The sequence below is a fragment of the Rossellomorea orangium genome, assembly GCF_019334305.1.
Taxonomy (GTDB): Bacteria; Bacillota; Bacilli; order Bacillales; family Bacillaceae_B; genus Rossellomorea.
Genome location: NZ_JAHWGH010000012.1, coordinates 342,102 through 457,444 on the forward strand (window position 1 = coordinate 342,102; position 115,343 = coordinate 457,444).

The 115,343-nt window shown below is 43.9% G+C and carries 112 protein-coding genes, 1 other RNA gene and 4 other annotated features (2 of these 117 cut by a window edge); of the genes, 101 read left to right on the forward strand and 12 right to left on the reverse strand.

The window, feature by feature from the left end:
* From KYJ26_RS08290 to KYJ26_RS08300, 3 genes are all read left to right on the forward strand, one after another.
* Positions 1-230: the end of a transporter substrate-binding domain-containing protein gene (locus KYJ26_RS08290; RefSeq protein ID WP_219166795.1), read on the forward strand. Its footprint begins 553 nt before the window's first position; the window shows 230 of its 783 coding nt (coding positions 554-783); its start codon lies beyond the left edge, outside the window; the stop codon is at positions 228-230.
* An 85-nt stretch (positions 231-315) separates the two neighbouring features.
* Positions 316-963 carry an amino acid ABC transporter permease gene (locus KYJ26_RS08295; protein ID WP_219166796.1) on the forward strand — a complete coding sequence of 216 codons (648 nt, stop codon included), beginning with the start codon at positions 316-318 and terminating at the stop codon, positions 961-963.
* Positions 964-997: 34 nt separating this feature from the next.
* Entirely contained in the window at positions 998-1,720 is a 723-nt protein-coding gene (locus KYJ26_RS08300; RefSeq protein ID WP_219166921.1) for an amino acid ABC transporter ATP-binding protein, read from the forward strand.
* 45 nt (positions 1,721-1,765) lie between these two features.
* On the opposite strand, the gene KYJ26_RS08305 is transcribed toward KYJ26_RS08300, so the two are convergent.
* Positions 1,766-2,251: a LiaI-LiaF-like domain-containing protein gene (locus KYJ26_RS08305; protein WP_219166797.1), complete on the reverse strand. Its 486-nt coding sequence runs from the start codon at positions 2,249-2,251 to the stop codon at positions 1,766-1,768.
* A 398-nt stretch (positions 2,252-2,649) separates the two neighbouring features.
* Here KYJ26_RS08305 and hemA point away from each other — a divergent pair, with 398 nt between their 5' ends.
* The 8 genes from hemA to ysxE all read left to right on the forward strand — a co-directional run bounded on the left by hemA (position 2,650) and on the right by ysxE (position 11,440).
* The gene (hemA, locus tag KYJ26_RS08310; RefSeq protein ID WP_219166798.1) at positions 2,650-4,002 is read left to right on the forward strand and encodes a glutamyl-tRNA reductase; all 1,353 of its coding nucleotides are present in this window, start codon (positions 2,650-2,652) and stop codon (positions 4,000-4,002) included.
* A gap of 15 nt (positions 4,003-4,017) precedes the next feature.
* Complete coding sequence (gene ccsA / locus KYJ26_RS08315; protein WP_219166799.1) at positions 4,018-4,851, forward strand: cytochrome c biogenesis protein; 834 nt, start codon at positions 4,018-4,020, stop codon at positions 4,849-4,851.
* Between the two features lie 17 nt (positions 4,852-4,868).
* Positions 4,869-5,801, forward strand: a complete 933-nt coding sequence (gene hemC, locus KYJ26_RS08320) for a hydroxymethylbilane synthase (protein ID WP_219166800.1) — start codon at positions 4,869-4,871, stop codon at positions 5,799-5,801.
* Complete coding sequence (locus KYJ26_RS08325) at positions 5,801-6,583, forward strand: uroporphyrinogen-III synthase (RefSeq protein WP_257474928.1); 783 nt, start codon at positions 5,801-5,803, stop codon at positions 6,581-6,583. The genes hemC and KYJ26_RS08325 overlap by 1 nt, the downstream gene beginning before the upstream one ends.
* A gap of 27 nt (positions 6,584-6,610) precedes the next feature.
* Positions 6,611-7,585 carry a porphobilinogen synthase gene (gene hemB / locus KYJ26_RS08330; protein WP_219166802.1) on the forward strand — a complete coding sequence of 325 codons (975 nt, stop codon included), beginning with the start codon at positions 6,611-6,613 and terminating at the stop codon, positions 7,583-7,585.
* 56 nt (positions 7,586-7,641) lie between these two features.
* Positions 7,642-8,934 carry a glutamate-1-semialdehyde 2,1-aminomutase gene (gene hemL / locus KYJ26_RS08335; protein ID WP_219166803.1) on the forward strand — a complete coding sequence of 431 codons (1,293 nt, stop codon included), beginning with the start codon at positions 7,642-7,644 and terminating at the stop codon, positions 8,932-8,934.
* Positions 8,935-9,067: 133 nt separating this feature from the next.
* A complete protein-coding gene (gene spoVID / locus KYJ26_RS08340) occupies positions 9,068-10,279 on the forward strand; it encodes a stage VI sporulation protein D (protein ID WP_219166804.1) in 1,212 nt (403 codons plus the stop codon).
* A gap of 132 nt (positions 10,280-10,411) precedes the next feature.
* A complete protein-coding gene (gene ysxE / locus KYJ26_RS08345; protein ID WP_219166805.1) occupies positions 10,412-11,440 on the forward strand; it encodes a spore coat protein YsxE in 1,029 nt (342 codons plus the stop codon).
* A gap of 35 nt (positions 11,441-11,475) precedes the next feature.
* On the opposite strand, the gene KYJ26_RS08350 is transcribed toward ysxE, so the two are convergent.
* Positions 11,476-11,664 carry a hypothetical protein gene (locus KYJ26_RS08350; RefSeq protein WP_034760497.1) on the reverse strand — a complete coding sequence of 63 codons (189 nt, stop codon included), beginning with the start codon at positions 11,662-11,664 and terminating at the stop codon, positions 11,476-11,478.
* Between the two features lie 163 nt (positions 11,665-11,827).
* Positions 11,828-12,055: a binding site (T-box leader), on the forward strand.
* Between the two features lie 66 nt (positions 12,056-12,121).
* Between KYJ26_RS08350 and KYJ26_RS08355 the strand changes: the two genes are divergently transcribed.
* From KYJ26_RS08355 to KYJ26_RS08370, 4 genes are all read left to right on the forward strand, one after another.
* Positions 12,122-14,773, forward strand: a complete 2,652-nt coding sequence (locus tag KYJ26_RS08355) for a valine--tRNA ligase (RefSeq protein WP_219166806.1) — start codon at positions 12,122-12,124, stop codon at positions 14,771-14,773.
* 130 nt (positions 14,774-14,903) lie between these two features.
* Positions 14,904-16,217: a bifunctional folylpolyglutamate synthase/dihydrofolate synthase gene (locus KYJ26_RS08360; protein ID WP_257474929.1), complete on the forward strand. Its 1,314-nt coding sequence runs from the start codon at positions 14,904-14,906 to the stop codon at positions 16,215-16,217.
* 107 nt (positions 16,218-16,324) lie between these two features.
* The gene (locus KYJ26_RS08365) at positions 16,325-18,037 is read left to right on the forward strand and encodes a sensor domain-containing diguanylate cyclase (protein WP_219166807.1); all 1,713 of its coding nucleotides are present in this window, start codon (positions 16,325-16,327) and stop codon (positions 18,035-18,037) included.
* Between the two features lie 136 nt (positions 18,038-18,173).
* Positions 18,174-21,056, forward strand: coding sequence for a vWA domain-containing protein (locus KYJ26_RS08370; protein WP_219166808.1), 2,883 nt, complete (start codon positions 18,174-18,176; stop codon positions 21,054-21,056).
* Between the two features lie 39 nt (positions 21,057-21,095).
* Here the strand turns inward: KYJ26_RS08370 and KYJ26_RS08375 are convergent, their stop codons facing one another.
* From KYJ26_RS08375 to KYJ26_RS08385, 3 genes are read right to left on the reverse strand one after another with little or no spacing between them, the layout of a single operon-like run.
* Positions 21,096-22,976, reverse strand: coding sequence for a FapA family protein (locus KYJ26_RS08375; RefSeq protein ID WP_219166809.1), 1,881 nt, complete (start codon positions 22,974-22,976; stop codon positions 21,096-21,098).
* A 15-nt stretch (positions 22,977-22,991) separates the two neighbouring features.
* Positions 22,992-23,579 carry a PilW family protein gene (locus KYJ26_RS08380; RefSeq protein ID WP_219166810.1) on the reverse strand — a complete coding sequence of 196 codons (588 nt, stop codon included), beginning with the start codon at positions 23,577-23,579 and terminating at the stop codon, positions 22,992-22,994.
* Positions 23,521-24,051 carry a type IV pilus modification PilV family protein gene (locus KYJ26_RS08385; protein WP_308807552.1) on the reverse strand — a complete coding sequence of 177 codons (531 nt, stop codon included), beginning with the start codon at positions 24,049-24,051 and terminating at the stop codon, positions 23,521-23,523. Before KYJ26_RS08385 ends, KYJ26_RS08380 begins: the two co-directional genes overlap by 59 nt.
* Before the next feature lie 114 nt (positions 24,052-24,165).
* On the opposite strand from KYJ26_RS08385, the gene KYJ26_RS08390 reads away from it, so the two are divergent.
* From KYJ26_RS08390 to pheA, 31 genes are all read left to right on the forward strand, one after another.
* Entirely contained in the window at positions 24,166-25,347 is a 1,182-nt protein-coding gene (locus KYJ26_RS08390) for a hypothetical protein (RefSeq protein WP_219166813.1), read from the forward strand.
* A gap of 23 nt (positions 25,348-25,370) precedes the next feature.
* On the forward strand, positions 25,371-26,108 hold the full coding sequence (locus KYJ26_RS08395; RefSeq protein ID WP_219166814.1) for a PRC-barrel domain-containing protein: 738 nt from the start codon (positions 25,371-25,373) through the stop codon (positions 26,106-26,108).
* 25 nt (positions 26,109-26,133) lie between these two features.
* Positions 26,134-27,510: a VanW family protein gene (locus tag KYJ26_RS08400; RefSeq protein ID WP_219166815.1), complete on the forward strand. Its 1,377-nt coding sequence runs from the start codon at positions 26,134-26,136 to the stop codon at positions 27,508-27,510.
* 22 nt (positions 27,511-27,532) lie between these two features.
* Positions 27,533-29,194: a GspE/PulE family protein gene (locus KYJ26_RS08405; RefSeq protein WP_219166816.1), complete on the forward strand. Its 1,662-nt coding sequence runs from the start codon at positions 27,533-27,535 to the stop codon at positions 29,192-29,194.
* 9 nt (positions 29,195-29,203) lie between these two features.
* Entirely contained in the window at positions 29,204-30,247 is a 1,044-nt protein-coding gene (locus tag KYJ26_RS08410; protein ID WP_219166817.1) for a type IV pilus twitching motility protein PilT, read from the forward strand.
* Complete coding sequence (locus KYJ26_RS08415) at positions 30,248-31,459, forward strand: type II secretion system F family protein (protein ID WP_219166818.1); 1,212 nt, start codon at positions 30,248-30,250, stop codon at positions 31,457-31,459.
* Between the two features lie 110 nt (positions 31,460-31,569).
* A complete protein-coding gene (locus KYJ26_RS08420) occupies positions 31,570-32,034 on the forward strand; it encodes a prepilin-type N-terminal cleavage/methylation domain-containing protein (RefSeq protein ID WP_219166819.1) in 465 nt (154 codons plus the stop codon).
* Positions 32,035-32,781 (forward strand): prepilin peptidase, encoded by a 747-nt coding sequence (locus tag KYJ26_RS08425; RefSeq protein ID WP_219166820.1) that lies wholly within the window; start codon positions 32,035-32,037, stop codon positions 32,779-32,781. It begins immediately after the preceding gene.
* A gap of 15 nt (positions 32,782-32,796) precedes the next feature.
* Entirely contained in the window at positions 32,797-33,759 is a 963-nt protein-coding gene (pilM, locus tag KYJ26_RS08430) for a type IV pilus biogenesis protein PilM (RefSeq protein ID WP_219166821.1), read from the forward strand.
* Positions 33,759-34,382, forward strand: a complete 624-nt coding sequence (locus KYJ26_RS08435; protein WP_219166822.1) for a PilN domain-containing protein — start codon at positions 33,759-33,761, stop codon at positions 34,380-34,382. The genes pilM and KYJ26_RS08435 overlap by 1 nt, the downstream gene beginning before the upstream one ends.
* Positions 34,379-35,155, forward strand: a complete 777-nt coding sequence (locus tag KYJ26_RS08440; RefSeq protein ID WP_219166823.1) for a hypothetical protein — start codon at positions 34,379-34,381, stop codon at positions 35,153-35,155. The genes KYJ26_RS08435 and KYJ26_RS08440 overlap by 4 nt, the downstream gene beginning before the upstream one ends.
* 11 nt (positions 35,156-35,166) lie before the next feature.
* Positions 35,167-35,289, forward strand: coding sequence for a prepilin-type N-terminal cleavage/methylation domain-containing protein (locus KYJ26_RS08445; protein ID WP_219166824.1), 123 nt, complete (start codon positions 35,167-35,169; stop codon positions 35,287-35,289).
* A gap of 9 nt (positions 35,290-35,298) precedes the next feature.
* Positions 35,299-35,607 (forward strand): hypothetical protein, encoded by a 309-nt coding sequence (locus KYJ26_RS08450; protein WP_219166825.1) that lies wholly within the window; start codon positions 35,299-35,301, stop codon positions 35,605-35,607.
* Between the two features lie 100 nt (positions 35,608-35,707).
* A complete protein-coding gene (locus KYJ26_RS08455; protein ID WP_219166826.1) occupies positions 35,708-36,688 on the forward strand; it encodes an SPOR domain-containing protein in 981 nt (326 codons plus the stop codon).
* A gap of 167 nt (positions 36,689-36,855) precedes the next feature.
* Positions 36,856-37,428: a Maf family protein gene (locus KYJ26_RS08460; protein WP_219166827.1), complete on the forward strand. Its 573-nt coding sequence runs from the start codon at positions 36,856-36,858 to the stop codon at positions 37,426-37,428.
* 28 nt (positions 37,429-37,456) lie between these two features.
* Positions 37,457-38,167 (forward strand): RadC family protein, encoded by a 711-nt coding sequence (radC, locus tag KYJ26_RS08465; protein WP_307513736.1) that lies wholly within the window; start codon positions 37,457-37,459, stop codon positions 38,165-38,167.
* A gap of 243 nt (positions 38,168-38,410) precedes the next feature.
* On the forward strand, positions 38,411-39,418 hold the full coding sequence (locus KYJ26_RS08470; RefSeq protein WP_061810195.1) for a rod shape-determining protein: 1,008 nt from the start codon (positions 38,411-38,413) through the stop codon (positions 39,416-39,418).
* A 160-nt stretch (positions 39,419-39,578) separates the two neighbouring features.
* Entirely contained in the window at positions 39,579-40,457 is an 879-nt protein-coding gene (gene mreC, locus KYJ26_RS08475) for a rod shape-determining protein MreC (RefSeq protein ID WP_219166828.1), read from the forward strand.
* On the forward strand, positions 40,454-40,975 hold the full coding sequence (gene mreD, locus KYJ26_RS08480; RefSeq protein ID WP_219166829.1) for a rod shape-determining protein MreD: 522 nt from the start codon (positions 40,454-40,456) through the stop codon (positions 40,973-40,975). Before mreC ends, mreD begins: the two co-directional genes overlap by 4 nt.
* A gap of 83 nt (positions 40,976-41,058) precedes the next feature.
* Entirely contained in the window at positions 41,059-41,739 is a 681-nt protein-coding gene (gene minC / locus KYJ26_RS08485) for a septum site-determining protein MinC (protein WP_219166830.1), read from the forward strand.
* A gap of 1 nt (position 41,740) precedes the next feature.
* Positions 41,741-42,544, forward strand: coding sequence for a septum site-determining protein MinD (gene minD / locus KYJ26_RS08490; protein WP_201713633.1), 804 nt, complete (start codon positions 41,741-41,743; stop codon positions 42,542-42,544).
* 232 nt (positions 42,545-42,776) lie between these two features.
* Entirely contained in the window at positions 42,777-43,553 is a 777-nt protein-coding gene (locus KYJ26_RS08495; RefSeq protein ID WP_219166831.1) for a peptidoglycan DD-metalloendopeptidase family protein, read from the forward strand.
* Positions 43,546-44,412 (forward strand): M50 family metallopeptidase, encoded by an 867-nt coding sequence (locus KYJ26_RS08500; protein ID WP_219166832.1) that lies wholly within the window; start codon positions 43,546-43,548, stop codon positions 44,410-44,412. The genes KYJ26_RS08495 and KYJ26_RS08500 overlap by 8 nt, the downstream gene beginning before the upstream one ends.
* Positions 44,413-44,517: 105 nt before the next feature.
* Positions 44,518-45,951, forward strand: coding sequence for an Rne/Rng family ribonuclease (locus KYJ26_RS08505; protein WP_257474951.1), 1,434 nt, complete (start codon positions 44,518-44,520; stop codon positions 45,949-45,951).
* A 67-nt stretch (positions 45,952-46,018) separates the two neighbouring features.
* Positions 46,019-46,098, forward strand: a sequence feature (ribosomal protein L21 leader region).
* A 12-nt stretch (positions 46,099-46,110) separates the two neighbouring features.
* Positions 46,111-46,419, forward strand: a complete 309-nt coding sequence (rplU, locus tag KYJ26_RS08510; protein ID WP_034757222.1) for a 50S ribosomal protein L21 — start codon at positions 46,111-46,113, stop codon at positions 46,417-46,419.
* 11 nt (positions 46,420-46,430) lie between these two features.
* Complete coding sequence (locus tag KYJ26_RS08515) at positions 46,431-46,766, forward strand: ribosomal-processing cysteine protease Prp (protein WP_219166834.1); 336 nt, start codon at positions 46,431-46,433, stop codon at positions 46,764-46,766.
* 12 nt (positions 46,767-46,778) lie between these two features.
* A complete protein-coding gene (gene rpmA, locus KYJ26_RS08520) occupies positions 46,779-47,069 on the forward strand; it encodes a 50S ribosomal protein L27 (RefSeq protein WP_044339518.1) in 291 nt (96 codons plus the stop codon).
* Positions 47,070-47,372: 303 nt separating this feature from the next.
* Positions 47,373-47,906 carry a Spo0B C-terminal domain-containing protein gene (locus KYJ26_RS08525; RefSeq protein WP_219166835.1) on the forward strand — a complete coding sequence of 178 codons (534 nt, stop codon included), beginning with the start codon at positions 47,373-47,375 and terminating at the stop codon, positions 47,904-47,906.
* Between the two features lie 32 nt (positions 47,907-47,938).
* Complete coding sequence (obgE, locus tag KYJ26_RS08530) at positions 47,939-49,225, forward strand: GTPase ObgE (RefSeq protein ID WP_098353282.1); 1,287 nt, start codon at positions 47,939-47,941, stop codon at positions 49,223-49,225.
* Positions 49,226-49,359: 134 nt separating this feature from the next.
* Entirely contained in the window at positions 49,360-49,815 is a 456-nt protein-coding gene (locus tag KYJ26_RS08535; RefSeq protein ID WP_044339521.1) for an ACT domain-containing protein, read from the forward strand.
* 90 nt (positions 49,816-49,905) lie between these two features.
* A complete protein-coding gene (gene pheA / locus KYJ26_RS08540; RefSeq protein WP_219166836.1) occupies positions 49,906-50,757 on the forward strand; it encodes a prephenate dehydratase in 852 nt (283 codons plus the stop codon).
* 46 nt (positions 50,758-50,803) lie between these two features.
* Here pheA and KYJ26_RS08545 read toward each other — a convergent pair whose 3' ends face one another.
* Both KYJ26_RS08545 and KYJ26_RS08550 read right to left on the reverse strand, forming a co-directional pair.
* Positions 50,804-51,382: a transcription repressor NadR gene (locus tag KYJ26_RS08545; protein WP_219166837.1), complete on the reverse strand. Its 579-nt coding sequence runs from the start codon at positions 51,380-51,382 to the stop codon at positions 50,804-50,806.
* 15 nt (positions 51,383-51,397) lie between these two features.
* A complete protein-coding gene (locus KYJ26_RS08550; protein WP_219166838.1) occupies positions 51,398-52,543 on the reverse strand; it encodes an IscS subfamily cysteine desulfurase in 1,146 nt (381 codons plus the stop codon).
* A 120-nt stretch (positions 52,544-52,663) separates the two neighbouring features.
* On the opposite strand from KYJ26_RS08550, the gene nadB reads away from it, so the two are divergent.
* The 13 genes from nadB to yajC all read left to right on the forward strand — a co-directional run bounded on the left by nadB (position 52,664) and on the right by yajC (position 64,990).
* Complete coding sequence (gene nadB / locus KYJ26_RS08555) at positions 52,664-54,253, forward strand: L-aspartate oxidase (protein WP_219166839.1); 1,590 nt, start codon at positions 52,664-52,666, stop codon at positions 54,251-54,253.
* Positions 54,222-55,085, forward strand: a complete 864-nt coding sequence (gene nadC, locus KYJ26_RS08560) for a carboxylating nicotinate-nucleotide diphosphorylase (protein ID WP_219166840.1) — start codon at positions 54,222-54,224, stop codon at positions 55,083-55,085. Before nadB ends, nadC begins: the two co-directional genes overlap by 32 nt.
* Positions 55,069-56,175 (forward strand): quinolinate synthase NadA, encoded by a 1,107-nt coding sequence (gene nadA / locus KYJ26_RS08565; RefSeq protein WP_219166841.1) that lies wholly within the window; start codon positions 55,069-55,071, stop codon positions 56,173-56,175. The genes nadC and nadA overlap by 17 nt, the downstream gene beginning before the upstream one ends.
* A gap of 159 nt (positions 56,176-56,334) precedes the next feature.
* Complete coding sequence (safA, locus tag KYJ26_RS08570) at positions 56,335-57,840, forward strand: SafA/ExsA family spore coat assembly protein (RefSeq protein ID WP_308807553.1); 1,506 nt, start codon at positions 56,335-56,337, stop codon at positions 57,838-57,840.
* 106 nt (positions 57,841-57,946) lie between these two features.
* Positions 57,947-58,816, forward strand: a complete 870-nt coding sequence (locus tag KYJ26_RS08575) for a phosphotransferase (protein WP_219166843.1) — start codon at positions 57,947-57,949, stop codon at positions 58,814-58,816.
* 102 nt (positions 58,817-58,918) lie between these two features.
* Positions 58,919-59,656 carry a YhcN/YlaJ family sporulation lipoprotein gene (locus tag KYJ26_RS08580; RefSeq protein ID WP_219166844.1) on the forward strand — a complete coding sequence of 246 codons (738 nt, stop codon included), beginning with the start codon at positions 58,919-58,921 and terminating at the stop codon, positions 59,654-59,656.
* Between the two features lie 162 nt (positions 59,657-59,818).
* Positions 59,819-60,367: an intercompartmental signaling factor BofC gene (locus KYJ26_RS08585; RefSeq protein WP_219166845.1), complete on the forward strand. Its 549-nt coding sequence runs from the start codon at positions 59,819-59,821 to the stop codon at positions 60,365-60,367.
* A gap of 211 nt (positions 60,368-60,578) precedes the next feature.
* Positions 60,579-61,190: a Holliday junction branch migration protein RuvA gene (gene ruvA, locus KYJ26_RS08590; RefSeq protein ID WP_219166846.1), complete on the forward strand. Its 612-nt coding sequence runs from the start codon at positions 60,579-60,581 to the stop codon at positions 61,188-61,190.
* A 24-nt stretch (positions 61,191-61,214) separates the two neighbouring features.
* Positions 61,215-62,216 (forward strand): Holliday junction branch migration DNA helicase RuvB, encoded by a 1,002-nt coding sequence (gene ruvB / locus KYJ26_RS08595; RefSeq protein ID WP_219166847.1) that lies wholly within the window; start codon positions 61,215-61,217, stop codon positions 62,214-62,216.
* A complete protein-coding gene (locus KYJ26_RS08600) occupies positions 62,213-62,419 on the forward strand; it encodes a DUF2905 domain-containing protein (RefSeq protein WP_219166848.1) in 207 nt (68 codons plus the stop codon). The genes ruvB and KYJ26_RS08600 overlap by 4 nt, the downstream gene beginning before the upstream one ends.
* Before the next feature lie 40 nt (positions 62,420-62,459).
* On the forward strand, positions 62,460-63,485 hold the full coding sequence (gene queA, locus KYJ26_RS08605; RefSeq protein ID WP_219166923.1) for a tRNA preQ1(34) S-adenosylmethionine ribosyltransferase-isomerase QueA: 1,026 nt from the start codon (positions 62,460-62,462) through the stop codon (positions 63,483-63,485).
* A gap of 23 nt (positions 63,486-63,508) precedes the next feature.
* A complete protein-coding gene (tgt, locus tag KYJ26_RS08610; protein WP_219166849.1) occupies positions 63,509-64,675 on the forward strand; it encodes a tRNA guanosine(34) transglycosylase Tgt in 1,167 nt (388 codons plus the stop codon).
* Positions 64,676-64,717: 42 nt separating this feature from the next.
* Positions 64,718-64,990: a preprotein translocase subunit YajC gene (gene yajC / locus KYJ26_RS08615; protein ID WP_219166850.1), complete on the forward strand. Its 273-nt coding sequence runs from the start codon at positions 64,718-64,720 to the stop codon at positions 64,988-64,990.
* Positions 64,991-65,052: 62 nt separating this feature from the next.
* Here the strand turns inward: yajC and KYJ26_RS08620 are convergent, their stop codons facing one another.
* Complete coding sequence (locus tag KYJ26_RS08620; RefSeq protein WP_219166851.1) at positions 65,053-65,424, reverse strand: TIGR04086 family membrane protein; 372 nt, start codon at positions 65,422-65,424, stop codon at positions 65,053-65,055.
* A gap of 162 nt (positions 65,425-65,586) precedes the next feature.
* On the opposite strand from KYJ26_RS08620, the gene KYJ26_RS08625 reads away from it, so the two are divergent.
* Together KYJ26_RS08625 and KYJ26_RS08630 are read left to right on the forward strand one after the other, a co-directional pair.
* The gene (locus tag KYJ26_RS08625; protein WP_219166852.1) at positions 65,587-66,882 is read left to right on the forward strand and encodes an ArsB/NhaD family transporter; all 1,296 of its coding nucleotides are present in this window, start codon (positions 65,587-65,589) and stop codon (positions 66,880-66,882) included.
* Positions 66,883-66,951: 69 nt separating this feature from the next.
* On the forward strand, positions 66,952-67,596 hold the full coding sequence (locus tag KYJ26_RS08630) for a DUF421 domain-containing protein (RefSeq protein ID WP_219166853.1): 645 nt from the start codon (positions 66,952-66,954) through the stop codon (positions 67,594-67,596).
* 338 nt (positions 67,597-67,934) lie between these two features.
* On the opposite strand, the gene spoVB is transcribed toward KYJ26_RS08630, so the two are convergent.
* Entirely contained in the window at positions 67,935-69,485 is a 1,551-nt protein-coding gene (gene spoVB, locus KYJ26_RS08635; protein WP_219166854.1) for a stage V sporulation protein B, read from the reverse strand.
* 125 nt (positions 69,486-69,610) lie between these two features.
* On the opposite strand from spoVB, the gene KYJ26_RS08640 reads away from it, so the two are divergent.
* From KYJ26_RS08640 to dtd, 8 genes are all read left to right on the forward strand, one after another.
* Entirely contained in the window at positions 69,611-69,931 is a 321-nt protein-coding gene (locus tag KYJ26_RS08640; RefSeq protein ID WP_219166855.1) for a post-transcriptional regulator, read from the forward strand.
* Between the two features lie 129 nt (positions 69,932-70,060).
* On the forward strand, positions 70,061-72,325 hold the full coding sequence (gene secDF / locus KYJ26_RS08645; protein ID WP_219166856.1) for a protein translocase subunit SecDF: 2,265 nt from the start codon (positions 70,061-70,063) through the stop codon (positions 72,323-72,325).
* Positions 72,326-72,429: 104 nt separating this feature from the next.
* On the forward strand, positions 72,430-73,356 hold the full coding sequence (locus KYJ26_RS08650; protein ID WP_219166857.1) for a cation diffusion facilitator family transporter: 927 nt from the start codon (positions 72,430-72,432) through the stop codon (positions 73,354-73,356).
* A 15-nt stretch (positions 73,357-73,371) separates the two neighbouring features.
* Entirely contained in the window at positions 73,372-73,707 is a 336-nt protein-coding gene (locus KYJ26_RS08655) for a LapA family protein (protein ID WP_219166858.1), read from the forward strand.
* Positions 73,708-74,025: 318 nt separating this feature from the next.
* Entirely contained in the window at positions 74,026-76,389 is a 2,364-nt protein-coding gene (recJ, locus tag KYJ26_RS08660) for a single-stranded-DNA-specific exonuclease RecJ (protein ID WP_219166859.1), read from the forward strand.
* Positions 76,380-76,892, forward strand: coding sequence for an adenine phosphoribosyltransferase (locus KYJ26_RS08665; protein ID WP_219166860.1), 513 nt, complete (start codon positions 76,380-76,382; stop codon positions 76,890-76,892). The genes recJ and KYJ26_RS08665 overlap by 10 nt, the downstream gene beginning before the upstream one ends.
* A 250-nt stretch (positions 76,893-77,142) precedes the next feature.
* Entirely contained in the window at positions 77,143-79,332 is a 2,190-nt protein-coding gene (locus tag KYJ26_RS08670; RefSeq protein WP_219166861.1) for a RelA/SpoT family protein, read from the forward strand.
* Between the two features lie 13 nt (positions 79,333-79,345).
* Positions 79,346-79,792 (forward strand): D-aminoacyl-tRNA deacylase, encoded by a 447-nt coding sequence (gene dtd, locus KYJ26_RS08675; RefSeq protein WP_219166862.1) that lies wholly within the window; start codon positions 79,346-79,348, stop codon positions 79,790-79,792.
* Positions 79,793-79,846: 54 nt separating this feature from the next.
* On the opposite strand, the gene KYJ26_RS08680 is transcribed toward dtd, so the two are convergent.
* Positions 79,847-81,571: an SH3 domain-containing protein gene (locus tag KYJ26_RS08680; RefSeq protein ID WP_257474952.1), complete on the reverse strand. Its 1,725-nt coding sequence runs from the start codon at positions 81,569-81,571 to the stop codon at positions 79,847-79,849.
* Positions 81,572-81,817: 246 nt separating this feature from the next.
* Here KYJ26_RS08680 and KYJ26_RS08685 point away from each other — a divergent pair, with 246 nt between their 5' ends.
* The 10 genes from KYJ26_RS08685 (at position 81,818) to KYJ26_RS08730 (ending at position 90,540) form a co-directional block, all read left to right on the forward strand.
* Positions 81,818-81,994 carry an RNA polymerase subunit sigma-70 gene (locus tag KYJ26_RS08685; RefSeq protein ID WP_098353229.1) on the forward strand — a complete coding sequence of 59 codons (177 nt, stop codon included), beginning with the start codon at positions 81,818-81,820 and terminating at the stop codon, positions 81,992-81,994.
* Between the two features lie 70 nt (positions 81,995-82,064).
* Positions 82,065-82,295 (forward strand) — a binding site (T-box leader).
* A 68-nt stretch (positions 82,296-82,363) separates the two neighbouring features.
* The gene (hisS, locus tag KYJ26_RS08690; RefSeq protein ID WP_219166864.1) at positions 82,364-83,638 is read left to right on the forward strand and encodes a histidine--tRNA ligase; all 1,275 of its coding nucleotides are present in this window, start codon (positions 82,364-82,366) and stop codon (positions 83,636-83,638) included.
* Between the two features lie 31 nt (positions 83,639-83,669).
* Positions 83,670-85,436 carry an aspartate--tRNA ligase gene (gene aspS / locus KYJ26_RS08695; protein WP_219166924.1) on the forward strand — a complete coding sequence of 589 codons (1,767 nt, stop codon included), beginning with the start codon at positions 83,670-83,672 and terminating at the stop codon, positions 85,434-85,436.
* A gap of 70 nt (positions 85,437-85,506) precedes the next feature.
* A non-coding RNA gene (ssrS, locus tag KYJ26_RS08700) (6S RNA) lies at positions 85,507-85,696 on the forward strand.
* A 199-nt stretch (positions 85,697-85,895) separates the two neighbouring features.
* Complete coding sequence (locus KYJ26_RS08705; RefSeq protein ID WP_219166865.1) at positions 85,896-86,660, forward strand: tRNA threonylcarbamoyladenosine dehydratase; 765 nt, start codon at positions 85,896-85,898, stop codon at positions 86,658-86,660.
* A 141-nt stretch (positions 86,661-86,801) separates the two neighbouring features.
* Positions 86,802-87,581 (forward strand): hypothetical protein, encoded by a 780-nt coding sequence (locus KYJ26_RS08710; protein WP_219166866.1) that lies wholly within the window; start codon positions 86,802-86,804, stop codon positions 87,579-87,581.
* Between the two features lie 2 nt (positions 87,582-87,583).
* Positions 87,584-87,958 carry a GntR family transcriptional regulator gene (locus KYJ26_RS08715; protein ID WP_219166867.1) on the forward strand — a complete coding sequence of 125 codons (375 nt, stop codon included), beginning with the start codon at positions 87,584-87,586 and terminating at the stop codon, positions 87,956-87,958.
* 2 nt (positions 87,959-87,960) lie between these two features.
* On the forward strand, positions 87,961-88,671 hold the full coding sequence (locus KYJ26_RS08720) for an ABC transporter ATP-binding protein (RefSeq protein ID WP_219166868.1): 711 nt from the start codon (positions 87,961-87,963) through the stop codon (positions 88,669-88,671).
* Positions 88,671-89,597 (forward strand): ABC transporter ATP-binding protein, encoded by a 927-nt coding sequence (locus KYJ26_RS08725; RefSeq protein ID WP_219166925.1) that lies wholly within the window; start codon positions 88,671-88,673, stop codon positions 89,595-89,597. The genes KYJ26_RS08720 and KYJ26_RS08725 overlap by 1 nt, the downstream gene beginning before the upstream one ends.
* Positions 89,590-90,540 (forward strand): ABC transporter permease, encoded by a 951-nt coding sequence (locus KYJ26_RS08730; RefSeq protein WP_219166869.1) that lies wholly within the window; start codon positions 89,590-89,592, stop codon positions 90,538-90,540. The genes KYJ26_RS08725 and KYJ26_RS08730 overlap by 8 nt, the downstream gene beginning before the upstream one ends.
* Positions 90,541-90,623: 83 nt before the next feature.
* On the opposite strand, the gene KYJ26_RS08735 is transcribed toward KYJ26_RS08730, so the two are convergent.
* The gene (locus KYJ26_RS08735) at positions 90,624-91,343 is read right to left on the reverse strand and encodes a protein-glutamine gamma-glutamyltransferase (protein ID WP_219166870.1); all 720 of its coding nucleotides are present in this window, start codon (positions 91,341-91,343) and stop codon (positions 90,624-90,626) included.
* 550 nt (positions 91,344-91,893) lie between these two features.
* Positions 91,894-93,165: a replication-associated recombination protein A gene (locus KYJ26_RS08740; protein WP_219166926.1), complete on the reverse strand. Its 1,272-nt coding sequence runs from the start codon at positions 93,163-93,165 to the stop codon at positions 91,894-91,896.
* 200 nt (positions 93,166-93,365) lie between these two features.
* Here KYJ26_RS08740 and cymR point away from each other — a divergent pair, with 200 nt between their 5' ends.
* The 22 genes from cymR to KYJ26_RS08850 form a co-directional block, all read left to right on the forward strand.
* Positions 93,366-93,785 carry a cysteine metabolism transcriptional regulator CymR gene (cymR, locus tag KYJ26_RS08745; protein WP_044339554.1) on the forward strand — a complete coding sequence of 140 codons (420 nt, stop codon included), beginning with the start codon at positions 93,366-93,368 and terminating at the stop codon, positions 93,783-93,785.
* Between the two features lie 13 nt (positions 93,786-93,798).
* Positions 93,799-94,941: a cysteine desulfurase family protein gene (locus KYJ26_RS08750; RefSeq protein WP_219166871.1), complete on the forward strand. Its 1,143-nt coding sequence runs from the start codon at positions 93,799-93,801 to the stop codon at positions 94,939-94,941.
* Between the two features lie 42 nt (positions 94,942-94,983).
* Positions 94,984-96,099, forward strand: coding sequence for a tRNA 2-thiouridine(34) synthase MnmA (gene mnmA / locus KYJ26_RS08755; protein ID WP_219166872.1), 1,116 nt, complete (start codon positions 94,984-94,986; stop codon positions 96,097-96,099).
* 159 nt (positions 96,100-96,258) lie between these two features.
* Entirely contained in the window at positions 96,259-96,930 is a 672-nt protein-coding gene (locus tag KYJ26_RS08760; protein WP_219166873.1) for a tetratricopeptide repeat protein, read from the forward strand.
* Between the two features lie 17 nt (positions 96,931-96,947).
* Positions 96,948-99,344, forward strand: coding sequence for an SF1B family DNA helicase RecD2 (gene recD2, locus KYJ26_RS08765; protein WP_219166874.1), 2,397 nt, complete (start codon positions 96,948-96,950; stop codon positions 99,342-99,344).
* A gap of 162 nt (positions 99,345-99,506) precedes the next feature.
* Positions 99,507-100,103: a biotin transporter BioY gene (locus KYJ26_RS08770; RefSeq protein ID WP_219166875.1), complete on the forward strand. Its 597-nt coding sequence runs from the start codon at positions 99,507-99,509 to the stop codon at positions 100,101-100,103.
* Positions 100,104-100,118: 15 nt separating this feature from the next.
* Positions 100,119-101,126, forward strand: a complete 1,008-nt coding sequence (gene bioB / locus KYJ26_RS08775; protein ID WP_219166876.1) for a biotin synthase BioB — start codon at positions 100,119-100,121, stop codon at positions 101,124-101,126.
* 191 nt (positions 101,127-101,317) lie between these two features.
* A complete protein-coding gene (locus KYJ26_RS08780) occupies positions 101,318-101,503 on the forward strand; it encodes a hypothetical protein (RefSeq protein WP_034757353.1) in 186 nt (61 codons plus the stop codon).
* Positions 101,504-101,509: 6 nt separating this feature from the next.
* Entirely contained in the window at positions 101,510-101,650 is a 141-nt protein-coding gene (locus tag KYJ26_RS08785; protein ID WP_226673210.1) for a YrzQ family protein, read from the forward strand.
* Between the two features lie 326 nt (positions 101,651-101,976).
* A complete protein-coding gene (locus KYJ26_RS08790) occupies positions 101,977-103,053 on the forward strand; it encodes an AI-2E family transporter (protein ID WP_219166878.1) in 1,077 nt (358 codons plus the stop codon).
* A gap of 74 nt (positions 103,054-103,127) precedes the next feature.
* Positions 103,128-103,344: a binding site (T-box leader), on the forward strand.
* A 60-nt stretch (positions 103,345-103,404) separates the two neighbouring features.
* Positions 103,405-106,038 (forward strand): alanine--tRNA ligase, encoded by a 2,634-nt coding sequence (gene alaS, locus KYJ26_RS08795; RefSeq protein WP_219166879.1) that lies wholly within the window; start codon positions 103,405-103,407, stop codon positions 106,036-106,038.
* Between the two features lie 83 nt (positions 106,039-106,121).
* Positions 106,122-106,388, forward strand: a complete 267-nt coding sequence (locus KYJ26_RS08800; RefSeq protein ID WP_034757362.1) for an IreB family regulatory phosphoprotein — start codon at positions 106,122-106,124, stop codon at positions 106,386-106,388.
* Positions 106,389-106,391: 3 nt separating this feature from the next.
* Positions 106,392-106,808 (forward strand): Holliday junction resolvase RuvX, encoded by a 417-nt coding sequence (gene ruvX / locus KYJ26_RS08805; protein ID WP_219166880.1) that lies wholly within the window; start codon positions 106,392-106,394, stop codon positions 106,806-106,808.
* A 14-nt stretch (positions 106,809-106,822) separates the two neighbouring features.
* Positions 106,823-107,113 (forward strand): DUF1292 domain-containing protein, encoded by a 291-nt coding sequence (locus KYJ26_RS08810; RefSeq protein WP_098439785.1) that lies wholly within the window; start codon positions 106,823-106,825, stop codon positions 107,111-107,113.
* A gap of 164 nt (positions 107,114-107,277) precedes the next feature.
* A complete protein-coding gene (gene mltG / locus KYJ26_RS08815; RefSeq protein ID WP_219166881.1) occupies positions 107,278-108,420 on the forward strand; it encodes an endolytic transglycosylase MltG in 1,143 nt (380 codons plus the stop codon).
* Positions 108,421-108,615: 195 nt separating this feature from the next.
* Complete coding sequence (locus KYJ26_RS08820; protein WP_219166882.1) at positions 108,616-109,260, forward strand: O-methyltransferase; 645 nt, start codon at positions 108,616-108,618, stop codon at positions 109,258-109,260.
* Positions 109,260-110,189: a peptidase U32 family protein gene (locus KYJ26_RS08825; protein ID WP_219166927.1), complete on the forward strand. Its 930-nt coding sequence runs from the start codon at positions 109,260-109,262 to the stop codon at positions 110,187-110,189. The genes KYJ26_RS08820 and KYJ26_RS08825 overlap by 1 nt, the downstream gene beginning before the upstream one ends.
* 34 nt (positions 110,190-110,223) lie before the next feature.
* On the forward strand, positions 110,224-111,501 hold the full coding sequence (locus KYJ26_RS08830) for a peptidase U32 family protein (protein WP_219166883.1): 1,278 nt from the start codon (positions 110,224-110,226) through the stop codon (positions 111,499-111,501).
* A gap of 5 nt (positions 111,502-111,506) precedes the next feature.
* Positions 111,507-112,142: a uridine kinase gene (udk, locus tag KYJ26_RS08835; protein ID WP_219166884.1), complete on the forward strand. Its 636-nt coding sequence runs from the start codon at positions 111,507-111,509 to the stop codon at positions 112,140-112,142.
* Positions 112,143-112,313: 171 nt separating this feature from the next.
* Positions 112,314-112,790, forward strand: coding sequence for a transcription elongation factor GreA (greA, locus tag KYJ26_RS08840; protein WP_034760526.1), 477 nt, complete (start codon positions 112,314-112,316; stop codon positions 112,788-112,790).
* Positions 112,791-112,889: 99 nt separating this feature from the next.
* Positions 112,890-114,647 carry a peptidoglycan D,D-transpeptidase FtsI family protein gene (locus KYJ26_RS08845; protein ID WP_219166885.1) on the forward strand — a complete coding sequence of 586 codons (1,758 nt, stop codon included), beginning with the start codon at positions 112,890-112,892 and terminating at the stop codon, positions 114,645-114,647.
* Between the two features lie 110 nt (positions 114,648-114,757).
* Positions 114,758-115,343: the 5' portion of a YrrS family protein gene (locus KYJ26_RS08850; RefSeq protein ID WP_219166886.1), read on the forward strand. Its footprint extends 125 nt past the window's final position; the window shows 586 of its 711 coding nt (coding positions 1-586); it begins with the start codon at positions 114,758-114,760; its stop codon lies beyond the right edge, outside the window.

A 115,343-nucleotide genomic window follows, 5' to 3' on the forward strand; every position in this document is an offset into this window, starting at 1 on the left:
TCATCACTGATTTCATCACAGGTAAAGAAGCCATTGCTTCGGGTCTTGATATCGAAGCACGCGAGCTGATCGGACGCAGCGAGCAGGCGATCGCTGTCAGTAAAGACAATGAAGACCTTCTGAAAGAAGTCAATAAAGCACTTGATACACTAAGAGAAGACGGTACATTAAAGAAAATCAGCGAAAAATATTTTAATACAGACATTACATCAGATCCCGAGAAAGAGTAAAAGCAGCATGACACAGAGCGAATGTGCTTCTATGCGCATTCGCTTTTTGTCTTAAAGTGAGAATATATTGAACGGAGGGAAGTCTATGCACTTTTTAGAAACTTTTGCAGGTACATATGATGTTTTTCTTAAAGGGATGTTATTAACCTTTCAATTAACCTTTGTTTCGATCCTGATTGCGATTGTGATCGGTCTATTTTTCGCTTTCCTTAAGATTTCAGGCATCAAGCCTTTATCTCTCTTGGCGGATTTATATATCTTCGTCGTAAGGGGTACGCCATTAATCGTTCAAATCTTCATCTTCTATTTCGGTTTGACCTCCTTGAATATTTCAGGCTTCTGGTCTGTCGTCATGGGTCTCGCTTTCCATAATGGGGCCTATATTGCGGAAATCTTCAGGGGAGCCATCCAATCCATCGATAAGGGCCAAATGGAGGCGGGCCGATCCCTTGGAATGTCTTTAGGCTTGTCTATGAGAAGGATCATCCTGCCACAGGCTTTCAGACGTGCCCTGCCGCCCTTGGGGAACCAGTTCATCATTGCCTTGAAGGACTCATCTCTTGCTTCCTTCATCGGGATGTTCGAATTGTTCAGCGTGGCGACGACACTCGGATCGAATAACTTTGATTATATGACATATCTGCTTGTAGTAGCAATTTATTACCTGGTTCTTGTATTACTATTCTCTACGATCGTCAATATAATTGAAAAACGTATGTCTATCAGTGATTAAGAATGATGCGGGAGGGATGAGAATGAGTCAGGAAATGATTAAAGTAGAGAAATTAAATAAATCTTTCGGTGATTTGCACGTCCTGAAGGATATTGATATCAGCGTACGGGAAAGTGATGTTGTTTGCCTTATAGGAGCCAGTGGATCAGGGAAAAGTACGTTGCTCCGCTGTCTTAACTTCCTTGAGCTGAAAGATAATGGGAAGGTTGTCATCGAGGGGGATGAGATCAATCAGGATACCCATGATTTGAATAAAATCCGTCAAAAGGTGGGAATGGTATTCCAGCATTTCTACCTCTTTCCCCACAAAACCGTTTTGGAAAATGTGATGGAGGCCCCGGTTTACGTGAAGGGGATATCTAAGGCGGATGCAAAGAAAGATGCAAAAGCGCTGTTAAAGAAAGTCGGTCTCGGTGATAAGGAGGATGTTTATCCTTCCAAGCTCTCCGGAGGTCAGAAGCAGCGTGTGGCCATCGCGAGGGCACTTGCCATGAAGCCGGATATCATGCTGTTTGATGAACCGACATCAGCTCTGGATCCTGAATTAGTCGGAGAAGTTCTCTCTACCATGAAGGAACTTGCCCTTGAAGGGATGACAATGGTTGTCGTGACACATGAGATGGGGTTTGCCCGCGAAGTAGCCGATTGGGTCGTCTATATGCATGATGGCCGGATCGTTGAAGTGGGGCCGCCTCAGGAGCTGTTCAATTCTCCGAAAGAGCAGAGGACGAAAGAGTTTTTGGACTCGGTTCTCTAATAAAACACGAAAAAGCCCGGACATTGATCCGGGCTTTATTATGGGTTACTTTTTCCTTACAAATAAGAGATAGACACCAATGCCGATGATGAGAATCGGCCAGAATTCCCACGCCGTTCCTACACTCCCCTCAATGAACCCCAACCAGCGTACCACTTTATCATAGAAAAGGAGAATGATAGAGAGTGTCAAGAATAGTATCCCTTGAAACAATCCTGCCCTAGTTTTCTGGTATCTGAGGAGAAAACCGAGGGCGATGATGAGAATGAAGGTCCCCATATGATCTGGCCAAATTTCGAGTTTATTGACAACGTGAAAATGTAAACCGAATCCAACAAGGATCGTACCGGGGAGGATGGCTTCATAATCTCTCGCTCCATATCCCTGACCGAGAAATGCAAGTCCCACAATGATAAGCAGCGTGGGCCATGTGAAGAATTCCTGAAACAATACAATATTTGCTTGCTGTAAATAAAAATAAGCTCCAAAACCAATTAAGATGATTCCGGGGAATATTCGTTGCTGTTTCATACTTTTCCTCCTGTTAATAATGAAATCTATGATTCAATCCTATTTTTTAAGGGAAAAAGACACATAATATAAAAGATGAATCCCTAAATGACGACAAATAGTGAGAAACCTTTCCATCACTTGATTCTTTAGGCATGTTTTGGTACCCTACATTAGTAGGTAATGTCAAAATATATATGATTTCTTAAGAAATGAAAATGCTTACAAGCGTTTTTCTTTCTCTTTCTTAAATGTAATGATGAAATGAATGTTTAGCAAGTCCCGTAAGAAGCAGTCGTTTCTACCCTTTTAATGTATCATATTTAGGTTTCAATTTCTGTTCACATTTCAAGGTCAGGCTCTTATGAGGACATGTTATAATAAAAGTAATGATTTTACTTGGGGGTGTAGTGCATAGCATGTATACAATAGTCGTTGGTTTAAATTACAAAACGGCCCCTGTAGAGATTCGCGAACGTTTATCTTTCAATGAAACTGATCTTCCTTTAGCTATGAAAACATTAAAGGGAAAGAAGAGCATCCTTGAAAATGTGATTGTTTCTACGTGTAATCGAACGGAAGTATATGCGGTAGTAGATCAGCTTCATACAGGTCGTTATTATATTAAAGATTTCTTATCTCAATGGTTTGATATAGATAAAGAGGAGTTCACGCCGTATCTGTTCATTTATGAACAAGAAGGAGCCGTTGAACACCTTTTTAAAGTTGCATGTGGATTGAATTCCATGGTTCTTGGGGAAACCCAGATCCTTGGTCAGATCCGTTCAAGCTTCCTGAATGCCCAGGAGTCCGGAGCGACAGGAACAGTATTCAATCACCTGTTCAAGCAGGCGGTGACCGTTGCGAAAAAGGGTCATTCAGAAACAGAGATTGGCTCGAACGCTGTATCAGTCAGCTACGCAGCCGTTGAACTCGCTAAAAAAGTCTTCGGCAGCCTGGAGAAAAAGCATGTCCTCATTCTTGGAGCGGGTAAAATGGGGGAACTTGCCATCCAGAACCTCCATGGCAGCGGAGCCACTAAGGTGACTGTGATCAATCGTACTTATGAGAAAGCTCAAACACTTGCTGAACGATTCAGCGGGAATGCTAAAACGATGCAGGAGCTTCAATGTGCCCTGGTAGAGGCAGATATTATGATCAGTTCTACAGGTGCAAAAGATTTTGTGATTACGAAAGAAATGATGTCCCATGTGGAAAGCATGAGGAAGGGTCGTCCGTTATTCATGGTGGACATTGCCGTTCCAAGGGACTTAGATCCAGCGATCGGGCAACTTGAAAGTGTTTTCCTTTATGATATCGATGATTTGGAAGGCATCGTAGAGGCGAACCTGGCAGAACGCAAGAAAGCGGCTGAGCAAATCGAAATCCTGATTGAAGCTGAAATCGTTGCTTTCAAAGATTGGTTGAATATGCTCGGAGTGGTACCTGTCATTTCTGCCTTAAGACAAAAGGCTCTTTCCATCCAGGCCGAGACGATGGAAAGCATTGAACGTAAAATGCCTGATTTAACCGATCGTGAACGCAAGGTTTTGAATAAGCATACGAAGAGTATCATCAATCAGCTATTAAAAGATCCGATCCTGCAGGCAAAGGAATTGGCAGGAATGCAGGATGCTGAAGATAAATTGGATTTGTTCATCAACATCTTTAACATTGAACAACAAGTGCTGGAGCAGAAACAAGGGAAAGCAGCCAACGAAAAGACTGAGAGCGGACAGAGCTTTACACCACAACCTTCTTTTCAAGCATAAGTGAGGTTATTGTCGATGTTTGAACAAACGATGACTAGGCTGCACGAACTTATGATTGTTCTGTATGCTATTAGTATTCTGTTTTATTTTATAGATTTCTTAAACAAAAACCGGAAGGCGAACCTGTTTGCCTTCTGGTTACTTGCGATTGTTTGGGTCCTTCAAACAATCTTTTTATTTCTTTACATGATGAACACAGGCAGATTCCCGGTCCTCACCATCTTTGAGGGACTTTATTTTTATGCCTGGGTCCTCATCACCCTGTCCCTTGTCATCAACCGGTTGTTGAGAGTGGATTTTACCGTGTTCTTCACAAATGTACTCGGTTTCATCATCATGGCGATCCATACATTTGCCCCCGTTCAGGTAGAATCCCAGGCGATGGCGGAACAGATGGTATCCGAATTACTATTGATTCACATTACGATGGCCATATTATCGTACGGGGCATTTAGTTTATCCTTTGTGTTTTCCCTCCTGTATCTCTTGCAGTTTAAGCTGTTAAAGGAGAAGAAGTGGGGGCAGAGGTTATGGAGAATCAGTGATTTGTCCAAGCTTGAGAAGATATCATATATTTCAAACTCCATCGGTGTCGCCATGCTGCTCCTCAGCCTGATACTCGGACTTCAATGGGCATACATCAAGCTTCCGGAGTTTCTATGGTATGATCCCAAGATCATAGGATCATTCATTCTATTAATTTTATATAGCAGTTATTTATACCTTCGTATTAAAAAGAATGTATTTGGTAAATCATTAGCTTTTCTTAATGTTGCAGCCTTCTTGATCATCTTGATCAATTTCTTTCTAGCTAGTCGGTTGTCTTCATTCCATTTCTGGTATTCATAAGTTTTCAGGAGGTCATTATGAGAAAAATTATTGTAGGTTCAAGACGAAGTAAATTAGCCCTTACCCAAACCAATTGGGTGATTGATCAGTTGAAGGCATTGGACCCTTCTTACGATTTCGAAGTGAAGGAGATAGTCACTAAGGGAGATCAGATCCTGGATGTCACTTTATCAAAAGTTGGCGGTAAAGGCTTATTCGTTAAAGAAATCGAGCAGGCGATGCTGGATAAAGAAATTGACATGGCTGTCCACAGTATGAAGGACATGCCGGCGGTGCTACCTGAAGGGCTCACCATCGGTAGCATACCGGTTCGCGAAGATCATCGCGATGCGTTCATCAGTAAGAATCATGTCGCACTTAAAGATCTGCCAGGTGGTGCGATCGTCGGGACAAGCAGTCTTCGTAGAGGGGCCCAGATCCTGTCTGTACGTCCTGATCTTGAAATCAAGTGGATCCGCGGTAATATCGATACGCGTCTTTCCAAACTTCAGAACGAAGATTACGACGCGATCATCCTTGCAGCAGCAGGACTATCACGAATGGGTTGGACATCCGATGTCGTAACGGAATTCCTGGATCCTGATCTTTGCCTGCCGGCAGTAGGTCAAGGCGCATTATCCATCGAATGCAGAGAGGACGATTCTGAAGTCCGTGACCTCCTTAAGAAATTCGCATGTGAAGAAACAACGACTACTGTAACGGCCGAAAGAGCGTTCCTTCATAAAATGGAAGGTGGCTGTCAGGTTCCGATTGCCGGATTTGCCGAACTTAAAGACAATGGTGACGTTGCCTTGACCGGGCTTGTCGCTTCACCGGATGGGAAAACGATCTACAAAGAATACATGACCGGCCAGGATCCAAAAGAAGTAGGAGAAAAAGTGGCTGAAAGTTTAACAAAGCAAGGTGCAAAAGCCTTGATCGATCAGGTGAAAGAGGAGCTCGATCAATAATGAAGGGTGAGGGGCCTTTAGAACATGTAAAGGTTTTGATTACTCGTGGTAATGAGGGATCCAGTGAGACAGGATCCCTCATTAAGAGCGAGGGAGGGGTACCCATTTTGGTTCCACTTCTTCATTTTCAATCCCATAAAGACCCACGGGAGAAAGAGTTCCTTAGCCACCTGCATACATATGATTGGATTATTTTCACCAGTAAAAATGGTGTGAAGTTTTTCCTGGAGGCATTGAAGAGACAGGGAATCTCTTTAGACACATACAAAGGGAGATTCGCTGCTGTCGGGAGCAAGACGGGGCATTATTGTCATAAATGTGGAATTACGGTTTCCTTTGTTCCGGAGAATTTCACTGGGGATGACTTCGCGGAAGAGTTCATGTTGAAGGTGAATCCCGAGGCACACGTCTTGATCCCGAAAGGTAATCTCGCAAGGAATGTGATTGCATCTCAATTATCCTCAGCGGGGGTTGCCTGTCAGGAATGGATCGTGTATGAAACAGTCCTTCCTCAGAAAAGTATCGTGCAATTAAAGGAAATCATCGAGAACGAACGAGTGGATATTATCACCTTCACGAGTTCATCGACGGTGCATCACTTTATGAAGGTCATCCGTGAATATTCACTGTATGACCGCATCCGTGATATCCCCATTGCATGTATTGGTCCCATCACTCAAAATATCGCCGAACAATACGGATTGCATGTAAAAATCTGTCCAAGCGTTTATACTGTAAATGAAATGGTGAATGAGATGAAGGAATATATCTCTTCCCGCTAGTTACAAAACATTAGGAGGCTTTTTAATATGAAAGACCTGCAATTTAACCGCCATCGCCGCCTGCGTCAATCGGAAACGATGCGTGCGCTTGTTAGAGAAACACATCTTAGAAAAGAAGATTTAATTTACCCTCTGTTTGTTGTGGAAGGGGAAAACATCAAGAATGTCGTCCCGTCCATGCCGGGTGTTTATCATATCTCACTCGATAATTTAAAGGCAGAAATGGATGAAGTGGTTTCTTTAGGCATTAAATCGATCATCCTATTCGGTGTCCCTGCTGAAAAGGACGAATTGGGGAAACAGGCCTACCACGATCATGGGATTGTTCAGGAGGCCACCCGCTTCGTGAAGGAACAGTACCCAGACCTTGTTGTCATCGCCGATACATGTCTTTGCCAATATACGAGCCATGGTCATTGTGGAATCGTCAAAGATGGCAAAGTCCTTAATGATGAGACTCTTGATTTACTGGCGAAAACCGCCGTCAGCCAGGCTGAAGCTGGTGCCGACATCATTGCCCCATCCAACATGATGGATGGATTTGTTGCAGCCATCCGCCACGGTCTCGATGAAGCAGGATATCATGATGTGCCGATCATGTCCTACGCTGTGAAGTATTCATCCAGCTTCTATGGCCCTTTCCGCGATGCAGCCCATTCGACCCCGCAATTCGGGGATCGCAGAACGTATCAAATGGACCCTGCGAACCGCATGGAAGCCTTGAGAGAGGCTCAATCCGATATGGAAGAGGGAGCGGATTTCCTTATTGTAAAACCGGCCCTTTCTTATCTGGATATCATGCGTGAAGTAAAGAATCGATTCAATGCTCCCGTTGTCGCTTATAACGTAAGCGGCGAATACAGCATGGTCAAAGCAGCTGCACAAAACGGCTGGGTGAACGAACAGGAAATCGTAATGGAGAAACTGACGAGCATGAAGCGTGCAGGAGCAGACCTTATCATTACGTACTTCGCAAAAGACGTAGCGAATTGGTTATCCTAATTGGTGGAAAGTTTCTGTAAGGATGACTGAAAAGATCACTAAAGGAGGAAACCATATTGCGTTCATATGAAAAATCAAAACAAGCATTCAAAGAAGCAGTGAAATTGATGCCGGGCGGGGTGAACAGTCCGGTTCGGGCATTCAAATCCGTCAAAATGGATCCAATCTTCATGGAAAGAGGAAAAGGGTCGAAAATCTACGATATTGACGGCAATGAGTACATTGACTATGTCCTTTCCTGGGGACCGCTCATTCTCGGTCACAGCAATGATCGTGTCGTGGAGAGCATTAAGAAAGTAGCCGAAAACGGGACAAGTTTCGGTGCTCCGACAGAAATTGAGAATAAGCTTGCTCAACTCGTCATCGACCGTGTACCAAGTATCGAAGTCGTACGTATGGTTTCTTCCGGTACAGAGGCGACAATGAGTGCCCTCCGTTTGGCCCGTGGATACACAGGCAGAAATAAAATCATAAAATTCGAAGGTTGTTACCACGGACATGGGGATTCGTTATTGATCAAAGCCGGTTCAGGTGTCGCGACCCTTGGTTTACCTGACAGCCCTGGTGTGCCAGAAGGAGTAGCCAAAAACACGATTACAGTACCTTACAATGATTTAGAAAGCATCCGCTATGCATTCGAACAGTTCGGTGATGACATCGCAGGTGTAATCGTCGAGCCTGTTGCCGGAAACATGGGTGTCGTACCTCCGCAACCCGGCTTCCTGGAAGGTCTGCGTGAAGTAACGGAAAACCATGGTGCTCTTCTTATTTTTGATGAAGTCATGACAGGCTTCCGTGTCGGCTATGGCTGTGCCCAAGGCTTTTACGATGTAACTCCTGACTTAACCTGTCTTGGTAAAGTCATCGGTGGGGGACTTCCTGTCGGTGCGTATGGCGGGAAAGCGGAAATCATGGAAAGAATCGCTCCAAGCGGTCCGATTTATCAAGCGGGCACCCTGTCCGGAAATCCGTTAGCCATGACGGCTGGATATGAGACACTCAGTCAGCTGACTCCGGAAACCTATACTGAGTTCTCACGTAAAGCAGACTTACTGGAGGAAGGCTTAAAGAAAGCGGCAGAAAAGCACAATATTCCTCACAGGATCAATCGTGCAGGCTCCATGATCGGCATTTTCTTCACGAATGAAGAAGTATCAAATTACGAAGGTGCCAAGTCTTCTGATCTTGAGATGTTTGCCGAATACTACCGTGAAATGGCCCATGAAGGAGTATTCCTGCCACCATCTCAATTCGAAGGACTCTTCTTATCGACAGCACATACGGATGAAGATATTGAAAAGACCCTTCAGGCAGCGGAAAAAGCGTTTGAAAAAATGAGCAAGAAGTAATGAGGCAGCCGATCCTTTTAGGGGATCGGCTGTTTTTATTTGTTTTCCTATCATATTCATCCTTTCTGTTTCATAAAGTGATAATGGCATTGTTTACTATTTCTTTGTTTGGAACTTGAAAGGAGGAATTTCTTTGTCACAAGAACAACAATCGTGCTTACGATTTTCTTTGGAAGAATCAATTTGGTTCAAAAAAGGACAGGAAGTTGAAGAATTGCTATCCATCTCCTTAGATCCTCATATAACGATACAAGAGCAAGAACAGTATGTACTTATCAGGGGTAGTCTGGATTTGACCGGTGAGTATCTGCCAACGTCACCGAGAGAAGAAGAGGATGATGAGTTTGAAGCAAGCGGTAAGTTTGTGCAGACAGTGGAAAAACGAGAAAAAGGTGAATATGAATTTGTTCACAGGTTTCCCGTGGATGTAACAATCCCGAAAAACAGGATTGCCAATTTAGGCGATATCGATGTGTATGTCGAGTCTTTCGACTATGTCGTGCCTGAAAATGCCTGCTTAAAGCTGAATGCCGATTTAACCATCACGGGAATCTACGGGGAGCAGCAGGCGCACACACCATTTGAATCGGAGTATGAAAGGGAAGAGGAATTCGAGCCCCTTTACCGGTCGAGTGCAGTCGCTGAAGCAGAAGTAGAAGAAGAAGTGGAAACGGAAGAAGAGGAAGATCGAGAAGAAGTGTACGAATACGAAAATTACGATGAAGAAGAAATCACCACTTATGTAGAAGAGGAAGCAGAAGAGGAAGAAGATGATGCTGACGACGAATACCAATCGTTTAATCTGGAAGGAAGGACCCCGCCGGCTGAACATGAGGATGAAATTCCTGTTCAGATTCAGTACGATTCAAATCCTGCCCTTTCCTATGAAGAAGTGGATTACCGGAAAGAGAATGTATTTGAACTTCCACAGCATGAGCTGAGTGAATCGTCAGAAGAACAGCACGCGGAACCCAAAGCCGCCTATACGCCTCCGCCTGCTCCTAAGTATAAGGAAGAGGAATTGGAAGAAGAAGAGTCTTCGTCATCGTCCTCTGCGGTGGAAGCAGAAATGGATGAAGAAGAGGGAGAAAAGAAAAAGACAAAAGGGAAAAAGAAGTACGAATCCATCTCATTAACGGATTTCTTTGCCCGTAAAGAGGAGGAAAAAGGAGCGACTCTAAGGGTATGCATCGTACAGGAAGGTGAGAACCTCGATTATATTGCCGAGAAGTATGATCTGACCATCCCGCAGTTATTACGGGTGAATCAGCTCGAAGCCAATCAGGATGTATATGCAGGGCAGGTTCTTTATATCCCGAACAGTGAATTCGTATTCAAGGGGTAGAAGCAAAGGTCGTTCCCATCTGAGGATCGAATAAAAGAGAAGGTAGATATAGCAAAAACGATGGGGCTGACACCAAAATCATTGGAGTTGGTCCGTTTTTTTTAAGAAAAGTAATCTTAGAAGGTGAGAGGAATGGTACAAACGCTGGAGGGATTAAAGCCTGTCTTGCAGCCTTATGGGGTCGAACCCCATTTTGTTGAGAGCTTCGGGAAAATTTCAAAAGTATTTTCAAATAAAGGCACTTTAGCAGTTAAACAGCTTTCTGCCCAAAACGGTGTGGACTTTGTCAGGAATGTACAAATGCTCTTTCAAAGGGGCTATAATCGGATTGTTCCGATTTATCCCACCCTGGATGGACGATATGCAGTATGGAATGAAGGGGATTTATATTATGTCATGCCCTGGCTTTCAAACTATGAACGAGAAGATCAATTTGAAAAGCACCAAAAGATGTTCAGGGAATTGGCGAGACTTCATACCCTTTCTTCCCAGGAAGTGAAAATTGATAAAGAAGAGAGAGAATCCCACTACGAACAGCTGACGTCCAGATGGGAAAAAGAGCAGCAATTCCTGGATGAGTACGTAGAAGCATGTGAGAAGACCACATACATGTCCCCCTTTCAATTTCATTTTTGTATGTATTATAAGGACGCATCCCAAGCATTGAAATTTTCACGTAAAATGCTGGATGAATGGTATGAAGAAACCAAAGAACTTGAAAAAGTCCGGACTGTTATTACGCATGGGAAGGTGTCGACGGAGCATTTTCTTTTTGACGAAAGAGGTATGGGGTATTTTGTCAACTTCGAGTATTCCAAGATGGCATCGCCTTTTCATGATCTCCTGCCGTTTTTGTCGAGGACGCTGAAAACCTACCCAAAGTATTATGAGGAATGCATTGAGTGGCTAACCACTTACTTTCAACATTTTACCGTACGGAATGAAGAGAGGCTCCTTTTCATGAGCTACCTGGCGTATCCCAGCTCCGTCATTGCCGTAGTGGAAAAATATTTCCATACACCGAAAGATAAGCGAAATGAACGTAAATCCCTGAAGAAGTTACAGCGTCACTATTGGCTTCTTAAAAATACCGAATATGTTGTCATGCGCCTGGATGAAATGGAAAAGCAGAAACAGGAGCAGGCAGCGGAATCAGAATAAAAAAAGAACTGACGAATTCATATGTCGTCAGTTCTTTAAATCCAATCAAAGTAGATGGCAAGGCCGATACCAATGAACAGGGTCAACAGAAGAACATCAAAAGTGGTTGGGAGCAAGATGGTGCGGATCCCTTGGAAGATGGTAAAAGGAATGATGAACTGCTTACATATGAGACGGGCATTCCCCATCCATTTCTGCAACGTATACTGGTTGATTTTCTTCATAAACATCCACTCACTTTCTGGGTAGATTCACTACTTTATCTTATGAATGAAGGATGGAATGGTGCCTATGTATAGGCGAAATGAATATTTTTCAACAAAATCGCCAATAATGATTGACGAAAGTTTATCTTTTCCTATACTATAATGAATAAATGAATAATCACGAAAAGCAATGAACAGGAAGAGTACATTGGTCCTTACTTTCAGAGAGGAAAATCGTTTGCTGAGAGATTTTCTACGTTAAGACAATGGAAGGTCGCCTGAAGAGCTGTTTCTATGAAATGAGAGTAGTAGAAGCCGGTTAAAAGCCGTTATTTCCGTCGAGAGTTCAGGAGTCTTCTTTCTCCTGAGAAAAAAGGTGGTACCGCGAATGGAATCCTTCGTCCTTTTCACAGGACGGGGGATTTTTTTATTTTTTTTTGAAAATGACTCACAGTATGATATAGGAGGAAATCACATGGAAACTCAAGATCAACAATTAGCAATGCCGACGAAATATGATCCCAATGCCATTGAACAGGGACGCTACAAATGGTGGCTAGAAGGCAAGTACTTCGAAGCGACGAACGATAAGGAGAAGGAGCCTTACACCATCGTTATCCCTCCGCCGAACGTAACGGGGAAACTTCATCTTGGTCACGCATGGGACACAGCACTGCAGGACATCCTGACAAGAATGAAACGGATGCAGGGGTACGACGTACTTTGGCTGCCAGGTATGGACCATGCAGGAATTGCCACTCAGGCAAAAGTAGATGAAAAACTTCGTAACCAGGGAATTTCACGGTATGACCTCGGCCGTGAGAAATTCGTGGAAGAAACATGGAAATGGAAAGAAGAGTATGCCGAGCATATCCGCCAGCAGTGGGCTAAGGTAGGACTTGGTCTTGATTACAGCCGTGAACGCTTCACACTTGATGAAGGATTATCGGATGCGGTTCAGAAAGTATTCATCGATCTTTACAATAAAGGATTGATCTATCGCGGTGAATATATCATCAACTGGGATCCTGCAACAAAGACTGCGCTATCAGATATCGAGGTTATTCATAAAGATGTTCAAGGGGCATTCTATCACATGAGATACCCTCTTGCTGATGGAAGTGGCCACATTGAAATCGCGACAACGCGTCCGGAAACGATGCTTGGTGATACAGCGGTAGCGGTACATCCAGAAGACGATCGCTACAAGCATCTCATCGGGAAAAAGGTTACCCTGCCAATCGTTGGACGTGAAATCCCGATCGTCGGTGATGATTATGTGGATATGGAATTCGGTTCTGGAGCGGTGAAAATCACACCGGCCCATGACCCGAATGACTTTGAAATCGGGAACCGCCATAATCTTGAACGCATCTTAGTGATGAATGAAGATGGAACGATGAACGAGAGAGCTGACAAGTATAACGGCATGGACCGTTTTGACTGCCGTAAGCAAATCGTAAAGGATCTTCAGGAATCAGAAGTGTTGTTCAAGATTGAAGAGCATATGCATTCGGTTGGGCACTCCGAGCGTAGTGGGGCAATCGTAGAGCCGTACCTTTCAAAACAATGGTTCGTGAAAATGGATTCCCTGGCTGAAAAATCCATTCAACTTCAAAAAGATGAAAATAAAGTAAACTTTGTTCCAGATCGTTTTGAGAACACGTATCTTCGTTGGATGGAGAACACACGTGACTGGTGTATCTCTCGACAATTATGGTGGGGACATAGAATTCCAGCCTGGTACCATAATGAAACGGGAGAAATTTATGTAGGTGAAAAAGCTCCTGAGGATATTGAACAATGGACACAGGAAGATGATGTACTTGATACGTGGTTCAGTTCAGCACTATGGCCATTCTCTACCCTTGGCTGGCCGGATACAAACGCAGAAGACTTTAAGAGATATTACCCGACAAGTACTCTAGTTACAGGTTACGATATCATTCCTTTCTGGGTTTCACGTATGATTTTCCAAGGTCTTGAATTTACTGGAGAACGTCCATTCAAAGATGTATTGATTCACGGTTTGGTTCGTGATGCTGAAGGGCGTAAGATGAGTAAGTCACTAGGAAACGGTATTGACCCTATGGAAGTCATCGAAAAATACGGTTCCGACTCCCTTCGCTACTTCCTTACAACCGGAAGCTCACCAGGACAGGATCTGCGCTTCTCATTTGAGAAAGTGGAAAGTGTTTGGAACTTTGCGAACAAGATCTGGAATGCCTCCCGATTCGCATTGATGAATATGGATGGAATGACATACGATGAAATCGATTTATCAGGTGAAAAGTCCGTTGCGGATAAATGGATCCTGACACGCTTGAATGAAACGATCGAGACAGTTACACGACTTGCAGATCGTTACGAATTCGGTGAAGTGGGACGCATACTATACAACTTCATCTGGGATGACTTCTGTGACTGGTACATTGAAATGGCGAAGCTGCCTCTTTACGGTGAGGATGAAGCGGCGAAAAGGACGACCCGCTCGATCCTGGCCTATGTACTCGACAACACAATGAGACTTTTACACCCATTCATGCCGTTTATTACCGAGGAAATATGGCAGAACTTGCCGCATCAAGGCGAATCCATCACGGTTGCAGCATGGCCAACGGTTGATGAAAAGCTGACGGATAAAGCGGCAGCAGAAGAAATGAAGCTTCTGGTTGACATCATCCGCGCTGTACGGAATGTTCGTGCAGAAGTGAATACACCAATGAGCAAGCAAATCAACTTGATGCTAAAAGCAAAGGATGCCCATACCCTGACAATCATCGAAAAGAATCAATCGTATATCGAGAAGTTCTGTAATCCTGAGAAGCTTGAGATGGGCACAGATTTAGAAGCGCCGGAAAAAGCAATGACGGCAGTGGTTACAGGAGTGGACCTCTACCTTCCATTAGAAGGGCTGATCAATATTGAAGAAGAAATCGCCCGACTTCAAAAAGAACTCGACAAATGGACGAAAGAAGTTTCCCGGGTTCAAGGTAAGTTGAACAATGAAAAGTTTGTAAGTAAAGCCCCTCAGAAAGTAGTCGATGAGGAAAAAGAGAAAGAAAAAGATTATTTAGAGAAACAAGCGACTGTTAAAGCACGAATCGAAGAGCTTAAATCAGTTTAATGTTTATATTGAATAAAGGGTAAGAAGAGGGCAATCGATTCAGGTCAGATGGATAGGTGGGTGCATCGCCGACCATCAGACCTGATGAAGGCCCTTTTTCTAATGACATCCAAGTGGGAGTGAAAGAAAATTGTTGAATTATGAATCGGCAGTCGAATGGATACACTCAAGGCTGAGACTTGGAATCAAGCCGGGATTGATGCGGATGAATCACCTCTTGGAGGAACTTGGGAATCCCCATCAAAAACAGAGAACGATCCACATCGGTGGAACGAACGGAAAAGGATCTACCGTCACCTACTTGAGAAATGTGTTACAAGATGCAGGATACACTGTTGGGACATTTACTTCTCCTTATTTCGAACGTTTCAACGAACGTATCAGCATCAATGGAAATCCTGTCAGTGACGATGATCTGACCTTACTTGTAGAAAAAATCAAGCCGGTCGCAGAAAGGATGGAGAATTCGGAATGGGGTCCTCCATCCGAATTCGAAGTCATTACAGCCATGAGCTTTTACTATTTTGCCGAAATGAAGCCCGTCGATCTGGTACTCTATGAGGTTGGCCTCGGGGGAAGGCTTGATTCAACGAATGTCATCACCCCTATGCTTTCAGTGATTACGAGTATCGGAATGGATCATATGCAGTTTCTTGGCAACCGGATAGAAGATATCGCTTATGAAAAAGCGGGTATCATTAAGAACAATGTGCCGGTTGTTTCGGGTGTGCATCAACCAGAAGCAAGAAAGGTATTAGAAGATAAGGCTGTAGAGGTGGGGAGTGAGCTCTTTCAGCTGAGTGAGGATTTCTCGGCAAAGCGTACGGCCCTTTTAGAGAAAGGGGAGAGGTTCGAGTACCAGTCGCCCCTTCTACATGATGTGTTCGAGATTTCAATGATCGGGAACCATCAAATCAATAATGCTGCTCTAGCCATCAAGGTAGTCGAGCTTCTCGAGAAAACGTGTGAGATGAAAATAGGTATCGAGAACATCAGGCATGGATTGAAAAAGGCCACTTGGCCGGGAAGAATGGAAGCTTTATCGGATACCCGTGACATTTATATTGATGGAGCCCACAATCCAGAAGGAGTGGCGGCCCTTGTAAAGACGATGAAAGAACGCTTCCTCCATAAGAAAGTAACCGTTCTCTTCTCGGCACTCCATGATAAAGAATTAAAACCGATGATCAATCATTTGGAAGATGCAGCGGATTCTATTGCATTTACGACCTTTGACTTTCCGAGAGTGGCATCCGTTGAAGAGCTTTATTCCGTATCTTTACACCCGAATAAGGTAAAAGTGCATGATTGGAAAGCATACCTCAAAGATAAACTATCCATCATGCAGGATGATGAAGTACTGCTCATAACGGGGTCTCTCTACTTTTTATCTGAAGTAAAACCGTATTTACTTCCTTTATTGGAAAATTACAGAAAAAATTAAGTGACTTTGTTTGGGTGCTTTGATAAAATATTCTTAAACTTGTGACTATTTAACTAGTATAGTATGATCAGACTATACTTATTCAATGAAACCTATGGGGGATAGATATGACGTTACCTTTAAAGAAAAAGCTGTACTTGTTGCTGGCATGGCTTGCCGTTGTGCCGGCCGGCTTGTATTTTACATATCAATACTATCCCCCTGAAAATATTGCAGGAAATGAGTTGGAGTTCATTACATTAGTGGCCTTTGCCACTTTCATTCCCCTCATGCCCATCGTTATTAACGGTGCCACCATATTTTTCATCCAGTGGGTGACTCTTGTTGGTTTCATTAAATATGGACTATTTATTGAAATCGTCCTCATGCAATTTTCTATCATCCCATTGCTCATAAGACTAAGGGTGACGAAGAACGACTGGCATAGAATCCCTTTGAATTCATTGATGTTTTTTCTCGTTTCATGCATCAGTGGATTAATTTACTTTATGCTTGGCGGGGAAATTGCTGAGAGGGATCTGGGGCAGCTGATTATTCCGATCCTTTGCTATCAGGTTGTATCCATTATGATCAATCAGATTCTGCTCCTTTTGTACCATCATTATGTGGCTAATAATGATGTGCGCTTTTACAGTAAGGACTTCATATGGGATTTTACTGCGAATATGATCATGTTCCCTTTGTCTCTATCACTCTATTATTTAACATTTGAGCTCGGAGCCATTGCATCATTGCTGATCGGCGTCCCCTTCGTCAGTCTATCCATCATCTTGAAGCTTTATAATTCTTCAGAAAAGATCAATGAATACCTCCAGAAAGCCGGGGAAATCGGTCACCAGTTAACCGAGAGCCTGAAAGTCACAGAAGTACTTGATATTTTCATCGAGAAGATCATCGAGACCCTTCCTGTAGAGTATGCGTACATCCTTGATTGCCATGAAGAAGAATTAGTGCTTCTCCGCCGTGTTGAAAATGGAGAAATGAAATCCAATAATCTGCGCCCCCTTAAGAAAAACCAGGGAATCAGCGGTGTGGTATGGGAGACGGGGAAGTCCGTCCTTTACACGTCCCGGTCTGAGTGGACCGATATTGCAGAAGGCTACATGCCTGAAGATGTAGAAAGTGTACTATGTGTGCCCATCGTCAGAAGCCAGAAAGTGAGGGGCATCCTTCTCCTCGCTTCTTCCAAAAAGAAGGCATATGAGAAATTCCAACTGATGATCGTCGATATCCTTTGCTCCTATTTCGGAGTGGCGATCGCCAATGCAAGGCACCACGAACGTACAAAGAAAAACAGTGAACGATGCGCCCTTACAGGCCTTTACAATTACCGTTACTTCGAAGACCTCCTATCCATGGAATATAACAATCTTGAGGCAGGAAAAAGAAAAAATCTCTCACTTATCATGCTTGACCTGGACCACTTCAAAGTGATCAATGATAACTACGGACACCAGAGTGGAAACGAAATCCTGATTGAACTTGCCGACCGCTTGCGCACGCTGATCGATTCCAAAGGGACGGTGGCGAGATACGGAGGGGAAGAATTTGTGATCCTCCTTCCGAACACGGAAAGGGAAGAGGCACTCCAAATCGCAGAGTATGTCAGGAGCACGATTGCCAATCAGCCATTCACACTGCATGATAGTTTGGACGAGTCCAATAAGCAGATGATGGTAAGGATTACGGCGAGTATTGGAGTATCGACTGCTCCGGAAGATGCAGACGATACATTGGCGTTGATTCGTCATGCGGACCGTGCGCTTTATACGGGTGCGAAGCAGGCAGGGCGGAATCGGGTGGCGCAGTATGTGAAGTGATGGAGAGGATGTCTAATGAACAAAGAGGCATCCTTTCTTTATGAAAAAAGAATAGATCTTGAGTATTAAGTCCTATTAAAATAGTTTTGAGATTGATATAATGAAAGTATTACAGGATGCCAAAAAGAGGGATATAATGAGAATTCAACCAAAACTTCCGTTACTAGTGTTCTTGATATTTGCATTCATTTTCCATTCAAGCAGTGCCTTTGCAAAGGGAAATGAAGACCTGAGAGTAGACTTTAATGCAACACCTTCACAAGAAGTAATTGTAAAACCTGTAGAAGGTAATGCAAAAGCGTCATTGGATTTCAATATTATCCCTTCAGGTGAAGTGAAAGAGACCAGCCGTCCACCGATTGACGTCGTCTTTGTGTTTGATAAATCAGGTTCAATGAACAGTACGAATAATAAGCTGCAAAACGCAAAGAATGGTCTGACCAGCGCTGTCCAATTCTTTGAAAAGAATAAACAAAGAAATGACCGTTTTTCCCTCATTACCTTTTCTTCTGATGTTGAAACGATTGTTCCATTAAGCAATGACCTCGATGCCATCAAAACTTCTATGTTACATACCACCGCTAATGGAGGCACAAATTATACAGATCCTTTGCGTGCCGCGAAAAATATGCTGAAAAACTCTCCTAATGAAAAATATATTGTGTTTTTAACGGACGGACAGCCCATGATAGCTACAGCAATTGAGAAAGTTAAAAAAGAAGTATGTACAAGATACTGGTTGGTATTTTGCAGTGAAACAGGAGTGGTTGAAAGTGATGAACAAGTAGTCTATGATTATCAAAATCGTTACAGTTACAACAAGTGGCTTCATAAAATATATTCAACGGATAATAGTAAGCTGAAATCATTATTTATTCCTTCTGCTTTTTCAATGGACGGTACCTCTTTTAATCCCGGGTGGTACAATCCAGGAGATCTAGAAACGAACAGTCAACAAATGCAGGCCTTAATTAAACAAAAAGGTCTTGAAGTCTCCAAAGAATTATATAACGCTAAAATCACCATGCACACCCTTGGATACGGGGAAGGGGACCTGGATGACCGATACCTACAAATGCTTGCACAGCAAACTTCGGGTAGCTTCATAAAGGCAAGCGAGGGAAGTGTTTCGGATGCGTTTGAAAAATTGGCGAATAAATTAAACTCAGTCAAATTAGATGGGGAAGTCGTCGTGCCATTGCCGGCAAACGTAACGGTTGACCGAAATCAGTATAAAGTGGTCAATAACTTTGTGTATTTGCCGTTTTCCACCGTTTATGAAGTGGGGCAAGGAGCACCGTCACCTATTACAGTGTCATTACCGGTAGAATTTACGACAAAGGGTACCTACACATTTAATAACTTGAAAATACAATACAAATCAGCAGAAGAGACAGCCTGGAGATATACAAACACCCAATCCGTGACGATCCAGGTGAAGGACGATGCACCTGCATCCGTTACAGGAAAACTTGAACTGAATAAGAATAAGCAGGAATTATTCAATTTAATTATTGAGCAAGGAGAAGATACAAACTCTTTTACAGGAAAATATCAGTTGGAATTTGGAGGTCTGGAAAATCCAAATGCTAAGGGAAATGTAACAGACATCATTATTTACCAGCCGCTACCTGAAGGGGTGGATATTGCGGATAACACCAATGTTTCAATAGAGAGCGTTGATGGTCAACGAACGGCAGTCATGAAATTAACTCAAAAGGTTGGCTTTGATAAAGGGAAATTCTCGCAACCTACCCTTTCGGCGAATATGAAGATGAAGGCAGTGTGGGCCATCAACAATGTGAAAATGCCTCAGCCAAGGGTTTCTTATATCGATTCCAGATTTGGTACAAAAGTGATCAGTAATTTGACTCCTGACCAAAGTGAACTAAGTGCAAAAGTAAGGACCAGGAAGTATTACAGTCAAAAAGAGTATGCGTATGACGGATATTCTAATGGAGTGATCAAAAAAGTAAGGGTTTCGGGGCAGGGGGAAACGACTCTCGCAGTTCTAGAAGCTGGAGGAAGTAGCCGTTATCCGAATAAAGCCGTAAAGGAATTAGTTGCAGGTACTACCTGGCTATCGATCACCTATAAAGATGGATCCACTTCTGAGTTATCATTTATTCCGGATTTGACTGTAAAAGATACTGTCACTAAGAATACGTTGGAGGATGGAGCTTCCATTTCGAACGAGGCAGAATTCAGCTTATCAAACGGTGTGCCAGGTCAAGATGTGACATATCAATACCGTATTCTGAATGAGGATGAACCAATTGATGGATGGAAGAGCATTAACGTGGAAGAGTGGAAGACGCTCGATATGTTCGGCAAGAATGAAGTCCAGGTGAAAGCAAGCGGCGGGTTTGCACTCGATGACTACATCATCGGGAAATCCGTCTGGATCGAAGGGGACGACTTAATACGTGTGCCTTCTATTATTGAATTATATGTAGGCGAAACGAAGACATTTGATATCGACGTGTTTCCATTTGGAAAGCCAAATAATAACTATCGTGTCAGTGTAACCCCTGGTGACGATTTACTCTTAAACTCGGTGTATACACAAACCATTTCTTCCAAGGAGAATAAAATCACCGGAATATCTCCCGGAATCGATGTGGTTAAAGTAGAGACCAAAAATGGAAAGTACAAAAAATATATCCAGGTCATCGTAAAATCCAGGGTAGTAAAGCTCGAAAGTATGGATTTTGATCAATCCAAGTATACGTTGCTTCTTGAGGGAGACGACTTTGACATTGTTTCAAATTTAATCTTCAATCCTACCAATGCGACAAACCAAAACATCAAGAGTGTAACAGATACAGGAAATGGTGTCGTCGATATCGTAAAAGAAGACGGACAATGGAAAGTGATCCCCGAGAAAAGTGGAGTGACAACCATCACTGTGACATCAGACGAAAACCCGGATATTAAAGCCAGGGCGATTTTCGAAGTTGTTTCAGAAGAAGACGAAGATCCTGATACGGAAGACGGCAGCATTGATGGCAGATGGTAAAGGAAAAGCGAGTCCATGAGAAATCATGGGCTCGCTTTTTTACTGGACGATGATTTCGTCACTTATGAGTGAGAGGGATTCTACCCTTGGCAAAGCCTCCAACTTTGAGAGAAGAACATCCCGATTATAATGGACGATAAATCGGGATAGCTTTTCTTCCTGATTTGAAAAAAGGTCAGTTTCAATTCGATCCATATCATCGACTTTTCCGCGAACGGCATTTATAGTCAGATTCCCTTTAGAAAAAACGCCGCCGTTCACATAGAAAAGAGAACCGACTCCATATAATGTTGCGTCACTATCCGTATATAAGAAGGCTTGTAATGGTTTAATGTTTTCAGATGGATCTGGTAATAGGTCGGTCTCTTTCTTTTCATTTTCATCAGTATAATATTGAAATTCATTCATCCTCGTGACCAACAGTTCTCCTTTAGAAAGTAAAATCAGCTGTCCGGAAGTATCTGAGCCTAAAGGATTTTTTATACCTGTGATGTTCAAGTTCGAGATGCTGGTCTTTCCCTTGGCATAGATGACAGAATCAAATGCCATTTCATCATCTTCTTCACCTTGATCATTTGCGTCTCCTTGAATGGTTAAGTTCTTCCCTGAAAAAACGTTGCCTTCAATCCTTGAGGTAGAGTTCTGGGATTGAATCGTCATATTATCGAAACTGACAATATTCTCTTTCAGGCTGATGGGAGCATTCGCTTCAATGGACACTTTACCGGCTGCGACAATGTTTCCGATCGACATGTCCCCTGAGACATTTGAAATGGTTACATTTCCTGTAGAGATGATATTTCCGATATTCATCGCTGAATCTGCCAGAATGTTAACATCACCGTTGACGATGAGGTCAACTCCGCTATGAACGAGATTCTTTACGGTGATACTCCTATCGGCTTTTACTATACCTTGTACATTGGGATCCAATATGCCTTTCAACAGCGGCAGGAAGAGAGAACCGTCTGTTAGAAAGTTACGGGTGATCGTATTTCGTAAATTTACCTGAGTCAAGTTGTTATTGAGTGAAAGATCCAGGGAATTTAATACTTTTCCAACTTCATCATTGTACGTCTGGTCAAATGAAATGTCGGTAAATTGACTGTCCTGCTTTATGTTAGGTGCTGAGACGTGCGGGTAAAACTGATTTGTATCCACTAGGGATTTCATTTGCGCATAATTGTCTTTGTCATAGCTGGTATAAATATCCCCGATGATGGATGGGAAAGGTGCAGCCACTTTTTTATCCTTATGATTGGACAACTGATAATTGGCATCCTCTCTGATGTCTAGTGATTGAGCATATACATTGCCTACAAGATGAGGTGATCCGTTTAATTCCAGTAGTTCCCTGGCTCCCAGTGTGTATTTCAGGAAACTTGGGATAGGAGATAGGATAATACGCTTACGGACAATCTTTTCAACTTTTCCTTCCTCTGCATCAGGGTTTTTTGTGTTGACGATAATCTCATAAACCCTTGTAAGGTTTGTATTGAGAAATTCCAAACCGAACGTGTGATACTGAAGATTATTTGCCCTCTCGCATTGGTCTCCCAGTAAATTAGACGCTCTATCACCGCTTACATCTACGATTGTAATACATTTGATAGAATCAGAAGATTGATAGGATGGGATGATGTCTGTTCTTATGAAGTCAGTCACTTTCGTATTGATATTACCTGTCGTCAATCCATCAATATCCAAAGGTTTCGTTGGTTGCAGCTGAGAGATAAGTTTCGCAGAAATTTCCTCAACTGCTTTTATTCCCTCGTATGTAATATCAATATCCGTTTCCCTTACTTCCGTTCGGTTGGCACCTCCTATTGTAGAGCTCATGATGGCCATTCCGATCGTTACCATGACCAGGGAGGTGATTAAAACGGTCAACAGGGCATTTCCTCTTTGATTCATAAACATGTGATTTCCTCCCTTCTAAAAGCCGAAGCTGCTTTCTAATTGTAGTGTTTTATGAAAACGGGTATCGCTTACGTTGTAGGTTAATTGAATGATGGCATTTTCACAGGGATCGGATGAGCAGCTGGTAAAAACCTTTGAACCGGTAAAATCGGATGGAGTAGCAAGGATTTCCCCGTTGAAGCTCCATTGCTCTTTTCCGTCAACTTGAACAAGCTCGAGTGTCTGTTGATCATTTATGACTTCTGCATTTTCTACTTCATAGAAAGATTTGTCAGAGTAGGGAGTCACGTTTTTTTCACTGTCATTCACAAATGTAATGCAGCTTTCATTGGAGGATGAACATTCTTCTATTCTGTCGAAAGGATAGGAATAGAGATTCTTCATCACCATGGCTGAGACATAATCTGCATCCTCCCGTAATTGGGCATCGATTGAAACTTTTTCGTAGACTTTATAACCCGTTATGAAAGCTCCATATGTAACAGGGAGAAGAATGGCCGATATAGTAAGTGTAACCAACAATTCAATCAGGGTGACACCCCTGTTATCGGATATCTTCGCTTTTGACTTTGCCATCCAATGTCGTACTGTATTCATGATCATCTATGGTCCACCTCACTTTGACTGTTATTGGAATGTAGGAATTTAATTCTTCAGATGATGACACTTCTTCTGAAGAAATGGAGGCTTCATATTCCAGTCCGTTGACGGTAATGTTTTTTTTCTGGGGGCATGCCTGACTGATTTCTGATTCAGCGGCAGAGTTAGAGAAAGTAAGATAGCTATCATTACAGATAAATAATGCAAGAAAATCATCTTCGGGGGGATGCTGGCCGGTGTTCACTTCGTTAAAAAAATTTCTGATCTCCAGAAAATCCTGTTTCTCCATGAACATGAGAACATTTCTCGCAACGTTGACTCCCACAGTCTTCTTTTGATTACTATTTGTATATGTACTCGATTGAAGAAAGAAGTTCATGAAGCTTAAAAGGACAATTCCGAGAATCGTTATGGATACCAAAAGTTCTATCAAAGTTAAGCCTCTATTATTTTTTAATATTTTTATCAGTTTCACCCCAACACCTGCTTTCAAAATACCTGACTTTATTATACAATATCTAGTAGTCGAAACTTGTTAAAAAAAGTCTGATTTATAAGAAATATATCACAGGAAGGAGTTGAATATAAGATGATTTACCTATTTTCGTTGTTGGCACTCATTCTTTTGTTACCTATTTTATATTTTGTTCCGATAGGCATCAGCAAGCAGGGGAAATTAATACTGGCCGGTATATCATTTGGTTTGACACTCCTTGGGATTGTTGCATCGAGTCAATACCCGATGTGGGCAATTGCAATTATGTTAATGGCTTTATTGGGGGTTGCTTCTTATATGATTGACCAACGATTCAGCGGGATGATGGTGGCTGCTGCAGGAAGTGAAGTGGAAGTGTATGAGGAACAGAAGTACGAAGTCTACCAACCTCAGACAGCTCATCCTGATATACATAGTGAGGAAGTCTTGGAAAACACGCCTGATAATGACATTCTTCCAGTTGAAGAAGTGCCAGAACAAATAGAGTCAATAATCGACCAAGAGGAAATACTCGAGATTGAGGAAGATGAACCACCTATTGACGAGATTGAACTTATACATTCTCCCGTTGAAGAAATGAGCGAATCAGAAAGAGACACAGACATAATACCTGTTCCCGAAGATGAGAGTGAATGGTTTATTGAAAATACCAACGAAATGACGGGAAAAGTAGAAGTGATAGAAAACCAAAATGAAATCTTTAATGATGGGGATTTAAGTGAAATCGAAAGTATGATCGATGATACTAATTTGCAGGATGAACCAGAGGTGGAAGAAGAAGAGGCAGGCCTATTCGAGGAGGATATTCCAGAAGTAGGTGATGAATCTGTTACAGAAGAAGAATTGAGCGATGAAAAAGGTGACTCTGAACGTGAGGAAGTAAACGAGCAAACAGAGTCAACGTTAGAGATCGTAGAGACTGATATTAATACCGCGCTTAAAGAAGAGGATACTTATATTGATGAACTTCCAAATCGCCATAGGATCATGAGAGAAGTAATGAAGACAATGATCGAACAAATCTCACTTTCTAGAAGTCTGTTAACGACAGATCAAATGGAAAACATGATTAAGCATTATTTACATCCCAGTCTACATGATCAGGATTACTATACATTTGCAAGGATATTAATGGATCATTACATTTCAACAGAGCAATATGTGGATTTGTGCATGTTCATTAAAGGAATTGAAGATAGGTTCATGGAATATCCTTACATCTTATTGGACATAGAACAAACCAAAGAATTTGCCTTGGAAAAACAGACGAAATAAATTGATAGAATAGGTGAGATGACATGAAGAAAAGTGCAGAGATGAAAACATTACCGATTATTAGTATTAACGATGGAAGTGAAATAGGGAGAGTGAAATCCCTTGTTATAAATCCGGAAAAAGGATCCGTCGACTTTTTGACCATCGAACATGAAGATTGGCAAGTGAGTGTCAAAGCAATTCCTTTCAAGAAAGTAGTAGGAATCGGGGAGTATGCCGTCACGGTAGAAAATGAGAATGCGGTCATCGACCTGAATGAAATTCCGATTGCCAACCAGCTGGTAAACAAAAAAATCAAAATCAATGATACTCGCGTAATGACCCGTAAAGGGCAAATGATCGGGAATATTCATGAATTCTATGTGGATGATGAAACAGGCGCAATCGTTTCATTAGAGTTAGTTGCACAGGATAGTACATATTTCCTTGGAACTGAGCATGTACTGACCTTTGGAAAGGATATCATCATTGTAAACGAAGATGCAGTAGAATATTTTAAAGGTACGTTTGAACAACTGGAAAATCCTCATCCTGTATATGAAGAAGAGGTTGAAACAATCCAGACTCAACAGCATGGTTTGCAAACGATCAAATCGAAACAGACTGAATTATTGACTGGTAAAAGAGTGACAGAAGATATTTATAACCTGGAAGGGGATTTGTTGATTGCCAAAGGTTCTTCCTTAACAGAATCGGATATTAAAGCTGCTCAAGATGCCGGACCTTCTGTGTTTGTTGATTTAACGATGAATATAAAGTAGGAAGTAGCAGGAAGGAGCGCCTGATGTGAAAAAAGGTCTGCTTGTAAAGTTGATGGCCGTATTATTCTGTTCCACGTTTTTTTTATATGGTTTTTCTCATCTAGGTGTTTTTGCTTATGAGACCTTCTTTGTTAAGTCCCTGCATTTATCGAAACATGCGGCACTTGCATCTATTAATCTGGGTGGAACAAACAAAGAGGAAGCCTTAACAATACTGGACGAAAAAATTGATGAGTGGAAGAGAAATCAAAATATCATGATCGAGTTTGAAGGAGAGAGTGTAAGGCTTGACCCCTCACTCCTTCAATTCCATCTCGAAGAAAGCATAGAAAAACTAGAAGGTAATGAAAATACGAGTTTAATGGTTTCATTGGAAGAAGAAGCATTGAATTATTTCTTATCCAATCATTTCCCCGACTATAATGGCGATGACGTAAACCTGGCTTCTTTAAAGGAGTACATCCTTTCTTTAGCAGGAAGTCTCAACAATGGAGAAACCGTAAGCGTATTCGATTATTTATCCAGTAATGAATCTACACAAGTCATATTTGAGGCAGTTTCGAATGAATTAGAGGTAACACCAACCATCAAGAGCTTTATTGACAATCATCCCTCCATTCTCATAGAACCGAACTCCCAGTTTTCTTTCGCAGGCTTTCTGGAAACAGAAGGTTTTGTAGTTGAATCACAGGCTGATTTAAGTCCGATTGCATCATTACTCTATCAAATCACCTTACATTCCAATTTTTCCATCATTGAACGAAATATAAGTAAAGAGCTTCCAGATTATGTGACCCTTGGCTTTGAAGCGAAATTTAATCCGATGAATAACCAGGATTTTGTTATCACTAATCCGAACTCAACAGATTATGAGCTGAAGCTTGCTATTCAAGGTAATCGAATAAAGGCACTATTGCAGGGAATCCCTTTTCCTAATACATATAACGTTAGATTGTCAGATAAAGAAACCTTTCCTCCACGGGTGATTAAACAGTTCAGTCCGTTTGTTGATAAGGGAAGCGTCGATATCCAACAGGAAGGAAAAGACGGGATCCTGATCAAGGTGTATAAGCAAAAACTGAGCACCTCAGGGGAAATACTCTCAGAAGAGCTGATCAATGAAGATTTTTATGCACCACGGCATAAGGTCATGGTTTATCCGCTGCAGGAAATGCAGGAAAACCCAAGTGGAACATATGATAACGTGCCAAACTCTGAGAATGGGGTTGAAACCCAGGACAGTGAAGGAAGCGAGAATACTTCCTCCATGGGTACTGAAGAGCAGGGTTCTACCTCAGTGGATGGGGAAGACGAGGGGAACAGTCCGGAAGATAAAGAATCTGATACTGATTCAAGTTCTAAAGAATCAAATAAGACTCAAAAGAAAAAAGATTATAAATAAGCCATAAAGAGCGGGTGATTAGGTGGCCACGATAAGAAAGAGGTTAGGAGACCTTCTGGTTGACGCAGGAATCTTATCCGAATCACAATTACAGGATACGTTGAAGGACAAGGCAAAAGGTCAGAAGCTTGGCGATGCACTGTTGCAAAGAGGATATATTACGGAACAGCAGTTGATAGAAGTACTGGAATTTCAATTGGGAATCCCACACGTCAGCCTCTATCGATATCCCTTTGAAACGAACCTATTCCACTTGATTCCGAAAGAATCGGCGAAGAGAAACCTGATGATCCCCCTCAAAAAAGAAGGAGATAAACTCTTTGTCGCCATGAGTGATCCTTTGGACTTTTACGCCATAGAAGATCTTCGCTTAGCGACAGGCTTTCAAATTGAGACAGCCATTGCGACAAAGGATGATATTCTGAAAGTCATCAATAAGTTTTATGACTTAGAAGATGGATTTGAAGACCTTTTTCAAGAAAATAGAAATCAAAATAAAGTAGAAGAGGAAACCGTGGTGGATTCCGATTCACCTATCGTTCGATTAGTAAACGGTATCCTCTCCAATGCGGTGACACAAAAAGCAAGTGACATACATATCGACCCGCAGGAAACCAAAGTTGTCATCCGTTACAGGGTTGACGGCATTCTGAGAACGGAAAGGAATCTCCCTAAGCACATGCAAAGTATGTTGATTGCCAGGCTTAAAATCATGGCGAATCTTGATATTACCGAATTCAGGGTCCCACAGGACGGACGGATTAAGGTGAATATCGATTTTCATCCGATTGATTTGCGTGTGTCGACGTTACCAACGGTCTATGGAGAGAAAATCGTCTTGAGGATTCTTGATTTAGGTTCAAGCCTGAATGACCTTGCCAAGCTTGGCTTCAACAAGGTGAATCATCAGCGATTCATGAAGATGATCCAGCAGCCCACAGGGATCGTCCTCATAACCGGACCGACGGGGTCGGGGAAATCATCCACCTTGTATGCTGCGCTAAATCACCTTAATAGTGAAGAAGTGAACATCATTACAATCGAGGATCCCGTTGAGTATCAGCTCGAAGGAATCAATCAAATCGGTGTGAATCAAAATGTCGGTTTGACTTTCGCAAAGGGGCTCAGGGCCATTCTGCGTCAAGACCCGAATATTATCATGGTCGGGGAAATCCGGGACAAGGAGACTGTTGAGGTATCCATCCGGGCTTCATTAACGGGACATCTCGTCCTTAGCACCATTCACACCAACGATTCAATCAGTACAGTGACAAGGCTTTTGGATATGGGGGTGGAGCCGTTCTTAGTTGCTTCATCACTAAGTGGAGTCGTGGCTCAACGTTTGATTCGAAGGGTCTGCCGTGACTGCAAGCAAGAGATGCCTGCAACTAAGCGGGAAGTGGAGATCTTCTCTAAAAGAGGAATTAAAATCGAGACTATCACGAGGGGGAGGGGCTGCTCTTCCTGCAATATGACCGGTTACAAAGGCCGGATTGCGATTCATGAAGTCCTTGTCATGAATGATGAAATGAAGAAAGTCATCCTGAATAATGAACCTTTCTCCAAATTGAGGGAGCATGCGGTACGTAACAAAACGATTTTCTTGGTCGATGACGGCTTGTTGAAGGTAAAGCAAGGGTTGACCACGACAGAAGAAGTATTACGAGTAGCGATTTCAGAGTAGGTGAAAGCAGTGAAAGAAAAAATAGATTATCTTTTAAAGTCCGCTTATGATCTGGGGGCATCCGATATCCACCTGACAGTGGGATCGCCTCCTATCTTCCGCATACATGGTGACTTAAAAAGATTCGGTAAAGAACAGTTAATGCCTGAAAGCACAGAATTGATGGCCAAAGCGATTATTTCTGAGCATATGTATCCTGCATTTGAAGAGGCAGGTGAATTGGATTTTTCCTACGGCATTCCAGGTGTGTCAAGATTCAGGGTGAATGCATTCAGGCAAAGATCATGCATCTCTTTAGCCATACGTGTCATCCCAACCTCCATCCCGACCATGGAAGAATTATTCCTTCCTCATGCGTTGACGGCGATAGCTGAAAAACCTCAAGGACTGTTCCTTGTGACGGGACCTACTGGAAGTGGAAAGTCCACCACGCTGGCAAGCATTGTAGATTATATGAATCGAAAAATGAGGAAGCATATCATTACCCTCGAGGACCCGATTGAGTATCTCCATAAGCATGGGGCATCCATCATTGATCAGCGTGAGGTTGGATTCGACACCAAATCATTTTCAAAAGGGTTGAGGAGTGCCTTGAGGCAGGACCCGGATATTGTCCTTGTTGGGGAGATGCGCGACCTGGAGACCATACATACCGCCATCACGGCAGCGGAGACGGGACATCTTGTGCTTGCCACCCTGCACACCTCTAGTGCACCGGCAACGATTGAAAGGATTGTGGACGTCTTCCCGCCGGAACAGCAATCGCAAATCCGAGTTCAGCTGGCATCCGTGCTCGTCGGGATCCTTTCTCAGCGCTTGTTTGCAACGGTGGACAAAAAAGGGAGGCGGGCAGCGACGGAACTCCTGATGAATAATGCGGCCATTGCCAATCTGATCCGTTCTGAGAAGGTGCATCAGATCCAGAATGTCATGCAGACGTCCAAAACGTCGGGGATGCATATCATGAGGGACAGTGTAATGAAGCTATATGAAAGTGGTATCATATCAAAGGAAATGGCGTTTCCTTACAGCAGAGAGGAGATTCCTCAATAGATGGGACGTTTTAAGTATACGGGACGAGATCCAAGAGGGAAGAAATCGGGTATCATTACGGCATCTACCAAGAAAGATGCCCTCATTCAGTTGAAGAAACAGGAAGTCAGGGTCATTGACATCCTTGAGATGCCTGAAACGCTCATGACGAAGGATATCGCTATCGGAAACCCGGTGAAATTGCAGCATCTTGTTATTTTTCTGCGTCAGTTTGCCACATTACTGCAAGCCGGGGTAACGGTGGTGGATGCCACTCATATTCTGGGCGAACAGACCGAGAGCAAAGCACTCGGTAAAGCACTGAAGGAAATCGAGGATGAGCTCAGGGATGGAAATCCCTTATCCGAAGCATTCTCTAAACATAAGAAAATTTTCGAGCCGCTTCTGATCAACATGCTGATGGCCGGGGAAGCGTCGGGAAGCCTGGATGAGACATTGGAAGGGCTGGCCATACATTATGAAAAGCAACATATTACGAAACAGAAAATCATTTCAGCATTAGCTTATCCAATGGTTGTTGGAGTCATCGCAATTGGTGTCGTTATCTTCTTATTAGCCGCTGTTGTGCCCACATTCGTTAACATGTTAACCGATTTCGGGGGAGAACTGCCCGCCATCACAAAGTTTGTCATTGCATCAAGTGAATTCACCCAGAAGTTCTGGTACATCATCATTTTGTTCTTTGTATTGATTGCTGTAGTCCTTGCTCTTTTACGAAAAGATAAAAAAACGAAATATTATTTGGATTATGCCGTCCTTCGGATACCGATTTTCGGGAAGATGCTGCAGAAAGCAGTTCTGGCCAGAATGACGAGGACGTTAAGCTCTTTATTCTCGAGCTCGGTTCCAATCCTGCAGGCGCTTGCCATCGTGGAGAAAGTCGTGGAAAATGAAGTGATTTCCCGTGTGATTGGAGAATCCCGGAGATCATTGGAAAAAGGAACTTCCCTTACGGAGCCGATGAAACGGCATTGGGCTTTCCCGCCCTTGGTGACTCAGATGATTGCCATCGGGGAAGAGACGGGGTCCCTGGACTCGATGCTCGCAAAAGTTGCAGACTTCTATGAGAAGGAAGTGGAAAGTGCAACGGACCGCTTGAAATCATTGATCGAGCCGCTCATGATCGTCATGCTGGCAGGTCTCGTCGGTACCATCGTCACCTCAATTCTCGTTCCAATGTTCGAAATCTTCAACAGTGTTCAGAACTATTAGAAAATACCTATTATTTTACAAAAAAGTTGATTTTTTTGTCGGATGATTGTTGTATACTAGTACTAGATTACTATATTTTAGTAATAGATAAATAAACAGGAGGAATTACCATGTTAAAGAAAATGGGTCAAAGATTGAAAAATGAACGTGGATTGACGCTTATTGAGTTACTGGCTGTAGTTGTAATTTTAGGGATTATTGCTGCGATTGCGATTCCTAGTATTGGTGGGTTGATTGATAATTCCAGGAAGGATGCACATATTGCAAATGCAAAGCAAATGGTTAGTTCTGCTAAGATTGCAGTGTCATCAAATGAAGATTTAAGACCTGCTAAAGATGCCAATGTAACAATGACATTAGAAGATTTGGAAACTAAAGGTTATTTAGATACTTTAAAAGATCCTGATGGTGGAACAACAACGAAAGATGGTTACAATCGAAAGAACTCTCTTGTAACGATTACCAATGCAGGCGATGGTAAATTTACTTATACTGTAACCCTTATAGGTTCAAAAAGAAGTATCACAGGATTAGGAATTAATGAATTAACTAGAGATTCAGTAACCGATAATTAAATGATAGTTTTTCTAGTAGCTATATATGGTCTCCTCCTAGGCTCCTTCTACAACGTAGTCGGCCTCCGGATACCGCTCAAAAAATCAATCGTCAAACCAAGATCAGCCTGCCCTTACTGCCAGCATACGCTGACGGCCAGGGAACTGATCCCGGTTCTATCTTATATCATTCAAGGAGGAAAATGCGCTCAGTGTAAAGGGCGCATTTCTCCTCTTTATCCGTTAATGGAATTATCGACCGGACTACTATTCTTACTATCTTATACCGTATTTGGCTTTCAGTCTGAGCTGATTGTCGCTCTGACCCTTGTTTCCCTGTTCATGATCATCACGGTCAGTGACCTGAAATACATGGTCATCCCGGATAAAGTGCTGTTGTTTTTTTCAGTACTGTTTATCATCGAACGCATATTCATTCCCCTAAACCCTTGGTGGGACAGCTTAGCGGGTGCACTTACGGGCTTTTGTCTGCTTCTCCTGATTGCCATCATCAGTAAGGGCGGAATGGGCGGCGGTGATATTAAACTATTCGCCGTTATCGGTTTCGTTGTGGGGGTCAAGGTGATGATGGTTTCCTTTTTCCTCGCCACGCTTTTTGGAGCAGTGGCAGGCATAACAGGGCTGCTCCTTGGAATCTTCAAAAAAGGACAACCCATTGCCTTTGGTCCGTATATTGTACTCGGCACTCTCGCATCATACTTCTTTCATCAGCCAATCCTGCATTGGTATTTTTCTTTATACAGCTAAAAGGGGTCATTCACGATGTTATCACGTCTCTTCCATAAGAATAAAAATAAAATCAATATCGTCATCAGTGATCAATGGATTCGTTTTGTCGAGTTGAAATCTGTTACTCCTTTGCATATCCACCAATCTGGAGAGAAACGAATAGCAGACGGTATGATCTCCGATGGGAAAATCATTGAAAAAGAAGCGTTCCAGGCATTTTTAGAGGAATGCGTCCTCGATTGGGGACTAAAGAAGAGGGAAGTTCAGTTCATCGTTCCCAATACTCAGATGATCATCAGGAAATTGAGTATTTCATCTGATATAGAGGACGATGAGGTGAAGAGTCACTTGTTCCTGGAAATCGGAACGAGCATCCACCTCCCATTTGAAAATCCCGTATTTGATGTCGTGGTTGTCGGAAATAAAGGAGATAAGAAAGAAATCATCCTTGTGGCGGCACCAGAGGACATTGTATTGGAATATCGGCAAATGCTGGCCGGTGCCCATTTAAAGCCTGTCGTGGCTGACATCAGCCCGCTTGCCTTTTATCGCTACATACACTCATTGGATATGACTCATAGTGGGAGCCACGAAATGCTTCTTTACTTCAATCAGTCCAATGTCACGGTTTCCATCTTTCATGATCATCAGCCGGTATTCTTCAGGCCGATCAGTTTAGGTGAGGGGCGTGAGGTTGTGGATGAGAAAGCGAATCATGAAGGCTTTCAACCACTTCCATTTGATGACGTCATGAAAGAAATTGATAAAGTGATCAGTTTTTACCGTTATACCCTTACAAATGATGAAGCAACAATCAATAAACTATTCGTTACTGGTGATCATCCTATGGTGGGGGATATTCACACTCTCCTATCCAAACGGTTTGACATCGACATCATCCAAGTGCCTTCCGTTGCACGGCACGCCCAATCCAATGAAGAGCTATCGAGTGAATTCCTCCTCGCCATTGGATTGGGGTTAAAAGAGGTGATATAGTGCTCGTCGATATCAATTTACTTCCTCAAAGTGAAAAAAGAAACCGTCAATGGCTATACGTGGTTACTGGGGTAATAGCATTTGGAATTCTAGCTCTTATCGTTCTATTTATCCTTTCCGGCCAAATCGGTAAAGATGTGGATGCCCTTACGGCGGAGTTACAGGCAAATAAGCAGCTAAGAGCTGAAAAGGAACAGAGAATCTCTGATTTTGAATCCTCTGATGCATGGGTGCAGCTGGAGAGTGCGGTGGGCTGGGCAGAGAGCTATCCCATCGATACCGTTCCTGTCTTGGATCATCTGGTGGAGCTGCTTCCTGAGCGGGGATTCATGAAAGAATTCGCGTACGCAGAGGATGGAAGCATACAGGTATCCATTCAATTTGATACAAGCAGTGAAGCAGCCTATTATTTAACACATCTAAAGGAATCCAAGTATATTGCGGATGCCAAACTATCTTCCATTGCCACTGAAGCCATTACAGAAGATGAAACAATCGCAGTCAATACCGAACCCGTATTACCAAGGTACATAGGCCAGTATGAAGTCATACTGAATAGAGAAGCCATTAAAAAAATCGAAACAGAAGAGAGTTCCGATGAGCAAGGAGGCGATTCGGAATGAACATTGGATTCGATAAAAAAGAATGGCTGATGATCGGCACCTCCATTGTATTAATGCTCTTCCTACTCTTTGGATGCGTATGGTTTTTCTTCCTACCGGTCAAGACCCAGAAAGAAAATCTGCAAACTGAAATCCAAACAGAATCCAAGCTGATTGAAGTATTGGATTCCAAAATCTCTTCCATCAAACAGGACTCATTTGAAAACTCCAGTTCCCTGCAACAAAAGGTTCCGGTAAAACCTTTGACACAGCAGCTCCTTATCGACCTTGAGAAGGCTGAGATCGTTTCGGATAGTTTGATAACAAGCATTGAATTCTCTGAAGGTGCAGTGGCCCTTCCAATAGCAGGGGGATCTACAGAGTCAAACAGTGAAGCTGCCACAGAAGTGGATGGAACAGCATCAAAAACCAGCACTGAAGACGAAACTCCCCCTGCAGATATCTTGCCAGATGGTCTTCAAAAATTGACTGCCACCATGTCTGTCGAAGCAAAGAGTTATTTTGAAATAGAAGAGTTCATTAAGAAATTAGAAGAACTGCACCGAATCGTCGAAGTAGAGCAGATCTCCTTCAGCGGACCTGCCGAATTACAGCAATACGAAGATGCTGTCGAAAATATACAATTGAATATCGTCGTTTCCGCTTTTTATTTGCCCGGTTTAGTAGAGCTTGAGACGGAACTGCCGAAGCTTGATGCGCCGGTACCTTCCAACAAGAAGAACCCTTTTCAGCAGTTCCCTGAACAAAAGTCGGAAGAACAAGATACCAATTAAAGGTCTGATGAATGATGATTGAAAACGAAAGAGGCTATACACTTGTTGAACTACTGGCTGTGATTGTCATACTAGGAATCATTGCCATCATTGCGGTTTTGGCAGTGAATAATATCATCGAAAAGTCCAAATAACAGGCATTTGTGGCAAACGCATTAACAATGAAAAGCTCCGCCCAATATTATGCAAAAGACGCCATGCTTCAGGAACGTGAAATTAACAAGATAACATACAAAGAATTGGTCGAAGCAAAGCTCATCGAACCGATACTCGATCCCCATTCCAAAACCGTCATGACACCGGATGATACCTCCTATGTCCTGGCTGATGGTGAGAGTGTCCTATCGATATGCCTCCTTGGTGACCAATATAATCTATGTACAAATGAGGATGGGGAACAGGAAGAAATCCCGTTTTCTACTCTATCAATCCGTTCCCTGAAGAAAAACTAAAAAATTTGACGAAAACCTCTTAGGACAAGACGACAAAAGTCTTGTTCTTTTTTTTATGGGATGTGATAGCATGGAAAAAAATAGATGAAGGAGGGTGGCGATGATGGGTAATCGTGAGAAAAACGACAAAAAGATTTCTATTAAAATCAATGGGGAAAAAACGAAGTTCGATGAGGATCTTCTTGTGTATGATTGGAAGCTGGGGGAGTCGGAAACAGCTGCGGGTGAAGAGGCGAAGGATGACGGATTTGACTGGATCCTTCCTGATGAAGAAGCCGAACCTCCACAGGAATATAAAAAAATCAACTACGTGACAGGTAGTAAAAAGAAGAAGAAAAAGTCTTTTACTAACCCTTTTCAGGATTCAGTGAATCTGATCATGTCATTGGTCGGGGCGATTGTTGTCGGGGCGGTTTTGGGCTTCGGGACTCTTAAGGTGATTACGACGACGGATGGACCCGCTGCACCTGCGGCAACATTGCAGGACGACTCCACGGCAGGGAAAACGGATGGTCAACAGGCTGTTTCAGCCATTGAATTAAAGGATTTCTCCACCTCCATCCTGCAGGGCGGGGTGTTTTCGACAGAGGAATCCATGAATGCCATGAAGGACAGCCTGGCGGCTAAAGGCTTTCCGGGAGCGAGTGTTGAGAAAGATGGTCAATTCTTTTTATTGCTGGGGGTTTCGGGAGATCTGGAAACGGCCAAAACCCTAGGGGCAAAAATAAAGGAACAGGGTGTGGATGTGTACGCGAAGGACTTTGTTATTGGATCGAAGGGTATCAACGCTTCTAAAGAGGAGAAATCATTCCTGGAGAAAGGGAATGCCCTCTATAGCAAGATCGCACAGGCAAGCAGCAGTGGGATGGTCGGAGGAACTCCTGATGATGCAACTATGAAAACAATTCAATCCGGCGTGAAGGAATTGGAAGGCATCGAAGTAGATCAGGAGTCCATTGCCTCAATGAAGAAATCCTTAGTGGATGCAGGAAATCTGACAGCGTCGATGAAATCTCCAGAGGATGCACAAAAAGTTCAAGGGGAATTATTATCTTATCTTCAGCTATACGGCGGGTTATAATTTCGACTGGTTTAGACTATTTTCTAGGAAATAATATAGTGAGAGCGTCCTTTGAACCTGAACTGTACTGGTTCAAAGGACGCTCTCTTTTCACTTGTTTACCGTGAGGGATTTTGGTAGTATATTCTTGTATCTCCCATTTTTCACTCTGAAAGGATTGGTATGGTTTGTCCAACCTCATACTCGCTTCACAATCTCCCCGTCGAAAAGAACTTCTCGAACAAATCCAACTCTCTTTTTCCGTTATGAGCTCCAATGTCGATGAAACGTTTTCAGCCGATTTATCACCCGATGAAGTCGTGATGTATCTCGCGAAGAAGAAAGCCAAAGAAATATCGAAACAACACCCCACTCACTATGTCATCGGTTCTGACACGGTCGTGACAAAGGATGGGAAGATCCTTGGAAAGCCAGAGTCGAAAGAAGAAGCAAAAGAGATGCTCAGGATGCTATCAGGATCTGCCCACGAGGTTTACACAGGTGTCGCAATCGTACACGGTGAGGAGGAAAAACTTTTTTATGAAAAAACAGATGTTACGTTTTGGGAGTTGACCCCTAAAGAGATTGATGACTACATCGCATCTGAAGAACCATTCGATAAAGCAGGTTCCTACGGGATCCAGGGCATAGGGGCAAAATTCGTCAAAGAAATCAAAGGCGATTATTTCGCTGTTGTCGGCCTGCCGATCTCGCGTGTGAATCGCGCACTACTTGAAATGGGCTATCTTCAATCAGACTGACTCCTTTACGTAAGAAAAGGAGGAAATAATGGTAAAAACCCTACCAACTCAGGAAGAAAACAGGTTGATGATCCGGGATTTCCCCCAGGATGAGAGACCACGGGAAAGAATGATCCAAAGTGGAGCCGCAAGCCTATCCAACCAGGAGCTGCTCGCGATCTTACTCCGTACCGGTACAAAATCCGAGTCTGTTCTTCAACTATCCAACCGTCTATTAAATCAATTTGATGGATTGAATCTATTAAAGGATGCATCTCTGGAAGAGATCACGAAAACGAAGGGGATCGGCCTTGCCAAGGCTGTCCAGATCATGGCGGCCGTCGAATTTGGCCGGCGTATCAGCAATCTTGCCTTTGATGATCGATATTCGATCCGTTCTCCTGAAGATGGTGCCAATTATGTCATGAATGACATGAGATTTTTGGCCCAGGAGCATTTTGTCTGTTTATACCTCAATACGAAGAATCAAGTTCTCCACAAGCAAACCATCTTTATCGGAAGCCTCAATGCCTCCATCGTACATCCAAGGGAAGTCTTTAAAGAAGCCTTCCGCCGCTCCGCCGCCTCTATCATTTGCATTCACAACCATCCATCCGGGGACCCGACCCCGAGCAGGGAAGACATAGAAGTGACAAAAAGATTAGTGGAATGTGGTCGAATCATTGGTATTGATATACTCGATCACCTTATAATAGGGGAGAAGAAGTTTATCAGCTTAAAGGAAAAAGGGTATTTATGACACTATGATTTTTTTCCTGGTTACGATATAATAAAGCTTATGATTTTTGTGATTCAATATAACGTGAGCTTACTGAAATAAGAGAGTCATTCTACAAGGGAATGAGTCTTTTCGTTATGCATGAACGAACAATTATTGTGACGAAAATTACGAAGATAGAGAGTGATTGGACAACTCTCCTATGAAAACACATAAAACGATTTAAAAACCAGCCAATTTGTATCAGAAAGGGAGATACCATCCATGTTTGGAACGAAAGATTTAGGGATTGATTTAGGAACTGCCAACACTTTGGTTTACGTGAAAGGCAAGGGGATTGTCGTTCGCGAACCTTCAGTTGTTGCTCTTCAGACAGATAACAAGCAGATTGTTGCCGTGGGTAATGATGCGAAAAATATGATCGGCCGTACTCCGGGGAATGTAGTGGCGCTTCGCCCGATGAAAGACGGAGTCATTGCAGATTACGAAACGACTGCCACGATGATGAAGTACTACATAAAGCAGGCGACCAGGAATAAAGGTGCGTTTTCACGAAAGCCGTATGTCATGGTTTGTGTACCTTCAGGCATTACAGGTGTTGAGGAAAGAGCGGTCATCGATGCCACAAGACAAGCAGGGGCTCGTGATGCCTATACGATCGAGGAACCCTTTGCAGCGGCTATCGGAGCAAATCTTCCGGTTTGGGAACCGACGGGTAGCATGGTCGTGGATATTGGTGGCGGAACGACGGAAGTAGCGATCATCTCTTTAGGGGGGATCGTGACAAGTCAGTCGATCCGTGTTGCCGGGGATGAGATGGATGATGCCATCATCAACTATATCCGCAAGACGTATAACCTGATGATCGGGGACCGTACGGCGGAAACCATCAAGATGGAAGTCGGGTCTGCAGGGGATTCTGAAGGAATTGAAGCGATGGAAATTCGTGGCCGTGACCTTCTGACAGGATTGCCGAAAACGATTGAAGTAACGGCTGTTGAAATTGCTTCTGCCCTTCATGACACCGTATACACGATTGTGGATGCCGTTAAGAGTACGCTGGAGAAAACTCCACCTGAACTTGCAGCAGACATCATGGATAGAGGGATCGTGCTGACAGGAGGCGGAGCGCTTCTACGCAACCTGGACAAGGTGATCAGTGATGAAACGAAGATGCCGGTGCTTATTGCCGAAGAGCCACTGGATTGTGTAGCCATAGGGACAGGGAAAGCCCTTGATCACATCCACTTATTCAAAACACGAGGAAAATAATTGATAGTAATGGGGGACGTCTCCTTATGGATGCAGGTGCAGCCTTAAGGCCGGCCCCATCTTTTTTCGAAGAACCATGAATATTTTGACGAATGATATCAAAAATAAACGAATTTTGATATAGTATTTACTAGAATGAGAAAAGGTTGAGGTGTACATCATGCCACAATTCTTCCTGAATAAACGTTTGATCATTCTGCTCGTCAGTGTCATTGTCCTAGTGGGATTAATCGGATTTTCTTTGCGTGACCGGGATAGTATCAGCTGGCCTGAGCAGTTTGTGAAAGATATGGTAGGATTCGGACAGTCGTTGGTTTCAAAACCTGTCAATTATGTAGCCGGAGTTGTTGATAACGTTCAAGATCTTCAAAATACATACACAGAGAATGAAAAATTGAAAACGCGTTTAGATGAGTTGATTAAACTTGAAACAAAGGTGAAAGACCTTAAACAAGATAACGATGAATTACGGGCAGTACTGGATAAGAAGGAAAACCTTCGCGCTTATAATACGATCCAGGCTACCGTCATTGCGAGGAACCCTGATCAATGGCAGGAGCTCATTACCATTGATAAAGGGGAAGTGAACGGGATTCAATCTGATATGGCTGTGATTTCCTCTGCAGGACTGATTGGAAAGATTAAAAGTGTCAATGAATTCTCATCAACGGTCGAATTAATCTCGACCAATAACACAAAAAATCGGATTTCCACAGTGATTCAAAGTAAAGAACAGGATATTAACGGCTGGATTGAAGGGTATGACAGCAAGAAGGAAGAAATCCTCGTAAAGCGGATTTCCAATGACATGAAGGTTGAAAAAGGCTCCAAAGTCATGACATCCGGTCTTGGGGGCGTATTCCCTAAAGGCCTGGTCATCGGTGAGGTGAAGGAAATCAAACCGGACCAATATGGTTTGACGCAAACGGCTTATGTAAAGCCTTCTGCTGATTTCTACCATTTAGAGCATGTTATGGTCATCGATCGTGAAATCCAGGGTGTGACGGAAGACGATGCGGTTGAGGAGGAAGAGCAATGATCAGCAGGCTCCTCCTTCCATTTATGACCCTGCTATTCTTCTATAGTGAGAGTTTATTTGTGCACCTTTTTCCCAGTGAAGAGTGGTTCGATCAGAAAATGATCGTCCCTCATTTCCTGATTATTGTGCTGTTCTTTATTTGTGCTTTTTACCAGTACAGGACTGCGCTTCTTTATGGGTTCATCTTTGGCTTCCTATTTGATATTTATTACACTGAAATCAATGGGATTTATCTGGTGTTTTTCCCGTTCGTCATCTTTTTATCTCATCAGATGATGAAAGTGTTACATAATAACCTCTTTGTTTTAGGGATCATTTCCATGGTGAATATCTCTGTTTTAGAATTTTTGGTCTATCAGATCAATCGGATTATCAACAGGACGGATCTGACGTTCATGCAATTTGTAGATTGGCGTTTGTGGCCAACATTGATCTTGAATGTTCTATTTTATATCATTCTTGCCTTCCCATTCAGAAACTATCTTCTGAAGAAACGGAAAGAGTGGTTGGATGAATAATTTCCATTAGTGATTTTTTCATAAAAAGAGGAAATGACACTGCTTATGTCGAATTTAAAGACGACTGAGGTGAAAATTGCGACATGAACAAGAAGCCAAATGTGATGATAAAAGGAACAAAAGAAGGCCTGACTCTTCATCTCAACGATCAATGCTCGTTTCACGAGTTAAAGAAGGAATTGGACGATAAGCTGTCTGCCCATTATCGGGAAACAGAAGGTACCCCCCTCTTGACGGTTAATATTCAAACCGGCAATCGTTACTTGACTGAAGATCAAGTGGAAGAGTTAAAAGAAATCGTAAGACAAAAACGCAATTTAGTAGTAAATGAAGTATTGAGCAATGTCATAACGAAGAATGATGCAGAAAAACTAATAGATGAACGAAATATCGAAACCCTTACCGGGGTCATCCGTTCGGGACAGGTCGTGGAAACAGCAGGCGACATCCTCATAGTAGGTGACGTCAATCCAGGGGGGAAAGTCCTTGCTGGAGGGAATATTTACATATTAGGTTCATTGAAAGGGATTGCCCATGCCGGCTGCAATGGAAATCAAGAGGCGGTCATCGTGGCGTCCAAGATGGTTCCATCCCAGCTGCGGATCGCGGATTCTCTGAACCGTTCACCTGATCGGGTGGAGGAAGAGGATGACCGCGAAATGGAATGTGCGTATGTGGATGACAGCGGGCAGATCGTTGTCGATCGATTACAAGTTTTGAAGCATCTTAGACCAAATATTACTAGTTTTAAAGGAGGAAGCTAATGTGGGTGAAGCCATAGTTGTTACTTCAGGTAAAGGTGGAGTAGGAAAGACGACTACTTCTGCCAATGTTGGTACAGCATTAGCTCTACAAGGCAAAAAGGTTTGCTTGATTGACACGGATATCGGCCTCAGAAACCTGGACGTGGTGATGGGACTTGAAAACCGGATCATTTATGACCTCGTGGACGTGGTGGAGGGCAGATGTAAAATCCATCAAGCCCTGGTGAAAGACAAACGTTTCGAGGACAAGCTCTTTTTACTGCCGGCTGCACAGACGAGTGATAAGTCCGCTGTGAACCCTGAACAGATGAAAAAACTGGTACTGGATTTAAAGCAAGACTATGATTATATCATTATTGATTGCCCTGCAGGTATAGAACAGGGATATAAGAACGCCGTAGCAGGGGCTGACCGTGCAATTGTCGTCACGACTCCCGAAATTTCGGCAGTTCGTGACGCTGACCGCATCATCGGTTTACTGGAGAAGGAGAATATCGAGCCGCCGAAGCTTGTAATCAACCGTATCCGGAACCATATGATGAAAAATGGAGAAATGCTTGATGTGGACGAGATCACTACGCATCTCTCCATCGATCTTCTAGGAATTGTCGCTGATGACGAAAATGTCATCAGGTCATCCAATAAAGGTGAACCGATCGCCCTCGATTCAACCAGTAAAGCCTCCATCTCTTACCGGAATATCGCGAGACGGATACTTGGTGAATCCGTTCCGCTCCAATCCCTGGAAGAAGAAAGAACCGGTGTCTTTATGAAAATTAAAAAATTATTCGGTGTAAAAGCCTAGAGCTTTTTCCAGTCCCGGTAGGACGCATGCTGCGTTTTACCGGGGCTTTTTTATTTTCTCCATGAATATTCCACTGAGACAAGTCATACATTGTAGCAAAACATGTGAATTGAATCATGGTATGGATCTTTACACCCCTATGCCCATCATCAGGAATAGACCCAGCCCCTCTTGATCAGAGTGAAGAGATCAATGGTTATCAAACAATACCTTATAAAAAGGAATGGTGTACATGGGGAATCGAGCGGATGAAATACGTAAACGGATAGCCAAACGAAAAAAAATGGGGAATTCTAGTCCATCTGAACACTCATCTTACTTTCTTCCGACGGATGAGGAACGTTATGGAATGGAGCGTCAGGCAAGCTTTGAGGGTGGACCGCCACCGGAAGGCATGCACCCCCTATTTAAGAAAGAAACCTTCATGCTGAAGATCCTTGGGGCGGGCATCATGGTGCTGATCACGGCCATCATGTTTAAGAGTCCTTCACCGGTATTTAATGAAGCAAAGTCTTACGTTACGAAAACGATGGATACAGAGTTCCAATTTGCCGCCATTTCCACGTGGTATGAAGATCAGTTCGGGAAACCACTTGCTTTATTGCCTGCCAGTGACACGGACAAGGAGTCAGCCTCTACACAGAGTGCTGAATACGTCCGCCCGGCTTCGGGGAAAGTCGTAGAGAATTTTAAGACGAACGGGCAGGGCATCATGCTTCAAACCGTCCTTGGTGAAGATGTGACGGCCATGAAGGGAGGATTGATCATTTTTGCAGGGAAGAGGGATGAGCTTGGGAATACGGTGGTCATTCAGCATGCAGACCAATCAGAATCCTGGTATGGGAATCTCGAATCAATCGATGTGAAGCAGTATGAAAAAATAGAGAAGGGCTCGCTTGTAGGAAAAGTTTCTTCAAGCAGTCAGGATGATGCAACGGGAGAATTTTATTTTGCCATTAAAATGGGTGATGAATTCATCGACCCGATACAGGTGATGTCATTTGACTAAGATCATTTCACTTTTGAAGAAATTTTACGTACACCCATTGCTGTGGCTGGTGATCGGGATTGCCATCTTAACGGCCCACTTTTTTGAACTGATCCTCCTGCTCATCATCATCACCATACATGAATTGGGACACGGAATGATGGCACAATCCTTTTCCTGGAGAGTCAAGAAAATCGCCTTGTTACCCTTTGGAGGGGTGGCTGAGATGGATGAGCATGGAAACCGTTCATTAAAAGAAGAGTTCTGGGTCGTGGCGGCGGGACCGCTTCAGCATATTTGGCTCATTGCCCTTGGCTATGGTCTCCTGTCAATTGGGGTCATCAGTCAGGATTCATTTACGCTTTTCTTTCAATTGAATATGATGGTGTTATTGTTTAACCTTCTTCCCATATGGCCTTTGGATGGAGGGAAGATGGTTTCCCTGCTGCTTGCCATGAAGTTTAATTATTTGAGGGCGTATGAATACACGCTCCTCTTTTCGTTTGGTTTATTACTCTTTTTCCACCTGATTGTTCTTGTAACCGCTCCCCTTCATCTGAATTTATGGATTGTCCTTTCATTTCTGTACTTTTCCCTTTGGGTGGATTGGAAACAGAGGAGATACGCCTTCATGAAGTTTTTACTGGAGCGTTATTACGGAAAGAGCCATCAATTTGTACAATTACGGCCATTACCGATTGAAAGTGATGATTCCATCATTACTGTGGTGGAACGGTTTCAACGCGGGGTCAAGCATCCCCTGGTGGTATTCGATAAAGGAATCGAAGTGGGAAAGCTTGATGAAAATGAACTTCTCCACGCCTTCTTCGCCGAAAAGATGACTTCTGCGAAAACGAAGGATCTCCTTTACCTTTATTGACGAACATTATAAAGTATGGGCATACTGGAAAAAGGGTTGAATCCAACCCTTTTTTCTGTTGTTTCAGGCATCCATTATAGAAATGAGGGTCCCGATGTGGAAGAAATGATTGTACATAGTAAATGCAGGGAAAAACGATGGGTACACCGACTACATAATGAAATAATCGGTTTATATACATATCCTCCGGGAGACGAAAGTTTAACGGGCAATATCTATCTGGGAAAGGTCGACAAGGTCCAGAAGGGGCTTGGAGCAGCCTTTGTGGATTTCGGACAGGGCAGGAATGGGTATCTTCATGAAAAGGATTTTCCACAAAATGTGGAAGCGTATCAAAGGGAAAGTGATCCTACTCCAATCGGCAAATGTGTCCATGAAGGGCAAAAAATCCTCGTTCAGGTCATAAAGGATGAGATGGGGACAAAAGGTGCCAGATTGACGGCGGTCATCGAAATGAAAGGCGAACATATGGTGTATATGCCAAAGGGCCACTATGTCGCGGTATCAAAGAAAGTAGATGATGAGAATCGGAAGGTTTTAAGGCGATTAGGGAATGAATGGAAATCCCCTGAAGAAGGCATCGTGATGCGTACCAACGCGGCGGGTGTGAAGGAAGCCGTGTTACAGGAAGAACTGATTCACTTGAGGTCTCTCTATGAACGTCTGGAGAAGGTTTCTCTCCGGGCAAAGTGTCCGTCCCTCATATCCAGACAGGACACCTTTTATGAAGATCTCTACGAACATCTAAAAAAAGGGAAGGGAGGTAAGATTGTCTTTGATGATTATGACAGCATGCTTCAAGCGGAGGAAATGAGTGGGGAAGAGATCCGGGCAAAGTGGGGTTTCGAACTTTATCAAGGTCACGAAAATATCTTTAAGTATTATCGTGTTCACTCTGCATGGGAAACCGCATTGAGGAAAATAGTCTGGCTGGGTAACGGAGGCTTTCTTGTCATAGAATCGACTGAAGCCATGACGGTTGTGGATGTCAATTCAGGGAAATTCACCGGGAAAGACAATTTGGAAGACACGATTCTGTATACGAACAAACTTGCTGCGAAGGAAATGGCAAAACAGTTGACGATCCGTAATTTGAGTGGAATGATTCTGATTGATTTCATTGATATGAAGAAGGAAAGCCATCGCAATGAGGTGATGGGCTCACTTTCAGAAGCCCTGGTCTCTGATCGCCAAAGAACAACCATCGTCGGGTTTACTAAGCTTGGGATCCTGGAACTGACCAGAAAGAGGACACGCCTGCCGCTATCTGCTTCCTTGACCCGTCCCTGTTCGGTATGTCATGGTACAGGAAGGGAGATGAGCCCTGAGTCAATGGCTTTCCAGCTCGAACGGGAGTTATGGGAATGTGATGGGGAGGCTTCGCAGATTGAAGTGGAAGCCACACGGGAAGTTGCAGATGTGTTTTCAGGGAAACAGGGGATCCATCTGCATCGACTACAAACAGCATTGAATAAAAAAATCATCATGAAGGAGATTACTCATAATCATCCTTATTATCATATAACGAAAATAATATGAAATTCTTGAATGTTATTGACAGTATGTCGATTTATATGATAGGATTCTAATGTTATTGATTGTAGCACCCGTGCTACAACCGCTCATTACAGGTACTAAAAGTGTGGAGCATTCCAACACCTGTCATTGGCGAGTCTGAGTTTATAAGGAGGTGCGATTATGTACGCAATTATCGAAACAGGTGGTAAGCAAATCCGTGTAGAAGCTGGTCAAGCAATCTACATCGAAAAGCTAAACGCTGAACAAGGCGATACGGTAACTTTTGACAAAGTTCTATTCGTTGGTGGTGACGATGTGAAAGTAGGAAGTCCTTTAGTGGATGGAGCTACTGTAACAGCGAAAGTTGAAAAACAAGGCCGCGCGAAAAAGCTTGTAGTATTCAAATACAAAGCGAAAAAGAACTACCGTCGTAAGCAAGGTCACCGTCAACCTTACACTAAAGTTGTCATTGACGAAATCAACGCGTAAGGCGTGAGATCATGATTAACGTTTACGTAGAGCGTTCACCAGGGAAAAGAATTCGTTCTTTCTCTATGGATGGACATGCTGATTTTGCTGAAAATGGGCAAGACATTGTTTGTGCAGGTGCTTCTGCTGTTTCATTCGGCAGTATTAATGCCATTATGGCCTTAACCGGTGTCGAACCGGCCATTGAGCAATCCTCAGATGGTGGATTCCTTCGCTGCGTCATCCCTGATGACCTTCCGGAAGAAACAGAGGGCAAGATTCAGCTGCTGTTAAACAGCATGCTTATCAGCCTCCAAACAATTGAAAGAGACTATAGTGATTTTATTAAAATAACCTTCAAAAAGTAGGAGGTGGAACAAATGTTAAGATTAGACCTTCAGTTTTTTGCATCCAAAAAAGGAGTAGGTTCGACTAAGAATGGTCGTGACTCTATCTCAAAGCGTCTTGGTGCTAAGCGTGCAGACGGTCAAATGGTTACTGGTGGATCAATTCTTTACCGTCAACGCGGTACGAAAATTTATCCAGGCCTAAACGTCGGCCGTGGCGGCGACGATACACTTTTCGCTAAAACCGACGGTGTTGTTCGTTTCGAACGCATGGGTCGTGACAAGAAAAAAGTGAGCGTATACCCAGTTGCGAATGAAGCTTAATCGCATATCTTTAACGAAAACTCTAACCGACTTTCGGTTAGAGTTTTATTTTTATCACGGGTATCGGCATTTAAGGTCGAAAATGTACTGGATGATTGGTTTCGATTCATAATAGAAACGATTATGAACGGGCTTGATGGGATATTATCGAGTTTTGGGGATATTTTATCGACTTCTCCTGTTTACCATTTATTATCGACTAACCAATCTACTTCACCTGCACCATTTTTACAGAAACAATATACGCACCACGCCCATCTTTGATATACTTACTGATAGCACTTAAAGTATAGGAGTTAGATTATGAGCGAAAATTGGGGTGTAGTCGAGGCGTTGAGACATGCCCGCCACGACTGGATGAATGACTTGCAATTAATTAAAGGGAATCTGGATCTTGATCGTGTTGAGCGGGCGAAGCAGGTGATCGAGGAAATGGTCCTTGTTGCACAAAACGAGTCGAAGCTATCGAATCTAAAGCTTCCACGATTAACAGAATGGATATTAACCTATAATTGGTCAAGACATTTGATTAAGCTGGATTTTGAAGTCCTTCAAATCGAGTCGGCACATGGACTTGATGACAGAAGACTATACAACTGGTGCAAGGAGTTCCTGGCATTCCTTGAATCAAATGTAATGAACAATGTAGAAAATCAACTATCCATCTTACTGGACATTACAAAAGAACATTCCCGTTTTATATTTGATTTCACAGGTATACTAAAGAGTACAAGCGTGGTAAAAGACTGGATTAAGAATCAACAATCAAACGGAGAAAATATAGAAATAGAACAGCTTCAAGAAGAGGTTCTTGTCATTCATGTAGTTGCCCGATGAGGGGATTGCACGGATAAGTTAGGAGTGAAAGTATGTTTATAGATCAGGTCAAGGTTTATACAAAGGGCGGTGACGGCGGAAACGGTATGGTTGCCTTCCGTCGTGAGAAATATGTACCTAAAGGTGGTCCTGCAGGAGGAGATGGCGGTCATGGTGCAGACGTCATATTCGAAGTGGATGAAGGCTTAAGGACGTTGATGGATTTCCGTTATCAACGTCATTTCAAAGCACCTCGTGGAGAGCACGGGATGAGTAAGAATCAACATGGGCGCAATGCGGAGGATATGGTTGTCAAGGTTCCACCGGGTACGGTCGTGAAGGATGACGATACAGGTGAAACGATTGCTGACCTTGTTCAGCATGGTCAACGTGCCGTCATTACGAAAGGTGGCCGTGGAGGAAGAGGGAATTCCCGTTTTGCGACTCCTGCGAACCCTGCTCCTGAGCTTTCTGAAAAAGGGGAGCCGGGTCAAGAGCGCTATATCGTGATGGAATTAAAGCTTCTTGCTGATGTAGGATTGGTTGGATTCCCTAGTGTCGGGAAATCCACACTCCTTTCCGTTGTTTCAGCAGCTAAGCCTAAAATCGCTTCGTACCATTTCACTACGATCGTTCCGAATCTAGGCATGGTTGAAACGGGAGACGGAAGAAGCTTCGTCATGGCCGATCTGCCTGGATTGATCGAAGGTGCCCATGAAGGTGTCGGTCTCGGTCATCAGTTCCTTCGTCATATTGAACGTACGCGCGTCATCGTGCATGTCATTGATATGAGTGGAATGGAAGGAAGAGATCCATACGAGGATTATCTGACGATCAATGAAGAGCTTAAACAGTACAATCTTCGTTTAACCGAGCGTCCTCAAATTATTGTTGCAAATAAGATGGACATGCCGGATTCGGAAGAGAATCTGAAGATCTTCAAAGAGAAACTTCAGGAAGATTATCCTGTGTTCCCGATTTCAGCAGTTACTCGACAAGGTCTCTCTGAGCTGTTGTATGCCGTAGCGGATAAAGTGGAAACAACTGCTGAATTCCCGATCCATGAAGAAGAAGAGACGGGCATTCACCGCGTTCTTTACAAGCATGAAGAGGAAGAAAGAGAATTCGAAATCACGCGTGATCCTGATGGGACATTCGTGGTCGGAGGTGCGAAAATTGAACGCTTGTTCAAAATGACGGACTTCTCCCGTGAAGACTCGGCAAGACGTTTCGCCAGACAGCTTCGTTCTTATGGTGTAGATGATGCCCTTCGTGAACGTGGTGCCAAAAATGGCGATACGATCCGCTTAATAAAATACGAGTTCGAATTTGTAGATTAAGTTCATCCTTCACCTATTTCAGACAGATAGCAGGTGGCGACTGCCGCTACCTGCCTACAATAGAAAGCGAAAGCGGTTTTTAAAGGGGCATGCTGCCTCTGACCTCTACAGCTAGATAATTGGAGGAATAGTCATTGGGGAAAAAATTTCAAGAAGGCAAGTTCTACTTGGTACGTGAAGACGTGCTGCCGGAAGCGATGAAGAAAACCCTGGACGCTAAGGAATTAATTGAAAGGGGCAAGGCGGATTCAGTATGGGAAGCGGTCCACCGCGTCGATTTGAGCCGAAGTGCCTTTTATAAATACCGGGATACCGTGTTTCCATTCCACACAGTGGTAAAGGAACGGATCATCACGCTCTTCTTTCATTTGGAGGACCGGTCTGGGACACTGTCTCATTTATTAAGTGAAACAGCCAAGCATGGTTGTAATATTCTAACGATCCATCAGACGATCCCGTTGCAGGGTAGAGCCAATGTGACTCTCTCATTGAACGTGACGGACCTTACGATCGGATTGGAGGACTTACTCTCAAAGCTAAGAAGATTAGAATTTGTGGAGAAAGTAGAAGTGTTGGGTTCTGGAGCCTGACGCTTCTTTTTTTATAAGAAATCCTTCCCCTTTCCACCTATCCGTGTTAGAATGTTCAATAAATTTCAAAAGAGCGAGAGGAAGATCGGATTGAAAATTGCATACTTGGGACCACAGGCTTCCTTTACAGACTTAGCAGTCAAGAAGGCTTTTCCTGAAGAAGAAACCGTTTCTTACGTAACGATTCCCGATTGCATTGAAGCGGTGATCGAGGGTGAAGTGGATTATGCCGTCGTACCTCTAGAGAATGCCCTGGAAGGATCGGTACATATTACCGTGGACTATTTGTTCCACGAAGCGGATCTGGCCATCGTAGCGGAGTTAACGTCTGCGATACAGCAGCACTTAATGGTTCATCCTGACTGGAAAGGAAGCGGAGAAAATTTACAAAAGATTCTTTCTCATTCTCACGCCCTTGCACAGTGCCACAAATTTCTACATAAGCAGTTTCGTGGAACGGCTCTTGAACAAACGACAAGTACGGCTGCGGCTGCTCAATATGTCAGTGAACATCCTGAGACATATCTTGGCGCTATCGGAAACGAGCTGGCAGCAGAGAAATATGGATTGAACATCCTGCACGAAAACATCCATGATTTTGCCTATAACCATACAAGATTCATTGTACTACATAAAACGGTCGATCCTTTGGCCATTCCCCAGGAAAAAAGCATGGAGAAGACGACGTTGATGGTGACCCTTCCGAAAGATCGTTCAGGTGCGCTCCATCAGGTCCTCTCAACTTTCGCCTGGAGGCAATTGAACTTGAGCAAAATTGAATCAAGACCGCTGAAAACAGGATTAGGGGATTATTTCTTCTTAATTGATGTGGCCCATGAAATGGATGATGTCCTACTTCCCGGGGCCATCAGTGAAATGGAGGCTCTCGGCTGCAAGGTGAAAATGATCGGTACATATTCTTCATACTTGCTCGATAAATGAAAAAAGGCAGGATCCTGTTGGATTCTGCCTTTTCTTATGGCCACTGTCAATGTTCACTCTGAATCAAAAAGCCCGCTTCCTCTAGCGCATGTTCTGCTTTATCAAGTTTTTGCTCCGTTTGGGCCATTAATGTATGTAAATGGACACCATCGGTTAATTCGGAAAGAAAGGCTGCACCTGTTTCTTCAATCTTCTTCATGAATTGCTCGACTTCCTTACGGTTGGATACCATGATGGAAGCGGTAAGGTCGCCGTAAACACCGTGTTCGATCCTGACGTCTTTGACGGTGACTCCGTGATCTACAAGTAAGAAGAGTTCTTCTTCTGATCGATCGGGTGAATGCTTGCAGGCAACCGTCCTTTCTATCAAGAAATCCTTATTTGAGGCAGGCATATACAAATAGCCCTGACTCGTGGCTATAATGGGTTCACCCTTAGCCTTTAGTAGTGTAATGTCACTTACGATTACTTGTCGGCTCACATTGGTTTCCTTGGCGAGGTCACCACCTGTGATCGGTGCCTGCTCCGTGATGAGCTTATCGAGGATGACCTGTCTTCTTTCTTCCCCGAGGATTTTTTTTCCTGCCAACGTTATCTCCTCCGTCCAATTGATATAGGAAATCATACCATAACCGGCGCTTCAAGTTAAGGCTGATGTATGGGCTGCATGGATGTCAGATAATAGGTGCGCGAGTGCCACTGCCTGTTCTGTACTCGTGTCCCTTCCGAATGAAATCCGGATAAATTCTTTTCCTGCTCTTTGACTGACACCCATGCTTTGAAGTGTCTTAGACATATCCTGTGATCCTGCACTACAGGCACTGCTGGTGGATATGCACATGCCGTGCCTGTTGCACTCAAGCATGAGCCATTGCCCCTCGATGCCGTGAACACCAAGGCCGATGACGTGTGGCAATTGAGCATGCATGGGACCTTCATAAAGGGTATAGAGACCTTGTAATCGATCGTTTAGTTGTGTTAAAAAAACCGTTCTCAAATTTTGATAATGAAGTGTTGCAAAGGACTCAATGTGACTCCCTGCAGCCGATACAAATCCCGCTATTCCCGGTAAATTCACCGTCCCTCCCCGGAATCCATCCTCATGGGTCTGTCCAGGGATCATGGGGGTGACGCCCAGGGCCGGATTGATATACAGTGCACCTACCCCTTTAGGACCGTAGATTTTATGAGATGAAATGGTAAAGCTGTCGACTGCGGAGGTGAACTCCGTAAGGTCTATTTTCCCGAACGATTGAACCATATCACTGTGAAAGAGGATGTCACGGCTTCTCAGTAAATCCTTGATGGCATGTAGAGGCTGGATCGTTCCGATTTCACCGTTTACGTGGCCGATGCTCACGACGGTCGTTTGGTCCGAAATAGATGCTGTTAATCGGTCAATATCGATTAACCCTTTAGAATCCAGAGGAACCTTCGTCACCGAAAAGCCGAGATCCTGAAGGAAGCCTGCAGAAGAATGCAGGGATGAATGCTCCGCTCCCCCGATGATGATATGTTTTCCTTTCGTCCGTCTACTTAGGGCAAGTGTGACGAGAGCCAGATGGTTCCCTTCCGTCCCTCCGGAGGTGAAGTAGATTCCTTTTGCCGGTACACCGAGCATCGCCGCCAATGTTTCCCTGCATTTCGTAAGGAGATTTTGGGCTTTTCCCCCGATATCGTGAAGGCTGCTCGGATTACCCCAGAACTCTTCACTTACCGTTTGATATATACGTAAACTCTCAGCATCAACAGGAGTCGAAGCAGCGTAATCAAAATAGTTCATCATGTAACCTGCCTTTATTTAAATTATCTGAATATATGAGTCTTGTAAAAAACTCTTGTCATTAGTTTAAATATGTGTAAATATATGTGTCAAGACACCTGTAAATAATCAGGAGGGTTTTTGATGCAAAAAGCCGATATTATTATCGTTGGAAGTGGCATTGCTGCACTGCAATTGGCACGCCGGCTTCAAGATCTTTTTTATGTGATGATTATCACAAAGGATGAGATTAAAAGTGGCAACTCGTACCTCGCTCAAGGAGGTATTGCTGCACCTTTAGGGTTGAAGGATTCTGTCCATGCCCATTTTAAAGATACATTGGAAGCAGGACGCTATCATCAGGATGAAGATGGCGTGAAGCGACTCATAGAAGATGGAAAAAGAATGGTGGAATCACTTGTGAAAGATGGTGCCCCATTTGATCGAAAAGAGAATGGTAGCCTGTCTCTTGGAATGGAAGGTGCCCACAGCGAACATCGCATTCTTCACAGTGGTGGGGATCAGACAGGGAAATACTTAGTGGAATATTTGTTGAATTCCCTTTCAAGGGAAAAGGTCGAATTCGTAGAAGGAGAAATGGTTTACGAGCTTGTCAAGGATGACAGGGGCCAATGCTGTGGGGTGAAAACGAAGGATAAGGAAGATAGCATCCATCATTATTATGCTCCCCATGTCGTTCTCGCCACTGGAGGGATCGGTGGTATATATCCTTCTACATCCAATCATCCTGCCGTTACCGGGGATGGGATGGCGCTAGCCTTTCTTGCAGGGGCAAAGCTATCAGATATGGAATTCATTCAATTTCATCCGACTCTGCTTTGGCTGAACGGGAAAACATGCGGACTCATCTCAGAAGCTGTAAGAGGGGAGGGTGCCCTTCTCGTAAACGATGAGGGGAATAGGATCATGAAGGGAGTCCATCCCCTTATGGAACTTGCTCCCCGGCACGTTGTGGCTGAGTGCATTTACAAAGAACGTCAGATGGGAAGAAATGTGTACTTGGATATTAGAAGAATAGAAGATTTCCCCTTGAAATTCCCTTCTATTTCCAGTTTATGCTTGAAACATGATATTTCAATCGAGGACGGGGTGATTCCTGTTTCGCCAGGTTGTCATTTTATCATGGGAGGTATCGTGACGGATGATGTAGGACGGACCAATGTCCCCGGGCTGTATGCCATTGGAGAGGTTGCGTGCAGCGGTATTCACGGAGCCAATCGACTGGCAAGTAATTCATTACTGGAAGGATTGGTGTATGGTGACCGACTGGGGGATTTCTTACTGGCAAAGGGTGCGGAATGCTCCACTCATCTCACTCCCCCTGTTGATGAAGTGAAAGAGGGAATATCGCTTTCCGTTCCTTTCCAAACGGATGATATAAGAGCAGGAATGATGAATGGTGTTGGAATCATCCGGAATGATGAAGATTTGCTTACTCATTTGAAATGGTTAAAGAATCAGCCGCTTACATTTCAAGAGCACCTGGATTTTAATTCACGAGAAGAAATTCAGACGTACTTCATGTGGATCGTCAGCAGAATGATCACAGAGTCAGCATTATTACGGACTGAAAGCAGGGGAGGACATATCCGGGCGGATTTCCCGAAGGAAAATAACGATGAATGGTTCAAACGAAAAATCATTCTCCAAAACAATGAAGGTCGATTGAGGGTGGAATATCATGAACAAAATGAAACTAAAATCTATGCTTGAAGGGTTTTACCGGGAAGACCTCGGGGACGGGGATCTGTCATCTGAGATACTGTTTAGAAAAGGTCATGAAGGATCCTTTTCCCTTTTGGTGAAAGAGAATGGGATATTTTGTGGCAGGGATGTAGTGGAAATCGGGTTTTCTTTGTTTGACCCTTCGATTCAGGTTCAGTTGTATGTGGAAGATGGGGATTACGTGGAAGAAGGACAAAGGATTGCTGATATTAAGGGTCCCATGGGGGATTTACTGCAAGGGGAAAGAGTAATCCTGAATTTGATTCAGCGCATGAGCGGAATTGCAACAGAAACGCACCGTGCCGTCGAACTGGTAAAGGGCACAGGGGTAAGGCTCTGCGATACGCGGAAAACGACACCGGGATTACGGATGCTTGAGAAGTATTCCGTCAGAATCGGTGGTGGTTTCAATCACCGTAATGGTCTCTATGATGCCATCATGCTAAAGGATAATCATATTTCCTTCGCAGGCTCCATCAAAGAGGCAGTCAGGCAAGTGAAAAATCAAATCGGTCATATGGTGAAAGTGGAAGTGGAAATTGAAACAAAAGAGCAGTTGATGGAGGCAATCGAAAGCGGGGCTGATGTCATCATGTTCGATAACTGCAGCCCGGACACAATCAGAAGGTGGGCTCCCCTTGTGCCTTCTCATATTGCGACTGAAGCATCGGGGGGAATTACGAGGGAGAATCTAAGGGCTTATGCGGAAACAGGAGTTCAGTATATCTCCCTTGGATATTTGACGCATTCCGTGAAATCACTTGATATTAGTGCAAAAGCAGGAGTAGGGAAGGGGTTTGAACATGGGATTATTGGATGAATTAACGAAAGAAACGGGCGTTTTACCTGAGTCGATCACGAGCCTTTCTACCGATGAGATGGAAAGCAGAGTAAGGGAAATCAAGCAGCAAATGGGGAAGAAGCTTTTCATACCCGGGCATCATTATCAAAAAGACGAAGTGATTCAATTTGCTGATGCCGTGGGGGATTCCCTTCAGCTCGCCCAAATATCGGCGGAGAATAAGGAAGCGGAATATATCGTGTTTTGTGGTGTGCATTTTATGGCAGAAACGGCCGATATTTTAACGGAAAATCATCAAGCGGTCATTTTGCCTGACATGAGGGCAGGGTGTTCCATGGCGGATATGGCGGATATTTATCAGACTGAAAGAGCATGGCAAAAGCTGATAGAAGTCTTCGGAGACAGTATCCTCCCCCTTACCTATGTTAATTCGACTGCAGCGATCAAGAGCTTTGTAGGGGAAAATGGAGGAGCTACGGTTACGTCATCCAACGCTCATAAAATGGTGAAGTGGGCACTTTCGGAGAAGGAGCGAATCCTATTCTTGCCTGACCAGCATTTAGGACGTAATACGGCTGCCGACCTGGGAGTACCCTTAGATGAGATGGCTGTCTGGGACCCCATTCAAAACGAACTAATTTATGATGGTGACGTTGAAAAAGTAAAGGTGATCCTCTGGAAGGGTCATTGCTCGGTGCATGAGAATTTCACAGAGAAGAATATAGAAGACATCCGGCATAATCATCCTGACATGAAAATCATCGTCCACCCGGAATGCCGACGCGAAGTAGTCGAGCAGTCCGACTTGAATGGAAGCACTAAATATATCATAGAAACGATTGAACAGGCTCCACCCGGATCGTCCTTCGCAATCGGGACGGAAATGAATCTTGTCAAAAGATTAATGAATCAGCACCCCGATAAAAAAATCGTTTCACTGAATCCATATATGTGCCCGTGCTTGACGATGAATCGAATTGATTTACCCCATCTCCTTTGGTCATTGGAAAACATAATGGAAGGAAATCCTGAAAATATCATCAAAGTGGATGAAGTTGTTTCAGAAAATGCGATTTATGCATTGGAACGCATGCTGGCCCGTGCTTAAAGCATAGAAGAAATCATATGGAACAAGCTGAAATATACCGTCCCCATCCGAGGGACGGTATATTTTTTTTTGATATCTCATAAGTTTTTATGTAGATGATTAGCAATTTGCCTATCTTGTCATAGGATATATAGACTTATGCCTGAGGAGGGAAACAGAGTGAAAATCCATATTGTTCAAAAAGGGGATACTCTTTGGAAAATCGCCAAGAAGTATGGCGTGAATTTCGAAGAATTAAAACAAATGAATGCCCAGCTTTCAAACCCTGATATGATCATGCCTGGCATGAAAATTAAAGTGCCTACTGCGGGCGGAACCGTAAAGAAAGAGACACAGATCAAATACGGATCCAAGGAAATGCCGAAGAAGGAAATGCCAAAAGCCGAGCATCCTTTCAAGGAACAGAAGCCCATGGCCATGCCAGTGCAAGAAGCAAAGAAAGAAATGCCAAAAGAAGTTCAAAAGCCATTTACGCCAAAAATGCCTCAACCAGTGGTCCCGGAAATTGACATCAATAACTACTACATGATGAACATGGCAAATATGCAAGTTCAGCAACCGAAGCAACAGGCAAAACCAATGCCTAAACCCAAAACACCGCCTAAACCTACCAATGTACTCCCTAAAGCGAAAGAACAGCCAAAGCCAAAACAAGAAGCCGTAAAAGGTGTTCAAGAGGAAGAGAGCTTACAGATGCCATCACAACCACAAGGAGGGAACACCCAGCCTATGTATAATAACCCGAATAATTGTGTACCTGTATCACCTGTCATGCCAGGGTCAGGATTCTGTCCGCCGCACGGTATGCACCCGGGAGCAGGATATGGAATGCCGATGGGTCAGGGTATGCCTATGGGCCAAGGAATGCCGATGGGACCAGGCAGTCAGGTACAAGGTGCACAAATGATGCCTGGAATGCAGAACATGCCGATGATGCCACAAATGGGATATGAGGAAGAATCTTCTTCAGTCATGCCTTACATGCCGCATGCACAGATGCCGATGCAAATGCCGATGCAGCAACCAATGCAAATGCCGATGCAACAGCCGATGGGTCAGCCATCCGGCGTCATGGGTGCATCTGATGAGAACTATCCTTCTGTTCAAATGCCGCAGCAGCAGGCACCGTATATGCCGTATCCAGGAAACTGTTACCCAGTTTCCCCAGTCATGCCGGGACCTGGATTCCATGGTGGCATGCCGGGCGGATATCCAATGGGACCAGGAGGCCAGGTACAGGGAGCAATGTCTGAAGAGTCTCCGAGCGGTTATCAAATGCCGATGGGTCAGCCGACTGGAGTGATGGGAGCCCAAATGCCGATGGGTCAGCCATCCAATGTAATGGGAGCTAGTGATCAAGGCGATTGCGGATGTGGCGGTCCTCAATATGGTCCAATGATGCATCAACCAATGATGCCACAACAAATGCCACAAGGAATGCAACAGCAGCCAGGATTCGGTCCAGGAATGATGAACCAGGGAATGCCGGGTCAAGGAATGCAAGGGATGCAAGGGATGCCTGGTCAGGGAATGCCAATGTGGCCACAGGGTCAAGGAATGCCAATGGGACCTCAAGGTCAGGGAATGCAGATGGGATCACCGGGAATGTTTGGTCCAAGAGCATTTAGCATGCCAAATTACAATGACGATGATTTTGAGGGATAATATGCTCGCACGAGGGGACGATTATTCACATCGTCTCCTTTCTTTTTTGCAATATAAATTAAAGGATCCCGGTGCATCTTTGAAAAGTATAAAAGAAGGAAAGTGGATGCTTAAAAGCCATGGCATGAAGTGGTTTGTGAAACGTTTTCCCAGCCAATTGAAATTCTTGCTCCAGGAACGGTTGATTTCAACCCTGATACGGGAAAGGTTCTATCATGTGCTTCCGTTTCATCCTATTCATGACAAAGAGATATTATTATTTGAAGGAATGCCAATCGGAATCACGACATGGTTGGATACGGCTGGTCCAATCAGCTATGATCAACGTAATGACCGGGAAGACACATTAATGGTTCTGAAGAAATTCCATGCTATTTCCAAAACAATCAGGGGTTCCTGGACAGAAGAGGTCCCACAGTATCGATGGTTAAAAAAATGGAAAAAGCGAATGCTGCAGTTTCAATATAATCTTCCCTACTTACAGGCATTCATTCAGCCTTATTATTTGTATACTTATTTAGAATGGGGCAGATGGGCATTAAAAGAATTGAAATCCATCGGTGTCCATGAAAATAGTGACTGCATCACTCATGGAGATGTGGCGCATCATAATTTCTTGAGAGGGAAAACCGGAATTGTGTACTTAATTGATTTTGATCTTATGTCCCGTTCTACGGCCATGACGGATGATCTTCAATTTTGCAACCGGATTTCCCCTTATTTAAATTGGTCATTGAGTGAAATCAAAAAGATGACGTCCTTTGATACCTATCATGATAACCTCATTTTTTATATTGGATTGATGTATCCATCGGATGTATTTAGGGAATGGAATCGATTCATCAGGGAAGATCAATATTACAAGCAGAATGTGTGGGGATATTTAACGGATTTGACTCTTCAACAATTCCACATGAGGATGCAATTCAATCAGGAGCTACATGGGGAAGTGAAGAGAATCAATAGCCAATTGTAGGGGATGTCTCCAAACATTGTTCGAATGATTTGATTCCTCTTTTCACAACCTAATGGTGAGCAGATATTATGCTCAAAGTTTGGGTTGAAGGAGGAATCACCATTGAATAAACGATTATTCATGGTACCGTTAACAGCCGTCATGACCCTGGGTCTTGCTGCATGTAATAGTGGAGAAGAAAAAGCTCAAGACCGTTATACAGACTCCTACGAGCCACTCGGCTTCTACTCCAACGATGGACACGGGGGAGACAACCGGGATGAGAGGGACGGACCTCTAACTGAAATGTATGATCATTCTGTTGGAAAAGAAGGGCAGGATATCCGTCAGAAGAAGCGCCAATTCTTACAAGTGAGAGATGAGAGCGGAAATCCAAAGAATCCTTCACGGCCGCTTGCCAATTATGATGAGAATTTCTTAGCAAGGGATGGCCGTGCGAGCCACGGAGATGCCAATTATCACGGTCATCTTGATGATAATACCCGTGACGCAAGGAGATCGTATTATACAGCATATGAAGGAGATCTGGCTGAGAAGATAGGGGACGTGACAGGGAATGTCAAGAATGTCAGTGATGTTCGTGCCGTCGCCTATGGTTCGGATGTCCTCATAGCAATAGAAGTGGATGACCATAGTAAAGCCGAGGAAACAAAAGCCCGTGTGAAAGAAGCAGTACAGCCTTATCTCCATGGAAGAACGGTTTCTGTGGTGACAGATGAGGGAACATTCAGTCGGGTGAGAAACATTGATAATGATTTACGTGACGGTGGTCCAAGGGAAGCAATCAACTTTGACATTCATGATATGTTCCGATCAGTGAAGGACCGCATGAGCCGTTAATGAAAGTGGGCTGCTTAAAGAAACGTTTCTTTAAGCAGTCTTTTTTTTTGAAATCCGGGAAAGTCCGTCCCTAAAAAGTTTGAAGGAGTTTGGATATTCTTAACAGGCTTTGGCAAGACTAGTGGATAGAGATTTACATAAATCAAGTTCGAGGTGATCACGATGACGATGAAGGTTCGAATCGTGTTTATGGTGTTGTTGTTAGTCGGTGCATTTTATTTCACGTTTTTTTATACGGAGGAAAAGCAGGCTGCTGACGGCAGTTCCCTGGAGACACTGAACGATACGCCTGCTGAGGTCGCATCTGCCCATACGGTCACGGTTATACTGGAGAGAGTATATCTGGATGGTGAAGTGAGCGAGGAAATCGTTCAGGAAACGATTTGGAGCATGGAAGACTTTTGGGCTGCATATGATGATTGGCAGCTGATGGATATGACGGAAGAACAAATCGTGTTCCAGAAAAAAATGGATGATATTTCACCCCTTTTAAAAACCAATGGATACTTCGGTATATCTGATAAAGGTGTACTGTCTATATTCAACGGCAAACCTGGACAGGCGGAGATCATTCAGTCCTTCTTTCAGATAGACGTAGAGAAGCTTGAGAGTAAACGCCATGATGATCTTGTCAAAGGCATCCCCATCAAGTCGAAGCAGGAGTATGAAGAGGTGCTCGAACAATTTAAGGCCTATTCCGTTCCTAAATAAGAATGAAAACCAGTGCATAGATCACTGGTTTTTTTATTGCTGAATTTCCCCTGCCCAAGAATAACGATATTTGTTAAAATTAGAACAAGTGTTTCTCTTTGATCTCTCTTTCCCATCCCTTTAAATAGTGATATGATACAATAGATTTTATATGTCCATTGGATGGTGGATGAGTGACGAAACAGTGAGATGTAAATAGGGAGAGAATGGAATGTATGAATATATAAGAGGGACAGTCAGTCAAGTGGGTCCAGAATACGTAGTGGTGGAGAATAATGGAATAGGCTATCAGTTGTATACAGCCAATCCTTTTGTTTATTCAAAATATCAGAATCAAGAGATTCAGATTTTTACATATCAGCATGTGAGAGAAGATCTTATTGCCCTTTACGGGTTTCTTGCCATTGAAGAGAAGCTGCTATTTATGAAACTATTAAATGTTTCAGGGATTGGTCCAAAGGGAGCTTTGGCGATTTTGGCATCAGGCGCCCCTCAGCAGGTGATTTCAGCCATCGAAGAAGAGAATGAAAGCTTCCTGACAAAGTTTCCCGGTGTCGGGAAGAAGACTGCCCGTCAAATGATCTTGGATCTAAAAGGAAAGCTTCAGGATGTTGTTCCGGATTATTTTCCCAGTCTATTTTCGAATCATGAGGAAACAGCAGTATCAAGCGTGGAGGACGAGGCCTTTGATGAAGCAATCCTTGCCCTTAAAGCCCTTGGCTACTCTGAACGTGAAATAAAGAAAATCACTCCTAAATTGAAAGGAGAAGGGCATTCTTCAGACGAAATCATCCGAAAAGCCCTTCAACTTTTATTGAAATAAAGCCAAAGGAAGGAGGAAGTCTAAATGGAAGACAGAATCGTATCAGGCGAATCAGAATTAAATGAAGATTCCTTTGAATATTCCTTGCGCCCTCAGACAATAAAACAATATATAGGGCAAGATAAGGTGAAGCATAACCTGGAGGTTTTCATCGAAGCGGCAAAGATGCGGGAGGAAACTCTCGATCATGTCCTGCTTTACGGTCCACCCGGGTTGGGTAAGACAACCCTTGCCGCGGTCATAGCCAATGAAATGGGAGTGAATCTGCGGACCACTTCAGGACCTGCCATCGAGAGGCCGGGAGACTTGGCAGCGGTACTGACGGCACTTGAGCCTGGTGATGTATTGTTCATCGATGAGATCCACAGGCTGCCCAGGGCCATAGAAGAGGTTCTTTATCCGGCCATGGAAGACTTTTGTCTGGATATCGTCATCGGGAATGGTCCCAGTGCACGATCAGTCCGTTTGGATCTCCCTCCTTTCACGCTGGTGGGGGCGACGACCCGTGCCGGGGCACTGTCGGCTCCGCTTCGAGATCGATTTGGTGTTTTATGCCGGTTGGAATATTATAATGAAGAGCAGTTGAACGAAATTGTTCAGCGGACCGCTGCCATATTGAACACGAAGATCGAAGCGAAGGCTTCTGAAGAATTGGCCCGGAGATCAAGAGGGACACCCCGAATCGCCAATCGATTACTCAGAAGGGTAAGGGATTTTGCCCAGGTGAAAGGGAATGGTGATATTACCACCTCACTTTCAAGGGAAGCCCTGGAACTTCTTCAAGTCGATAAGCTGGGTCTTGATCATATCGACCATAAGCTTCTTAAAGGTATCATTGAACGCTTCAGGGGAGGACCTGTGGGGCTTGATACCATCGCTGCAAGTATCGGTGAGGAGTCCCATACGATTGAAGATGTTTACGAACCGTATCTATTACAGATCGGGTTCATCCAGAGGACACCAAGGGGAAGGGTCGTCACACATCTTGTATATGACCATTTCCAATTGGAGGTGCCGAACAAATGACCGGATTGCCCAAGTTCGTCATGATCATCGGTGGAATCATACTGGTGATTGGCTTCCTCATGCAATTCATTAAAATAGGGAAGCTCCCTGGTGATATTATCATCAAAAAAGAAAACACAACATTTTATTTTCCACTTATGACTTCTATTCTGATTAGTGTTATACTTTCCGTTATCTTTTATATAATCGGGAGATTCAAATAGGACTCAATAGTGAGATTTACATAAGCTAGGTGAAAAAATGGTGAAAGTAGAAGATTTTGATTTTCATTTACCTGAAGAACTAATTGCCCAGACCCCTCTTGAGAACCGCTCCGAGAGTAGATTGATGGTGCTGGATAAAGAAGATGGTTCCATGGATCATATCCGTTTTAAACAGATTACCGATTACCTGGAAGAAGGGGATTGCCTCGTCTTGAATGATACACGGGTATTGCCGGCTCGTCTTTTTGGGCAAAAAGAAGGTACAGGGGCCAATATAGAAGTGCTCCTCTTAAAACAGGAAGATGGGGACCAGTGGGAGACCCTGGTGAAGCCGGCTAAACGGATCCGGGTCGGAACGGAGATCGTGTTCGGTGACGGGAAGTTAAAAGCAACCTGTGTCGATTTGAAAGAACATGGCGGAAGGATCCTTGAATTCTCGTATGAAGGGATTTTTTATGAAGTGCTGGATGAATTGGGGGAAATGCCTTTGCCTCCATATATCCGGGAACGCCTGGAAGAACAGGACCGCTATCAAACAGTGTTTGCCAAAGAAAGAGGTTCAGCTGCTGCTCCAACTGCGGGCCTTCACTTTACCGAGGAACTGTTGGATGAGCTGAGAGATAAAGGTGTTCATATTGCATTCATTACTCTGCATGTTGGCCTCGGAACCTTCAGACCGGTATCTGTGGACACAATCGAGGAACATGACATGCATGCTGAGTTCTATCAGGTTTCTGAGGGGACTGCCCGCCTATTAAATGAAGTAAGGGCAAATGGAGGGCGCATCGTTACAGTCGGAACGACATCCACCCGGACACTTGAGACCATTGCTTCAAAACACGGCACGTTCGTGGAAGAGAATGGCTGGACGAATATATTCATCTATCCTGGATACGAGTTTAAAGGGATCGATGGTCTGATTACGAATTTCCATCTGCCGAAGTCGACCCTGATCATGCTGGTCAGTGCGTTTGCAGGTCAGGAAAACGTGATGCATGCCTATGAAACGGCCGTTAAAGAGAAGTATCGCTTCTTCAGCTTCGGCGATGCCATGTTGATTAAATAATGATTGAAGTATAAGAAAACCCAATGGAAATTGGAAGGAGAATTCCCAAGTTGACTGCAATAAAATACGAATTGATTAAAACATGTAAACAAACCGGTGCAAGATTGGGCCGGGTCCATACACCACACGGTTCATTTGAAACCCCTGCCTTCATGCCTGTGGGGACGATGGCTACGGTGAAAACGATGTCCCCTGAGGATCTGAAATCCATGGAATCCGGCATCATCCTTAGTAATACCTATCATCTTTGGCTGCGTCCGGGCCATGAAATCATAAGAGAAGCGGGGGGCCTTCATAAATTCATGAACTGGGATCGTGCCATCCTGACCGATTCAGGCGGCTTCCAAGTGTTCAGTTTAAGTAAGCTTCGCCAGATTGAAGAGGAAGGGGTCCATTTCCGTCATCATCTGAACGGGGATAAACTTTTCCTCAGTCCGGAGAAAGCGATGGAGATTCAGAATGCATTGGGCTCGGATATCATGATGGCATTCGATGAATGTCCACCTTACCCTGCAGAATATGACTATATGAAGAGTTCTGTGGAGCGCACCTCACGTTGGGCTGAACGCTGTCTGGAAGCTCACCAGCGACCACAGGATCAAGGGTTATTTGGAATTGTACAGGGAGGGGAATACGAAGAATTACGTAAGCAAAGTGCCCGCGATCTTGTTTCCATGGACTTCCCGGGTTATGCCGTCGGTGGACTTTCTGTCGGAGAGCCTAAGGACGTCATGAACCGTGTACTTGATTTCACGACTCCTCATCTTCCTTCAGATAAACCTCGATACCTTATGGGAGTTGGATCTCCGGATTCATTGATCGATGGTTCAATGCGAGGAATCGATATGTTCGATTGCGTGCTTCCAACCCGAATTGCCCGTAATGGTACCCTTATGACAAGTGAAGGGCGTCTTGTTGTGAAAAACGCCAAATTTGCAAGGGATTTCAGGCCGATAGACGAAAATTGTGACTGCTACACGTGTAAAAATTACAGCCGTGCCTATATCCGTCATTTAATCAAATGTGACGAAACGTTCGGAATTCGCCTTACGACTTATCATAACCTTCATTTTCTGTTAAAATTGATGGAGCAAGTCAGACAAGCGATTCGTGAAGATCGTCTAGGAGACTTTAGGGAAGAATTTTTCGAGCAGTACGGCTTCAACCGTCCAGATGCGAAAAACTTCTAAAAAAGCATGCTATAAATAATTCAGTGAAAGGAGGGGAAAAGAATGGGAGGAAGTTTAGGAACAATACTACCTTTGATTTTAATGTTTGTTCTGTTTTATTTTTTACTGATCCGTCCTCAGCAAAAGCGTCAAAAAGCGATCTCAAAAATGCAAAATGAGCTTGCGAAGGGTGATAGAATCATCACGATTGGCGGTTTACACGGATCAATCGATGCCATTGAAGAAGGTAAAATAGTCATCCTTTGTGGTGACGGCAGCCGTCTTACATATGATCGTAATGCGATCAGGGAAGTCGTTAGAGCTGAGCAGGTTTAATTAAAAAGGGTTCCTCATCATCGTGCCTCGGCACTTTGAGAGGAACCCTTTTTATTTCTGTTCTAATCTTCTCTTGTACCGCCACTCATATTCACACCAAGTATTCCTCCCATCATGGCTGTGAGGATGTAGCAGCCGTGATAAATAAGCTGTTCCATTGAAAAGAGGCTGTCATAACCGAGGTATTGAAATAAGAAGATGACAAGCGTATAAATGAGTCCTGTCGACCCTCCCAGCATCCATCCTTTTGTTTTTCCCTTTCCACCTGACATGAATCCACCAACAAACAATGATAGGAACGAAATGATGGTGACAAATAGCGTGATGGAGCTTTCGGTAAGATTAGTGAACCTGAGCAGTAAAGAGAATAATAAGCTTGCAACAATCGCTATGACAAATATGGTAGTCGCTCCATAAAGGACGGCACCACCCATTTTTTTTGCTTCGATGACGGTCCTCTCCCTTCTATCTCGATAATTTTATTCCGTATTAGTACAAGCATATTCCTGTCCATTGTAAAAAAGACTAGAAATTTTCAGTGGTCAAGCCTCATAGACTAGTATGAAACTTCCTTTTAGGATAAGGAGTGAGTGACCATGTCCCCGATGATTGTATTGATTGTATTCGTTACAGTTTATATCCTTTTAATGACTGAAAAGTGGAATCGTGTACTCGCTGCCATGGCCGGTGGGGTCGCCATGCTTCTGATAGGCGCATTTCCAATTGAAAAGGCGCTTTTCACCTACATTGATTGGAAAACCATTACTCTTTTGTTTTCCATGATGCTGATCGTAACGATCACAAGCAAAACGGGGGTATTCGAGTTTATTGCCATTAAGGTCGCCAAATGGGTGAACGGGAATGGGCTGGCGCTCCTAATCGTGTTTTCTTCTCTCGCTGCAGTGGGTTCGGCTTTTTTGGCAAACGTCACGATTGCCATGCTGCTGGTACCGATCCTGTTCAAACTGACCAGGCTTCTTGAACTTCCGCCCATCCCTTTTCTGATCATGACGATCCTTGCCTGTAATATAGGCGGGACGGCAACGCTTATTGGTGATCCCCCTAATATGATGATCGGCCAGGCAGTGAAGCACTTTACGTTCAATGCCTTTCTGGAAAATTTGTTACCTGTCGTTTTGATGGTCTATGGTGTGACACTTTTGATCATGTGTGTCCTGTACAGGGAAGTGCTTCATGTGAAAGAGGATAGGAAGCTGTTGCTGAAGGGCATTGATCCTGCCGAGTATTTAAAGAAGAATAGGGGATTGTTCCAGTCCATATTTGTACTGGCATTGGTTCTCGTGGGGTTTTCAGTGTATCCAATTTTTCACCTTGATGTGACCACAGTATCCCTGGCGGGGGCCGTCCTGCTCCTCCTGCTCCTGGAGAAAATTCACCCGCCTGAATCGGTCCTTAGAGAGGTGGAATGGGGAACGCTCTTTTTCTTTATGGGCCTGTTCCTACTTATAGGGGGGATTGAAGAGGCAGGATTCATTGATGAAATCGCACGTGAAATACTGCGGGCGACGGATGGGGATATGAAGAAAACGGCGTTTGTCATCCTATGGGGAACCGGCTTACTTTCTGCAGTAGTGGATAATATCCCGTTTGTGGCGGCCATGATTCCCGTCATTCAGGAATTCGGTGAGTTCGGCATGGTCAATATGGACCCATTATGGTGGTCATTGGCTCTCGGGGCTTGCCTTGGTGGGAATGGGACGCTTCTTGGGTCTTCTTCTAACCTGGTCATCGCAGGACTTGCATCGAAGGAAAATGTACATATCAAATTTTATCAATATTTGCTTATCGGTGTTCCCGTTACAATCATATCCCTTGCTGTTTCCACACTCTATGTGTATTTCAAGTATATTCGCCCGTTTCTTGGTGGATAAATATTCCTCCGATTTATTTTGTCCTTCTGTCGATACTACATAATGACATGTGTAGGGGAGGGAAAAGCAATGGAGGAATACGTTATCATCATTGCACGCACTCTTTTTCTTTATTTTTTGATCATATTCATATTCCGAATCATGGGTAAGAGGGAGATCGGGGAATTAAGCATTCTGGATCTGGTCGTATTCATGATGATTGCAGAGATGGCGGTCATGGCCATCGAACAGCCCGATGACCCGATCATTCATACGGTTCTTCCTATGGCGGTCATAGTCCTTATACAGATTCTGTTTGCATGGTTTTCCTTGCGCTCTAAATCCTTCCGGGAGTTATTGGACGGAAAGCCCTCCGTCATCATTCATAATGGAAAAATCGATGACAAAGCCATGAAGAAACAGCGGTATAATTACGATGATTTATTACTTCAGTTAAGGGAAAAGGATATCTTTAATCTGGCTGATGTTGAATTCGCCATATTGGAACCTTCGGGGAAATTATCGGTGTTAAAGAAAGATAAAAAGACTCCTCACTCCCTTACCCTGCCTTTGATCCTGGATGGGCAGGTCCAAACCACCCATCTTGATATGATCGGCAAAACAGCCTTTTGGTTACGGAAGGAATTGAGGGAACGGGGGTTCAAAAACATTCAGGAAATCTCCTTTTGCAGCTTTCAAAATGGACAGTTTTATATTGATGAAAAAAACCAGTAATAAAAAGAGGCTGGGACAAAAGGGTTTCAGCTAAAGAGTAATCCGAACGAGTGGTTTGAAAAAATCCATCTCGTTCGGATTTTTAATTTTTAGTGCTAGAGCTTAATCCATGTATTAAGCAGGTTCCAGCTGTTGATTGGAGTGCAAGACGAAGACTCCTGCGGGAAAAGCGGAATAGGTGAGACCCCGCAGGAGCGTGAGCGACGAGGAGGCTCGCCTTCCGCCCGAGGAAAGCGAAGTCTTGCACGGAAATCAACAGCGGTGTAACACGTAATCTCATTGTTCGTCTTTAGAGTGTATAGATTTAGTTATGTCCCAGCCTCTTTTTATTTGGGAGACTAAGGAGTGATGAATCGTTTGATGAACGGTATCCTGGCAAGGTCGTTTTTCACGATGAGTTTCAGGCCGATGGAGAGCAGTGTGTACAAAATTGTGGAAGTCATGACCCCGAATAGCAGGCGGAATACTGCCGACTCGTCATCAAACAGGTGAAGGTATGAGTAGTGGCCCCATATTCCGGTTACCAAAAGGACGATGATTGTCTTCACATAATCCCTCGCGTAAATCGTCATCGGGATATATTTCAAGATCGTCATGAAGTGAAGCAGGGTCACGAGCATGAATCCCGTCACGATTCCGAGAGCAGCCCCGTTAATACCGAAAGCAGGCTGTGACGCAAGAACAAAAATGACGCCGGTTTTGACGACGGCACCTATGAGGCTGTTGATCATGGCGGCCCTGGCAAGGTTCAATGCCTGCAAAACGGCCTGTAATGGTCCCTGATAATAATAAAATAAAAAGAAGGGTGCCATGATCATGAGGAAACCTGCCCCGTTTTCATTGCCGTACATGACCTGCATGAGTGGCTTCGCATAAATGTAAAGGATGACAACTGATATCCCACCGGTGATCAGGCAGAATCTTAGAGCCTGCTGAAGTCTGTGCTCGATTAAGCTGAAGTTTTTTTGAGAATTGGCTTCGCTTATGGCCGGTACAAGAGATTGAGATAATGACAAGGTTACGAAAGATGGAAGGAACAAAAGGGGGAGTGCGTATCCTGTCAATGAACCATACTGCTTCGTCGCCATTCCCGCCGCCACTCCAGCGAGGGCAAGACTGTTGGCTACCACGATCGGTTCAAAAAACCAGGCAATCGACCCAATCATCCTGCTGCCTGTCGCAGGCAGGGCCACACTCATGAGCTCATTGAACGTTTCCCGACCATTCCGGATCGAGGTGAAGAAGTTGCGTCTGATCTTGAACTTCTTTTTAACCTTGAAGCTTGCGAACAGATAGAGAAGGGAAGCGAGTTCTCCAAGTACCGAGGCCACCATGGCAGCGGCGGCTGCATATTCAATACCGTAAGGCAGGAAGGTTTTGGTCAATAAGGCAATCAGCGTAATCCGGACCACTTGCTCGATAACCTGGGAATAAGCAGACGGTTTCATGTTCTGACGGCCCTGGAAATACCCCCTGATGACAGATGAGACCGCTACGATCGGAATGATCGGGGCGATGGCGACCAACGGATAATAGATCCGGTCATCGGTGAACAATACGTCTGTTAAGTAAGGGGCAAGTAGAATGAGAGCCGGGGTGAAGATAATCGATAATCCCATGGTAAGGGATAAAGACACCACCAATATTTTTTTTACTTTCCGGATATCACCCTTTGATTCTGCTTCAGCTACATTTTTCGAGATGGCGACAGGAAGTCCAAGTTGAGTGATGGTGATGACGAGAATGAGTGTAGGGAATGCCATCATAAATAGCCCGACGCCCTCTTCCCCGATGAACCTGGCAACGACGATCCGATTGACGAATCCTAATATTCTAGTAATAAAGGCGGCCATCATTAAGATCATGGTGCCTTTCAGAAATTTTGACATAAAATTCCCTGCCTTCTCAAAATTGGTATAATCGTATACAATGATGTATATGCACAAGGGTGGACAAAGCATGACAAGTAGTGAACAATTCCGGCTAAATATAGCCCAGATGGGGTGAACGGGGTATGAAGAACAATCAGCATCCTTATGACCGTTTTTATGAATCATTAGTACCAGCGCTTGTTAGCAAAGTAGAAGAATTCGAAGTGCTTGGCTACGGAAAGGCAGACACTGACCGCCTATGGGCCTACTTAACGAAGAAAAAATGGAAAAAGCCTGATGTGGATATGAAATTCTTTCAATTGGTGAGTGATGTGTTAACGGTCAAGCCTGGAGAGTATATGAGCTTTGAGACCATTGAAGCATATCGGTCTCCCAATTGGTTTGCCGAAGTGAATGAAGATGAATTGAATGAGCTGCTTCGCCCGAATAAGAATGGAAAATAGTCCGAAAAGAAATTGACACTCTTTTCTTTCTCGTAGATAATGAGAATGTTGAAGAATTCAGGAATTATATTACTTTTTTAAGCACATAGTTTGTATGGTTTTTAAAACGGCAAGGAGGATCTATACATAATGGTAAAGCGTGGCCGAATAATTGCCTTCTTTATACTTGTGGTATTGCTTGCAGGTACTATGGGAGGAACTACGAAGAGCATAGTCGATAACATCAAACTGGGATTGGACCTTCAGGGAGGGTTTGAAGTTCTTTACGAAGTTCAGCCTATCAAAAAAGGTCAGGAAATCACGAAAGAGACCGTCGCCAATACAGCGGATGCACTCGACAAGCGTATCAACGTATTGGGAGTCAGTGAACCCAACATCCAAATTGAAGACGGGAACCGCATCCGTGTTCAACTTGCTGGTGTGGAGGATCAGAACGAGGCAAGGGAAATCCTTTCCACTCAAGCCAATCTGACGTTCCGTGACGTAAACGATAAAGTCCGTCTGGACGGTTCGGATCTTGCGTCTGGATCTGCGAAACAGACATTTGATGACAAAAACAATCCGATTGTTTCATTAAAGTTGAAAGATCGCTCTAAATTCTATGAATTAACGAAGGAAATCTCAGCTATGTATCCTCAAAATCAGCTGGTTATCTGGCTTGATTTCGAGGAAGGAAAAGATTCTTACAAAGCTGAAGCAGGGAAAGCGGATCCGAAATTCATCTCTGACCCGGCGGTGAGTAAGCCGATTAACTCGGATGAAGTCATCATTGAAGGGAACTTCACGGTTGAGCGTGCCCAGAATCTTGCGTCCCTTTTAAATGCAGGTGCACTTCCGGTTAAACTGGATGAGAAATATTCAACATCCGTTGGAGCACAATTCGGTCAGCAGGCACTGGATAAGACAGTCACTGCAGGGATCATCGGGATCGCGATCATTTTCTTATTCATGATTGCGTATTACCGTTTCCCGGGACTGATCGCAACGATCACCCTTTCAGTTTATATTTACTTGATACTGTTAATTTTCGATATGATGAACGGGGTCCTGACCCTTCCGGGAATTGCAGCCCTTATCCTTGGTGTGGGTATGGCCGTCGATGCGAATATCATCACATATGAACGGATCAAAGAGGAGATGCGGGTCGGGAAGCCGATACGTTCGGCCTTCCAGGCAGGTAATAAATCTTCTTTCCTGACGATCCTGGATGCCAACGTAACGACCATCCTTGCAGCGGCCGTTCTCTTCTTCTATGGGACAAGTTCGGTCAAAGGATTCGCAACGATGCTGATTGTCAGTATCCTGACAAGCTTCATTACGGCGGTATGGGGTTCACGACTGTTACTCGGCCTTTGGGTGAACAGCCGTATCTTTAATAAAAAGCCGGGCTGGTTCGGCGTCAAAAAATCCGAAATCAAGGACTTGGCGGAGAACTACGATACACTGGATCTCCCTACCCGGTTTGACCGCTTTGATTTCGCAGCACAGCGAAAGAAATTCTTTACTTTGTCAGCGGTACTCATTACGGCAGGTATCATCATCCTGGCCATTTTCCGATTAAATCTTGGAATTGACTTTGTCAGCGGATCCCGGATGGAAGTTCTGGCTGATCAAAGCCTGAAGACCGAACAGATTCAGGACGAACTGAAGGAAATTAATCTGCCTTCTGAGGATGTCGTCATCTCAGGCGATAAAGATAATATTGCGGTCGTCCGCTATACGGATGATCTGAATAAGGATGATATCGCTACACTAAAGGACCACTTCAATAAGCTTTACGGAGCTGAACCGAGTATCAGCACCGTTTCTCCCGTCATTGGGAAAGAGCTTGCACAAAACGCCATGATTGCTGTGGCAATCGCTTCTGTCGGAATCATCATTTACGTCACGATCCGATTTGAATGGAGAATGGCAGTGGGTGCGATCCTTGCCCTCCTGCATGATGCATTCTTCATCATCGCGTTCTTCAGTCTCACAAGGCTTGAAGTGGATATCACGTTCATTGCAGCCGTCCTGACGATTGTCGGATACTCGATTAATGATACGATCGTCACCTTCGACAGGCTCAGGGAGAACCTGCATAAGAAACGTAGATTGAAGACGGATAAAGACATTGAAGACGTGGTGAACCAGAGTATCAGGCAAACGATGGGGCGTTCAGTTAACACCGTCCTTACCGTTGTATTTACGGTACTTGCACTCATGATCTTCGGAAGTGAGTCCATCCGTAACTTCTCCATCGCGTTACTTGTCGGTTTGATTTCCGGTACTTATTCTTCTGTTTTCATCGCATCACAAGTATGGCTTGTCATGAAGAAGAAAGAATTGAAGAAAAAAGGTACCATCAAAACTGTAAGAGAAAAGAAAACCTGGTCGGATGAACCGCAAGTATAATGATGAAGAACAGGTCAGGGGAGTATATCTTCCCGGACCTGTTCTTTTTTGTTTTTTTACGGCATTGGGTTACAATAATAGGAGTTATAAGGGAGGCGTCATATATGAACCATGAGGATCGTTTTAAGAAAGCAGAATTTGCCGCCATGATTGGTGTGGTGGGCAATATCTTGTTGGCGATAATAAAGTGGGCTGCAGGAATACTCGGGAATAGTAGGGCCCTCATTGCTGATGCGGTCCATTCTGCATCGGATGTTGCAGGGTCCCTTGCCGTCTTTATCGGTCTGCGTGCCGCCAAGCAGCCTCCTGATCAGGATCATCCTTATGGTCATGGAAAAGCGGAGTCCATCGCGGCGATTATCGTGGCTGTCCTATTGTTCCTGGTAGGAATTGAAATCGGGAAGTCATCGATTGAATCCTTTTTTCATCCCCTTAGTCCTCCTACATCCATTGCGATTTATGCGGTCATTGTCTCCATTGTCGTAAAGGAAGCGATGTTTCAATATAAATATCGGTTGGGTAAAAGAATAAAGAGTGATGCTCTGATCGTTAATGCGTATGAGCATCGTTCGGATGTGTTTTCTTCCATTGCAGCCCTCGTAGGGATTTCAGCTTCCATCCTTGGAGGAAAGTTCGATGTAGGCTGGCTGGTTTATGCAGATCCCGTCGCGGGAATATTCGTTTCCCTCCTTGTCCTTAAGATGGCTTGGCATTTGGGTGCGGAATCAATACATACGACACTCGATCACGTTATGCACGAGGAAGACATCGTGCCGTTCCGAAAGATCGTTGAGTCCGTCCCGGAAGTGAAAGAAATCAACGAGCTTCATGCAAGGGAGCATGGGCACTACGTCATCATCGATCTAAAGATCAGCGTTGATCCTTTTATGACGGTAGAAGAGGGTCACCGGGTAGGGAAGAGAGTGAAAGAGAAGCTTTTGGGAGAATCGAATGTAAACGATGTGTTTATTCATATCAATCCATTCAATCCTGCTTCTGAAGAAAGTGATGATCAAATAGACTTAAGTTAAAGGGAGGGAATCCTCATGAAATTTCAATGGACTTTATTATTGGGTATATTCTTTGCGCTGGTGGTTTCGATATTCGCTGTCATCAACGTAGATCCCGTCACCGTCAACTATTTATTCGGTGAGTCAGACTGGCCTCTTATTTTAGTTATACTTGGATCTGTCTTCATGGGCGGGATCATTGTAGGTTCCGTTGGACTGTTTCGGCTATTCGTCATCCAGCGAAAGGTCAAATCCCTTGAAAAAGAAAATATGTTATTGAGGGAACAGGCAGAAGGGATCCATAAACAAAAGACCGAAGATATCCCGTTAAAAAAACGCGCTCCTGACTCAGTAGGGGACGTGGGGGAATGAATGAGCTTGGTGGCTTTTGCCGCCGGGCTTTTTTTTGTATTAGAGGGGCGTAAGTTGTTGGGATTTGTTTGGATGAAAATATAATTTGGCTGGATGAAGGTTGATTTCGGCCGAATTTTCAGCAAAATCCGCTGAATTAGGGAAGGAAACGGCCGGATTATTCCCACTTCGTCTGGTTTCTCACCAATAATGGCCCGTTTTAACCAGAGGGGCATCCCGCATCCAAGTATACTCACCGTTCTTCTTTTCCCAGACTGTCATTAACATTGAAACAACTCCTCCACTTTTGTATAATGAGTAAGGTTGAGGGGTGAACGTATGTTACATTCAAAAACACGTTGGATTAAGACAGAATCAGACGAACATAAAATAGCAGAACTTGCAAATGAACTAAAAGTACCCTCGCTTGTAGCAAAATTATTGTTGAACCGGGACTTGGAAGATGTTGAAGAAGCCCGGAATTTTTTATTTGATACAGGCGACTTATTTCACGATCCCTTTTTATTTGAAGATATGAAAAAAGCAACGGAACGAATCCATAAAGCCATCCAAGACGGAGAGAGAATTCTTGTTTACGGTGACTATGATGCGGACGGGGTCAGCTCGACGTCGGTTATGATGACGGTCCTGAGAGATCTTGGGGCAGAGGTGGAATTCTATATCCCTAACCGGTTCTCAGAAGGATATGGACCGAACGAAGGAGCATTCCGCTGGGCAAAGGATGAGGACTTCTCACTTATCATCACAGTAGATACGGGAATATCTGCTGTCAACGAAGCGAAATTGGCGAAAGAGCTTGGATTGGACCTGATCATAACGGATCACCATGAACCTGGACCTGAATTACCAGAAACATATGCTCTTCTTCATCCGAAGGTCGAAGGCACTTCATATCCATTTGGGGAACTTGCGGGAGTGGGGGTCGCTTTCAAACTGGCCCATGCCCTGTACGGTGAATTACCGACCCATTTACTTGATCTTGCAGCAATTGGAACCATTGCCGATCTCGTTCCTTTAAGAGGAGAGAACCGCATCCTGGCTAAAAGAGGTCTTGCACAGCTTCGGGTTTCAAACCGATTGGGGATTAAAGCATTATGCAAAATTGGCAATGCCCATCAACATGAGATAACGGAAGAGACGGTTGGATTCATGATTGCTCCAAGAATCAATGCGGTTGGTCGTTTAGGGGATGCGGACCCTGCTGTCGATCTTATGCTGACAGAAGATACAGAGGAAGCCAAAGCTCTTGCGGAAGAAATCGATGGTTTGAATAAGGAAAGGCAATCAATCGTTGCTCAAATGACCGAGGAAGCAGTTGAGATGGTGGAGAACGACTTTCCCCTGAAGGATAACGCTGTTCTCATCATCGGGAAAGAAGGCTGGAATCCAGGGGTCGTGGGAATTGTTGCATCGCGACTTGTGGATAAGTTTTATCGACCGACCATCGTGCTCAGTTATGATTCTGAAAAAGGGACTGCAAAGGGATCGGCGAGAAGCATCGTCGGATTTGATTTATTCAAGAATCTTTCCACGTGCAGGGATATCCTCCCCCACTTTGGTGGCCATCCGATGGCTGCGGGTATGACCCTGCAACTAGAAGATGTCGACCAGCTAAGGAACCGGTTGAATGAACTGGCAGAGACAGAACTTTCGCCGGATGACTTCATCCCGGTCACACAGCTAGATGCTACCGTCACCGTGGACGAAATTTCAGTGGAGTCCATTGAAAAGCTTCAACTCCTGGCACCGTTCGGGATGAAGAATCCAAAGCCGAAATGGATTCTTGAAGATGTAAGCATCGGACATTATAAAAAAATCGGATCACAACAGAATCACTTGAAGCTGGTCCTTGAAAACAATGGTATTCAATTGGACGGTGTTGGTTTCGGTCTCGGTGAACTGGCAGACCATATGACACCATTTTCGAACGCTTCTGTGATTGGTGAATTATCCATAAATGAGTGGAATAACCGAAAAAAACCACAGGTGTTTCTGCATGATGTAAAAATCGATCAATGGCAGTTATTCGATGTGCGGGGCATCAAACAGGTCCATAAGTGGAACGCCCTCATTCCTGAAGAAAATAAGAGGCTGGTTTGCTTTCATCCATCCACGTTGGACAAACTGAATCTCTCGAAAGATGAAGTGTTGTTATTGGAGGATCATTCGAGTTTGGAAGGTGTATCCATGAATAAGGCAAGTCTCGTGCTTTTGGATCTCCCGACTTCCAAGCCATTACTTGAAGACCTGTTAAAAAAGGGTAAGCCACATCGTATTTATGCTCATTTCTTTCAAGAGGAAGATCATTTCTTCAGTACGATGCCGACCCGTGACCATTTCAAATGGTATTATGGATTTTTGTCCAAACGGGGATCATTTGACCTGAATAAACATGGGGATGATCTTGCCAAGTACAAAGGATGGTCAAAAGAAACAATCGATTTCATGTCACAGGTGTTTTTTGATTTGAAGTTTGTTACAATAGTGAATGGATTTATTTCTCTCAATCCTGAGAAAACCAAGAAAGATCTTTCAGAATCTCGAACATATCAGAAGAAACAACAACAATACGAGCTTGAAAACGAATTGTTATATTCTTCCTATCAAGAGTTGAAGACTTGGTTTAATGAAAGGATGGAAGAGTCTGTTACAATTGAGGAGGAAGTAAAAGCATGGACTTAAAACAATATGTTACAATCGTTGAGGACTGGCCTAAAGAAGGAATCAAATTTAAAGACATCACGACCTTGATGGATAATGGTGATGCATATAGATACGCAACTGATCAAATCGTCGAATATGCAAAAGAAAAACAAATCGACCTTGTCGTTGGACCTGAAGCACGCGGATTCATCATCGGCTGCCCAGTCGCATACGCTTTGGGAGTAGGTTTTGCCCCGGTGCGTAAACCTGGTAAATTACCACGTGAAACGATCCAGAAGGAATACGGCCTGGAATACGGTAAAGATGCACTGACGATCCATAAAGATGCCATCAAGCCCGGCCAGCGTGTACTCATCACGGATGACTTACTTGCTACCGGTGGAACAATCGAAGCAACGATCAAGCTTGTAGAAGAACTGGGCGGAATCGTTGCGGGTACAGCATTCTTAATTGAATTAACATACCTTGACGGCCGCGACAAGCTAGACAACTATGATATCATGACATTAATGCAATACTAATTTATCAAATCTAATAAACATATACAATTTGTGATATACTGAAATAAGGGACTGACATTTGGAAAACGTGTCAGCCCTTATTTTTTTATTAAAATCATCTATACATTTGACATATCTCGACAAAATTAGATGGATTCTGAGAATTTTTCTCTAAACACTTTACAGAAGCTCTTTTTTTTTTGATAATAGTAACAATCATTAAAAATCGAACAATAATGAACTAAATTTAAATACAAAGGTGATTTTGATCATGGCTAAAGATCAAGTACTAACCCCTGAACAGGTTATTGATAAGACAAGAGCATATTTAAACGATGAGCATGTAGAAATGGTCCAGAAGGCATATGAGTACGCAAGGGACGCTCATAGTGAGCAATACCGTAAGTCTGGTGAACCCTACATCATCCATCCCATTCAGGTAGCGGGGATACTTGCGGATCTCGAGATGGATCCAGCAACCGTCGCAGCCGGGTTTCTTCACGATGTAGTGGAGGATACGGGTATTTCTCTTGGTGAAATTGAGGAAGCGTTCAATGCGGAAGTGGCCATGCTCGTTGATGGGGTGACAAAGCTCGGGAAGATTAAATACAAGTCCCATGAAGAGCAGCAGGCTGAAAATCACCGGAAAATGTTTGTGGCTATGGCTCAGGATATCCGGGTCATCCTCATTAAATTGGCAGACCGCCTTCATAACATGAGGACATTGAAGCATTTACCACAGGAGAAGCAACGTAGAATTGCAAATGAAACCCTTGAAATCTTTGCTCCATTGGCGCATCGTCTGGGAATTTCAAAGATTAAGTGGGAATTAGAAGATACGTCGCTGAGGTATTTGAATCCTCAACAGTATTATCGGATTGTCAATCTCATGAAGAAAAAACGTGCAGAGCGTGAAGAGTATCTGGAGGAAGTCGTCAATGAGGTGAAGGATAAATTGGGCGACGTGAAAATCGTGGCCGAAATCTCAGGGCGACCAAAGCATATCTACAGCATCTATCGTAAAATGGCCCTTCAAAATAAACAATTCAATGAAATATATGATCTGCTCGCCGTACGTGTCGTTGTTGACAGCATCAAGGATTGTTACGCCGTACTCGGTATTGTCCATACATGCTGGAAGCCTATGCCCGGCAGATTCAAGGATTATATCGCCATGCCGAAGCCGAATATGTATCAATCTCTTCATACGACGGTCATCGGTCCTAAGGGTGACCCCCTTGAAGTACAAATCAGGACTCTTGAAATGCACCAGATCGCTGAGTACGGGGTAGCGGCACACTGGGCCTATAAAGAAGGAAAAGAAGCCAACGAACCTGTTTCCTTTGAGAAAAAGCTTTCCTGGTTCAGGGAAATATTGGAGTTCCAGAATGAATCTGCTAATGCTGAAGAATTCATGGAGTCTCTTAAAATCGATCTTTTTTCCGATATGGTTTTTGTATTCACGCCTAAAGGAGACGTATTGGAATTACCTTCGGGATCGGTTCCCATCGACTTTTCCTACCGGATTCACTCCGAGATCGGGAATAAAACGATTGGTGCCAAGGTCAACGGAAAAATGGTCACGCTTGATTACAAGCTGAAGACGGGGGATATCATTGAGATTCTCACGTCCAAACATTCATACGGCCCGAGCCAGGATTGGCTGAAGCTTGCCCAAACTTCCCAGGCGAAGAATAAGATCAAGCAGTTCTTCAAGAAGCAGCGCAGGGAAGAAAATATTGAAAAGGGTCGTGAGCTGGTCGAAAAAGAAATCAAAAATCAGGATTTCGATGTGAAGGAAATCCTGAATCCGGAAAATATCAAACGGGTATCCGAGAAATTCAATTTTTCCAACGAGGATGATATGTATGCAGCGGTTGGATATAACGGAATCACAGCCGCACAAATCGCCAACCGTTTAACAGAAAAACACCGGAAACAGCGTGAACAGGAAGACAGCCTGGAAGAAACGATGAAGGAATTGAATGCTCAACCTGTCAAGCGCAAGAAAGATGCGGGTGTACAGGTAGAGGGTATCGATAATCTCCTCATCCGATTGTCCCGTTGCTGCAGTCCGGTTCCAGGGGATGAAATCGTCGGCTTTATTACGAAGGGCCGTGGTGTGTCTGTGCACCGTGCTGATTGTACGAACGTCATGTCAGATGAAGTGGAGCAGCGTCTCATTCCTGTATCGTGGGAAAGTGATGGGAATGACCGGAAAGAATACAATGTTGATATTGAAATTTCCGGTTATGATCGCAGAGGCCTTCTCAATGAAGTTCTTCAGGCGGTGAATGAAACGAAGACAAATATATCAGCCGTTAGTGGGAAATCGGATCGGAACAAAGTGGCCACCATCAATATGTCGATTTCGATTCAAAACATTTCCCACTTGCACAAAGTGGTAGAGAGAATCAAACAGATTTCAGATATTTATGCCGTAAGACGAATCATGAACTAAAGGAGATTTCTTTATGAGAGTTGTATTGCAAAGAAGTAAAGAAGCCTCCGTCACTGTTGATGGAGAAGTAAAGGGAGAAATCTGTTCAGGTGCTGTCCTCCTTGTAGGAATCACACATGAGGATACGGAAGAGGATGCCCGTTATGCTGCGGATAAGGTTGTAAACCTGCGAATTTTCGAAGATGGTGAAGGTAAGATGAACCATTCACTGCTGGATGTTGAGGGAGAGATCCTTTCCATTTCCCAATTCACCCTGTATGGCGACGTCCGTAAAGGCAGAAGACCGAACTTCATGAATGCAGCCAAACCGGACCATGCAGAAGTGATCTATGACTATTTCAATACTTTACTGGAAGACAAAGGTGTGAGGGTTGCCACAGGTGTTTTTGGAGCGATGATGGATGTGAATCTCACGAATGATGGCCCTGTTACCCTATTGATCGAAAGTAAATCATCTTAAAAGGCAGATCCCGACGTTTCGGGATCTGCCTTTTTAGTGGAATGGCGCCGGACATCACTCTGAAAAATAATCACCTAAACCATGATAGATGGCGGTGGCCGCCAGATCTTGAAAATACTGAGTGTTTACATTGGCTTCTTCAGTAGGGTTACTGAGGAAACCTAATTCCAACAGGACGGCTGGCCGGTTGTTTTCACGGATGACATGATAGTCCCCGATGCGGACACCGCGGTCCAGGGTAGGTAATCGGTCTGAAAGGCTTCCGTGGATGTCGTCTGCCAGCTCCTTCTGCTGATTATGATAGTAATATGTGGTATGACCTGCGATGGAAGAGTCCATAATGCTGTCAAAGTGAATACTGATAAAGGCATCTGCCTGATAATAATGAGATAATGATACCCTTGAAGGTAAAGATAAATATTCATCTGTTTTTCTTGTCATAATGACTTTTGCTCCAGCACTTTTCAATTTTTCAGCGAGGAGTTCCCCGGTTTTCATTGTCAATAACTTCTCCAGTGTGCCGCTTGCTCCTGTAGTCCCACTGTCTCTTCCGCCGTGGCCAGGATCGATTACAATTACTTTATCTTGAAGCCCTCCGCTTTTTTTACGGGTAGGGGTGGTATTTTCCCCAGCAGCAGATCGGACCGAAACGACCCAGCCTGCAACGAATCCAGCACTGCCATCGGGTAATTCCACTTCATACCAGTCTCCATTTTTACTGTTCACTGGAAATGATTCTCCGCTTGCTGCACGTTTTAAAACACTTGCTCCGGTGTTTGCTTCACTGCGGATATTGGTTCCATTATATAAAATCGTAACATTTTCATGGGTGCTGTTCGTTTCATGGGCAGCGGCCGTCACCGTTTTTTGTACATACCAGCCGGCAATCCACCCTTTATTCCCATTTTCAAGCTTGATTTGGTACCAGTTGTTCTTCTCTTTTAATAATTTGTATTTCTCGCCCTTGGACACTTTGCCGACGATGCGGCCGTTCAGGGATGTCTCATCTCTGACGTTTAAGCCGTGAACCGTGATAATCCCGACCAGATCTTCAGGGGTCGATGTACTTTCTTCATCAGAGCCTGCATCATCCGCGCCATCAGAGAATTCAACATATGATTCGCTGATCCAGGCTTTGTCGTTACCGAATTCAATTTCATACCAGCCGGTAACGCTTCCTGTCACTTCCACCTTATCCCCCTTGTTCAGCACACCGAGGACGGAACTTTGAAGAGAAGGGGAATTTCGGACATTCAAGGCATTATCCGTGATGATTCCCTGTTCGTTTTCGCTTTTTTTGGAAGGTGTGGAGGATGTGGAATCTTTTCCGGATACGTATTGACTGTGGACCCATCCCCTGGTGCCTCCAGATTCAATGAGTAGCCATTCTCCGTCTTCATCCGTCACGTTCACCGCATCTCCATTGTGTAAGACGGTCACAACTCCATCGGACGTGCTTGGACCAGTTCTGACCCGCAGTCCATCAGTGTTGACACGCGCTTCATGTGTCGAAGAGTCCTCAGAAACGGCAGTCTCAGCTGAAACGAGCCAATCGGCCACCCAGCCTTCCCCACTATCCGTCTTTACTTTATACCAATCCTTTTGAGTGTCTACAATCTTGTACTCTTCCCCTCTATGTACTTTCGTTAGAACGGAGTAGCTTAATCCTGGTCCTGTACGGACATTCAAGGTCGACACGCTGATCGTGACCTTGCCCGTTTCGGCATGGACATTGCCCCCACCAGTCTGAAACGGGAGCAATAAGAGCACAATCAACATTGATGCCAATACTTTTTTAATCTTCTTCACCTCCAGAATGATGTGTACAAATCCCTATAGTAATATCGGATTATTCATGCAACTGTTGAACACCATATGACAATTCTTATAAGAATTTGGTGCTCACTTTCAAAAATCCTTATGGTTTAATTACGATAAAAAAAATTAAATTCCTCTAAACCGAAAGAAAAATAGGTAATTGGAAATGATAAGAGTAGGAATGTTTTTTTGAAAGGATGAGAGGACATGAGGTCAAGTGAAAAAGGATTCATGAACGCAAATGGTGACAACCAGTTGTTTGGAGTTGATTTTCACCAGTTTTTAGAACGTGAGAAGGATGCTTTGAACGTGGAACTTGCTTCCGAATTCGGATTATCGTTACGGGAAGTCAAGCTGTTAAAAAAGAAAATGGAGAGATCCTGACGAAATTTTCTTTAACCACTTGACATGGACTAACGGCAACCGTATCATTATAGAAATAAAATAACATTTACAAAAACCGTTGATCGAGCATAGTAGCTAAAACCCCACGTGTAAAGAGAGGAAATGCCTTGGCTGAGAGCATTTCTACAAAGTGACTTAGTGAATGAACACTCAGGAGGTTTCACTCTGAAAACGTACTGTTAGTAGGAGAAGAACGTACCAGGCGTTAACTGGCTAAGTGGAAGTCTTAATAGACTTCAATTAGGGTGGCACCACGGGAATAACAGCTCTCGTCCCTTGTATATGATACAAGGGACGAGGGCTTTTTTTATTTACATATAATCATTCACATAGAAGGAGGAAATCATCTTGTCCATTCAGATTCCAAGAGGTACACAGGACATTCTGCCCGGTGAAGTGGAAAAATGGCAGTATGTAGAGGAAGTAGCAAAGACTCTTTGCCACAACTATCAATATAAAGAAATTCGCACCCCTATTTTCGAGGCAAGTGAATTATTCACACGGGGAGTGGGAGATACAACGGATATCGTCCAAAAAGAAATGTATATGTTCGAGGACCGCGGAGGAAGAAGTCTTGCGCTTCGTCCAGAAGGTACTGCTTCTGTCGTCCGTTCCTTTGTAGGGAATAAAATGTTCGGCCACCCAAATCAACCGACAAAGCTTTTCTATTCTGGACCTATGTTCCGTTATGAGCGACCTCAGGCCGGCAGGTACCGTCAATTTGTTCAGTTCGGGGTTGAAGCTCTCGGAAGTGAAGATCCCGCAATCGATGCTGAAGTGATCTCACTCGCAATTGGGATCTATAAGAAGTTGGGGCTGACGCAATTAAAGCTTGTCATCAACAGCCTTGGAGATGCCGGAAGCAGAAATGCGCACAGAGACGCGCTGATCAATCATTTCAAGCCGAGAATCGATGAATTTTGTGGGGATTGCCAGAATCGATTAGAGAAGAATCCATTACGAATCCTTGATTGTAAGAAGGACCGTGACCACGAACTAATGTCTACCGCACCATCGATTCTTGATTACTTAAATGACGAATCAAAGCAATATTTTGAAAAAGTTCAAACTCATCTTTCAGATATGGATGTGGAGTTTGTAGTCGATCCCACCCTTGTCCGGGGACTGGACTACTATAACCACACGGCATTTGAAATCATGAGTGACGCAGAAGGTTTTGGGGCGATCACAACTCTTTGCGGGGGCGGACGCTACAACGGCCTAGTCGAAATGATCGGCGGACCTGAAACACCCGGGATCGGATTTGCCTTTAGTATAGAAAGACTCCTTTCTGCACTTGAAGCAGAAGGGGTCGAGCTCCCGATTGAGCAGGGAGTCGAATGCTTTATCGTATCATTGGGGGATGAAGCGAAGGACTATGCTGTAAAGCTTCTTCACAACCTTAGAGCATCAGGTATTTCTTCAGAAAAGGATTATCTGGATCGCAAGGTGAAAGGACAATTCAAGGCGGCTGATCGATATGAAGCGAAATATGTGGCTGTGATCGGTGATAACGAATTACAGGAAAATAAGATCAACCTGAAAGATATGGCTACGGGTGAGCAGGAAGAAATCAACCTTGATCACTTTGTTGACAAAATGAAAACCAAGCTTGGTAAATAGAACCTGTTGATTTGACAAGGAGGAGAATATGATGACAAAAAGAACGGCGTATTGTGGAGACATAACAGAATCGTACATCGGTGAAAAAATCACGATCAAAGGCTGGGTACAAAAAAGAAGGGACTTGGGAGGACTTATCTTCATCGACCTTCGTGACAGAGAGGGAATCGTCCAGGTCGTGTTTAATCCTGATCTATCAGGGGAGGCACTCGCCCTTGCGGAAAAAATCCGTAATGAATATGTCCTTAGTGTGACTGGTACGGTCGTCGCAAGGGGAGAAGGAACGGTAAACCCGAACCTGAAGACAGGGAAAGTGGAAATCCACGCAGACGAAGTCGAAATCATCAATGAAGCCAAAACGCCACCATTCATGATCGATGACCAAATGGAAGTGTCAGAAGACGTCCGATTGAAATATCGTTATGTAGATCTTCGACGTCCGGCGATGATGGAAACGTTCAAGATGCGCCACAATGTGACGACTTCTTTCCGTAATTTCCTAAACGATAACGGATTTCTGGATGTCGAAACACCGATCTTAACCAAAAGTACGCCAGAAGGTGCACGTGACTATTTGGTACCGAGCCGTGTCCACAAAGGTGAATTTTATGCGCTGCCTCAGTCACCGCAAATCTTTAAGCAGCTCTTGATGGTGTCCGGCTTCGACCGTTATTATCAAATCGCCCGCTGTTTCCGTGATGAAGACCTTCGTGCCGACCGTCAACCTGAATTCACCCAGATTGACATGGAAATGAGCTTCATGGATAAAGAAGAGATCATCTCACTTGTGGAAGATATGATGAAGAAGCTGATGAGTGATGTAAAAGACGTGAATGTTTCATTGCCAATCCCAAGAATGACGTATGACGATGCCATGAGCCGTTATGGATCAGATAAACCGGACACACGCTTCGGGATGGAACTGATCGATGTATCAGAAATCGTGAAGGAATCAGGGTTTAAAGTATTTGCAGGTGCTGTCGCAAACGGTGGTCAGGTGAAGCTGGTCAATGTTAAAGGCGGTGCATCCCAATATTCCCGTAAAGATATTGATGGATTGACGGAATTTGTTTCCCGTTATGGAGCAAAAGGACTGGCCTGGTTGAAGGTAGAAGAAGAAGGCTTGAAAGGACCGATTTCGAAATTTGTGACGGAAGAAGATGCGTCCGCGATTTCAACGTCAGCAGATGCAGAAGCAGGAGACTTACTGTTATTCGTCGCTGATAAGACATCAGTCGTGGCAGATGCCCTTGGTGCTCTCCGCTTGAAATTAGGAAAAGAACTGAAGCTGATCGATGAAACGAAATTCAACTTCCTGTGGGTGACAGACTGGCCGCTTCTTGAGTTCGACGAAGGGGAGAACCGTTACTATGCGGCCCATCATCCGTTCACGATGCCTGTGAAGGAAGATATTGAACTCTTCGAAACAGACCCGGCAGCTGTTCGTGCAGAAGCATATGACCTGGTACTGAACGGGTATGAACTTGGAGGAGGATCACTCCGTATTTATGAACGTGACATTCAGGAGAAAATGTTTAAAGTGCTTGGATTCTCCAAGGAAGAGGCGGAAGAGCAGTTCGGTTTCCTATTAGAGGCCTTCGAATACGGAACGCCTCCACATGGTGGAATTGCCTTAGGACTTGACCGGTTGGTGATGTTGTTGTCCGGCCGCACAAATCTTCGTGATACGATCGCCTTCCCGAAAACGGCGAGCGCAAGCTGTGTACTCACTGACGCGCCAGGGGGAGTCAGTGAAGCTCAATTAAAAGAGTTATCTTTGTCGCTCGATGTAGAATAATGTAAGTAAATACCGGGGGTCATTCGTTGAAATACGCATGGTGATATGATATTATTTAAACAATCACAAACGAGTCCTGATGTGTGCGACGTTTTTACCTAACAGTTTTGACCGAACACTTCAAACTTTGGGAGCTTGATGTTTCTGCTAGGCGTTCATGCCCCGTACCGGGGACTAACAAATAGTGGAATAAAGCACCCACCTGCCGAGAGCGGGTTCAAAACGAAGGAAATGATGGCGACGGCACGATTGGGACTCGTCCAATCATGATATATGAATGAAGATCTCATAGATTGAAAGTCAGGCTCATAGAAGCCTGACTTTTTTGTTGGGACTAAATCTACTCTAAATGGGGTAAACGAAAGAGAAGGACAACATTTCATATTGATTTTCTGCCCCCTTTCCTTTATTCTAATTCAGTATAAACCTAGTTGAATACTTATAATGGAGTTGATTATTTTGCTACACCAGTTTTCACGAAACGAACTAGCGATCGGTAAAGAAGGTCTTCAAACCCTAAAGAATAGTACGGTGGCCGTACTGGGTATCGGGGGAGTGGGATCCTTCGCAGCTGAAGCTTTAGCCCGGTCAGGTGTAGGCCGTCTTGTATTAGTGGATAAAGATGATGTGGATATTACAAATGTAAATCGTCAAGTTCATGCACTTCTCTCTACAGTGGGCCAGCCAAAGGTCGATTTGATGAGGGACCGCATAATGGATATCAATCCGGAATGTGAAGTCATTGCCCTGAAGATGTTCTATACAGAAGAAACATACGAGGAATTCTTCAATCAAGGGTTGGATTATGTCATTGATGCTTCTGATACGATTTCTTATAAAATTCATTTGATGAAGGAATGCCTAAAACGGGATATTCCTTTAATCGCGAGCATGGGAGCGGCGAATAAAACCGATCCAACGCGATTCAAAATTGCTGATATCAGCAAGACGCATACAGATCCAATTGCGAAAGTGATCCGTACCCGCCTGAAAAAAGAGGGGATCAAGAAAGGTGTGACGGTCGTATTCTCTGATGAGAGTCCTATCGTGATCCGTGAAGATATCAGAAAGGAAGTAGGGAAGGATGACGCGAAGATCCGCAAAGCCCAACTACCACCATCTTCTAATGCATTCGTTCCTTCAGTGGCAGGTCTGATTGCAGCAAGTCATGTCATGAACCAGCTGTTGAAAGACATCGAAATCAAAAGGGTAAAAGATAAATGATAGTTAAGGACCGAATCTACTTGGAGATTCGGTCCTTTTTAATTTAATTCCATTAATAGGTAAAAAAAGGATTGACCTCCTTACGTGTGATAGTGTACTATCTAACTAGAACACTAAAACACGTTACGGAGGAGTGTAACCATGAATGCGTTTAAAGGTCTTCTCTGGAAAGACTTTAAAACCTCAAGTATTTGGTTTTATGGTTGGATTGCCATCATTGTTCTGCTGTTTATCATAGGACTGGTGATTGGAAATTATGTACACGAACCAGGTATTATACAAATATTTCTGATCATGATCGGAGTATTTCATTTTGCCTTTTTGCCGGGAATGGTGTTATCCATGCTGCGTTTAGAAGGAAAAACTCAGCTTTGGCTTCACAGCCCCCACAGCGGGTTTATGCTCATAATGCCGAAGCTGATCATTGCATCCCTGTACTCTACATTATCACTATTGTTGGTGGATGGGTTGGGCGTTTTGATGATGTTCCTTTATCCCGATGATTCCCTATTTTCTTATTGGCCGATAAAAGAGGGGATCCTTTTTAATCTGGGAGTGACAATAGGTGGCCTTTACTTTTCAGGCTGGGGGATATTCCTGTGGACGCTCTATCATTCACTCTCAAAATATCCGTCCATCAAACATATACGTTGGATCTTTATTGCAGGATTCATCATTTTGTATCAAAGTCTGGTGGCCTTCCTGATGAGCATTGATTGGGTGGAAAAACTTTTCTTTGAAACGTTCACTGTAAAGGTAAGTTCAGGTTTCTTTTTCTCGGTGAATGCGAATGAGACGAATGCCGGTTTCAATCTTGATATGATTCCTCTGCCGGTCCTGCCATTCCTGTTTGAAGGGATGATCGTGATCATCGTGTTTATCATTTCCTGCAGACTGCTGGATCGCAAGGTAGAGGTGTAGCTATGACAGAAGAATATACAGCCTCCAAGCCTATATACATTCAAATAGCCGATCGTATCATACGTGAAATCGTCAGGAATGAATTATCTCCGGGTGATAAACTGCCTTCTGTCCGGGAAATGGCCGTTCAATCCGGGGTGAATCCGAATACCATTCAACGGACATACAGTGAGTTGGAAAGGATGGACATTGTGGAGACAAGGAGAGGACAGGGGACATTTGTGACAGAAAGGGAAGAAGTTTTGACCGTACTGAATGAGAAGGTCCAGAGAGAAGTGATTGAGTCCTTCATTCGAAATATGAAAGAACTGGGTCTGACAAAAGAGCAGATGATCCAGGGTGTTGAAAAATACCTTGGTCAAGGAAGGGAGGAATAGAGATGGTGGTGAAATTTGATGGTGTCATCAAAAAATATGGTAACGAAACAGCATTGAATCAAACATCCTTTCACTTTGAAAAGGGGAAGGTGTATGGGCTCCTTGGACCGAACGGCAGCGGTAAGTCCACTACATTGAAGATGATCGCAGGGCTTGTGCTTCCGAACAAAGGGAATGTCACCTTGAATGGAAAAACGGTCACCCGGAAAATAGCAAGTGAAGTAGCTTATTTGACAGAACTGGATATGTTTTATGAAGCTTTCACTGTTGAACAAATGATCTGTTTCTACGCCTCCCAATTCCCTGACTTTGATTCAGATCGAGCAAAAGATTTGATTTCTTTCATGGAACTCGACCAGAGTAAGAGAATCAAACATCTGTCAAAAGGAAACAGGGGGAGACTGAAGCTGGTACTGGCCCTTTCCCGTAACACAGAAGTATTGCTTCTGGATGAACCATTCTCGGGACTGGACCCAATGGTGAGGGACACAATTGTAAAAGGCCTTCTGTCGTATATTGATTTCGGAAATCAGACCGTAATCATCGCAACCCATGAAATAGATGAGATTGAAGCCATTCTGGATGAAGCTTTTATCATCTCTAATGGTCAAATACTGGGACACTGCATCGTGGAGGAACTGAGAGAAACAGATGGTTTGTCTGTCCTGCAGTGGTTGAAAAAGAGCACAAAATCAGAAAGGAAGATGAAATGATGAAGCCGGTTGTGCAATTACAAGGTGTTTCAAAGGTCATCAAAGGCAAGACCATTATTGATCAATTAACGTTTGATGTGTACGAAGGAGAGGTCTTTGGGTTCCTCGGACCGAATGGAGCGGGAAAAACGACGACAATCCGTATGATTGTAGGATTGATGAATATTTCAAAAGGAGATGTACTGATTACCGGAAAAAGCATCAAGAAAGACTTCGAAGGTGCCATTAAAGATGTGGGGGCAATTGTTGAAAATCCTGAGCTATATAAATTCATGTCAGGATATCAGAACTTAAAGCACTTCGCCCGCATGCAAAAAGGAATTACCGATGAACGAATGAAAGAAGTCATTGAACTGGTAGGTCTGACGGATCGCATCAATGATAAGGTGAAAACGTACTCTCTTGGAATGAGACAGCGTCTGGGTCTTGCCCAATGTCTGCTTCATAAACCGAAGCTGCTCATCCTCGATGAGCCGACAAACGGTCTGGATCCGGCGGGAATCCGTGAAATCCGTGCGTATATCAGAAAGCTCGCCCAGGAAGAGGGCATGGCGGTCATCGTATCGAGTCACTTATTATCCGAAATGGAAATGATGTGTGACCGAATCGGTATCATCCAGTCCGGCAAACTTGTCGATGTACAACAGGTAAGGGACTTTGTGGAAGGATCTGAACAGGTATATCACTTTGAAATCAATGATGTTGATAAAATCACAGCTGTTCTTAACGCAATCGATTCAGGGATCAAATTCGAATCGCAAGGGTCGCAGGTTCAGGTTGCCCTGACAAAAGAACAAGTGCCGGACGTCATAAGGGCACTGGTAGAAGCTGATGTGCAAATATACAGCGTCATGCCTGTAGCCAAAACATTAGAAGACAGATTCCTGGAAATTACAAATGACAAAGGAGAGGTCGTGCATGCTTAGTCTTATCAGAAATGAGTGGACAAAAATCTTCAAGCGCGTCGGAACGTATGTGATGCTTGGGCTGTTGATTCTCATTATTGGGGTGACAGGGGCTTTTACGAAGTATAGCGATATGAAAGTGAAAGAAATGGATAACTGGAAGCAGGAACTTTCCGCACAGGTGGAATCGGATAAGCAGATGTTGGCTGAAAATCCAAATTTGAATAAATTCATAAAAAATGATAAAGAACGAAGTATTGCGATAAATGAATATCGTATTGAAAAAGATATTGAGCCAAAAGCGAAAGAATCGGCATGGACATTTGTCGAAATGAATGCCAATATCGTTCTGGTAGTTGGGCTTTTTACCATCATTGTGGCGGCGGGTATCGTCGCGAGTGAATTCAGTTGGGGAACCATCAAGCTGTTGCTCATCAGGCCAATCTCAAGGACCAAGATTCTCCTTTCAAAATATTTAACCGTCATTTTATATGGAATGAGTATGCTATTAATTCTCTTCGTCGTATCGCTCCTCCTTGGGCTCATATTGTTCGGGGGAACGGATCAATCCACTCATCTCGCATTTGTAGATGGGAAAGTGGTCGAGCAGAGTATCGTAGGATACCTGATCAAGCACTACTTGTTACAAACCATCAATATTGTCATGATGGCTACAATGGCCTTCATGATTTCAGCTGTTTTCAGAAGCAGTTCCTTGGCGATCGGGATTTCATTATTCCTTTTATTCGTCGGAGGAAATGCCACAAGCCTGCTTGCACTGAAATTCGATTGGGCCAAATACAGCCTGTTTGCCAACACAGACCTGACTCAATACACAGGTTTCACACCGCCACTTGTGGACAGTATGACCATGGGCTTTTCCATCACCATGCTCATCATCTACTTCCTCATTTTTCAACTGCTCGCTTTCATCGTCTTTAATAAGAGGGATGTAGCAGCATAGAAAAGCGGAACTAGACAAATAGAAAAGAGATACAGAAAGAATTTACACAAAGAGGGACGGACCTTATCATAGTCCGTCCCTCTTTATGTGTATCGGTACAAATCAGAAAATTTCAGGCGTGTGACCTGCTCAAGGAGGTAAGCGGATTTCGTTGCTTCCTTTTTGCGCAGCGTATTCAAGGCCTCGATCATTTCGTCATGAGTCATGAGCCCCACACCGTGACCGAAATACTGATCCTCCTTGATGAACACTGAGTTTTCACCCATCCAGATAGGGTCCTCAAAATCAGGGTTGAAGAAGTAATAAACATCTCCCGGGATATAATCGAGCCCTTCGTACGTGACCATCGGAAGATCATCATCATAGTTGTGTCCCCACACAAGGAGTGATGAATATAATCGATTGAAATAAGGTGTGCTGATCGTATCCAAAATCGACTTATAATAAATCAGAACGATGCTAGTGACACATTCGAAGCTGTAAGCGGAGCTGTTTGTAAAAACATCTTCAATGGCATCTGAAGGAAGCTTAGAATCTTTAAGTTGGTAACCGAAAGGCGTTTTAATCCAGTAAATCGGGTTGAATTTAGAATGCTCGAAAGCAGAAAAAGTGGCATCGCCCTCATTCATGTCTTTTGCATTCGCGATGATCCGCTCTCTTACTTTTAGTTCATATTTAAGCTCAGTAAGATTGAGATAACGATAGTCGGTAGGGCTCTTTTTCAATGAAGTGAAGATTCGTTCCTGAACGGATGTCAGATTAGGTAAATCCTTGGGAGCTGTTTCATTCTCTATGATGATCAATCCATACACCTCCGGGCTTTTTTATTAATGTATGTTTGGATGAATGGAAATGGTATACATATAGAGAAAAAGTGTTGTCCGAAGAGAGCTGCAAAAAGTTGGTTTCAAGTGGACTTCCAGAAATGACAGTGAGCTGAGCAAAACGGAAGATAAAGAAATTCGACAGGTAGGCACGATTATTCGAAATTTCGCATGATAACTCAAAATCTAGCATGAAAAATCTATATCCCGCACGATTATCTGATTATTCGCGTGATTCCTTCCGACTCTCGCATGATTTCCACCCGAAAGATGGCCAAACGTGAGTATCCCCCATTGTTGGGTCAACATTTCCCTTATACAAAAGACGAGCCACCAAAAAGGCAAAAAACGCCTTTCGAGTGGCTCGTCTTATGCTTGTCGGGGCTACCCAGGCCGCCTCCGCTTTAGGTTCTTCCAGCTCCGGCGGCTAGAGGCTCGAGGTCATAAGACAAACCTGCCAAAAAGGCAAAAAGCGCCTTTCCGGCAGGTTCGTCTTATGCTTGTCGCCTCTGATCAAGCCGCCTCCGCTTTAGGGTTTCATCTGTTTATTAATCTTCTCATACACCTGAGCGATGGCCTGTTCGAATTTACCTGTCGCTTTCGGGGTGTAGTATTGAGCTTTTTTTAGTTTATCCGGCAGGTAAGTCTGCTTGACCCAACCTGATTCATAGCTGTGTGGATATTTATATTCCACGCCTCTGCCCAATTCCTTTGCCCCTTGATAGTGTGCATCTTTCAAGTGATCCGGCACCTCGCCGCTCTTGCCTTTCCGTATATCAGAAAGGGCAAGGTCAATGGCAGTGATCGCAGAGTTTGACTTGGGTGAAAGACAAAGTTCGATGATTGCGTTTGCCAACGGAATCCTGGCTTCCGGAAAACCGATTTTTTCAGCGGTTTCCACCGCTGCCAGTGTCCTTGGTCCTGCTTGAGGGTTGGCAAGTCCGATATCTTCATAGGCAATCACGAGCAGCCTCCGTGCGATGCTCGGTAGATCTCCGGCTTCAACGAGCCTACCCAAGTAGTGAAGTGCCGCATTCACATCACTCCCGCGAATCGATTTCTGAAACGCGCTCACAACATCATAATGGGCGTCTCCGTCTTTATCGTGTGAAAAGCTTTTCTTCTGAAGGCATTCTTCTGCTATGGAGACATCGATATGAATCACACCGTCTTCATCCTGTGAGGTGGAAAGTACAGCCAATTCCAGGGCATTCAGTGAACTTCTTACATCACCGAAGCTGCTGCTGGCAAAATGCTCGATGGCTTCGTCCGTTACATGGAGTGAATACTCTCCCAATCCCCGTTCTTTATCCTCGATTGCACGAATCAGCGCTGTTTTCATTTCCTCGATTGACAGCGGCTTTAATTCGAAAATCTGGCATCTGCTCCGTATAGCCGGATTGATGGCGTGATAGGGGTTGCTCGTTGTAGCACCGATTAACGTAATCATCCCGTTCTCTAAATAAGGAAGAAGAAAGTCCTGTTTCCCTTTATCCAAGCGATGGACCTCGTCTAATAAAAGAATGACCTTACCCGACATTTTCGCTTCTTCCGCCACGATCTGTATATCTTTTTTATTATTCGTCACGGCGTTCAGTGTTTTGAAGCGATATTTAGTACTTCCCGCGATGGCGCTCGCGATGGAAGTTTTACCTATGCCTGGCGGTCCATACAGGATCATGGAGGAAAGTTGTTTTGCTTTTACCATCCGGTCGATGATTTTTCCTTCTCCGACTAAATGCTGCTGCCCGATGATTTCCTCGATTGTCCTTGGTCTCATCTTGAAGGCAAGTGGTTTTATCGACATGAATCATCTCTCCAAACTGACGTTCTAGTTACATTCACTTTATCACAGGAGCCTCCATTAAGGAAATAATGTGGATGGAAGGTAAAGCTGCCCCTTTCACAGTGTGAGGGCGGATATGCTATAATAACAAAAGTCAATGCAGAAGAAATAGACGTCTGAACAAGACGTTATTAAATATAGTAGAGGTGCTGTACATGAAGATATCAACAAAAGGCCGATACGGACTAACGATTATGATTGAACTCGCAAAACGCCATGGTGAAGGGCCTACTTCACTAAAAACGATCGCACAGCAACATGAACTGTCAGAACATTATCTTGAACAGCTGGTCGCACCACTCCGGAACGGGGGCCTTGTCAGGAGTATCCGGGGGGCTTACGGTGGTTATGTCTTAGGCCATGAACCTTCAGAAATTACGGCAGGAGATATTATCCGCATCCTTGAAGGGCCCATCAGTCCGGTAGAAGGAATTGAGGATGAAGAACCGGCAAAACGTGAGCTGTGGATCAGGATCCGTGATGCGGTCAAAGAAGTGCTTGATAATACAACGATAGAAGATCTGGCGAGCCACTCGGATGATGGTGAATCCGATGCGTACATGTTCTATATCTAGGAGGTAACGATAAATGGAAAGAGTGTATCTGGATCATGCTGCAACGTCGCCCATGCATCCTGAAGTGATTGATGAAATGACAACAGTGATGAAGGAGACCTTTGGTAATCCATCGAGCATTCACTCATTTGGCCGTGCATCACGTCACCTTGTGGATCATGCACGAACCATCATTGCAGAAAGCATCCATGCAGAATACAATGAAATCATTTTTACAAGTGGTGGAACGGAAGCGGATAACTTAGCGATCATCGGTAGCGCGGAAGCGAATATGGCAAATGGAAAGCACATCATTACAACACAAACCGAGCATCATGCGGTTTTACATGCTTGTGCATTTCTTGAATCCAAAGGGTTCGAGGTCACCTACCTGCCGGTGGATCGTTCAGGAAGAATCTCGATGGAGGACCTGCAAAAAGAACTCCGAGATGATACGATCCTTGTGACCATCATGTTTGGGAATAACGAAGTAGGAACACTTCAGCCCATCAAAGAAATTGGGGAATTGTTAAAGGATCATCAGGCCTATTTCCATTCAGATGCTGTACAGGCCTTTGGGTTGACAGCGATGAATGTGCAGGAACTGGGGGTCGATCTGCTTTCCGTTTCTGGGCATAAGATTAATGGTCCTAAAGGAATCGGCTTTCTTTATACCCATAAAAATGTGGACATTCTGCCGAGATTATACGGCGGTGAACAGGAACGAAAACGCCGTGCGGGAACTGAAAACGTCCCTGCAATCACCGGCCTTGGTAAGGCAGTGGAACTTGCCCAGCATTCAATTGAAGAAAAGCATAGCAAGCTCTCTGAACTAAAGAAATTATTAAAAGAAACCTTAACTGACGACGGGATTGAATTCGAAGAGAACGGATCCCTTGAGCATGGATTACCCCATGTGCTAAACTTAAGCTTTCCCGGCACGGATGTTGAATCCATGCTGGTGAATTTAGATATGTCAGGTATCGCTGTTTCAAGCGGGTCCGCTTGTACGGCTGGATCTATAGAACCTTCACATGTCCTTGTGGCGATGTATGGAAAGCAGTCTGAGAGATCAAGGAATTCCATCCGCTTCAGCTTTGGTATAGGGAATACGGAGGAGCAGATTGAATGGACTGCCCATGAAGTGGCAAGGATCGTGAAGAGGTTGAGAGCATAACGTCCGAACGGGCGATTGAATGGAATGAAGGAGGTGGCGTTAGTGAAAAAAGAACCGAAGGATACAAGAGTGGTCGTTGGAATGTCCGGCGGGGTGGATTCTTCTGTAGCCGCATTATTATTAAAAGAGCAGGGCTATGAAGTCATCGGGATTTTCATGAAGAACTGGGATGATACAGATGAAAACGGAGTCTGCACCGCAACGGAAGACTACAATGATGTCATTCGAGTTTGTAACCAAATAGGGATCCCTTACTACGCTGTGAATTTTGAGAAACAATACTGGGATAAAGTGTTCACATATTTCCTGGATGAATATAAAGCCGGAAGAACACCGAATCCGGATGTGATGTGCAATAAGGAAATCAAGTTCAAGGCATTCCTTGATCATGCACTGAAATTAGGTGCGGACTATTTGGCAACCGGTCATTATGCCCAGGTTGAGTACCGCGACGGTGAGTATAAAATGCTGCGCGGGGTCGATAACAATAAGGATCAAACGTATTTCCTCAATCAGCTGGGACAGGACCAATTAGAGAAAGTCATGTTCCCGCTTGGGGGCATCGACAAGAAAAAGGTGCGTGAAATCGCAAAGGAAGCCGGTCTTGCTACTGCAACTAAAAAAGACAGTACGGGTATTTGCTTCATTGGCGAACGCAATTTCAAAGATTTCCTGAGTAATTATCTTCCGGCACAACCCGGGAAGATGGAGACGTTAGATGGAAAAGTGATGGGCAAGCATGACGGCCTCATGTACTATACTATCGGTCAACGTCATGGCCTTGGCATCGGTGGTGCTGGTGAACCGTGGTTTGCCATCGGGAAGGACCTTGAAAGAAACGTCCTATACGTTGGTCAAAGCTTTGAACATCCTGCGCTTTATTCAGATTCCATCCTTGCAACGGATGTTCACTGGACATCGAACGGGGATAAACCTTCTGAATTTGCTTGCACGGCAAAATTCCGATACCGTCAGGATGACAATAAAGTCACGGTGGTACCGCTGGAAGACGGTAAGGTGAAAGTGATCTTTGATGAACCGATCAGAGCGGTCACACCGGGTCAGGCGGTTGTTTTCTACAACGGAGATGAGTGCCTGGGTGGAGGAACGATCGATACAATTTTCAAAGATGAGAAAAAACTGACATACGTAGGTTAATGCTATTAAGGGACTGAGAAATAGAGGGGGCTTAACTCTTATCTCTCAGTCCTTTTTTTCATCATGGATGTATTCCATTGTGGAGCGTCCCTTATGTTATACTAGTAACGATAAGTGGGATTATATACATAACTAATAGACTATATAGAGGTGTTTATATTGGATAAAAATTTAAAAGGAATCGAGTTATTGCAAGAAGGAAAGGTAGAAGAGGCGGTAAAACTATTTACAGAAGCCATAGAAGAAAGCCCGAAGGATCCGGTTGGATATATCAATTTTGGGAATGTACTGATGTCGGTTGGCGACAACGAAAAAGCGAAAAAGTTTTTTGAACGTGCAATTTCTATTGATGATAATGCAGGAGCTGCTTATTACTCCCTTGGAAATCTGTATTTCAATGAGAATCATTTTGACGAAGCAAAGGATCAATTCGAAAAGGCGATTACTAAAGGGATGGAGAATGCCGACGTCTACTTTATGCTTGGAATCAGCCTGTTTCAATTAGAGCAGCCGAGACTGGCTCTGCCGTACTTACAGCGAAGTGTGGAACTGAATGAAGAAGACGTAGAGGCGCGTTTCCAATTGGGACTTTGTCTTGCCAAAGTGGAAGCATATGAAGAGGCGATCAATCAATTGACCACAGTAGTGGAAGCTGATCCCGAGCACGCAGATGCTTACTACAACTTAGGGGTTGCTTATGCAGGTCACAAGGATGATGCAGACACGGCACTGAAGTATTTCAATAAAGCAATCGAAGTGCAACCGGATCATATGCTAGCAGGCTATGGCATCAAGATGATCGAAAAGCTTCAAAATGAACAAAGTGAATAGTTAGGGGGTTCATTGCCTTGAGCCAGCAAGACTCTTTAAAGCTGTTTGGTGAGGAAGAAACCTATATTAAAGGAAGGCATCTTGTCACCATTTTTCATAATGAAGAAAATCTCTACACGGTGGTCAGAATTCGTGTTGATGAAACAAATGATTCTTATGAGGATAAAGAAGCGGTCGTAACCGGGAACTTCCCTAAGATTCATGAAGATGAGACATATGTGTTTTATGGGCGATTCCAGGAGCATCCAAGGTTTGGCATGCAGTTTCATGCGAAGCATTTCAAGAAGGAAATCCCCCAAACCACACAGGGGGTCGTCCATTATTTATCCAGTGATCTATTCAAAGGGATAGGGAAAAAGACAGCTGAGAAGATTGTGGAGCATATCGGGGAAAATGCCATTGGCAAAATCCTCGAAAACCCCGGCCTCCTTGATGAAATCCCAAAGCTGCCAAAGGAAAAGGCGAAGAGTATCTATGATACGCTTTCCGAGCATCAGGGCCTTGAGCGTGTCATGATCATGCTGAATGACATGGGCTTCGGTCCTCAAATCTCCATGAGGGTCTACCAGGCTTATAAGGAACAGGCACTTGAAATCATCCAGAATAATCCCTATAAGCTTGTGGAAGATATCGAGGGGATCGGCTTTACCCGGGCGGATGAATTGGGGGCGAAGATTGGACTGACAGGCAGCCACCCGGACCGAATCAAAGCGGGCTGTTTATATACATTGGAACAAACGTGCGTCAAGCAGGGCCATGTATACTTGGAAGCAGAAGAGCTGATTGTAACGGTGAAGGAACTGCTCGAGAAGAGTCAGCCTGAAAAAATCGACTACACTGATATTTCCAGTCAACTAGTCTCCCTGGAGGAAGAGAGCAAGGTCGTGGGGGAAGGAACGAAGGTGTATGTGCCATCCCTGTATTTTTCCGAAAAGGGGATAGTGACAAATATTGAAAAGCTTCTCTCGCAGACCCAGTATAAAGATCAATTCCCCCAATCGGAATTTCTTTTATCATTGGGGGCACTTGAAGACAGGTTGGGAGTACAGTATGCACCATCCCAAAAAGAGGCCATCGAAACGGCGTTGATGTCCCCTATGCTTCTATTGACGGGAGGCCCCGGTACCGGTAAGACGACCGTCATTCAGGGAATCGTCGAACTGTTCGCCGATCTTCACGGCTGCTCCCTGGATCCGAAGGACTATAAAGACGAACCGTTCCCGGTATTGCTGACGGCCCCTACAGGACGTGCGGCTAAGCGAATGACTGAATCCACCGGCCTTCCCGCCATGACCATTCACCGGCTCCTTGGATGGAACGGCCAGGAAGGATTCCAAAGCGATGAAGAACGGGCGATTGAAGGAAAACTTTTGATTGTGGATGAGGTGTCAATGGTCGATACCTGGCTCGCCCATCAATTGCTGAAGGCTCTGCCTGAAGGCATTCAAGTGATTTTTGTCGGTGATGAAGACCAGCTCCCTTCTGTCGGTCCCGGTCAGGTATTGAAGGACTTACTGAATTCAGAAGTGGTCCCGACTGTCAGGTTGACGGATATCTATAGACAGGAAGAAGGTTCTTCGATCATCGAACTGGCTCACCATATGAAGAAGGGACAGGTCCCTGCCGATTTGACGAAACAGCAAAAGGATCGTTCCTTCTTCCCGTGCAGAACCAATCAGATTTCCGACGTTGTTCAAAAAGTGGTGGAAAACGCAAAGAAGAAAGGCTACACACCAAAGGATATACAGGTACTTGCCCCCATGTACCGGGGCCCGGCAGGTATCGACCGTTTGAATGAACTTCTTCAGGAGATCTTCAATTCCAATGATGGCACACGGAAAGAGCTCGCATTCGGGGATGTGAAATACCGCATTGGAGATAAGGTTCTTCAGCTTGTCAATCAGCCTGAAAACAATGTATTCAATGGGGATATCGGTGAAATCGTTTCGATTTTTTACGCAAAAGAAAACACTGAAAAACAGGACATGATCATCGTTTCATACGAAGGGAATGAGGTCACGTATACCCGACAGGACCTCATGCAAATTACCCATGCGTACTGCTGCTCAATTCATAAATCCCAGGGCAGCGAGTTTCCCATTGTGATTTTACCGGTTGTGAAGAGCTATTACCGCATGCTGCGAAGAAACCTGTTGTATACGGCCATCACACGCAGTAAACAGTTTCTCATTCTTTGCGGGGAGCTGGATGCATTTAGACTGGGCGTTGAAAGGGAAGATGATTTTCTTAGAAAGACGACCTTGAGTGAGAAGTTAAGGGGCTTACTGGATTTTGAAGTCAGTACGAAAAAGGATTCACTTGACGAAACCATGCCGATTGAGGAACTTCTGCTCAATGAAGATCCTATGATTGGTATGGAAGGCATCACACCATACGATTTTATGAAAGCATAAGGTTGACGAATGAAGATTTTCCTAATTTGGAAATGGTTCATTCGTCAACCTTTTTTATGTAACGAGCTATTTATGTTAACTTAAATAATATTTGAGTTGACATATAATCATTTTAAGCGATATCCTTATCTTGTACAAGAAACGACAGATGGGGGAAGACAGATGAACAGAAAATTACGAACGATCGATCTTACACTCGCAGGAATGTTTGTTGCACTTATGGCGATAGGTGCAAACATCACGACATTCGCACCTTTTATGGTAGTGGGCGGTGTACCCATTACATTACAAACGTTTTTCGCCATTTTAGCAGGAGCCATTCTTGGAAGCAGGGTCGGGGCCATATCCATGACAGTGTACGCACTGGTGGGATTAGTGGGTGTTCCTGTTTTTGCAAGATTCGGGGCAGGTTTATCTTCTATTGTGAGCCCTACTTTCGGATTTATCGTTTCATTTATTTTTACAGCTTACATTACGGGGAAAATCGTAGAAAAACACAAAGGGGTCAAGACCTATATCTTCGCTGCAATAGTCGGCATGATAGTCAATTATGTGTTCGGCACGAACTGGATGTACGCAGCGTATAAGTTGTGGGCACAAGCCCCGGAAGGCTTCACCTATAAATTAGCATGGGCATGGATGGTCGTGCCGCTGCCTAAAGACATCATTTTAGCTGTCTGTGCTGGTATGATGGCTCATCGACTGGAGAAATCGGTACTTTCAAAGAGTGCATTCAGAAACTTAAATCGAGCAGCATAAAGGGGAGGAAACGAGATGAAAACGTGGAAGGAGCTTGCCGGAGAGGTCATTGGGGGAGCGGAACTAACAAACGAAGAAGCATTATCGATTTTGGAAAGTCCGGATGAAGAACTCTTAGAGTTATTGCACGGAGCCTACCAGATTCGAAAACATTATTACGGCAATAAGGTCAAATTAAATATGATCATCAACACCAAATCGGGACTGTGTCCTGAAAATTGCGGGTACTGTTCACAGTCGAGTGTGTCTGATGCACCGATCGAAAAGTACCGCATGGTCGATAAAGACACGATCATGAAGGGAGCCGAAAATGCACATAAGCTGAATGTCGGCACCTATTGCATCGTAGCGAGTGGACGAGGCCCGAGCAATCGGGAAGTGGACCATGTCGTTTCAGCGGTAAAAGAAATTAAGGATCAGTATAATTTGAAAGTGTGCGCATGTCTCGGATTACTAAAAGGAGATCAGGCAAAACGTTTAAAAGAAGCGGGAGTGGATCGTTATAACCATAACATCAACACATCCAGTAACCACCATGAAAACATCACCACATCCCATACATACGAAGACAGGATCAATACAGTGGAACAGGCTAAGGCACAAGGGATATCACCATGCTCAGGCATTATCGTCGGTATGAAAGAAACGCTCCAGGATGTGGTGGACATGGCAAACAGCTTAAAGGTCCTCGACGCCGACTCGATACCGGTCAATTTCTTACATGCCATTGATGGTACGCCTCTTGAAGGGACAAATGAGCTAAACCCTCGTTATTGTTTAAAGGTGCTTTGTTTAATGCGTTTCATCAACCCGACAAAGGAAATCCGGATTTCAGGAGGACGTGAAGTGAACCTTCGCAGCTTGCAGCCGTTTGGTCTTTATCCCGCTAATTCGATTTTTGTGGGGGATTACTTGACGACGGCAGGACAGGAAGGGACGGCCGATCACCAGATGCTTGAAGATTTAGGATTTGAAATCGATTATGTAAAAGAAGGGAGCGGACAAACGCTCACTTTATCATAAGAGAAATATTCAATGGATGCTATGGAAAAGGTTTCGTCTTATGTTTTCGGGAAAATGACCTACACTATATAAGAACGGTGATTCACCGTTTGTGCGTCTCTTCCCATTAAACAAGTATAAAACAGGCATGAATCGGACATGATGGTAGGGAATAATCACCATTTCTGGTGTAGCCTGAGGTGAACGTACCCATGAAGTGTCCAAATTGTCAGAGCAAAGATATCGGAAAGATCGGCATCAACCAATATTATTGTTGGGGATGTTATATAGAGCTTTCCTTATCTAAGGGAGTCATTCATACCCACCAAGTGGAGGAAGATGGATCACTCAGCTCCTTAGATGACTTGTTTGATGAGGAAGAACGCCGATTAAGCTAGGAAGAGGTGTCTTTCTTGAATAAAACATTTGCATCCATTGTCGGTTTCGGAGCAGGAGTTGCGGCTTCCATTTATTCGCAAAGATCCAATATGATGAGCCAGAAACAAATGAAACGAATCCGTAAACAAGTAAAGAAACTTTTTTAAGCTAAAGAGAGGCTGACCTTTGAGGGTCAGTCTTTTTTTTTTTTGGAGGGAATAATTGGTAATTAACGTAATATAAGAATAAATGACGCAATTACGATTGTTTTTGACGCGAATAAAAATAAAATGACGCAATCATACCCAATATTGACGCAATAAACTCCAGAACGAAGTATATCCCTCCTCCCCATTCCTAAAAAAGGAATGAATCCTTTCTTACGTTCCATGTTTTCGAAATACAGCGATTAAACATACCAAATATATCATTTTCTGAATAAAACCACCTCCTATTTTCAAACAATAGAGAAGAAAAGTAGGAGGTGCCCCTGATGGAGAAGAGACTCTATGCCAAGTGGATATACAGGCTTTCAATGGCCCTTATTCTTGCACTATTCCTTTATGTTCTGTATTTATTGAAGCCGGTGTGGCATCCCGTACTGGAGGTCTTATTCTTTTCCCTGCTTCCTTTCGTCATAGGAGGGTTCATCGCCTACCTGCTTCATCCGGTAGTGGAAAAACTTCATGAGGCTGGCATTCATAGGGGAATCGCTATCCTCTTCATCTATCTCCTCTTCTTTGGGGGATTGGGCTATGCCATTTACAAAGGGACCCCTGCCATCATCCATCAGCTGAGGGATTTATCGGAGAATGCCCCCGTTTTCACGAAGCAGTATCAGGGGTGGCTTAAGATTGTTCAGAGTGAAACGGCAACTTGGCCGGACGGGATCCAGTCACAGCTCGAGAAACGAATCGATGGCCTTGAGGCCTGGGTGACGGGTCTTGTGGCCGTTGTTCTGGCGACCGTCATGAAATTCATGAACAGCCTGCTTATCGTTGCCATCATTCCCTTCGTATCTTTCTACCTATTGAAAGATATCACAAAGGTAAAGACATTTATGTGGCAGCTCACTCCAAAAAAATGGAGGCAAAGTGCCATTTCATTTTTAAGAGACGTGGATGAGTCCCTTGGTGGCTATATCAGGGGACAGCTTCTGGTTTGCTTGATCATTGGCGGAATTTCAGCTGTCACTTTGTGGCTGATCGGGATGAAGTATCCCTTGATTCTTGGCTTGATCATTGGTGTGACGAACGTGATCCCGTATTTCGGCCCGATCATCGGGGCTGTTCCGGCAGCCATCATCGCAAGTACGATCTCCACGAATATGGTGATCTATGTTGTCATTATGGTGGTGGTCCTGCAGTTCTTGGAGGGGAACATTCTATCACCACTCATCGTCGGTAAAAGTCTTCATATGCACCCTTTATTCATCATGGGTGCTTTAATCCTGGGAGGCGAGGTAGGCGGTGTGATCGGCATGATTGTAGCAGTGCCCTTTCTTGCCGTCATTAAAGTGGCCATTTTACACGGAAGGACCCATTTTCTTCATACAAAGATCGATGAATAGCTGAAAAGTGGCAATGGTCATTGACAAATACAATGAATATTTCTATAATCCAACATATACAAGTATTCTAATAAATAAAATCAGTGAAGGACCCGAGTACGTTATAGTCCATCTATCAGAGAGAAATCCCCTATAGGCTGCAAGGGAATTCAGATGAAGGATAACGGAATGCTAATCCTGAGTGCAGGTAAAGCCTGCCGTCCAGCCGCGTTAAGGTGTTTTGAGGGATGGATAAACGTATGTTTATTCATAACCAGGGTGGTACCGCGAGAAACAGCTCTCGTCCCTGTTTAGGGATGAGGGCTTTTTTGTATTCTTTTTTAACCATACATATAAAGGAGGAAGTTTCACATGAACAAATTAACAGGCGCAGAAATTCGTCAGAAGTTTTTAGATTTCTTTCAGGAAAAGGGACACGGTGTAGAACCGAGTGCCTCATTGGTTCCCCATGAAGATCCATCCCTATTATGGATCAATAGCGGGGTAGCGACATTAAAGAAATATTTTGATGGACGTGTGATCCCTCAAAATCCACGAATCGTGAATGCCCAGAAATCGATCCGTACCAATGACATTGAGAATGTTGGTAAGACAGCACGACATCATACATTCTTCGAGATGCTAGGGAACTTCTCGATCGGTGATTACTTTAAGGTAGAAGCAATTGAATGGGCATGGGAATTCCTCACGGATGAAAAGTGGGTTGGCTTTGATCCTGAAAAACTTTCCGTCACCATCCACCCTGAAGATCATGAAGCATTTGATGTTTGGAACAAAAAAGTGGGCGTACCCGCTGAGCGCATCATCCGCATCGAAGGGAACTTCTGGGATATCGGGGAAGGTCCAAGTGGCCCGAATACAGAAATCTTCTACGATCGCGGACCCGAATATGGAGACAATCCGGAAGATCCGGAATTGTATCCAGGCGGGGAAAATGACCGTTACCTTGAAGTATGGAATCTTGTATTTTCACAATTCAATCATAATCCTGATGGAACATATACACCACTTCCCAAGAAGAACATCGATACAGGGATGGGACTTGAGCGTATGGCGTGTGTAGTTCAGGAAGTACCGACGAACTTTGACACTGACTTATTTATGCCGATCATGGCAGCAACGGAAGAAATCTCAGGCAAATCATACGGTAAAGACAGTGAAACCGATGTGGCGTTCAAAGTGATTGCCGATCATATCAGAACGGTTTCCTTCGCGATTGGTGATGGAGCTCTTCCATCAAATGAAGGTCGAGGCTATGTATTACGCAGACTGCTTCGCCGTGCAGTACGTTTTGCCAAGCAGATTGAAATCAATCGTCCATTCATGTACGAATTGGTTCCTGTCGTTTCTGAAATCATGGTGGATTTCTATCCGGAAGTAAAGCAAAAAGCCGAATTCATTCAAAAAGTAGTGAAAAATGAAGAAGATCGTTTCCATGAAACTCTAAATGAAGGTCTATCCATCCTTTCATCCATCATCAAAACTCAGAAATCTGCAGGAAGCACTGTCATTCCTGGTGAAGATGTTTTCCGACTCTATGACACATACGGTTTCCCGGTTGAATTGACGGAAGAGTATGCAGAAGAAGAAGGATTGACAGTTGATTATGAGGGCTTTGAAAGAGAAATGGAAGGTCAGCGAGAAAGAGCGAGATCTGCACGCCAGGATGTAGGAAGCATGCAGGTGCAGGGTGGAATCCTTAGTGATATTACAGTGGAAAGCCGCTTTGTGGGATATGACACATTAGAAAGCACGGCAACGATTCTTGAATTATTGGTGGATAATGAACGCCAGCCGAAAGTTGATAAAGGGCAGGAATGCCAATTCATCCTGGATCAGACTCCATTTTATGCAGAGAGCGGCGGACAAATCGGGGATAAAGGATACATTGAAGCAGAAGGCGTAAAAGTATGGGTAAAGACCGTGAAGAAAGCGCCTAATGGCCAAAACCTTCATACAGCAGTCGTAGAGGAGGGGACGCTCGAGCAAGATGCGAAGGTCCTCGCTAAAGTGTCCCGTGAATCGAGAACCAAGGTCGAGAAAAACCATACAGCGACTCACATCCTTCATCAAGCTTTGAAAGATGTCCTTGGGGATCATGTTAACCAGGCGGGTTCACTTGTAGAACCTGATCGCCTGCGTTTTGACTTCTCCCATTTCGGTTCTGTTTCACCGGAAGAAATCGAACAGATCGAAACGATCGTCAATGAGAAAGTATGGAAAGCGATGACGGTGGACACGGCCCTTAAATCGTTATCCGAAGCAAAAGCGATGGGTGCCATGGCATTATTCGGGGAGAAATACGGTTCAGAAGTTCGTGTCGTATCGATTGGAGATTACAGTTTAGAGCTATGCGGAGGCTGTCATGTATCCAATACGTCTGAGATCGGGCTCTTCAAGATCCTTTCTGAAAGCGGGATCGGTGCAGGTACAAGAAGGATTGAAGCGGTTACGGCAGAGAATGCGTACAAAGTTCTGAATGATCAGGTTTCCCAGCTGAAAGAAGTGGCTGGTAAACTCAAATCAAATCCTAAAGAAGTTGTCAGCCGGGTTGATTCATTGTTAGTTGAGATGAAAGAGCTTCAACGTGAAAATGAATCATTAGCTGCAAAGTTGTCTAACATAGAAGCAGGAAGCTTAACGGATCAAGTGAAGGTCATTGATGGGGTGAACGTCCTTTCTGCGAAGGTTGCAGCCGGGGACAGCAACGGACTTCGCACGATGATGGATGAACTTAAACAGAAACTTGGATCCGGGGTTATTGTACTGGCAACAACTGGAGAAGATAAAGTGACCATCATTGCAGGAGTTACTAGTGATTTAGTCGAAAAAGGATATCATGCAGGAAAATTGGTCAAAGAAGTCGCTACACGCTGTGGCGGAGGCGGTGGAGGCCGTCCGGACATGGCGCAGGCTGGAGGGAAAAACCCTGAAAAAGTGGAAGAAGCCCTTCAATTTGTAGAAGAATGGGTCAAATCCGTTTAACTCCGGGTGAAAGTGGTGTACAATGTAGGTAACGATTAACAATTCGGTTGTCAAAAAGACAAGCCTAAAGAGAGGTGCTAAAAATGAGTTCTTTTGACAAAACGATGCGGTTTGATTTTTCAGAGGAGCCGTTCGAACATGATGTGAAGGAAGTGCTCTTACAGGTTCATGATGCTCTGCAGGAAAAAGGGTACAATCCGATCAATCAAATCGTAGGATACTTATTATCTGGAGATCCGGCTTACATTCCCAGACATCAAGATGCCAGAAATATCATCCGCCGTTTGGAACGTGATGAGATCATCGAAGAATTAGTCAAATCGTATTTGAAACAGCACAAAGAGGGATAATAGATGCGTGTAATGGGTTTAGACGTTGGTTCTAAAACAGTCGGAGTCGCCATCAGCGATGAGCTTGGCTGGACAGCTCAAGGAATTGAAACCATAAAAATCGACGAAGATCACGGTGTGTTCCGGATGGATCGAATAAAGGAACTTGCCGAAGAATACCAGGTGGGTACCGTTGTGGTCGGATTGCCTAAAAACATGAATAACACAATCGGTCCACGTGGGGAAGCGTCTAAAGCTTATGGGGAATTGATTCAACAGGAGTTATCCCTTCCCATTAAATATTGGGATGAAAGACTAAGCACGATGGCTGCTGAGAGAGTCCTTTTAGAAGCCGATGTAAGCAGGAAGAAGCGTAAGAAAGTAATCGATAAAATGGCTGCAATGATGATCCTTCAAGGATACTTAGACAGCCAAAAATAATGAGGTGAATGTTCATGGAACACGGAGAAAAACAAATTACAGTAGTTGACGAACAAGGAAATGAGCAATTATGCGAGGTCCTTTTCACATTTGAATCAGATAAATTCAATAAATCTTATGTTCTTTATTATCCACTTGGAGCAGATGAGAACGATGAAGAAGAAATCGAAATTCATGCATCTGCATTCATGGCTGGAGACGAAGGTCAGGAAGGCGAATTAAAGCCGATTGAAACAGAAGAAGAGTGGGACATGATCGAAGAAATGTTAAACACTTTCCTTGACGAAGAAGAAGACGCTGAATAAGCAGAAGATATAGCATAATATAAAGACAGGGACCGCAAAAAGGGACAAAAAATTCACCCTTTTTGCAGGTCCCTGTTTCACTTTGTGCGAAATATTGTATAATAGTGGAGATGATGTCGAATTGCGCAAAACGGATAGCCCGCTTTTTTGCTCGAAAGGGGGAAATGAAAGCTTTGGAAGAAAAGAAAAAGATAAAAGAGACACTTATGAAGAAATTGCTTGAAAGACAAGAGGAGGCAAAGGTCATCAGAAAAATAGTAGGTCTTGTCATCCTATGTCTTGTCATTGTCATAGGGGGAACGGCAATCGGTGGATACCTGTATGTGAATTCCGCCTTGAAACCGGTTGACCCTGAAAATACAAAGCCCGTAAAAGTGGATATACCCATCGGCTCCGGTGTGACTAGTATTGGTAGTATCTTGGAGGATAAAGGAATTGTAAAGAATTCAACGGTCTTTAAGTATTATGTGAAATTCAACAATGAGGCAGGATTCCAGGCAGGTTCATATGATTTGACGCCTTCGATGACCTTGAATGAAATTGTCAACAGCTTAAAGACAGGGAAGGTCATGAGGAAAGCAGAGTTTAAGATTACCATTCCAGAGGGGCTACAATTAGATCAGATCGCAGAGATCATTGCAGAAAAGTCCCCATATAAAAAAGAAGAGATTGAAAAGAAATTAAACGATAAGAAATGGCTCGAGCAATTAAAAGAGGAATATCCGGAATTGATCACAGATGAAATCCTGAACAAAGACATTAAGCGTCCGTTGGAAGGATATCTTTATCCTGCCACGTACCCTTTTTATGAAAAGAAGCCTTCTTTAGACACCATTCTGAAGAAAATGATCGCGCAAACGAATGAAGTACTGGCGCAGTATCAGGAAGCCATGGCGGCAAACGATTATACTCCTCACGAGCTTCTTACGCTCTCCTCCCTGATTGAGGAAGAAGCAACGGAAAAAGCGGACAGAGGGAAAATTTCAAGCGTCTTCTATAATCGCATGGAGGAAGGGATGCCCCTTCAGACAGATCCAACGGTCCTATATGCACTTGGGAAGCATAAAGCAAAAACTGTATACAAGGATTTGGAAGTGGATTCACCTTACAACACGTATCAGGTGAAGGGGCTGCCGCCTGGACCAATTGCGAATGCAGGTGTGTCTTCCATTGAAGCAGCCCTGCAGCCGGAGGATACGGAGTATTATTATTTCCTGGCTGCTTCCAATGGTTCGGTTTATTACTCCGAAACTCTGGATGAGCATAACGAGAAAAAAGCAAAATATATCACCAACAAGAAAGAATAGCTTCAGGAGAAGAGGAAAGAAACATTCGCTTTCCTCTTCTCTATGTGGTAAAATAGTACAAGTTATTTTTATATACGGGCGTTATCTTGATAGTCGTGTGAAGTAGAAAGCTCATTGCAGCTTTCTTCTTTTCATGTTGTCTAAGAAAGAAGCGTTTCCCGAACCCATTTATGATCATGATCGTGAGGCTAATATATGAATGAACAAGTGATTGGCTATATAGAATCAATTGTAAAAGAACGTCCTGCCTTAATTTCAGAGATGGAACAATATGCAGAAGTTCATGGCGTTCCCATCATGGAGCTGGTCGGAATCGAAGCGCTCTTGGGCATGTTACGGATCCAACAGCCAAAGCGCATCCTTGAAATCGGAACAGCTATAGGATATTCATCCCTTAGGATGGCTGAAGCTCTCCCTGAGACGACAGTTGTCACCCTTGAACGGGATGAAGAACGGTTCGAGGCTGCGCAACGTTTCCTCTCCCGATCCAAAGATGGCAATAGAATTGTTACGATTTTCGGTGATGCGCTAGAGCTCTCTGAAGAAGTGGAAAAGCATGGTCCGTTTGATGCCATCTTTATAGATGCTGCCAAGGGTCAGTACCTGAAGTTCTTTGACCTATACTCTGCCATGCTTACAGAGAACGGGGTCGTCTACTCGGATAACGTATTATTCAAAGGTCTGGTTGCCGAGGAACAGGTTGAGCAGAAAAGAATACGGAACATGGTGAAGAAGCTGCAGAATTATAATACCTGGCTGATGAATCATGAACAATTCGATACATCTATTTTACCTGTCGGTGATGGTATCGCCATCAGTAAGAAAAGAGGTGATTCATGATGAAAAAGCCGGAATTACTCGTAACCCCTACAAGCATATCCGACATTGAACCATTGGCAGCTGCAGGAGCCGATGCCTTCATGATCGGTGAACAGAAGTATGGATTGAGACTTGCCGGAGAGTTTTCACTGGAAGACGTTAGTGAAGCGATAACAGTTGCTCACAAACTCAACAAAAAAGTGTATGTGGCGATGAATGCCCTATTTCATAATGATAAAATTCCAGAACTGGATAATTATATTGCTGCTCTTGATGAAGCGGGGGCTGACGGCATCGTATTCGGTGATCCCGCTGTGTTGATGGCTGCACGGGAAGTAGCTCCTAAGATGAAGCTTCATTGGAATACGGAAACGACGGCCACAAACTGGTACACATGCAATTACTGGGGACGAAAAGGCGCTAAACGTGCTGTATTGGCACGGGAATTGAGTATGGAGACAATTCTGGAGATGAAAGAGAATGCAGAGGTCGAAATTGAGGTGCAAATCCACGGAATGACCTGTATGTTCCAATCAAAACGTTCACTGCTCGGTAACTATTTCGAATATCGGGGAAAAACGATGGAAATCGAGAATCGGAAAGAACAGCGAAATATGTTCTTACACGATGAAGAGCGCCATAATAAATACCCAATCTTTGAAGACGAAAACGGCACGCATATCATGAGCCCAAACGATATGTGCATTATTGATGAACTTGGTGAAATGATGGAAGCAGGTGTCGATTCCTTCAAAATTGATGGGGTGATGAAATCCCCTCAATATATTATTGAGATAACAAAACTGTATCGTAAGGCCATAGATTTGTGTGCGGATGATGAAGATCAATATGATGATCAGAAAGACGGGTTTTTAGAAGAAGCGAAAAGCCTGCAACCTGAAAATCGTCCCTTGGATACAGGATTTTTCTTTAAAGAAACCGTGTATTAAGTACACATGAAGATGTCAGAACGGAGGCGTTATGATGACCACGGTTGTAAAAAAGCCCATATCGAAACAGGTGGACGGAAAGCGTGTCATTGTGAAGAAACCTGAATTACTGGCTCCTGCCGGAAATCTGGAAAAATTGAAGATTGCTGTCCATTATGGGGCAGATGCTGTCTATATCGGCGGACAGGAATATGGTTTGCGCTCAAATGCCGGCAATTTCACACTTGATGATATGAAAGAAGGCGTGGAGTTTGCAAAGAAATATGGTGCAAAGATTTATGTGACTACGAATATCTATGCCCATAATGAAAATATGGATGGACTGGAAGAATATCTCCGTGGATTAGAGGAAGCTGGAGTGGCTGGAATCATTGTAGCGGATCCACTGATCATTGAGACTTGCAGGAGAGTGGCACCGAAAGTGGAAGTGCACTTAAGCACACAGCAGTCCCTTTCCAACTGGAAAGCTGTTCAGTTTTGGAAAGAAGAAGGGCTTGATCGTGTTGTGCTTGCCCGTGAAGCCAGTGGAAGAGAAATACAGGAAATGAAAGAAAAGGTGGATATCGAGATTGAAACCTTTATTCATGGAGCCATGTGTATTGCTTATTCAGGACGCTGCACGTTAAGTAACCATATGACGGCCAGGGATTCTAACCGCGGAGGCTGCTGTCAATCATGCCGCTGGGATTATGATTTATATGAATTGAACGGCAGAGAAGAGAATCCTCTTTATAATGAAAATGATGCTCCTTTTGCCATGAGCCCGAAAGATTTGAAGCTCGTTGAATCCATTCCGGGAATGATCGAATTGGGAATTGACAGTTTGAAGATTGAGGGACGCATGAAGTCCATTCACTATGTGGCCACTGTCGTAAGTGTGTACCGCAAAGTGATTGATGAATATTGTAAAGATCCAGACAACTTCGTCATTCAACAAGAATGGCTGGAGGAGCTGGAGAAATGTGCGAATCGTGACACTGCCCCGGCATTTTTTGAGGGGGTACCTGGATTCAAGGAGCAGATGTTCGGGGTCCATAACAAGAAGAACACAAATTATGAATTTGTCGGTCTTGTGTTAGACTACAATGAAGAAACTCAAATCGTCACACTGCAGCAACGGAACCATTTTAAGACCGGACAGGAAGTGGAATTTTTCGGTCCTGAAATCTCCAACTTTACTCAGGTAATAGAAGAAATGTGGGATGAGCGGGGTAATGAACTCAAAGTAGCCCGTCACCCGTTACAAATTGTGAAATTCAAGGTTCATCAGAGAGTATATCCTGATAACATGATGCGAAAGGAGAACACCTAATACTTATGAAGCAGAAACCCGTTGTGATCGGTGTAGCAGGAGGATCAGGCTCTGGTAAAACAAGTGTCACCAAAGCCATTTATGAGCAATTTCAAGGTCATTCAATTTTAATGCTGCAACAGGATTATTATTATAAAGATCAGTCCAATCTACCATTTGAGGAACGTTTGAAAACGAATTACGATCATCCGCTAGCCTTTGATAATGATCTATTGATTCAGCATCTGCACGGCCTGTTAGATCATCAATCCGTCAATAAACCGGTATATGATTATAAAATGCACACCCGTTCCGAGGACACGATTCTAGTTGAACCGAAGGATGTTATTATTTTAGAAGGAATTTTAGTATTAGAAGATGAAAGATTGCGTAACTTAATGGATATTAAGTTATATGTAGATACAGATGCAGATCTCAGAATCATCAGAAGAATGCTCCGCGATATTAAAGAGCGCGGCCGTTCTATCGATTCCGTCATCGATCAATACATTACAGTCGTTCGTCCGATGCACAATCAATTCATTGAACCGACAAAGAGATATGCCGATGTGATCATCCCTGAAGGCGGTCATAATCACGTGGCGATCGATTTAATGGTAACAAAAATTCAAACAATTCTTGAACAAAAGTCATTTTTGTAATACGATAGCATAGATAAAGACATATAGGCGAGATTACATTTTCCCACATTGTAAAGAAGCAGGGAATGGAGTGAGAAGAGATTCTCCCTCCATTCCCTCCCTTTACATACGTAGCACATTTACATATAGAGTACGGGAAAGCTCTTAGAGAGAAAAGGAGTGAAGAGGGTCATGAGTACGGAAAAAGTATTTCCTATGACAGCAGAAGGTAAAGAAAAGTTAGAAAAAGAACTGGAGAATTTGAAAACGGTTAAACGTAAAGAGGTCGTTGAGCGCATCAAAATCGCCCGTAGCTTCGGAGATTTATCCGAGAACTCTGAGTACGACGCAGCAAAAGATGAACAAGCATTCGTCGAAGGTCGTATTTCCACATTAGAAAATATGATTCGCAACGCGAAAATCATTCAAGAAGATGACATGAATTCAGATACAGTACAATTAGGTAAAAAAGTGACATTCGTGGAACTGCCTGACGGAGATAAAGAAACATATACAATTGTCGGTAGTGCAGAAGCAGATCCATTTGAAGGAAAGATTTCAAATGATTCACCGATCGCGAAAAGCCTTCTTGGCCATAAAGTAGGCGCAGAAGTGAATGTTCAGACTCCAGGCGGGGAAATGAGCGTTAAGATTGTAGAAGTAAGCTGATTTTGTTAAGAAGGGGCTCACAATGTGAGTCTCTTCTTTTTTGTGTGCAAAAAGATTATTTCATATGAATCTCGTCAACAATGGGGACGAGGTGACAAAATGAAACGGAAGCGGATCAGAATTCTCAGTATCGTATTATTACTGGCTCTTCTTGCACTATCAGGTAGATTGATGCAATTGCAATTATTCCAGACAGAATCATATTCCAGTCATAAAATCAATCTGCTCGAGGAGAGTGTCGCTCAACGGACGCAAGCATTGGTAATCGATGAAGGAAGGGGGGAATTCCTTGATCGGAACGGAACCCCCCTGACCTTTACAGAAAAAAATGTCCTTGTTCTATTCCCCTTTCTTAAACAAATGGAATGGCCGGTGGAAAAAGTGGCAGCCGTCCTCCACGTGCCTCCGGAAACGATTCAAACGAAGGTGGAGCAAGCAAAAGGACCGATCGTTTTTGGTGGAAAAGAGCCATTTAGCCTTTCGGAAGAGCAGGTGAAGGAAATCAATTCTTTTAAAATCCAGGGAGTGTTCGCCCTTACGAAGAAGTTTAAGAGCAACGTTGTGCCTGCTTCACAGCTGATCGGGGTCACGGGAGAAAACACAGAGGAATTTCACAAGCGGTATCCAGACAGAGTGAAGGGAGCGAACCAGCAGATCGGGGTCTCAGGACTTCAAGAGAACTTCGATGAGTGGCTGGTTGCGGAAGAAGAGGCAAAGCTGATATACCATGTGGATGCCAGGGGGGGCCCGTTATTTGGTGTAGATGTAAAGTATCTGGCCCCTGCCAATCCATTTTACCCTTTGAACGTGAAAACGACGATCGATGAGAAGATGCAGCTTGCCCTGGAAGAAGTGGCGGATACATATCATATCGAGAAGGGTGGGCTCTTACTTCTTGATATTGAAAAAAGTGAAATACTCGCCAGTGTTTCAAAACCTGCCATGAAGAACAGGGATCCCTTCAGTGGGGGGGCGACAAACTACATGCTGAAAGCGCTGATTCCGGGTTCTGTATTTAAGACCGTAGTGGCTGCTGCGGCCCTGGATGAGGGGATCGTGGATGAACGCAGGTTATTTCCTTGTGATGAGGGCATCAATGGCCGACCGGCAGAAAAGCCACACGGCAACATCAACATCAAAACAAGCATCGCAGTCAGCTGTAACCGGACGTTTGCGGACCTGGCAAAAGAACTTACTGAGAAAGATGATCATATCCTCGATGAATATGCCGGAAAAATTGGGCTGATCGGTGACATTGCCTGGAAAGGTGACGTCTTTCATTACGGAAGCTTTCCTCAGCTCCAGGTGAGTGAAGGAAGGATCTTCTCGTCAGATGGGGACCGGGGTGAACCTAAACTTGTTTCTCAGACAGGCATTGGACAACAGGAGGTCCGCGTCACCCCACTCGGCATTGCCAATATGATGGCCACCATTGCGAGGGGCGGAGAGAAGTTTCAGGTGAGCGCCGTATCAGAAGTACAGTATCAAAATGGGACCGCCATGTTTTCGTTTCCTAAGCAGAAGATCGAGGGAGAGACAATCACCCCCTTTACAGCCATGAAGCTTCAGCAATATTTAAGGGGAGTGGTCAATTCTCCAGTAGGAACGGCACCATACTTGCAGACCGCCGCTTATACGATCGCCGGGAAAACCGGGACAGCACAAACAGGGAAATACAGGGGAGAAGAGGTGAAGGCGAACGAATTATATAATAAATGGTTCGCTGGCTACTTTCCCTTCGAAAACCCAAAATACGCCCTTGTTGCCGTCAATATGGATGTGACCATCGGCGAAGGGGGGATCTACCCTATCTTCAAAGACAGCGTCGATGCCATTTACCGCCTTGATCATCAGTAAAAAGGTATTTCTGTGACCTTTTTCCCTTTGTCGCCCGGCTGGATAATGTTTCGCTTTATTCTTTTCCTCTTATCATGTTAAAATGTGTAGGATAATAGGGAGGGAACAAAATGGCGAAATACCAATCTCGATTAGACAAGCGATCCAAAAAGAATACAAATAAAATTTTAAACATAATGATTGCAGTAGTACTTCTATTGATTGTCGTTGTCGGAGGCACCATCGTATTCGGCGGCGGTGGCGATGAAAAAGCGACGACGGACGCTCCGAAGAATTCAGAAACCAAGGATGCCAAAAGCGATAAAAGCGCAAAAGAAAAACAAGACAGCGATAAATCCGTGTCTATGGAAGAAAATAGCGATACTGAGGATAAAGCAGACGAAGAACAAAAAGAAAATGACAAAAAGAAAGAGGATGAACAAAAGAAGGACGAAACCTCTGATGACAATAATGAAAGTGTCGCTCTGGACGACAGTAAGATGAAAGTCGAGGAAGGCGATGGAGATAATGTGGAGAAAACCATGGTTCATCCCGACTGGAAGCCGATTGGGACTGAACAGTCCGGTGACCACGTATCTTCCTATGAAACCGGCACAACCGACTGGCAGGAAAAAATCAAGGCCGTATCGTATGCAACGGGCATTTCTGAAGACAATATGACCGTTTGGTGGATGGAAGGAAACGGCGGACCACAGA

Excerpts from the sequence above, each read along its gene's own strand:
- KYJ26_RS08295 (WP_219166796.1), top strand. The coding sequence starts at position 316 with ATGCACTTTTTAGAAACTTTTGCAGGTACATATGATGTTTTTCTTAAA.
- KYJ26_RS08300 (WP_219166921.1), top strand. The coding sequence starts at position 998 with ATGATTAAAGTAGAGAAATTAAATAAATCTTTCGGTGATTTGCACGTC.
- KYJ26_RS08305 (WP_219166797.1), bottom strand. The coding sequence starts at position 2,251 with ATGAAACAGCAACGAATATTCCCCGGAATCATCTTAATTGGTTTTGGA.
- hemA (WP_219166798.1), top strand. The coding sequence starts at position 2,650 with ATGTATACAATAGTCGTTGGTTTAAATTACAAAACGGCCCCTGTAGAG.
- ccsA (WP_219166799.1), top strand. The coding sequence starts at position 4,018 with ATGTTTGAACAAACGATGACTAGGCTGCACGAACTTATGATTGTTCTG.
- hemC (WP_219166800.1), top strand. The coding sequence starts at position 4,869 with ATGAGAAAAATTATTGTAGGTTCAAGACGAAGTAAATTAGCCCTTACC.
- KYJ26_RS08325 (WP_257474928.1), top strand. The coding sequence starts at position 5,801 with ATGAAGGGTGAGGGGCCTTTAGAACATGTAAAGGTTTTGATTACTCGT.
- hemB (WP_219166802.1), top strand. The coding sequence starts at position 6,611 with ATGAAAGACCTGCAATTTAACCGCCATCGCCGCCTGCGTCAATCGGAA.
- ysxE (WP_219166805.1), top strand. The coding sequence starts at position 10,412 with ATGGTACAAACGCTGGAGGGATTAAAGCCTGTCTTGCAGCCTTATGGG.
- KYJ26_RS08350 (WP_034760497.1), bottom strand. The coding sequence starts at position 11,664 with ATGAAGAAAATCAACCAGTATACGTTGCAGAAATGGATGGGGAATGCC.
- KYJ26_RS08355 (WP_219166806.1), top strand. The coding sequence starts at position 12,122 with ATGGAAACTCAAGATCAACAATTAGCAATGCCGACGAAATATGATCCC.
- KYJ26_RS08365 (WP_219166807.1), top strand. The coding sequence starts at position 16,325 with ATGACGTTACCTTTAAAGAAAAAGCTGTACTTGTTGCTGGCATGGCTT.
- KYJ26_RS08370 (WP_219166808.1), top strand. The coding sequence starts at position 18,174 with ATGAGAATTCAACCAAAACTTCCGTTACTAGTGTTCTTGATATTTGCA.
- KYJ26_RS08375 (WP_219166809.1), bottom strand. The coding sequence starts at position 22,976 with ATGTTTATGAATCAAAGAGGAAATGCCCTGTTGACCGTTTTAATCACC.
- KYJ26_RS08380 (WP_219166810.1), bottom strand. The coding sequence starts at position 23,579 with ATGATCATGAATACAGTACGACATTGGATGGCAAAGTCAAAAGCGAAG.
- KYJ26_RS08390 (WP_219166813.1), top strand. The coding sequence starts at position 24,166 with ATGATTTACCTATTTTCGTTGTTGGCACTCATTCTTTTGTTACCTATT.
- KYJ26_RS08395 (WP_219166814.1), top strand. The coding sequence starts at position 25,371 with ATGAAGAAAAGTGCAGAGATGAAAACATTACCGATTATTAGTATTAAC.
- KYJ26_RS08415 (WP_219166818.1), top strand. The coding sequence starts at position 30,248 with ATGGGACGTTTTAAGTATACGGGACGAGATCCAAGAGGGAAGAAATCG.
- KYJ26_RS08420 (WP_219166819.1), top strand. The coding sequence starts at position 31,570 with ATGTTAAAGAAAATGGGTCAAAGATTGAAAAATGAACGTGGATTGACG.
- KYJ26_RS08425 (WP_219166820.1), top strand. The coding sequence starts at position 32,035 with ATGATAGTTTTTCTAGTAGCTATATATGGTCTCCTCCTAGGCTCCTTC.
- pilM (WP_219166821.1), top strand. The coding sequence starts at position 32,797 with ATGTTATCACGTCTCTTCCATAAGAATAAAAATAAAATCAATATCGTC.
- KYJ26_RS08440 (WP_219166823.1), top strand. The coding sequence starts at position 34,379 with ATGAACATTGGATTCGATAAAAAAGAATGGCTGATGATCGGCACCTCC.
- KYJ26_RS08445 (WP_219166824.1), top strand. The coding sequence starts at position 35,167 with ATGATGATTGAAAACGAAAGAGGCTATACACTTGTTGAACTACTGGCT.
- KYJ26_RS08455 (WP_219166826.1), top strand. The coding sequence starts at position 35,708 with ATGATGGGTAATCGTGAGAAAAACGACAAAAAGATTTCTATTAAAATC.
- radC (WP_307513736.1), top strand. The coding sequence starts at position 37,457 with ATGGTAAAAACCCTACCAACTCAGGAAGAAAACAGGTTGATGATCCGG.
- KYJ26_RS08470 (WP_061810195.1), top strand. The coding sequence starts at position 38,411 with ATGTTTGGAACGAAAGATTTAGGGATTGATTTAGGAACTGCCAACACT.
- mreC (WP_219166828.1), top strand. The coding sequence starts at position 39,579 with ATGCCACAATTCTTCCTGAATAAACGTTTGATCATTCTGCTCGTCAGT.
- mreD (WP_219166829.1), top strand. The coding sequence starts at position 40,454 with ATGATCAGCAGGCTCCTCCTTCCATTTATGACCCTGCTATTCTTCTAT.
- minC (WP_219166830.1), top strand. The coding sequence starts at position 41,059 with ATGAACAAGAAGCCAAATGTGATGATAAAAGGAACAAAAGAAGGCCTG.
- KYJ26_RS08495 (WP_219166831.1), top strand. The coding sequence starts at position 42,777 with ATGGGGAATCGAGCGGATGAAATACGTAAACGGATAGCCAAACGAAAA.
- KYJ26_RS08505 (WP_257474951.1), top strand. The coding sequence starts at position 44,518 with ATGATTGTACATAGTAAATGCAGGGAAAAACGATGGGTACACCGACTA.
- rplU (WP_034757222.1), top strand. The coding sequence starts at position 46,111 with ATGTACGCAATTATCGAAACAGGTGGTAAGCAAATCCGTGTAGAAGCT.
- KYJ26_RS08515 (WP_219166834.1), top strand. The coding sequence starts at position 46,431 with ATGATTAACGTTTACGTAGAGCGTTCACCAGGGAAAAGAATTCGTTCT.
- rpmA (WP_044339518.1), top strand. The coding sequence starts at position 46,779 with ATGTTAAGATTAGACCTTCAGTTTTTTGCATCCAAAAAAGGAGTAGGT.
- KYJ26_RS08525 (WP_219166835.1), top strand. The coding sequence starts at position 47,373 with ATGAGCGAAAATTGGGGTGTAGTCGAGGCGTTGAGACATGCCCGCCAC.
- obgE (WP_098353282.1), top strand. The coding sequence starts at position 47,939 with ATGTTTATAGATCAGGTCAAGGTTTATACAAAGGGCGGTGACGGCGGA.
- KYJ26_RS08545 (WP_219166837.1), bottom strand. The coding sequence starts at position 51,382 with ATGATTTCCTATATCAATTGGACGGAGGAGATAACGTTGGCAGGAAAA.
- KYJ26_RS08550 (WP_219166838.1), bottom strand. The coding sequence starts at position 52,543 with ATGATGAACTATTTTGATTACGCTGCTTCGACTCCTGTTGATGCTGAG.
- nadB (WP_219166839.1), top strand. The coding sequence starts at position 52,664 with ATGCAAAAAGCCGATATTATTATCGTTGGAAGTGGCATTGCTGCACTG.
- nadC (WP_219166840.1), top strand. The coding sequence starts at position 54,222 with ATGAACAAAATGAAACTAAAATCTATGCTTGAAGGGTTTTACCGGGAA.
- nadA (WP_219166841.1), top strand. The coding sequence starts at position 55,069 with ATGGGATTATTGGATGAATTAACGAAAGAAACGGGCGTTTTACCTGAG.
- KYJ26_RS08575 (WP_219166843.1), top strand. The coding sequence starts at position 57,947 with ATGCTTAAAAGCCATGGCATGAAGTGGTTTGTGAAACGTTTTCCCAGC.
- KYJ26_RS08585 (WP_219166845.1), top strand. The coding sequence starts at position 59,819 with ATGACGATGAAGGTTCGAATCGTGTTTATGGTGTTGTTGTTAGTCGGT.
- ruvA (WP_219166846.1), top strand. The coding sequence starts at position 60,579 with ATGTATGAATATATAAGAGGGACAGTCAGTCAAGTGGGTCCAGAATAC.
- ruvB (WP_219166847.1), top strand. The coding sequence starts at position 61,215 with ATGGAAGACAGAATCGTATCAGGCGAATCAGAATTAAATGAAGATTCC.
- KYJ26_RS08600 (WP_219166848.1), top strand. The coding sequence starts at position 62,213 with ATGACCGGATTGCCCAAGTTCGTCATGATCATCGGTGGAATCATACTG.
- tgt (WP_219166849.1), top strand. The coding sequence starts at position 63,509 with ATGGAAATTGGAAGGAGAATTCCCAAGTTGACTGCAATAAAATACGAA.
- yajC (WP_219166850.1), top strand. The coding sequence starts at position 64,718 with ATGGGAGGAAGTTTAGGAACAATACTACCTTTGATTTTAATGTTTGTT.
- KYJ26_RS08620 (WP_219166851.1), bottom strand. The coding sequence starts at position 65,424 with ATGGGTGGTGCCGTCCTTTATGGAGCGACTACCATATTTGTCATAGCG.
- KYJ26_RS08625 (WP_219166852.1), top strand. The coding sequence starts at position 65,587 with ATGTCCCCGATGATTGTATTGATTGTATTCGTTACAGTTTATATCCTT.
- KYJ26_RS08630 (WP_219166853.1), top strand. The coding sequence starts at position 66,952 with ATGGAGGAATACGTTATCATCATTGCACGCACTCTTTTTCTTTATTTT.
- spoVB (WP_219166854.1), bottom strand. The coding sequence starts at position 69,485 with ATGTCAAAATTTCTGAAAGGCACCATGATCTTAATGATGGCCGCCTTT.
- KYJ26_RS08640 (WP_219166855.1), top strand. The coding sequence starts at position 69,611 with ATGAAGAACAATCAGCATCCTTATGACCGTTTTTATGAATCATTAGTA.
- secDF (WP_219166856.1), top strand. The coding sequence starts at position 70,061 with ATGGTAAAGCGTGGCCGAATAATTGCCTTCTTTATACTTGTGGTATTG.
- KYJ26_RS08650 (WP_219166857.1), top strand. The coding sequence starts at position 72,430 with ATGAACCATGAGGATCGTTTTAAGAAAGCAGAATTTGCCGCCATGATT.
- KYJ26_RS08655 (WP_219166858.1), top strand. The coding sequence starts at position 73,372 with ATGAAATTTCAATGGACTTTATTATTGGGTATATTCTTTGCGCTGGTG.
- recJ (WP_219166859.1), top strand. The coding sequence starts at position 74,026 with ATGTTACATTCAAAAACACGTTGGATTAAGACAGAATCAGACGAACAT.
- KYJ26_RS08665 (WP_219166860.1), top strand. The coding sequence starts at position 76,380 with ATGGACTTAAAACAATATGTTACAATCGTTGAGGACTGGCCTAAAGAA.
- KYJ26_RS08670 (WP_219166861.1), top strand. The coding sequence starts at position 77,143 with ATGGCTAAAGATCAAGTACTAACCCCTGAACAGGTTATTGATAAGACA.
- dtd (WP_219166862.1), top strand. The coding sequence starts at position 79,346 with ATGAGAGTTGTATTGCAAAGAAGTAAAGAAGCCTCCGTCACTGTTGAT.
- KYJ26_RS08680 (WP_257474952.1), bottom strand. The coding sequence starts at position 81,571 with ATGTTGATTGTGCTCTTATTGCTCCCGTTTCAGACTGGTGGGGGCAAT.
- KYJ26_RS08685 (WP_098353229.1), top strand. The coding sequence starts at position 81,818 with ATGAGGTCAAGTGAAAAAGGATTCATGAACGCAAATGGTGACAACCAG.
- aspS (WP_219166924.1), top strand. The coding sequence starts at position 83,670 with ATGACAAAAAGAACGGCGTATTGTGGAGACATAACAGAATCGTACATC.
- KYJ26_RS08710 (WP_219166866.1), top strand. The coding sequence starts at position 86,802 with ATGAATGCGTTTAAAGGTCTTCTCTGGAAAGACTTTAAAACCTCAAGT.
- KYJ26_RS08715 (WP_219166867.1), top strand. The coding sequence starts at position 87,584 with ATGACAGAAGAATATACAGCCTCCAAGCCTATATACATTCAAATAGCC.
- KYJ26_RS08720 (WP_219166868.1), top strand. The coding sequence starts at position 87,961 with ATGGTGGTGAAATTTGATGGTGTCATCAAAAAATATGGTAACGAAACA.
- KYJ26_RS08725 (WP_219166925.1), top strand. The coding sequence starts at position 88,671 with ATGAAGCCGGTTGTGCAATTACAAGGTGTTTCAAAGGTCATCAAAGGC.
- KYJ26_RS08730 (WP_219166869.1), top strand. The coding sequence starts at position 89,590 with ATGCTTAGTCTTATCAGAAATGAGTGGACAAAAATCTTCAAGCGCGTC.
- cymR (WP_044339554.1), top strand. The coding sequence starts at position 93,366 with ATGAAGATATCAACAAAAGGCCGATACGGACTAACGATTATGATTGAA.
- KYJ26_RS08750 (WP_219166871.1), top strand. The coding sequence starts at position 93,799 with ATGGAAAGAGTGTATCTGGATCATGCTGCAACGTCGCCCATGCATCCT.
- KYJ26_RS08770 (WP_219166875.1), top strand. The coding sequence starts at position 99,507 with ATGAACAGAAAATTACGAACGATCGATCTTACACTCGCAGGAATGTTT.
- bioB (WP_219166876.1), top strand. The coding sequence starts at position 100,119 with ATGAAAACGTGGAAGGAGCTTGCCGGAGAGGTCATTGGGGGAGCGGAA.
- KYJ26_RS08780 (WP_034757353.1), top strand. The coding sequence starts at position 101,318 with ATGAAGTGTCCAAATTGTCAGAGCAAAGATATCGGAAAGATCGGCATC.
- KYJ26_RS08790 (WP_219166878.1), top strand. The coding sequence starts at position 101,977 with ATGGAGAAGAGACTCTATGCCAAGTGGATATACAGGCTTTCAATGGCC.
- alaS (WP_219166879.1), top strand. The coding sequence starts at position 103,405 with ATGAACAAATTAACAGGCGCAGAAATTCGTCAGAAGTTTTTAGATTTC.
- KYJ26_RS08800 (WP_034757362.1), top strand. The coding sequence starts at position 106,122 with ATGAGTTCTTTTGACAAAACGATGCGGTTTGATTTTTCAGAGGAGCCG.
- ruvX (WP_219166880.1), top strand. The coding sequence starts at position 106,392 with ATGCGTGTAATGGGTTTAGACGTTGGTTCTAAAACAGTCGGAGTCGCC.
- KYJ26_RS08810 (WP_098439785.1), top strand. The coding sequence starts at position 106,823 with ATGGAACACGGAGAAAAACAAATTACAGTAGTTGACGAACAAGGAAAT.
- mltG (WP_219166881.1), top strand. The coding sequence starts at position 107,278 with ATGAAAGCTTTGGAAGAAAAGAAAAAGATAAAAGAGACACTTATGAAG.
- KYJ26_RS08820 (WP_219166882.1), top strand. The coding sequence starts at position 108,616 with ATGAATGAACAAGTGATTGGCTATATAGAATCAATTGTAAAAGAACGT.
- KYJ26_RS08825 (WP_219166927.1), top strand. The coding sequence starts at position 109,260 with ATGAAAAAGCCGGAATTACTCGTAACCCCTACAAGCATATCCGACATT.
- KYJ26_RS08830 (WP_219166883.1), top strand. The coding sequence starts at position 110,224 with ATGACCACGGTTGTAAAAAAGCCCATATCGAAACAGGTGGACGGAAAG.
- udk (WP_219166884.1), top strand. The coding sequence starts at position 111,507 with ATGAAGCAGAAACCCGTTGTGATCGGTGTAGCAGGAGGATCAGGCTCT.
- greA (WP_034760526.1), top strand. The coding sequence starts at position 112,314 with ATGAGTACGGAAAAAGTATTTCCTATGACAGCAGAAGGTAAAGAAAAG.
- KYJ26_RS08845 (WP_219166885.1), top strand. The coding sequence starts at position 112,890 with ATGAAACGGAAGCGGATCAGAATTCTCAGTATCGTATTATTACTGGCT.